The sequence below is a fragment of the Actinomadura alba genome (genome assembly GCF_014323705.1).
Classification (GTDB): domain Bacteria; phylum Actinomycetota; class Actinomycetes; order Streptosporangiales; family Streptosporangiaceae; genus Actinomadura_C; species Actinomadura_C alba.
On the sequence record NZ_JABVEC010000026.1, the window covers coordinates 1 to 101,074 of the forward strand.

Annotated in this window: 94 protein-coding genes, 2 tRNA genes and 2 pseudogenes; 57 read left to right on the top strand and 41 right to left on the bottom strand. The window is 69.2% G+C overall.

The features are described 5' to 3' along the window. Positions 1-591 (bottom strand): cyclic nucleotide-binding domain-containing protein (locus HKK74_RS28015; RefSeq protein WP_246492057.1); only part of this gene is annotated, 591 nt, incomplete at its 3' end. Positions 592-1,126: 535 nt separating this feature from the next. Between HKK74_RS28015 and HKK74_RS28020 the strand changes: the two genes are divergently transcribed. Next, complete coding sequence (locus HKK74_RS28020) at positions 1,127-1,894, top strand: bestrophin-like domain (RefSeq protein WP_187246373.1); 768 nt, start codon at positions 1,127-1,129, stop codon at positions 1,892-1,894. 92 nt (positions 1,895-1,986) lie between these two features. Continuing rightward, positions 1,987-3,090 (top strand): calcium:cation antiporter, encoded by a 1,104-nt coding sequence (locus tag HKK74_RS28025; protein ID WP_187246374.1) that lies wholly within the window; start codon positions 1,987-1,989, stop codon positions 3,088-3,090. Between the two features lie 231 nt (positions 3,091-3,321). Here HKK74_RS28025 and HKK74_RS40275 read toward each other — a convergent pair. Further along, positions 3,322-4,281, bottom strand: a pseudogene (locus tag HKK74_RS40275) (MFS transporter); the annotation flags it as partial. A 107-nt stretch (positions 4,282-4,388) separates the two neighbouring features. Here HKK74_RS40275 and HKK74_RS28030 point away from each other — a divergent pair. Further along, complete coding sequence (locus tag HKK74_RS28030) at positions 4,389-5,429, top strand: LacI family DNA-binding transcriptional regulator (RefSeq protein WP_222722822.1); 1,041 nt, start codon at positions 4,389-4,391, stop codon at positions 5,427-5,429. Positions 5,430-5,471: 42 nt separating this feature from the next. Here the strand turns inward: HKK74_RS28030 and HKK74_RS28035 are convergent, their stop codons facing one another. Together HKK74_RS28035 and HKK74_RS28040 are read right to left on the bottom strand one after the other, a co-directional pair. Beyond that, positions 5,472-5,789, bottom strand: coding sequence for a hypothetical protein (locus tag HKK74_RS28035; protein WP_187246375.1), 318 nt, complete (start codon positions 5,787-5,789; stop codon positions 5,472-5,474). A gap of 147 nt (positions 5,790-5,936) precedes the next feature. Beyond that, complete coding sequence (locus HKK74_RS28040) at positions 5,937-6,395, bottom strand: hypothetical protein (RefSeq protein WP_187246376.1); 459 nt, start codon at positions 6,393-6,395, stop codon at positions 5,937-5,939. Between the two features lie 188 nt (positions 6,396-6,583). Here HKK74_RS28040 and HKK74_RS39310 point away from each other — a divergent pair, with 188 nt between their 5' ends. From HKK74_RS39310 to HKK74_RS28050, 3 genes are all read left to right on the top strand, one after another. Next, positions 6,584-6,895, top strand: coding sequence for a MerR family transcriptional regulator (locus HKK74_RS39310; RefSeq protein WP_222722823.1), 312 nt, complete (start codon positions 6,584-6,586; stop codon positions 6,893-6,895). 74 nt (positions 6,896-6,969) lie between these two features. Then, entirely contained in the window at positions 6,970-7,386 is a 417-nt protein-coding gene (locus HKK74_RS39315; RefSeq protein WP_222722824.1) for a hypothetical protein, read from the top strand. 101 nt (positions 7,387-7,487) lie between these two features. After that, entirely contained in the window at positions 7,488-8,378 is an 891-nt protein-coding gene (locus HKK74_RS28050; RefSeq protein ID WP_187246377.1) for a PhzF family protein, read from the top strand. Positions 8,379-8,508: 130 nt separating this feature from the next. On the opposite strand, the gene HKK74_RS28055 is transcribed toward HKK74_RS28050, so the two are convergent. The 6 genes from HKK74_RS28055 to HKK74_RS28080 all read right to left on the bottom strand — a co-directional run bounded on the left by HKK74_RS28055 (position 8,509) and on the right by HKK74_RS28080 (position 14,237). After that, positions 8,509-9,948 (bottom strand): DEAD/DEAH box helicase, encoded by a 1,440-nt coding sequence (locus HKK74_RS28055; RefSeq protein WP_187246378.1) that lies wholly within the window; start codon positions 9,946-9,948, stop codon positions 8,509-8,511. 374 nt (positions 9,949-10,322) lie between these two features. Continuing rightward, positions 10,323-10,526, bottom strand: coding sequence for a cold-shock protein (locus HKK74_RS28060; protein WP_187246379.1), 204 nt, complete (start codon positions 10,524-10,526; stop codon positions 10,323-10,325). A gap of 231 nt (positions 10,527-10,757) precedes the next feature. Then, positions 10,758-11,498, bottom strand: a complete 741-nt coding sequence (locus tag HKK74_RS28065) for a 3-keto-alpha-glucoside-1,2-lyase-like domain-containing protein (RefSeq protein ID WP_187246380.1) — start codon at positions 11,496-11,498, stop codon at positions 10,758-10,760. Positions 11,499-11,540: 42 nt separating this feature from the next. Next, the gene (gene wecB / locus HKK74_RS28070; protein WP_222722825.1) at positions 11,541-12,719 is read right to left on the bottom strand and encodes a non-hydrolyzing UDP-N-acetylglucosamine 2-epimerase; all 1,179 of its coding nucleotides are present in this window, start codon (positions 12,717-12,719) and stop codon (positions 11,541-11,543) included. A 58-nt stretch (positions 12,720-12,777) separates the two neighbouring features. After that, entirely contained in the window at positions 12,778-14,019 is a 1,242-nt protein-coding gene (locus tag HKK74_RS28075) for a glycosyltransferase family 2 protein (protein ID WP_222722826.1), read from the bottom strand. Beyond that, complete coding sequence (locus tag HKK74_RS28080; protein ID WP_187246381.1) at positions 14,016-14,237, bottom strand: hypothetical protein; 222 nt, start codon at positions 14,235-14,237, stop codon at positions 14,016-14,018. Before HKK74_RS28080 ends, HKK74_RS28075 begins: the two co-directional genes overlap by 4 nt. A gap of 367 nt (positions 14,238-14,604) precedes the next feature. On the opposite strand from HKK74_RS28080, the gene HKK74_RS28085 reads away from it, so the two are divergent. Continuing rightward, positions 14,605-16,467, top strand: a complete 1,863-nt coding sequence (locus HKK74_RS28085; RefSeq protein WP_187246382.1) for a DUF2334 domain-containing protein — start codon at positions 14,605-14,607, stop codon at positions 16,465-16,467. 62 nt (positions 16,468-16,529) lie between these two features. On the opposite strand, the gene HKK74_RS28090 is transcribed toward HKK74_RS28085, so the two are convergent. The 3 genes from HKK74_RS28090 to HKK74_RS28100 all read right to left on the bottom strand — a co-directional run bounded on the left by HKK74_RS28090 (position 16,530) and on the right by HKK74_RS28100 (position 19,723). Then, positions 16,530-17,576 carry a glycoside hydrolase family 113 gene (locus HKK74_RS28090; RefSeq protein ID WP_187246383.1) on the bottom strand — a complete coding sequence of 349 codons (1,047 nt, stop codon included), beginning with the start codon at positions 17,574-17,576 and terminating at the stop codon, positions 16,530-16,532. Between the two features lie 52 nt (positions 17,577-17,628). After that, entirely contained in the window at positions 17,629-18,144 is a 516-nt protein-coding gene (locus HKK74_RS28095) for a 2'-5' RNA ligase family protein (protein WP_187246384.1), read from the bottom strand. A 163-nt stretch (positions 18,145-18,307) separates the two neighbouring features. After that, on the bottom strand, positions 18,308-19,723 hold the full coding sequence (locus HKK74_RS28100; RefSeq protein WP_222722827.1) for an MFS transporter: 1,416 nt from the start codon (positions 19,721-19,723) through the stop codon (positions 18,308-18,310). 143 nt (positions 19,724-19,866) lie between these two features. Here HKK74_RS28100 and HKK74_RS28105 point away from each other — a divergent pair, with 143 nt between their 5' ends. Further along, the gene (locus tag HKK74_RS28105) at positions 19,867-20,568 is read left to right on the top strand and encodes an HAD family hydrolase (protein WP_187246385.1); all 702 of its coding nucleotides are present in this window, start codon (positions 19,867-19,869) and stop codon (positions 20,566-20,568) included. Positions 20,569-20,750: 182 nt separating this feature from the next. On the opposite strand, the gene HKK74_RS28110 is transcribed toward HKK74_RS28105, so the two are convergent. Both HKK74_RS28110 and HKK74_RS28115 read right to left on the bottom strand, forming a co-directional pair. Beyond that, the gene (locus tag HKK74_RS28110; protein ID WP_246492058.1) at positions 20,751-22,310 is read right to left on the bottom strand and encodes a cellulose binding domain-containing protein; all 1,560 of its coding nucleotides are present in this window, start codon (positions 22,308-22,310) and stop codon (positions 20,751-20,753) included. Between the two features lie 256 nt (positions 22,311-22,566). Next, positions 22,567-22,983, bottom strand: coding sequence for a DUF488 domain-containing protein (locus tag HKK74_RS28115; protein WP_187246387.1), 417 nt, complete (start codon positions 22,981-22,983; stop codon positions 22,567-22,569). A gap of 144 nt (positions 22,984-23,127) precedes the next feature. Here HKK74_RS28115 and HKK74_RS28120 point away from each other — a divergent pair, with 144 nt between their 5' ends. From HKK74_RS28120 to HKK74_RS28165, 10 genes are all read left to right on the top strand, one after another. Continuing rightward, the gene (locus HKK74_RS28120) at positions 23,128-23,682 is read left to right on the top strand and encodes an RNA polymerase sigma factor (protein ID WP_187246388.1); all 555 of its coding nucleotides are present in this window, start codon (positions 23,128-23,130) and stop codon (positions 23,680-23,682) included. Beyond that, the gene (locus HKK74_RS28125) at positions 23,679-24,596 is read left to right on the top strand and encodes a hypothetical protein (RefSeq protein ID WP_187246389.1); all 918 of its coding nucleotides are present in this window, start codon (positions 23,679-23,681) and stop codon (positions 24,594-24,596) included. The genes HKK74_RS28120 and HKK74_RS28125 overlap by 4 nt, the downstream gene beginning before the upstream one ends. Before the next feature lie 101 nt (positions 24,597-24,697). Then, positions 24,698-25,183 (top strand): hypothetical protein, encoded by a 486-nt coding sequence (locus tag HKK74_RS28130; RefSeq protein WP_187246390.1) that lies wholly within the window; start codon positions 24,698-24,700, stop codon positions 25,181-25,183. Next, positions 25,180-26,253 (top strand): peptidoglycan-binding protein, encoded by a 1,074-nt coding sequence (locus tag HKK74_RS28135; RefSeq protein ID WP_312881855.1) that lies wholly within the window; start codon positions 25,180-25,182, stop codon positions 26,251-26,253. Before HKK74_RS28130 ends, HKK74_RS28135 begins: the two co-directional genes overlap by 4 nt. Continuing rightward, a complete protein-coding gene (locus HKK74_RS28140; protein ID WP_187246391.1) occupies positions 26,250-26,987 on the top strand; it encodes an ABC transporter ATP-binding protein in 738 nt (245 codons plus the stop codon). The genes HKK74_RS28135 and HKK74_RS28140 overlap by 4 nt, the downstream gene beginning before the upstream one ends. Positions 26,988-27,049: 62 nt before the next feature. Further along, a complete protein-coding gene (locus HKK74_RS28145) occupies positions 27,050-28,240 on the top strand; it encodes an ABC transporter permease (protein WP_187246453.1) in 1,191 nt (396 codons plus the stop codon). A gap of 227 nt (positions 28,241-28,467) precedes the next feature. Then, positions 28,468-29,685 carry a helix-turn-helix domain-containing protein gene (locus HKK74_RS28150; protein ID WP_187246392.1) on the top strand — a complete coding sequence of 406 codons (1,218 nt, stop codon included), beginning with the start codon at positions 28,468-28,470 and terminating at the stop codon, positions 29,683-29,685. 74 nt (positions 29,686-29,759) lie between these two features. Then, on the top strand, positions 29,760-30,026 hold the full coding sequence (locus HKK74_RS28155; protein WP_187246393.1) for a hypothetical protein: 267 nt from the start codon (positions 29,760-29,762) through the stop codon (positions 30,024-30,026). After that, a complete protein-coding gene (locus HKK74_RS28160; RefSeq protein WP_187246394.1) occupies positions 30,023-30,445 on the top strand; it encodes a hypothetical protein in 423 nt (140 codons plus the stop codon). Before HKK74_RS28155 ends, HKK74_RS28160 begins: the two co-directional genes overlap by 4 nt. A 448-nt stretch (positions 30,446-30,893) precedes the next feature. Continuing rightward, positions 30,894-32,066: a hypothetical protein gene (locus HKK74_RS28165; RefSeq protein ID WP_187246395.1), complete on the top strand. Its 1,173-nt coding sequence runs from the start codon at positions 30,894-30,896 to the stop codon at positions 32,064-32,066. Positions 32,067-32,434: 368 nt separating this feature from the next. Here HKK74_RS28165 and lepB read toward each other — a convergent pair whose 3' ends face one another. Further along, complete coding sequence (lepB, locus tag HKK74_RS28170; RefSeq protein ID WP_187246396.1) at positions 32,435-33,142, bottom strand: signal peptidase I; 708 nt, start codon at positions 33,140-33,142, stop codon at positions 32,435-32,437. Between the two features lie 327 nt (positions 33,143-33,469). Here lepB and HKK74_RS40280 point away from each other — a divergent pair, with 327 nt between their 5' ends. Genes HKK74_RS40280 through HKK74_RS28190 form a run of 4 tightly spaced genes read left to right on the top strand, consistent with a single transcriptional unit; the run spans position 33,470 to position 36,989 of the window. Further along, positions 33,470-34,351 carry an ABC transporter permease gene (locus tag HKK74_RS40280; RefSeq protein WP_222722828.1) on the top strand — a complete coding sequence of 294 codons (882 nt, stop codon included), beginning with the start codon at positions 33,470-33,472 and terminating at the stop codon, positions 34,349-34,351. Next, positions 34,348-35,190, top strand: coding sequence for an ABC transporter permease (locus tag HKK74_RS28180; RefSeq protein WP_187246397.1), 843 nt, complete (start codon positions 34,348-34,350; stop codon positions 35,188-35,190). Before HKK74_RS40280 ends, HKK74_RS28180 begins: the two co-directional genes overlap by 4 nt. Continuing rightward, entirely contained in the window at positions 35,183-35,950 is a 768-nt protein-coding gene (locus HKK74_RS28185) for an ABC transporter ATP-binding protein (protein ID WP_187246398.1), read from the top strand. The genes HKK74_RS28180 and HKK74_RS28185 overlap by 8 nt, the downstream gene beginning before the upstream one ends. A gap of 40 nt (positions 35,951-35,990) precedes the next feature. After that, the gene (locus tag HKK74_RS28190) at positions 35,991-36,989 is read left to right on the top strand and encodes an ABC transporter substrate-binding protein (RefSeq protein ID WP_187246399.1); all 999 of its coding nucleotides are present in this window, start codon (positions 35,991-35,993) and stop codon (positions 36,987-36,989) included. Between the two features lie 92 nt (positions 36,990-37,081). Here HKK74_RS28190 and HKK74_RS28195 read toward each other — a convergent pair whose 3' ends face one another. Further along, a complete protein-coding gene (locus HKK74_RS28195) occupies positions 37,082-37,834 on the bottom strand; it encodes a class I SAM-dependent methyltransferase (protein ID WP_187246400.1) in 753 nt (250 codons plus the stop codon). Positions 37,835-37,894: 60 nt separating this feature from the next. Further along, positions 37,895-38,635: an IclR family transcriptional regulator gene (locus HKK74_RS28200; RefSeq protein WP_222722829.1), complete on the bottom strand. Its 741-nt coding sequence runs from the start codon at positions 38,633-38,635 to the stop codon at positions 37,895-37,897. A gap of 100 nt (positions 38,636-38,735) precedes the next feature. On the opposite strand from HKK74_RS28200, the gene HKK74_RS28205 reads away from it, so the two are divergent. The 7 genes from HKK74_RS28205 (at position 38,736) to HKK74_RS28235 (ending at position 47,514) form a co-directional block, all read left to right on the top strand. Continuing rightward, positions 38,736-39,995 (top strand): FAD-dependent oxidoreductase, encoded by a 1,260-nt coding sequence (locus tag HKK74_RS28205; RefSeq protein ID WP_187246402.1) that lies wholly within the window; start codon positions 38,736-38,738, stop codon positions 39,993-39,995. 37 nt (positions 39,996-40,032) lie between these two features. Continuing rightward, positions 40,033-41,115 (top strand): cupin domain-containing protein, encoded by a 1,083-nt coding sequence (locus HKK74_RS28210; RefSeq protein ID WP_187246403.1) that lies wholly within the window; start codon positions 40,033-40,035, stop codon positions 41,113-41,115. Between the two features lie 11 nt (positions 41,116-41,126). After that, on the top strand, positions 41,127-41,993 hold the full coding sequence (locus HKK74_RS28215) for a fumarylacetoacetate hydrolase family protein (protein ID WP_187246404.1): 867 nt from the start codon (positions 41,127-41,129) through the stop codon (positions 41,991-41,993). 11 nt (positions 41,994-42,004) lie between these two features. Beyond that, the gene (locus HKK74_RS28220) at positions 42,005-43,513 is read left to right on the top strand and encodes an aldehyde dehydrogenase family protein (protein ID WP_187246405.1); all 1,509 of its coding nucleotides are present in this window, start codon (positions 42,005-42,007) and stop codon (positions 43,511-43,513) included. Further along, a complete protein-coding gene (locus HKK74_RS28225; RefSeq protein ID WP_187246406.1) occupies positions 43,510-45,144 on the top strand; it encodes a thiamine pyrophosphate-binding protein in 1,635 nt (544 codons plus the stop codon). Before HKK74_RS28220 ends, HKK74_RS28225 begins: the two co-directional genes overlap by 4 nt. Before the next feature lie 143 nt (positions 45,145-45,287). Continuing rightward, positions 45,288-46,802: a DUF2867 domain-containing protein gene (locus HKK74_RS28230; RefSeq protein ID WP_187246407.1), complete on the top strand. Its 1,515-nt coding sequence runs from the start codon at positions 45,288-45,290 to the stop codon at positions 46,800-46,802. Between the two features lie 193 nt (positions 46,803-46,995). After that, positions 46,996-47,514 carry a DUF1360 domain-containing protein gene (locus tag HKK74_RS28235; protein ID WP_187246408.1) on the top strand — a complete coding sequence of 173 codons (519 nt, stop codon included), beginning with the start codon at positions 46,996-46,998 and terminating at the stop codon, positions 47,512-47,514. Positions 47,515-47,539: 25 nt separating this feature from the next. Here the strand turns inward: HKK74_RS28235 and HKK74_RS28240 are convergent, their stop codons facing one another. Both HKK74_RS28240 and HKK74_RS28245 read right to left on the bottom strand, forming a co-directional pair. After that, the gene (locus tag HKK74_RS28240; protein WP_187246409.1) at positions 47,540-49,657 is read right to left on the bottom strand and encodes a catalase; all 2,118 of its coding nucleotides are present in this window, start codon (positions 49,655-49,657) and stop codon (positions 47,540-47,542) included. A gap of 140 nt (positions 49,658-49,797) precedes the next feature. After that, a complete protein-coding gene (locus HKK74_RS28245) occupies positions 49,798-50,802 on the bottom strand; it encodes an effector-associated domain 2-containing protein (protein WP_246492072.1) in 1,005 nt (334 codons plus the stop codon). A 245-nt stretch (positions 50,803-51,047) separates the two neighbouring features. Between HKK74_RS28245 and HKK74_RS28250 the strand changes: the two genes are divergently transcribed. From HKK74_RS28250 to HKK74_RS42005, 5 genes are all read left to right on the top strand, one after another. After that, positions 51,048-51,410, top strand: a complete 363-nt coding sequence (locus HKK74_RS28250) for an effector-associated domain 2-containing protein (protein WP_187246411.1) — start codon at positions 51,048-51,050, stop codon at positions 51,408-51,410. A 1-nt stretch (position 51,411) separates the two neighbouring features. Beyond that, positions 51,412-52,971: a VMAP-C domain-containing protein gene (locus HKK74_RS28255; protein ID WP_187246412.1), complete on the top strand. Its 1,560-nt coding sequence runs from the start codon at positions 51,412-51,414 to the stop codon at positions 52,969-52,971. Between the two features lie 179 nt (positions 52,972-53,150). After that, on the top strand, positions 53,151-54,275 hold the full coding sequence (locus HKK74_RS28260; RefSeq protein ID WP_187246413.1) for an AAA family ATPase: 1,125 nt from the start codon (positions 53,151-53,153) through the stop codon (positions 54,273-54,275). Further along, on the top strand, positions 54,272-58,807 hold the full coding sequence (fxsT, locus tag HKK74_RS41060; RefSeq protein WP_187246414.1) for an FxSxx-COOH system tetratricopeptide repeat protein: 4,536 nt from the start codon (positions 54,272-54,274) through the stop codon (positions 58,805-58,807). The genes HKK74_RS28260 and fxsT overlap by 4 nt, the downstream gene beginning before the upstream one ends. A gap of 391 nt (positions 58,808-59,198) precedes the next feature. Further along, entirely contained in the window at positions 59,199-59,441 is a 243-nt protein-coding gene (locus HKK74_RS42005; RefSeq protein WP_187246415.1) for a DUF397 domain-containing protein, read from the top strand. A gap of 28 nt (positions 59,442-59,469) precedes the next feature. Here HKK74_RS42005 and HKK74_RS28275 read toward each other — a convergent pair whose 3' ends face one another. Next, positions 59,470-59,676 (bottom strand): DUF397 domain-containing protein, encoded by a 207-nt coding sequence (locus HKK74_RS28275; RefSeq protein WP_187246416.1) that lies wholly within the window; start codon positions 59,674-59,676, stop codon positions 59,470-59,472. 325 nt (positions 59,677-60,001) lie between these two features. Here HKK74_RS28275 and recD2 point away from each other — a divergent pair, with 325 nt between their 5' ends. From recD2 to HKK74_RS28295, 4 genes are all read left to right on the top strand, one after another. Continuing rightward, the gene (gene recD2, locus HKK74_RS28280; protein WP_376771565.1) at positions 60,002-62,212 is read left to right on the top strand and encodes an SF1B family DNA helicase RecD2; all 2,211 of its coding nucleotides are present in this window, start codon (positions 60,002-60,004) and stop codon (positions 62,210-62,212) included. A 109-nt stretch (positions 62,213-62,321) separates the two neighbouring features. After that, positions 62,322-62,597: a PspC domain-containing protein gene (locus tag HKK74_RS28285; RefSeq protein WP_187246418.1), complete on the top strand. Its 276-nt coding sequence runs from the start codon at positions 62,322-62,324 to the stop codon at positions 62,595-62,597. 91 nt (positions 62,598-62,688) lie between these two features. Continuing rightward, positions 62,689-63,417: a Mut7-C RNAse domain-containing protein gene (locus HKK74_RS28290; protein ID WP_187246419.1), complete on the top strand. Its 729-nt coding sequence runs from the start codon at positions 62,689-62,691 to the stop codon at positions 63,415-63,417. A gap of 68 nt (positions 63,418-63,485) precedes the next feature. Beyond that, positions 63,486-64,997, top strand: a complete 1,512-nt coding sequence (locus HKK74_RS28295; protein WP_187246420.1) for a hypothetical protein — start codon at positions 63,486-63,488, stop codon at positions 64,995-64,997. A 77-nt stretch (positions 64,998-65,074) separates the two neighbouring features. On the opposite strand, the gene HKK74_RS28300 is transcribed toward HKK74_RS28295, so the two are convergent. From HKK74_RS28300 to HKK74_RS28320, 5 genes are all read right to left on the bottom strand, one after another. Further along, entirely contained in the window at positions 65,075-65,650 is a 576-nt protein-coding gene (locus tag HKK74_RS28300) for a DUF1850 domain-containing protein (RefSeq protein WP_187246421.1), read from the bottom strand. Then, positions 65,647-66,576 (bottom strand): TAXI family TRAP transporter solute-binding subunit, encoded by a 930-nt coding sequence (locus HKK74_RS28305; RefSeq protein ID WP_187246422.1) that lies wholly within the window; start codon positions 66,574-66,576, stop codon positions 65,647-65,649. Before HKK74_RS28305 ends, HKK74_RS28300 begins: the two co-directional genes overlap by 4 nt. Beyond that, positions 66,573-68,627 carry a TRAP transporter permease gene (locus HKK74_RS28310; RefSeq protein ID WP_222722830.1) on the bottom strand — a complete coding sequence of 685 codons (2,055 nt, stop codon included), beginning with the start codon at positions 68,625-68,627 and terminating at the stop codon, positions 66,573-66,575. The genes HKK74_RS28305 and HKK74_RS28310 overlap by 4 nt, the downstream gene beginning before the upstream one ends. A gap of 141 nt (positions 68,628-68,768) precedes the next feature. Further along, positions 68,769-69,767, bottom strand: coding sequence for a phage baseplate protein (locus HKK74_RS28315; protein ID WP_187246424.1), 999 nt, complete (start codon positions 69,765-69,767; stop codon positions 68,769-68,771). A 192-nt stretch (positions 69,768-69,959) separates the two neighbouring features. Beyond that, on the bottom strand, positions 69,960-70,826 hold the full coding sequence (locus HKK74_RS28320) for a spermidine synthase (RefSeq protein ID WP_187246425.1): 867 nt from the start codon (positions 70,824-70,826) through the stop codon (positions 69,960-69,962). A gap of 403 nt (positions 70,827-71,229) precedes the next feature. Here HKK74_RS28320 and HKK74_RS28325 point away from each other — a divergent pair. Continuing rightward, positions 71,230-71,304: transfer RNA gene (locus HKK74_RS28325), tRNA-Asp, on the top strand. Between the two features lie 24 nt (positions 71,305-71,328). After that, positions 71,329-71,405 (top strand) — tRNA-Phe (locus HKK74_RS28330). Between the two features lie 74 nt (positions 71,406-71,479). Here HKK74_RS28330 and HKK74_RS40290 read toward each other — a convergent pair. Beyond that, entirely contained in the window at positions 71,480-71,725 is a 246-nt protein-coding gene (locus HKK74_RS40290; protein ID WP_246492059.1) for a tyrosine-type recombinase/integrase, read from the bottom strand. Positions 71,726-71,792: 67 nt separating this feature from the next. Further along, entirely contained in the window at positions 71,793-72,284 is a 492-nt protein-coding gene (locus HKK74_RS40295; protein ID WP_246492060.1) for a site-specific integrase, read from the bottom strand. Between the two features lie 835 nt (positions 72,285-73,119). Here HKK74_RS40295 and HKK74_RS28340 point away from each other — a divergent pair. Continuing rightward, positions 73,120-73,476, top strand: a complete 357-nt coding sequence (locus HKK74_RS28340; RefSeq protein ID WP_187246426.1) for a hypothetical protein — start codon at positions 73,120-73,122, stop codon at positions 73,474-73,476. A gap of 459 nt (positions 73,477-73,935) precedes the next feature. On the opposite strand, the gene HKK74_RS28345 is transcribed toward HKK74_RS28340, so the two are convergent. From HKK74_RS28345 to HKK74_RS28355, 3 genes are all read right to left on the bottom strand, one after another. Next, the gene (locus HKK74_RS28345) at positions 73,936-74,430 is read right to left on the bottom strand and encodes a putative toxin-antitoxin system toxin component, PIN family (protein ID WP_246492075.1); all 495 of its coding nucleotides are present in this window, start codon (positions 74,428-74,430) and stop codon (positions 73,936-73,938) included. Between the two features lie 2 nt (positions 74,431-74,432). Then, positions 74,433-74,744 (bottom strand): hypothetical protein, encoded by a 312-nt coding sequence (locus tag HKK74_RS28350; protein ID WP_187246428.1) that lies wholly within the window; start codon positions 74,742-74,744, stop codon positions 74,433-74,435. A gap of 319 nt (positions 74,745-75,063) precedes the next feature. Beyond that, positions 75,064-75,675 carry a hypothetical protein gene (locus HKK74_RS28355; protein WP_187246429.1) on the bottom strand — a complete coding sequence of 204 codons (612 nt, stop codon included), beginning with the start codon at positions 75,673-75,675 and terminating at the stop codon, positions 75,064-75,066. A gap of 488 nt (positions 75,676-76,163) precedes the next feature. Here HKK74_RS28355 and HKK74_RS40300 point away from each other — a divergent pair, with 488 nt between their 5' ends. The 6 genes from HKK74_RS40300 to HKK74_RS28380 all read left to right on the top strand — a co-directional run bounded on the left by HKK74_RS40300 (position 76,164) and on the right by HKK74_RS28380 (position 83,856). Then, complete coding sequence (locus HKK74_RS40300; protein WP_246492061.1) at positions 76,164-76,679, top strand: DUF6247 family protein; 516 nt, start codon at positions 76,164-76,166, stop codon at positions 76,677-76,679. 629 nt (positions 76,680-77,308) lie between these two features. Further along, positions 77,309-80,422 carry an FtsX-like permease family protein gene (locus tag HKK74_RS28360; protein WP_187246430.1) on the top strand — a complete coding sequence of 1,038 codons (3,114 nt, stop codon included), beginning with the start codon at positions 77,309-77,311 and terminating at the stop codon, positions 80,420-80,422. Then, positions 80,419-81,237 (top strand): ABC transporter ATP-binding protein, encoded by an 819-nt coding sequence (locus tag HKK74_RS28365; RefSeq protein WP_187246431.1) that lies wholly within the window; start codon positions 80,419-80,421, stop codon positions 81,235-81,237. The genes HKK74_RS28360 and HKK74_RS28365 overlap by 4 nt, the downstream gene beginning before the upstream one ends. Positions 81,238-81,241: 4 nt before the next feature. Continuing rightward, a complete protein-coding gene (locus HKK74_RS28370; protein ID WP_222722831.1) occupies positions 81,242-81,889 on the top strand; it encodes an ABC transporter ATP-binding protein in 648 nt (215 codons plus the stop codon). A 247-nt stretch (positions 81,890-82,136) separates the two neighbouring features. Then, positions 82,137-82,946, top strand: a complete 810-nt coding sequence (locus HKK74_RS28375; protein ID WP_222722832.1) for an alpha/beta fold hydrolase — start codon at positions 82,137-82,139, stop codon at positions 82,944-82,946. Between the two features lie 37 nt (positions 82,947-82,983). After that, positions 82,984-83,856: a helix-turn-helix domain-containing protein gene (locus tag HKK74_RS28380; protein ID WP_312881860.1), complete on the top strand. Its 873-nt coding sequence runs from the start codon at positions 82,984-82,986 to the stop codon at positions 83,854-83,856. A gap of 88 nt (positions 83,857-83,944) precedes the next feature. Here HKK74_RS28380 and HKK74_RS28385 read toward each other — a convergent pair whose 3' ends face one another. Both HKK74_RS28385 and HKK74_RS28390 read right to left on the bottom strand, forming a co-directional pair. Further along, positions 83,945-84,589: a DNA alkylation repair protein gene (locus HKK74_RS28385; protein WP_187246458.1), complete on the bottom strand. Its 645-nt coding sequence runs from the start codon at positions 84,587-84,589 to the stop codon at positions 83,945-83,947. A 183-nt stretch (positions 84,590-84,772) separates the two neighbouring features. Continuing rightward, the gene (locus HKK74_RS28390) at positions 84,773-85,384 is read right to left on the bottom strand and encodes a DUF6199 family natural product biosynthesis protein (protein ID WP_187246432.1); all 612 of its coding nucleotides are present in this window, start codon (positions 85,382-85,384) and stop codon (positions 84,773-84,775) included. Positions 85,385-85,604: 220 nt separating this feature from the next. Between HKK74_RS28390 and HKK74_RS28395 the strand changes: the two are divergent. Beyond that, positions 85,605-85,718: pseudogene (locus HKK74_RS28395) on the top strand (IS5/IS1182 family transposase); the annotation flags it as partial. A gap of 13 nt (positions 85,719-85,731) precedes the next feature. Further along, positions 85,732-86,001 carry an alpha/beta fold hydrolase gene (locus HKK74_RS28400; protein WP_187246433.1) on the top strand — a complete coding sequence of 90 codons (270 nt, stop codon included), beginning with the start codon at positions 85,732-85,734 and terminating at the stop codon, positions 85,999-86,001. 154 nt (positions 86,002-86,155) lie between these two features. Here HKK74_RS28400 and HKK74_RS40305 read toward each other — a convergent pair whose 3' ends face one another. Next, positions 86,156-86,458, bottom strand: coding sequence for a virulence activator alpha C-terminal domain-containing protein (locus HKK74_RS40305; RefSeq protein WP_246492062.1), 303 nt, complete (start codon positions 86,456-86,458; stop codon positions 86,156-86,158). A 32-nt stretch (positions 86,459-86,490) separates the two neighbouring features. Continuing rightward, positions 86,491-86,709, bottom strand: coding sequence for a hypothetical protein (locus HKK74_RS40310; protein WP_246492063.1), 219 nt, complete (start codon positions 86,707-86,709; stop codon positions 86,491-86,493). 117 nt (positions 86,710-86,826) lie between these two features. Here HKK74_RS40310 and HKK74_RS28410 point away from each other — a divergent pair, with 117 nt between their 5' ends. Continuing rightward, on the top strand, positions 86,827-88,488 hold the full coding sequence (locus tag HKK74_RS28410) for an ABC-F family ATP-binding cassette domain-containing protein (protein ID WP_187246434.1): 1,662 nt from the start codon (positions 86,827-86,829) through the stop codon (positions 88,486-88,488). Positions 88,489-88,582: 94 nt separating this feature from the next. On the opposite strand, the gene HKK74_RS28415 is transcribed toward HKK74_RS28410, so the two are convergent. Further along, entirely contained in the window at positions 88,583-88,942 is a 360-nt protein-coding gene (locus HKK74_RS28415; RefSeq protein WP_187246435.1) for a hypothetical protein, read from the bottom strand. A gap of 380 nt (positions 88,943-89,322) precedes the next feature. On the opposite strand from HKK74_RS28415, the gene HKK74_RS28420 reads away from it, so the two are divergent. The 7 genes from HKK74_RS28420 to HKK74_RS28450 all read left to right on the top strand — a co-directional run bounded on the left by HKK74_RS28420 (position 89,323) and on the right by HKK74_RS28450 (position 97,079). Then, on the top strand, positions 89,323-92,091 hold the full coding sequence (locus tag HKK74_RS28420) for an alpha-amylase family glycosyl hydrolase (protein WP_187246436.1): 2,769 nt from the start codon (positions 89,323-89,325) through the stop codon (positions 92,089-92,091). Positions 92,092-92,258: 167 nt separating this feature from the next. Beyond that, positions 92,259-92,633 carry a type II toxin-antitoxin system RelE/ParE family toxin gene (locus HKK74_RS28425; protein WP_187246437.1) on the top strand — a complete coding sequence of 125 codons (375 nt, stop codon included), beginning with the start codon at positions 92,259-92,261 and terminating at the stop codon, positions 92,631-92,633. Continuing rightward, complete coding sequence (relB, locus tag HKK74_RS28430; RefSeq protein WP_187246438.1) at positions 92,630-92,959, top strand: type II toxin-antitoxin system RelB family anti-toxin; 330 nt, start codon at positions 92,630-92,632, stop codon at positions 92,957-92,959. Before HKK74_RS28425 ends, relB begins: the two co-directional genes overlap by 4 nt. A 521-nt stretch (positions 92,960-93,480) precedes the next feature. Next, positions 93,481-95,109 (top strand): serine/threonine-protein kinase, encoded by a 1,629-nt coding sequence (locus HKK74_RS28435; RefSeq protein ID WP_187246439.1) that lies wholly within the window; start codon positions 93,481-93,483, stop codon positions 95,107-95,109. A 347-nt stretch (positions 95,110-95,456) separates the two neighbouring features. Continuing rightward, on the top strand, positions 95,457-96,338 hold the full coding sequence (locus tag HKK74_RS28440; protein WP_187246440.1) for a helix-turn-helix domain-containing protein: 882 nt from the start codon (positions 95,457-95,459) through the stop codon (positions 96,336-96,338). After that, complete coding sequence (locus tag HKK74_RS28445; RefSeq protein WP_187246441.1) at positions 96,335-96,523, top strand: DUF397 domain-containing protein; 189 nt, start codon at positions 96,335-96,337, stop codon at positions 96,521-96,523. Before HKK74_RS28440 ends, HKK74_RS28445 begins: the two co-directional genes overlap by 4 nt. A 1-nt stretch (position 96,524) precedes the next feature. After that, positions 96,525-97,079 (top strand): NUDIX hydrolase, encoded by a 555-nt coding sequence (locus HKK74_RS28450; protein ID WP_187246442.1) that lies wholly within the window; start codon positions 96,525-96,527, stop codon positions 97,077-97,079. 54 nt (positions 97,080-97,133) lie between these two features. On the opposite strand, the gene HKK74_RS28455 is transcribed toward HKK74_RS28450, so the two are convergent. The 5 genes from HKK74_RS28455 to HKK74_RS28475 form a co-directional block, all read right to left on the bottom strand. Then, entirely contained in the window at positions 97,134-97,934 is an 801-nt protein-coding gene (locus HKK74_RS28455; RefSeq protein WP_187246443.1) for an FkbM family methyltransferase, read from the bottom strand. 167 nt (positions 97,935-98,101) lie between these two features. Next, positions 98,102-99,265, bottom strand: coding sequence for a WD40 repeat domain-containing protein (locus HKK74_RS28460; RefSeq protein ID WP_187246444.1), 1,164 nt, complete (start codon positions 99,263-99,265; stop codon positions 98,102-98,104). After that, positions 99,262-99,780, bottom strand: coding sequence for a SigE family RNA polymerase sigma factor (locus tag HKK74_RS28465; protein WP_187246445.1), 519 nt, complete (start codon positions 99,778-99,780; stop codon positions 99,262-99,264). Before HKK74_RS28465 ends, HKK74_RS28460 begins: the two co-directional genes overlap by 4 nt. Before the next feature lie 212 nt (positions 99,781-99,992). Next, on the bottom strand, positions 99,993-100,832 hold the full coding sequence (locus HKK74_RS28470) for a hypothetical protein (protein WP_187246446.1): 840 nt from the start codon (positions 100,830-100,832) through the stop codon (positions 99,993-99,995). Further along, positions 100,832-101,074 (bottom strand): hypothetical protein (locus HKK74_RS28475; protein ID WP_222722833.1); only part of this gene is annotated, 243 nt, incomplete at its 5' end. The genes HKK74_RS28470 and HKK74_RS28475, both read right to left, overlap by 1 nt.

A 101,074-nucleotide genomic window follows, 5' to 3' on the forward strand; every position in this document is an offset into this window, starting at 1 on the left:
TGAGGCCATCGCCACGGCGGCCTCGCCGTACTCGTTCTGGGCGAGCTGCCGGCTGGCCTGGAATCGCTCGAGGTGTGAGCTCAGCGCCGTTGACCGGTCGACGGCCTCTTGGATCGCCTGCCGGGGCAGCACCACCACTGTGCAGCCGGTGACAGCCTTGATCGTGAAGTCCCAGTCGTCCTGTCCGCTGAGGAATGCCTGTTCGCCGAGATAGTCGCCGTCCGCGAGCACCTCCAGAACGGTCTGGTCGCCGTAGTGACCCGGGCGGATCTTGTTCGCCTTGCCGTGGGCGAGGATGACGACCTCGTCGGCCAGTCGCCCGGCTTCGATGATCACGTCGCCGGGCTCGTACTCCCGTTGGACGAAGGCGTCGGCCAGTGCCTCGAGCACGGCGTCGTCCTCGAACTCCCGCAACAGGCGAAGCTCCCGTAGTTCCTGCGGGATGACCCGTACCTGCGCGCCGGCGGTCGTGAAGGCCACGCGCCCGTCACCGATCGTGTAGGTGAGCCTTCGGTTCACCCGGTAGGCCCCGCCCGAGACCTGCACCCACGGCAGCAGCTTCAGCAACCACCGTGAGGAGATGCCCTGCATCTGCGGAATGGACTTGGTCGTCGTCGCCAGATTCCGCGCCGCCGTCGTATCCAGACTCAGTTGCGGTTGGCCGTTTTGAGCTGCCGATTGTACGGACTCCGTCATGAATTACACCGCCAAGCTAATTGCGCCGACAGATGGGGTTGTCGCGGCAAAGAAAGAGCGGTCGCCTTTCCGGAGAAGCCTTCTCGAGCGGAGGTTACCTAGCGCACTTGCTTGATCACAACGTGCAATTAGAGGTAGTTGGTCGGAATTTGTATCCATTTACATACTTTTGTGACCTGCAATGGCGCCGGCCGGCCGAGAGTCGAGGACGAGTCGCACCCGTGTTCTCCGCGCCCCACAGAGCCACGACGAGGCGATCGGATGGATCCCGCGCTTCCGGCGTGCCGGAGTGTTGATCGCTGGGCCGTCCAAATTTGTTGCATTTGTTGGCGAGTGCGCGCATGACGAAGTGGAAACGTCGAGAACGTTTTTCAGATCGGGCTGGCAATTCTCCACCTCGTGTGCATAATCCGGTGAAGCGGAGGTGGAGATGATGCCCTATCTGGTACTGGCCGCGCTCGCGGCCGTCCTGGCGGTTGTGGTCGCCGCGCTCACTTTCAGGAAATTCGCCAAGGACGACGACGAACCGGACGGCGCCACCGCGGGCCACGCGGGGTCGATGCTCTCGGCATTGTTCCTCCTGGTGTTCGCCATCGCCGTCATCGTCCCGTGGACCGTGGCCGACACGGCACAGCAGAACACCTATGCCGAGGCCCGTTCCCTGACCGAGGCGTACTGGGAGACCGACGATCTCCCGCCGGCGGCCAGGCAGGAGATTCGCCGCCGGATCGACGCTTACACGAACTTCGTCGTCAGCCGGGAATGGCACGCCATGGGCGACGGCAGACTGAACGACGAGGGATGGAGACAGCTCGACGCACTCCGCGTGACGTTGAACGGGCTGCAGCTCAAGGACAAGGAGCAGGCTGATGCTCGCGACGACATCGTCGACCGGGTGAAGGAGACCTATGCGTTCCGCAAGCAGCGCGGTGTCGACGCACGGTCCGGCCTGCCGCCGGGAATTCCGATCCTCACCGTGTTGACCGGCGTCATCATCGTCATCTTCCCGTTCCTGGCGGGTGCCAAGCCGCGCGGGATGACCCTCGTGCCGTTGCTGGTCATGTCCGCGCTGCTGGGCATCAGCATCTACCTCGTCTTCAACATCGAGCACCCCTTCACCGGCGGTCTGGCCGTCGGGCCCGATGCCTTCACCTCCGCGATGCGGGAGTTCGCGCGGATCCAGGCCGTGGCCCCGTAGGCCCGGATCACGACTCCACGCGAAGGCCGCCGACCCAGCGTCCGGGCATCCCCTAACCACCCCATCGGGGCGGAACAGGCAGCATGGGGTGCATGATGCGGTTACTCCGGTCAGCCGTCGCCCGGTGGATGATCGTCGTCCCGGCGATCGCGGTCGTGGCCCTGGCGCTGACGTGGGGGCGGCACCTGCTCGGATTCGTGGTGATGATCGTGGCCGTGCTGCTCGCGGGTGCGATCCTGGCCGCCGTCCATCACGCCGAGGTCGTCGCGCACCGGGTCGGCGAACCGTTCGGCTCACTGATCCTCGCGGTGGCGGTCACGGTGATCGAGGTGGCGCTGATCGTCACTCTGATGGTCTCCGGAGGTCCGAAGACGGCGTCCCTGGCCCGCGACACGGTGTTCGCCGCAGTCATGATCACCTGCAACGGCATCGTCGGGCTGTGCCTGCTGGTCGGCGCGCTCCGCCGCCGGGTGGCGGTGTTCAACGCCGAGGGCACGGGCGGAGCGCTCGCGACCGTGGCGACGCTCGCCACCCTGAGCCTGGCGCTGCCGGCCTTTACCACGAGCAGGCCAGGACCGGCCTTCTCCCCGCCGCAACTGGCGTTCGCGGCGGTCGCCTCCCTTGCCCTGTACGGCCTGTTCGTGCTCACGCAGACCGTCCGCCATCGCGACTACTTCCTCCCCGTCGGACCCGACGGCACCGCGGCCGACGCCCCCGGCGAGCACGCCGCCCCGCCCTCCGCACAGGCCGCCATGACCAGCCTCGGCCTGCTGCTCGTGGCCCTCGTCGCCGTGGTCGGGCTCGCGAAGGTGGAGTCACCGGTGATCGAGTCCTCGGTCGAGTCCGCCGGGCTCCCGCAGCCGGTCGTGGGTGTGGTGATCGCGCTGCTGGTCCTGTTGCCGGAGACCCTCGCGGCGGTACGGGCCGCCCAGCGAGATCGGATCCAGACCAGCCTCAATCTGGCGTACGGCTCGGCCATGGCCAGCATCGGCCTGACCATCCCCGCCATCGCCGTCGCGTCGATCTGGCTGACCGGGCCCCTGCTGCTCGGCCTGGGCGCCACCCATCTCGTGCTGCTCGCGCTCACCGTCGTCGTGAGCACGCTCACCGTCGTGCCCGGCCGCGCGACCGTACTTCAGGGCGGGGTGCACCTCGGCCTGCTGGCGGCTTTCCTCTTCCTGGCCGTGAGCCCCTGAAACGGCAAGGTCCCGAAGAGATTCATCGATGCCCGCCGGTCGAGGTCGCCCGGCGAGGACGCGGCCACAGCACGCCGCGGTGACGGTGACCACGAACGCGGACACGAGCAGGGCCGTGCCGAGGCTGCTCACGGCCGCGAGGGCGCCGATCAGCGCGGGTCCCAGGAAGCTCCCGAGATACGCGATCGCGGAGACCCGGGCCACCGCGGCGGCAGGTGATCGTCCGGCTTGCGCCGCCCGATGTCCGGCCACACCGAGAGCGATCGGGAATGTGACGGACAGGCCGAGGCCGAACACGGCGAATCCGGCCAGGCCGGCGATGGGCCGATGCAGGAGCAATGCACCGCCCAACCCGATCGCGGCCGTCAGTGCGGCGCAACGGAACAGCATCACCGGGCCGATCCGGGCACGCAGGTGATCGCCGGCGAGGCGGCCGAGCGTCATCGCGGCCAGGAACGCCACCAGGCCGCTCGCCGCGAAGGAGTCCTCGGCACCGAGGTCGTACAGGTACACCGCCGCCCAGTCGTTGGCGCTGCCCTCGGCCATGGTCACGCCGAACGCCACCGCTCCCAGCGCGAGCAGCCGACCTCTCGGGGACGCCTGATCGGAGGGCGGCCGCACGGTATCGGCGTCGGCGTCGTCTCTGATCAGCCACCGTGACGAGATCACCGCGGTCAGCGCGGCGGCCGCGCCGACCGCCCCGAAGTGCGCCATCACTCCGTCCGCCAGCCATGTCGCGAGCACGCCGGCACCGGCCCCCGTGATGCCGCCGAGCGTGTGCATGGCGTGCAGCCGGGACAGCACGGCCCGGCCGTGGTGCCGTTCCAGTACGACTCCGTTCGCGTTGATCGCCACGTCCACCACACCGTTGGCGCAGGCGGAGATCGTCAGCACGAGAACGAGGACCGGCAGGTCGGGGGCGGCGCCGATCGGCGGCAGCAGCAGGGCGAAGAGCGGTAGCGAGAGCCGCAGTGTCACCCGGCTGCCGAACCTGCTCACCAGCAGGGCTCCCACGCGGAGCCCGACGATCGCCCCGCCGTTCAAGGCGACGAGGGCGATCGCGAGGTCCGCCGCGCTCAACCCGAGTGCGGTCTTGACGGCCGGGACGCGGGCCGCCCAGGTGCCGAAGACCAGTCCGGCCAGGAAGAAGGCACCGGCGACGGCACCGGCGGCTCCGCGATTCGGCGACATGACGACCCTTCTGAACTAGTACAGACTGAACTAGTTCAGGACGCTACCATCCGGATGTGGCTCACCGGGAGGGGAAGAGAACGGGCGGCGGGCGGCCAGGCCGCGGAGTGACGCTGCAGGATCTCGCTCGGAGCCTCGGGGTCTCGAAGGCCACCGTCTCCAACGCCTACAACCGGCCCGACCAGCTGAGCGCGAATCTGCGGGACCGGATCCTGGCCGAGGCGGATCGCCTCGGCTATCCGGGCCCCGACCCCATCGCGGCCACCTTCAGCCGCCGCCGTGCGGGAGCGATCGGGCTGGTCTTCGACGACCCGCTGACCTACGCGTTGACCGACCCCGCGGAGGTGCTCTTCGTGACCGGGATCGGCGAGGTGTGCGAGCGGACCGGGATCGGGCTCGTCCTCATTCCGCGCGGGCCGACCGAGGACCTCGTCCAGCGGGCACTGGTCGATGGCTTCGTCTGCCATTGCGATCTCGACGGCGACGACCGCCTGGACATCGCGCTCGCGAGGGAGCTGCCCGTGGTCGTCGTCGACGGCCCGCCGCGCGCCGACGCCGGACACGTCGGCATCGACGACTTCGGGGGCGCGGCCTTGGCCGCACGTCACCTGCTCGAGCTCTGCCATCGCCGGATCGCCGTGCTGGTCGGCCCGCTCCACGCCGACGGCGGCAGTGGACCGGCGAGCCCGGCGCGTCAGGAGAGCGCGCGCTATCACGTCACGCTGCAGCGGCTGAAGGGCTATCGGAGCGAGATCGAGAGCGCGGGACTGGACTGGGCCGACGTGACCGTCGCCGAATGCGCGCCGTACGGCAGGGAGGCCGGATACCGCAACGCGTGCGCGCTGCTCGACCAGGAGAGGCGACCCACGGCCCTGCTCGCGGAGAGTGACGAACTCGCGCTGGGGGCTCTGCGCGCCGCGACCGAGCGGGGCATCGACGTACCGCAGCAACTGTCGATCGTCGGATTCGACGACGCGCCACCGGCGGCGTGGGCGACCCCCGGGCTGACGACCGTACGGCAACCGCACCAGCAGAAGGGACGCGCGGCCGCCGAGTATCTACTCGGCCCGCACCGCAACGAGCGGACCGTCCTCCCCGTCGAACTGGTCACCCGCGGCTCCACCGCGCGAGCCCCTCGGTCGCCCTGAACATGGTGGCCGGAGACGCGCTCCGTCGGCCGCGGTGGCGCGTCAGTCGAAGAGAAGCACGAACGCCACCACCACGGCGAGCACCACGGTGGCGATGACGAACCAGAGGACGACCGCTATCAGCGTCAAGGTCGTCAGCAGGCGGCCGAAACCGTCACCGGCCCGCTTCGCCCGCCGCCGTGCCCAGATCGCGAGCGGGAACGCGGCGATCTCCAGCGGAAGACCCAGGATGAAACCGGCACCGGGAAAGAGCAGTACGGCGTACCCCACGCCGGCCAGGAAGGCGGCGGAGTAGGCGACCTTGTCGCGGTCGCCACCAGCGAGCCCGGCCCTGCCGGAACCTGGATCATCAGAGGCCACGGCCGGAGTGTGACACATCCCCCAGAACGTCCGCCAGACACCAAAGCCTCGTCCGGCCACCTGGTCGCGGCCAGGCGTGCGGTCAGGTCGTCCAGGTCCGCCTACGGGTGTCGAGGGTGAACGGGCGGACGGCGGTCTGGTCGGCCGTCACGGCATCCGCCCCCATGCCCGGTCGTCGTCCTCGCGCTCGGGTTCGCCGGCGGCCGCGCGTACGACCGCCACCTCGTTCTCGTCCAGGCCGGAGTAGCCGCTGCGCCGGTGCTGCTCGGCCTGATCGTCGATCCACCGGCCATGGGCCTCCCAAGCGGCCTGCTTGCTGGTCCCCAGGGCCGCACCGATCTGTGACCACGAAGCACCGGCACTGCGGGCCGAGCGCACGGAGAGCTGACGCCCGTAGCCGGCCTTCCGTGCGATCACCTCGCCCAGCGCGAGGAGCTCCAGGGCCTCGTCGCGCGACAGCGGCACGGCGTCGGGATCAGGCGGCGTGAGCGGAAGGTCGTCGTCATCGACCGGCGTCGCGAGGGAATCGCGGGCACGGAGCTTGTCGTAGCGCGCGGCGGCGGTCAGCAGGGTGAACCGGCCCTCGATCTCATCAGGAGTGGACATGGGGCCGATTCTGACGTCAAGACAACCTGACGTCAAGTTGTCCTGACGCACTTTCGCAGAGACCCATTCGCGGCTCCATGACCACGGCCACCGGCGAGCCCGGCCGCTCAGCCGCCCCGAATCCCGGTGCCGACGACCGCCCCGCGTCCGGTTGACGTTGACGCGGCGTCAATGTTTCTACTTGTTCCATGCGCATCGGAGAGCTCGCCGACCTCGCCGGGGTCACCACCCGCACAGTCCGGCACTACCACCACTGCGGACTGCTGCCCGAGCCCGCCCGCCGGTCCAACGGATACCGCGTGTACGGGCTGCGCGACGCGCTGGAACTCGTCCGTATCCGGCGGCTGACCGAACTCGGCCTGAGCCTGGACGAGGTCAGGGACGTGCCGCCGACGACGCCGGCAAGGAACTGCACGAGGTCCTCGCCGAACTCGACTCCGACCTGGCCCGGCAAGAGGACGTCATCCGCAGGCGACGCGCCCGCCTGGCCGAGCTGCTGAGGCAGGCGGAGGAGGGCGACGGGTTTCCCGCCGAGGGGCCGGTCTCACCCGAGCTCACCGCGTTCTTCGGCGAGATGGCCCGCACTTCGGCGCGGCTGCCGGGGCCCGAGCCGATGATGGCGGTGCAGGAGCGGAAGCTGCTCGCGCTGCTGGACGGTGCGGCCACCGTCGAAACCCGCGGGTGGCTCGAGGTCCTGCGGTCGGCGACTTCCGCCCCCCACGCGATGCAGCGCGCGTACGAGATCTACGCGCGGATGGACGAGCTCGCCGACGCCGCTGTCGACGATCCGCGGGTCGGCGCGGTGGCACAGGCCATCGCGGACACGATTCCGGACGACATGGTGCAGGCGATGGCTCTCGGCTCCGAGCACGCCCCGCCGGTCCACGAGGAGGGCGGTGCCTTCGCCGAGGCGTTCTTCGCGGACTTCGCACCCGCCCAGGCCCAGGCCATCCGGGAGGCCATGCGCCTGTTGTACGAGCGGACCCGATGAGGACGACCCGAAGTGGATCAAGGATCGAGGCACTCCTGTGTGCCCCGATCCTTGATCGACTTCCTCTACACGGCGCGGGGGGTCGGTGGTATTGAGGGAGAATGACGGAATTTTGGCGCCCAGACGTCCCTGAGGTTCTGAGGTACGCGGCCTTCACCGCCGACCCGGCGGGCGGCAACCCCGCCGGTGTAGTGCTCGACGCCACGGGCCTGGACGACGCGACCATGCTCGCGATCGCCGCCGAGGTGGGCTATTCGGAGTCCGCCTTCCTGACGGCGCCCCCCGCGGATCTCGGCGATCCGGCGCGGGCGTTCACGGCGCGGTACTTCAGCCCCAAGGCGGAGGTCACGTTCTGCGGGCACGCCACCGTGGCCACGGCGGTGGCGCTGGCCGAGCGCATCGGGCCGGGCGAGCTGGTCTTCGCCACGCTGGCCGGGATCGTGCCGGTCGACGTGGTGGCGGACCGCGACGGTACGCTGCGGGCCACTCTGACCAGTGTGGAGCCGTACGTCGAGGAGGTCGGGGCGGGCGATCTGGCCGAGCCACTGGCCGCTCTCGGCTGGCACACCGGGGAGCTCGATCCCGCACTGCCGCCGCGGATCGCCTATGCCGGAGCGCGTCATCTGGTCCTGGCCGCCGCCACCCGAGAGCGGCTGGCCGACCTGGACTACGACTTCGAGCGGCTGACCCGGTACATGACCGGGCTGGACCTCACCACCGTGCAGCTGGTGTGGCGAGAGTCCGCGGACACCTTCCACGTACGCGACCCCTTCCCCGTCGGCGGGGTGGTCGAAGACCCAGCGACCGGGGCGGCCGCGGCCGCGTTCGGCGCGTACCTGCGCGAGCTCGGCGAGGCCGGTCCCACCGCCCTGCTGACCCTGCATCAGGGAACCGACATGGGCCGGCCCGGGCTGCTGCACGTGGAACTGCGGAAGGGCGACCCCAGGATCCGGGTCTCCGGAGCCGCCGTGCACATGCCGGACGAGGGCTGAGTCCGGCCCCCGTCACCCGACCGGCTCGCCGAGACATCGGGCGAGACCGGGCGAGGACGGGTGCCCAGCGAATACAGGTGGTCAGCGGATACGGGTGGTCAGCGGCGAAGGGTGCCGGGCGAGGACGGTGCTAGGCGGCGGCGGCGCGGCCGGTGCCCTTCTGCTGTGAGCCATGACGCGACGCGCCACGGCGCCCACCTCCCGGACGCCCACGCCGGCCACGGCCGGACGCACCGGCGTTACGCGCCCTGGGACGCTCGGCCGGTACGGGGGCCACGGTGACCGGGACACCGGACGGGGTCTCGGCGCCGGTGATGCGAGCGAGCTCGGCATCGCCGGGACGTACCCGCGTGGTCTCCGGCCGGATGGCGGCGGTAATCATCATCCGGTCGAGTTCCCGGCGCTGGCTCGGGGTCACGAGGGTGACGACGGTGCCGGACTCACCGGCGCGCGCGGTGCGGCCGCCACGGTGCAGGTAGTCCTTGTGGTCGACCGGCGGGTCCACGTTGACGACCAGGTCCAGGCCGTCGATGTGGATGCCCCGAGCCGCGACGTTGGTGGCCACCAGCACGGAGACCTGTCCGGTGCGGAACTGCTCCAGGGTGCGCGTGCGCTGCGGCTGGGACTTGCCGCCGTGCAGCGCCGCCGCCCGTACGCCCACCGCCAGCAGCCTGCGGACGAGCCGGTCGGCCGCGTGCTTCATGCCCACGAACATGATCGTCCGGCCGTCACGGGCGGCGATGTGCGTGGTGATGTCGTGCTTGTCGGCATCGGTCACGTGCAGCAGGTGGTGCTCCATGGTGGTGACCACGCCCTCGGACGGGTCGACCGAGTGGGTGACCGGGTCGCTGAGGAAGCGGCGGACCAGCCGGTCGACGTTACGGTCGAGCGTCGCGGAGAACAGCATCCGCTGCCCGCCCGGAGCGACCTGGTCGAGCAGGGCGGTGACCTGGGGCAGGAAGCCCATGTCCGCCATCTGGTCGGCCTCGTCGAGCACGGTGATGGACACCTGGTCCAACCGGCACGCGCGCCGATCGATCAGGTCGGCGAGCCGGCCCGGGGTCGCGACGACGACTTCGGCTCCGCGCTTCAGAGCGTTCGCCTGCCTGGAGATGGACATTCCGCCCACAACGGTCGCCATGCGCAGGCGCACACTGTCGGCGTACGGCGTCAGCGCGTCGGTGACCTGCTGGGCCAGCTCACGCGTCGGAACGAGCACCAGGGCCAGCGGGGTGCCCGGCTCGGCACGCCGCCCGGCCGTGCGCGCGAGCAGCGACAGGCCGAAGGCGAGGGTCTTGCCGGAACCCGTCCGGCCGCGGCCGAGAACGTCCCGGCCGGCCAGGGCGTCCGGGAGCGTGGCCGACTGGATCGGAAACGGCTCGGTGACCCCTTCGCGGGTCAGTGTCGCCAGCAGGGCCTCGGGCATGTCGAGTTCGGCGAAGCTCTCCGCCGGCGGGCGCGCCGGCGTCGACTGCACCGGGGTCGCGGGGGCGGAGCGAGCGGCGGCCGGGCGGCCGGCGCCGGTGGAGCGGGACGAACGGGACGAGCGGGACGAGCGGTTGCGGGGCATGCGTTCGGTACTGATGATCTGCCCTTTCTGGGCTTCAAGAGCGTCTTGGGGCGCCTAGGGACGGCGCCGCACCGGCCCGGGCGCGGATCGCACCGACGAGCCGAGGTGAAGCGGGGAACGACGGGAGAACGGGGGCGCGCGATGTACCGGCGCGCCCGGCACTGTGGACGGTCGCGAAGACCTCACGCCAGGACTCGGGCCGGTCGGCGGCGGTACTTCTGCCGCGACGGACCGGCCGCCTGAGCGGCGTGTCCCGTCGTGCTTCCCGGGTGTGGATGCGGCGCGCGGTTCCATGTGGCCGCAGCGTGCCGCGTGAGGCGACGGCCGAAGGCCCGCACCGACGGTGCGGGCCCGGTCGCGTGATCTGCGTGAGGTCAGAGCGTGCGGATGTTCTCTGCCTGCAGGCCCTTCTGGCCCTGCGTGACGTCGAACTCCACCTTCTGGCCCTCGAGCAGCTCACGGAAGCCCTGACCGTTGATGTTCGAGTAGTGGGCGAAGACGTCAGCGCCGCCATCATCCTGCGAGATGAAGCCGAAGCCCTTTTCGCCGTTGAACCACTTCACGGTGCCGGTTGCCATATCTGTCTCCTTCTGGGGCAGTGCTGGTAAGCCCGCACTTCGCGGGCCCGGGTGTCGCCGTGATGATCGCCCCGTCCGGAGATCCGGATGAAAACAAAAAGCGCCTGAGGTCACAACCAGCAGGCGCACACAAAGTCCATGGGAACCACAACTGCAACTGTCACAAGCTAGCACGTCCACGGACGAGTTGGGGACACCGGCCGCCCGACCAGCCCTCCCCGTGGGGCCGTCTCAGCGGGGGCGCGCCGTGATGGAGCGGAACTCGGTCTCGGCGTCCTCGGTGTAGACGCCGACGGCGCCGGAGAGGTACGGGCGCTCCTCGTCGGTGCGCACGGTCAGCTCGCGATCCTTGACCCGGATCGTCATGGTGGCGCCGCGCTGACTGATCTTGACCTGGTACCAGCGGTCCACCGGGAAACCCGGACCGCCGGTGGCGAGGAACCGCTGCCCGCCGGGATAGGCGGGGTCGCGCTTGCCCAGCTCCCAGCCGTTGGGTTTCAGCGTCAGGTAATAGAAGTGGTGCTCGTCGGCATAGGCCCAGACCACCCAGGCGACCTCCCAGGGGTTGGGCTCCGGGCTCCGGAGCTGCTCGGTCGTCCGCAGGCTGACGCTCAGGTCCAGGTCGTGGTAGCCGCTGCGCGACACCACGAGGCACGCGTGGGTCTCGGCCGGCTGCACGGCCGGTTTCGGCCGCAGCACGATCGTGCCGTTCCGCGCGCCGCTGAACCCCTCACCGTCGAAGACCGCCCGCCACCGCCCATGCGTCGTGCCGTCCCGCCACCGGTGCAGAACCCCGTCGTCGGAGTCCGGCAGGAACGCCGTCACCAGGACGCCCACCAGGCCGGCGAGCGCGAGAACGGTCGGACAGCCCACCCGCGGCCGGAGCCACCAGCGGCGGCGACCATCGCGCTGCGACGCCGCGACGCGGGCGGGCGTGACCCACCGTTCGTACAGGGACGAGAACGCCTTCATGGGGCCACCGGGACTCTGGGTGGGCGGTGGCCGCCCAGTCTGTCAATCCATGATGGCCGCCAGCAAGGCATCGTCGTCCCGGCGGCGATCGCGTACGAGTTCCATGAGGATGCGCTCGCTGGCGCGGCCGTCGCCGAACGGGTTGGCGGCGCTCGCCATCCGCCGGTACTCGAGTGGATGGTCGAGCAGCAGGGACGCGGCGGTGAAGACCTCGCCGGCGTCGGTGCCGACGAGCCGGGCGACGCCGGCCTCCACGGCCTCGGGGCGTTCGGTGGTCGCGCGTAGGACGAGAACGGGCTTGCCAAGGGTCGGCGCCTCCTCCTGAACTCCGCCGGAGTCCGTCAGGACCACGTCGCAGGCCGCGAGCGTCGCGGCGAAGTCGGCGTAGCCGAGGGGTTCGGTCACGGTGATGTGCGGATGGCCGACCAGCTCCGGCAGCAGCGACTCCCGTACGGCCGGGCTCTTGTGCAGGGGCAGCAGCACCTCGCAGTCGCCTCGGTCGGCGAGCCGCCGGAGCGTCCGCGCCATGCCCCGCATGTCCGTGCCCTGGCTCTCCCTGCGGTGCAGGGTCACGAGCAGCCTGCGCCGCGTGGTGCGGAACGCCGAGGTGCCCTCGCCGCCGGCCAGGATCCAGTGCAGGTTGTCGATGACCGTGTTGCCGGTGACGACCACCCGTTCGGGCGGCACGCCCTCCGCGTACAGGTGATGCGCGGCACGTTCGGTCGGGGCGAAGTGCCAGCGGGCGAGCCGGCCGATGAGCCGGCGGTTGATCTCCTCGGGGAAGGGGTTGTACGGGTCGCCGGTCCTTAATCCGGCCTCGACGTGGGCGACCGGCACCTTCTCGTACGAGGCGGCGAGCGCACCGCAGAGCGCCGTGGTGGTGTCGCCCTGCACGATGACCAGATCGGGTCGTCGCGCCCGTACGACCTCGTTCAGGCCGGTGACGAGCCTTCCGGTGAGCTCCGACAGCAGCTGCCGGTCGCGCATCACGGCCAGGTCGACCTGCACGCCGACACCGAGCAGATGGAGCATCTGCTCCAGCATCTCCCGGTGCTGCCCGCTGTTGATGACGAGGGGCGCGAACCCGGCCGTACGGGTCATCGCCCGTACGACGGGGGCCAGCTTGATCGCCTCGGGCCTGGTGCCGAGGACGACCATGGCGCGTATCACCTCCCCGGGCTCGGGTTCCCCTGGCCGGTCCTCGGGCATGGTCGTGGACATGACGATCTCCTCACGGTGACGTGGGCGCGGGGCGGAACCGGGGCGTGATCAGTGGCGCTCAGGTGCGCGCGGTCTTCAGCCAGGTCTGCCGGCCCCTGATGGTGCGGCCGACCGCCCACCAGCCGGAGACGAACCAGATGTAGCCATAGAGCACGTAGACGTGCCCGAGCAGGACGCAACGCAGGAACCCGAGGTCGGGTTCGCGCTTGCGGTAAACATGCGTGTACGCGCTCGCGACGCCGAAGGTCATCAGGTAGAACCAGGGCAGCCACCAGGGCGACAGCAGCAGATGCCCGGCGGAGACCGACGCGACGCCCACTCCGATCAGCGCCAGCAGGAAGGACAGCGGCAGCAGCGAGGTGAGCAACAGCAGCACCGGGCTCGACAGGTGGTAGAGCAGGTCGACGGCCGGGCGCGGAGCGATCTTCCGCAGGATCAGAGGTGCGAGGCGGGCGGCCTGCATGTGCCCCTGGAACCACCGGGACCGCTGCCTCAGCAGCCGGCCGAGGGAGAGTACGGCCTGCTGGTGCACGGCGGCGGTGAGGCAGTGCACGTTGTTCCACCCCTCGGCGAGGAGACGTACGCCGAGGTCCAGATCCTCGGTGAGACAGTCGCTCCACGGTTCACCCGGCAGCGAGTCGAGGGCGGACAGCCGCATGAACTGGCCGTTGCCGCCCATCCCCACACTTCCGATGTGCCGGCGTGCGCTCTGGAATATGTCGCCGTATACCACGAACTCCATATCCTGGAGCCGGGCCAGCAGACCCTGTTTCCGGTTGTACATGCGGACGCCGACTTGTACAGCACCCGTAGCGGGGTCATCAAAATGCGGGTTGACTTCCTGAAGGATGTGTGGGTCGAGGCGCCCGTCCGCGTCCACGACACAAATGATCACATCGTGCGGATCATAGTGTTGGATAATTCGCGCCTCCCGCAAACGACGTAGCCCGGCGTTGAGCGCCGCCCCCTTTCCACGTCGCGCATTCGGCAACTTCCGTTGGTAAAGCGCCACTTTCGGGGAGCCGATGTCGCGGACGACCTGTGCGGTGCCGTCATCGGAGGCGTCGTCGATGACCATGGCCACGAAATTGTCACCGCGCAGCGAGGTGATACGACTCAGGCTCGCCGCGATGACCTTCTCCTCGTTCAGACAGGCCAGGATGAAGACGTACAGCCGCGGCCGCGGCTGCTCGCCCGTCCGCCGGTGCGAGCGCCGGGACAGCCCGAACATGCCTGTGTTGTACAGGACGGCCAGGGCGATGAGCCCGACACTGCCGACCACCGTCAGGTCCGAGATCACAGGCCCTCCGCGGTGCTTCGGCGCCGGCCGGCCGCGGCGTCGCGCCACCGCATCCAGCACCCGGCGAGCAGCAGCACGGCGGCGCCGGCGCAGTAGAGGCCGAAGCCCACGCCGGTGACCTGGAGCAGGATCCGGGCGACGCGGAACACCGGGGTCGCCGTCGGCATGGCGGCCGCCCCGGCTACGGCGAGCAGGCCGATGGAAGGCTTCGCATACATTAATGACCCCGTCCGAAAATGCCGGCGACTAATCGATCGCCCTATTCGATTCGGATCTTGGGGATGGGGCACAGGGCCCCGTCGCCCCACCCACCGCGACCCGCATGCTTTACGGAGGCAAAGTACCCCGCGCCAAGTGCCGGGCGAAGGCTTAGGCAATATCCGGCCACCTGGGCCGACTACAGCAACGGCGGATTGCCCTACCGGATGTGGCCGTGGTAGAGAGGCCTCGACCGCCATTGATCAGGCATTGCCGTGCCGACGCCGGTTCCGGCCATTACTGGTTAATTTCAAGTTCTTCTGTTCATACTTCCCTAGTGCGCTTTGCGCGCACCAACACACCGCAAGGAAAGGCGGGGGTAACATCATGCGAATCCGACGGGAACGGGGGAAGGCGGTCGCGGTCATCATCGCGGCCGCCGGGCTGCTGGCGGCCACCGCCGGCGGCGCCGCCGGGTCGCCCGGCATCCCTCCGGGACCCGCACCCGGCGAGAGGGCCGCGCTCGCGCAACCGGCCGCGGTCACCACCGCGTTGTCGAACTGGGCCAAGCGGCAGCGCTCCGCAGATGCGACCCGAAGGAAGCAGCGGACGGCCGCGACCGCGAAGACCACCACGACCAAGGCCACCACGGCCACGACGGCGCGAACCGTCCAGGGCGGCGTCCTCGGACCGGGCCGGCAGCAGGGCCTGCGGGCGGCGGCACAGCCCAACACCCTGATCCTCTACGACACGGCGGGGCCGTACGGCTTCCTGGGCGAGCTGTACGCCATGGCCACCGCCAACCTGGCCGGGCACTTCGGCGCGGTGGCCACCAAGCCGGTCTCGCAGTACACCGCCGGACAGGTGAACCAGTACACCGCGACGATCTACATCGGCTCCACCTACTACGGGGGTGACATCCCCGACGCGATCCCGAACGCCTTCTACTCCGACGTCGCGACGAGCAGCAGGCCGGTCATCTGGATGAACGACAACATCTGGAACCTCGCCGGCAAGGTGGGCGTGCCAGCGTTCACCGCGCGCTACGGCTGGGACCCGACCACGTCCTACTTCGACGTCGGCGGCTCGGTCGGCAAGGTGACGCAGGTCGACTACAAGACCCAGCCGCTGGGCCGCAGCATCCCGGCCGGCGCCGACAGCGGGATCCTCCGGCCGAACATCCTCACCGGGGGCGGCCAGCCGGCCGTGACCACCCTGGCCGAGGCGGTCGACACGAGCACGTCACCGAACACGAGGTTCCCCTGGGCGGTCCGGTCGAGCAACCTCACCTACATCGGTGAGATCCCCTACACCTACTTCAACGAGTCGGACCGGGCCATCGCGTTCTACGACCTGCTGTTCGACGCGCTCGCACCCGAAACACCAACGCGCCACCGGGCGATGCTCAGGCTGGAGGACATCAGCCCGGGCAGCGACCCGGACCAGCTGATGGAGATCGCCCGGTATCTCGACCAGGAGAACATCCCGTACGGATTCCAGGTGATCCCTGTCTACACCGACCCGAAGGGGGCCTACAACGGCGGCACCGCCGAGACGACGACGCTCCAGCAGGCGCCCGAAGTGGTGGCTGCACTCCGATTCATGCTGGCCAACGGCGGCACGATCATTAACCACGGATACACCCACCAATACCGTGACGCCGACAACCCCTACAACGGTGTCACCGGCGACGACTTCGAGTTCTTCCGGGCCCACGTCGACAGCGCCGACAATGTGATCTACGACGGCCCGGTGCCGGAGGACTCCACCCTCTGGGCGACGAGCCGCATTCTCAGCGCCAAGACGGCGTTCACGCTCAACCTGCTGCCCACGCCGAGACTTTGGACGACCCCGCACTACGCGGCGTCCGCCACCGACTACGGCGTGATCAACCAGCACTACGCCGCCCGGTACGAGCGCAGCCTGTACTTCGCGGGCCAGCTAACCCCGGCACCGATCAACCCGCAGGTCTACATGGGCCAGTACTTCCCGTATCCGGTCAGGGACGTCTACGGCTCGAAGGTGCTGCCGGAGAACCTCGGCAACTACGAGCCCGACTCCTACAACAACCGTCCGCCCCGGCTGCCGGCCGACATGATCAACTCGGCCAGGCTGAACCTGGCCGTACGTGACGGCTTCGCCAGTTTCTTCTACCACCCGTACTATCCGGTCGCCCCGCTCCGCGAGACCGTGCAGGGCATCCGCGCCCTGGGCTACACGTTCGTCGACCCGGCGTCCGTCATCCCGTAGACACGGTCATCACCGTGGACACGGTCATCCCGTAGGCACGGCAAGGGGCCGGTGCCCCCCGCTCACCGGCCCCGCCACCACCGGCGTACGACCTGCTCGGCCGGCTTGCCGTGCGGTGAGTACGCCAGGGGTGGCGGAGTCTCGCCGGCGTCCGGCCAGTCGTCCCACATCCACCAGTGGACGCCGGCCCACCACGGCTGCCCGCTGAACCCCTTGAGCAGTGCCTCGTAGGCGGCGGCCTGCTCCTCGTCGCCGCGCACCTCGCTGATCGTCCACGAGTACGGCCGGGTCGTGGCACCTCGCTGGCTGACATAGCCGGCCTCGGTGAACAGGATCTTGCGCCGGTGCTCGGCGGAGAACGCCGCGAGCCGCATCGCGATCGGCCGCCAGGCTCGCCGCAGCGCCGCCGGATCGGTCGTCGGGCGGTCCGCGATCGGCCAGTACGCATCGATCCCGATGAGGTCGAGGGCGTCCCAGAACCGTACGCGGGCGTACTCGTCGTAGTTGGCGGCGTAGACGAGCGGCCCGCCGAACCGCTCCCGTGCGGCGGTGATGACGGCCAGCCATTCGGGTCGCTCGGCCGAGAGCCCGGCGAGTTCGGTGCCCACCGCGAACTCGGTGGCGCCGGCCTCCCTCGCCAGTCCGGCGTAGTGGACGATGAGGCGGGTGTACGCGGCGAACCAGCGGCCCCGGTCGGCCGGCCGGATGGTCGCCCGGTCCTGCCCGTCCAGCAGATCGACGTGCGGCTTGAGCAGCACCTTGAGCCCGGCGGCCCGGGCGAGGCCGATGATGTGGCGGACGCCGTCGTCACTCGCCGTCTCGTCGGTGCGGCGCGGCTCGCCGTCGCGCGGGTCCTGCTGATACCAGGTCGGGTTGAGCTGCAGCCAGCTCGCACCCGTGTCGGCGATCGCCTTGACGTAGGCGGCGGCGTGCGGCCCGTCGTAGTCCCCGGTGCTCCACGACGGGAGGGCGAAGCCGCGCCGCTGCGCCTGGATCGCGGGGGACGACCGCTCCGCCGAACCCGGCGCGCAACCGGTCACGGCGGCCAGCGCGGCGCCCGCCAGCGCGAGCCATGAGCCGCCACCTCGTAATGCCCCCCGTACACGCATCGGCCGCGTCCCCCTCGTGAGCCCGGTCTCCACGGTGCACGCAGGCTCGACGCTACCCGCCGAGCGGGATGGCGGCGATACGTTCCCACCGATACAGGTGATCGACACGTTCCTGGGCCACCAATTGCACGTCACGGACGGCCAGCGGGCACGGTCCTGGACGCGGCGTCAATGCTTCGATGATCGGTGTGGCAGAGCCATCACTGTTGCTGTAGGCAACCGACAGGTGAGGCGTCCAGTCTGGTTCGTCGGCGAGTTGGTGGACCGCGACCTCCTTGGCGATCGCATCTCGAATGCCCGCGCGGACCGCATCGAGCGCGCGGGGTGGATGGATCCCCAGCGCCACGCCCTCGTCATGAAACAGCACCCGCTGGAGCCCAACCGTGACGGGGCTGAGTACCTGCAGGTGCTTGGCCGCAGAGGCCGTCATCGCTGTGATCTCCGCCGTGCTGATCTCGTCAGCGAATCCGATGATCTGCGTAGTGATGTGCAGCCATTCGGTGGGGACCAGGTCGAGGCCAGGCAAGTGTGCGAGCTGGCCTCGGCACTTGCCGGCGAGGGCATGCACTCCAGGTTGGTCGTCAACGAGGATGTGCCAAACCAGCAGTCGGCGGCCTGGTCGTACGCCTGGCCGCCACCACCAGTGATCGCGCATCCGTTCCGGCATGGGACTCACGGCGCACCTCCGCCCGTGATGGCCTCGTGCTCCAACGATCCGGATCGGAGGCATGTTAGTCACGGTGGTCAGTGTGCTCAGCTTTCAGCCGGCGTTGCAATGCGGTGAGGCAGGCGGCGATGAGGCCGAGGGCCAGTGTGGTGGTGGCGGACAACAGGAGGGTTTCGCGTGCGCCGAGGGTGGCGACCAGAGGACCGCCGAGCATGGTGCCCAGCGGCACCGACAGCACGGTGACCGCTCCGTTGGCGGCGAGTACCTGTGGGAGCAGCGCGGTGGTCGTGGTGCGCTGGAACAGCGCCAATGAGATCGACATGTAGGGCCCCCAGGTCAAGCCTGCGACCGCGAACGAGGTCAGGGCGAGGACGGTGGGGGCGGCGAGCCCCAGTGGCAGCATGGCGGTCCCGAACCCCAGCACGATGCCGATGAGGGTCGGCCATAGCGACCAGCGACGCAGGTAGCCGACCGCCAGTCCTCCGATCACGGCGCCGATTCCGAATGCCGTGTAGTAGGCACTGAGCATGGTGGCCGAGCCGTGTAGATCCTCGGTGACGTGGATGGGCAGGGCCACCAGGACCGGCCCGAAGCAGAAGAAGAACCCGAAGGTGAGTGCGAGCAGGCCAAGCCGAGTGCGGTCGCGGCGGATAACGCTGAAGCCGGCGGCGCGGGACGCGCCGGCCTCGATTGGGTCGGCTCGGCCGATCCGCGGCATGGCGAAGCGGTAAGTGGCCGCGAGCACCGCGAAGGTGGCGGCGTCGATGGCGATGACGGTGGCCGCACCGCCCCAGCTGATGAGGATGCCGGCCAGTGGAGGACCGACGATGGTTGCCAGCTCGGTGATGGTGGTGAGCACGGCGTTGGCCGGGAGATGGTGTCGTTGGGGAAGGAGTTCGGCAATCATGGTGTAGCGTCCGGCCGAACCCCAGGAGTGCAGCAACGAAGACACCGCCAGGAGAGCGACGTAGAGGCCGATGCTCAGCGTCCCGAACGCGTAGGCCACGGGGATCGCTGCCAGCGCGGCGGCTCGTAGGATCGCGTCCCAGCCGGCCAGTTGCGCCCCGTGGCGTCCGCGCAGGAGGCGGCCGAACAGCAAGGCGCCGGCCGCGCTTGGCAGGGTGTATGCCGCCACCGCGATCGCCACCCACGTGCCGTGCTGCTCGCTGGGCGCCAATTGCAACGCCAGCCAGGTCACCGCGACGAGGGCCATGCCGTCACCGAGGGCGGACACCGCCAACCCGGGAAGTAACCGCCGCAACAATGGGTGAGTGACTACGGGCCAGTAAGGCGAAGAACGCGGGAACCGGCGCATCACTACTTGAGGGCTCATCCAGCAACCTGACCCCGTATCGTGATCGCGATCAACGATTCTCACGTTCAGCGAAATCAGCTCAAAGCCGAAAGCCGGACCACTTCGCGGCGTCTGCTCCGTGAGCTGGAAAGACGGACGTCCGTCTCTCGTCACGGGTCGGGTCATGATGGGCGGGCAGCAGCTCCCCCTGGGTTGCCGTTTCTGATCATGCGGCGCAGGCTGGTGCGGGCCGCGGCCAGGTCGGTGTGCAGGCTGGCGGCAGTTACATGCACGCGCCCCTCAGCCCACGCGTCGCCTAGCATGCGTGCGTGCGAACTCTGGTGCTCTGGGACATCGACCACACGCTGATCAGCATCGACGGACTCAGCCGAGAGATTTACGGCGAGGCATTCCACGAGGTCACCGGGCGGCCCATGGACAAGCTCGCGGACATGGCGGGCAAGACCGACCGCGCGATCGTCTCCGAGACGTTGCGGCTCCACGGGATCGCACCCGCCGCGGAGGTCATAACCGCCTTCGCCGACGTTTTGGCCGCTGCTTTCACGGCGCGGCAAACCGAGATCAAGAAACGTGGTCGGGAGCTGCCCGGGGCCCGCACAGCGCTGACGGAACTGGCCGCTCGAACTGACACCGTCCAGTCGGTTCTCACCGGCAACATGAAGCCGATCGCCGTCTGCAAGCTGACGGCTTTCGATCTGCAAGGCTTCGTCGACTTCGAGGTCGGCGCATACGGCCTCGATGACGCTGCCAGGGCGCCGCTTGTTGGACTGGCTCGCCAGCGTGCGAAGCAAAAGTACGGGGAGACCTTCAACGCCTCCACGACAGTTCTGATCGGTGATACACCGAACGACGTGGACGCCGGGCATCGCGGTGGCGCGCGCGTGGTGGCCATGGCGACCGGCGCTAGCGACGCGGATGAGCTGCGCGCGGCAGGCGCCGAGATCGTGCTACCAGACCTCACCGACACCGATGCCGTAGTCCGAGCGATCCTTCAGGTCAGTACGACTTGACCTGGTCGACGAACTCGCGGATTTCCGGGACGTCATAGAGCTCGAGCTTGGCCACCAGCTCGGAGATTCCCGCCATCATGCCGTGACGGCGCGGAACCCGGCCTGCGCGGGCACCGGTCCGCGCTGATCCCCCAAGGGCGCGGGCCCGAACGGACCCGCGCCCCCGGGCGGGGCTCATCGGCTCAGAAACCGGCCGTGATCCGGGTGAACTCCCATTGCTGCTGCGCCACGCCGCTGCAGTGCGCGACGACTCCGCCGCCGGGGCACGGCCGGTCGCGGTTGACCGACCAGAACGCCAGACGCGCGAGGCCCCTGGCCTTGGCCCAGTCGCGGATCTGCGTCCAGGCGGCCGCGGACGTGGTCTCCTGCTGGTCGGACAGTCCGTTCATACCGGAGATGCCCATGTGGCCGTACGCGGTGGAATCGGACCAGCCGAACGCCGCCTTCAGGGCGTTCTTGAGCCCTTCCGAGGCGCTGACGGTGCTCTGGTACATGTTCGCCCCGCCGCCGAAGTTGAACGGCATGATCGTGAACACGTCCACGCCGGCCTGCAGTTCCGCCGCACGGTTGATCAGCCGGGTACCCCACCAGCTCGGCCCCGAGGTCGAGGTGCCGAAGGTGAGGATCGTCGTGATCCCGGGGTTGTTCTGCTTCACGATCTTCAGCGCACCGAGGATCCGGTCCTGGACGGCCTCGTTCTCGAACTCGTCGGTGTTCTCGATGTCGACGTCGATCGCCTTGAGTCCGTACGCGTCGATCACCTGCTGGTAGGCGCCGGCGAGCGCCTGCGGCGTCGAGCAGTTCGGGCCGAGCTTGTTGCCGCTCCAGCCGCCGATCGAGGGGACGATGTCGCCGCCGCCCGCCCGGATCTGCGAGATCGCCTGGGCGTCCGCCCCGCCCTGCAGCGGGCGGTTGCCGTCCCACGCCGGGGCGCAGCCGCCACCCGAGAGGATGAACGCCATGGTGAACCAGCGGATCCCGGTCGCGCTCATCACCGTGGAGGGGCTGGGCGGGTCACCCCATCCCACGTAGAGGTACGGTGCCGCCCGCATGCCGTTCGGGGACGGGTTGGTGCAACCGGTGGTGGTGCCGGTGACCTCCGCGCTCGACGGGGACTCGCCGGCCGAGTTGTAGGCCCTGACCGTGTAGGTGCGGGTCGAGCACGCGGCCAGCCCCGCGATCGTGGCGCTGGTGCCGGTGACGCTCGCGCGTACGGTGCCGCCCTCGTAGACGCGGTAGCCGGTCACCGTGCCGCCGACGGCCGACCAGGCGAGCGAGATCGAGGAGCTCGTGGTGCCCGTCACCCGCAGGCCGCCGGGCGTGGCGGGCACGCCGGGCCCGGGGTCACCGCCGCCGCCGCAGGGCGCGCCGTTGAGCGTGCAGCCCGTCGGGCTTGCCGAGCCTGAGGCGACGAAGCCGAACGAGGCCGACGCACCGGGTGCCAGCGTGCCGTTGTAGTCACGATTCGTGAACGTGTAGTGGCCGCCCGACGTGGTGAGCAGCGCGTCCCAGTAGGTGCCGATCGTCGTGCCGGAGGCCAGGTCGAACTCGACCCGCCAGCCGGTGATCGTCGAGTTGGTTCCGTTGGTGATCGTGTACTTGCCCTCGAACCCCGATCCCCAGTCGGCGCTCTTGGCGAAGGTCGCGGTCGCCGACGCGGCCTGCGCGCCGGCCGGCGCCAGGAGCGCCAGGAGGGTCGTCGAGATCGTGGTCAGGACGAGAAGGATCAATGAACGTCGCAATGTGGGTCCTCGGGCGGTGGGGGCGAGGCGTGAGGACTTGCGTCCTGGCTCCCGGCGGGGGAGGGAGAGAGCGTGCCGTTCACCCGGCCGGCAGGGGGGCGCGCGCGGCATGGCGGATCCTCCTGGAGCAGACCTTACTAATAGTAAAGTTTACTGTTTGTTTACCGACCATAACCGCTCCGCGCCCCGCCGACAAGGCCCCGTTTCAACGGCCGACTTGGAGCCCAAGGAGGCCTTCCACGCCCTGGCCGACGGCCTACTCCCGCTGAGATCCCGGCCCGGGCAGGCCGCCCTCCGGCTCCTCATCCGGCGACGCCCGCAGCACCTCCGCCAGCACCGCCGCGTGGCTGTGCTCGACGTCCCGGGTCGCGGTGAGCAACGTGACCGGCCCGGAGCTCGCGAGCCGCCGGAGCCGGTCCAGCGCCCGCTCCCGGTCGGGCTCGCGCAGTTCATCCTCATAACGGCGGCGGAAGTCGGCGAACCGCTCCGGCCGGTGGCCGTACCACTGGCGCAGCTCGGTCGAAGGTGCCGCCTCTTTGCACCATTCGTCGAAGCCGGCCTCGGCCTTGGCCATTCCCCGTGGCCACATGCGGTCGACGAGCACGCGGGTGCCGTCCTCCGGCGCCGGGTCGTCGTACACCCGGCGCACTCGTACCTCGACAGCCCCCGTCATCGCACCCCCGGCGTCTCGTATTCCCGCCGGCCGGCACCGGCAACCGCACCGATGCCCGGCGGCAGTGCGGGCTTGAAGTCGTTGGACGTGTAACGCTCGCTTTCGTCCGGACATCTGCCGGGATAGCCCCTGGAAGGAGACAGCGTGGGTCACCCGCCGGACGAGCGTCGGCGCTTCGAGGAGCTCTATGCGACGCACTACGACGCGATCTCTCGCTACGTGCTGCGCCGTACCGACTCCTCCGACGACGCCGTCGACGCGATCGGCGAGACGTTCCTGACCGCCTGGCGCCGCCTCGACTCCGTGCCCGAGGGTGACGGAACACGACTCTGGCTGTACGGCGTCGCGCGCCGCGTTCTCGCCAACCACCACCGCGGCGCGGCCCGGCGGGAACTGCTCATCACCCGGCTGCGCAGCGAGTTCGCCGAGGCCGCGCCGAGCGAGCCAGAGCACCGGGCGGAGGTCCGCGCCGCCTTCGACCGGTTGACCGCCGAGGACCGTGAGCTGCTGTCCCTGACCGGCTGGGAGGGGCTCTCGCCGAGCGAGATCGCCGAGGTCCTCGGCTGCCGGGTCGGCACCGTACGAGTCCGCCTGCACCGCGCGCGCAAACGCTTCGCGCGGCAACTGGCGCTGACCGGTGTGGACGTGGAGCGGTACGGGGCGCGCGCGGTGACGATGGCTGAGGGAGTGGGCAAATGAGCATCAACGAGATCGTCAAGCGGCTCGAGCCCGAGCATCGCGTACCTCCCACCGGTGAGGGCACGCGGGAGCTGCTCGCCGAGATCACCGCCATGTCGCGCACGACCGAGCCCGGCCGGGCCGCCCCGGGCGCCTCGGCCGGGCGGCGTCGCCGGATCGCCCGCCGGCGCATCGCGGTGCCGCTCGTCGCCGCGATGGCGGCCGCCGTCCTGATCGCCGGCTGGTTCCTGCCACAGACGTCGTACCTGGGGCCGAGCCAGGCGTCCGCACTCGACATCAGGAGGGACGGCGACTACTACATCATCACGGTGAAGGACGTCTTCGCCGCTCCCGAACGCTACGAGAGTCAGCTGCGCGACCGCGGCATCGACCTCTCCATCAAGGTCTTCCCCGTGTCCCCCAGTCTCGAGGGCAACATCTTCGCCCCCTTCGACATGCGGGCCAACGGCCTGGAGTTCGACGAGCTGGCGCGCCGCCGCGACCTGATCTCGCCCATCGAGCGCCCGGGCGCCTGCGCGGAGGCCGTCCGTTGCACGATCGGGTTGCGGATACCGGTCGATTACCAGCCGTACAAGGACGCGAGGGTCAAGGGGAAGCCCACCATAGGGCTCGGCCGAAAGGGCCGCCCGGGTGAGCGGTACCGCGGCTTCGGGGCGCTCAACAATCCCGGGGAACCGCTCGCATGCGTCGACTTCATCAACCAGCGCGTCGCCCGGGTGACGGACCTTCTGCTGGAACGCCACGTGAAGGCGACGTTCGCCGTCCCCCTCAAGGGCTTCCGAACCTCGGTGCCGGGTTCCTGGTACGTCCACGAAGGCTGGCTGACCGCGAAGGGCAGCGCGCTCCTGGTGGCCGACACGAAACGTACCCCCGGCGCCCACCGGGTGAGCACGAACTGCCGTAAGGGCCGCTGACCTCAGAACCACCTCGACCCGGCGTCCCGCAGGGACCCGGCGCGTCCGTCCGAGCGTGCACCCGCATGGTGCACGCCCCAACACACCCCGAGGACTCCTCCATGAATCGTGTCTCGACACTGCTGCTCGCCGTACCGCTGCTGGCCCTCGCGGCATGCGGCGGCGGCTCGTCCGATGACGGCATCGCGAGCGCGGGCGGCGCCAAGGCCGGCACCTCGGCGTCCGCCTCCGCTGGTCCATCCGCCGACTCCGACCAGGCCCGGCTGAGGTACGCGCGATGCCTGCGCGAGAACGGCGTGCCCATGCCCGACGACCCCAAGGACCTCCCGAAGGGTGGCCTCGCGATTCCGGACAAGGCCATGAAGGCCTGCGAGCAGCAACAGAAGGCCATGGGCGGCAAGCGGATCGACATGAACGATCCCGCGACGCGCGACAGGTTCACCAAGCTCGCCCGGTGCATGCGCGAGCACGACTTCGACTTCCCCGACCCGCCGAACATGCCGGCGCCCGACTTCGACGGGGGCAACAGGCCCAGGTTCGAGAAGGCGCTGAAGGAGTGCAACCACCACCTCCAAGGCGACCGGTGAGGCGCTACCTGGCCGCCGGGGCCGCGCTGCTCGCCGCCGCCACGGCCGGGGTCGCCGCGGTCCGCGCCGGAGGGGAGGACCGCCCGGCCTCGGCGGGCTCCACCGCCCCCGCCACGGCAGAGATCACCCGAGGCGATCTCGTCGACACCACGACGGTCGACGGCACCCTCACGTACGCCGGCGAGCGTGGCATCGCGGCCACGGCGGCCGGCGTCGTCACCCGGCTTCCCGCACCGGGCGCCGTCATCGGGCAGGGTGCGGCCCTGTACGAGGTGGATCGCCGGCGGGTCGTGCTCATGTACGGAACGGTGCCGCTCTACCGCACGCTGCGGCAGGGCATCGCGGACGGTCCCGACGTGCGGCAGCTGGAACGGGCCCTTCGGACGCTGGGCCACGGGCGCGACCTCACGGCGGACACGCACTTCTCCTCCGCCACGGCCGCGGCGGTGCGCCGGTGGCAGGGCGACAACGGGCTGGTGAAGACCGGCTCGGTCGACGCGGCACAGGTCCTGTTCCTGCCCGCGCCGGTACGGCTCGTCGAGACGAAGGCTGCGACCGGGGACCGGATCGCCCCGGGCCGGCCGGTGCTCACGGTGACGAGCACCAGGCGTGTCGTGCACGTGGACCTCAAGGCGAGCGACCAGGCGCTGGCGAAGAAGGGAGCACGGGTGACCGTGGAACTGCCGGACGGTGCGTCCGTCCCCGGCAAGATCGTTTCGGTCGGGACCGTGGCCGAGCGGCCCGAGCCGGCCGGGGGATCCGGTTCCGGGCAGAGCGAGAGCCCGACCATCGACGTCGAGATCCGGCTGGACGGCGTGCCGAAGTCCGGCCGGTTGGACGAGGCTCCGGTGACGGTCACGATGGAGAGCGCACGGCGCGAGGGGGTGCTGAGCGTACCGGTGGAGGCGCTGCTGGCCCTGCGCGAAGGGGGCTTCGGCGTGGAACTCGTCGACCCGGGCAGCGTCCGGCGGGTCGTCGGGGTCCGTACGGGCGCGTACGGCGGCGGCCGGGTGGAGATCACCGGCCCGGGGCTGTCGGCCGGCATGAAGGTCGGGGTGCCCGCACTATGACAACTCCCGATCGGCCCGACTCCAAGATCATCGAAATGACCGGCGTGACGAAGCACTACGAGGGCGGGGTCCACGCCCTGCGCGGGGTCGACCTGACGGTCGAGGCCGGCGAGTTGCTGGCCATCACGGGTCCCTCCGGTTCGGGCAAGTCCACGCTCCTGCACCTCATCGGCACGCTCGACCGGCCCTCGTCCGGCACGGTGCGGATCGCGGGACACGATGTCGGCAAGCTCGCCGACGAGCGGTTGTCCGCGCTGCGCGCCGCGCACATCGGCTTCGTGTTCCAGCAGTTCCACCTGGCCGCGGGCCGGTCCGCCGTGGACAACGTGGCGGACGGTCTGCTCTACGCCGGCCGGCCGGTGCGCCTGCGGCGCGAACTCGCCGTGGCCGCCCTCGAACGCGTGGGGCTCGGTCACCGGCTGCACCACCGGCCGCACGAGCTGTCCGGCGGGGAGCAGCAGCGGGTGGCCATCGCGCGGGCGGTGCTCGGCGACCCCCCGCTGCTGCTGGCCGACGAGCCGACCGGCAACCTCGACTCGGCCTCCGGCGACGCGGTGCTCGGCCTGCTCCGGGATCTGCACACCGAAGGCACGACGGTCCTCATCATCACCCACGACCATGAGGTCGCCACAGGTTGCGACCGGCTGGTGCGCGTGCGCGACGGCGAGATCGTCTTCGACGGGACGGCGAACGACCGCGCGAGCACGGCGCCGAGGCCGGAGGGAGCGCGATGACGACCGGGAACACGACGACCGGGAACACGACGACGGGGAACGCGATGACGACGGGGAAGGCGATGAAGCCTCCGGTCCCGGCCCGTCTCGGCCCCGGCGACGTCGCCAGGGTCGGCCTCTCGGGGCTGCGCGCCCGCCCGGCCCGGGTGGTGCTGTCCGCGCTGGGCATCGCGATCGGGATCGCCACCATGGTCTCCGTGATCGGCATCTCCGCCTCGGGCCAGGAGGAACTGCTACGCCGGCTGGACCGGCTCGGCACGAACCTGCTCCGCGTACAGCCCGGCGACTCGTTCACGGGCGGCGAGGTGAAGCTGCCGGCCGGCGCGGTGGCGATGGTCGACCGGATCGGCCCGGTGTTCACGGCGAGCGGCACGGGCGAGGTCTCGGCATCGATCCGCCGGACCGACCGCATCCCCAAGGAGGAGACCGGCGGGATCAACGTGCAGGCCACCACGCTCGGGCTCCTCCAGACCCTCGACGGGCGGGTGAGAACCGGCGTCTGGCTCAACGCGGCCACGGAGCGCTATCCGGCCGCGGTGCTCGGCTCGGTGGCCGCCGACCGGCTGGGAATCCAGCGCCCCGGCGTACAGGTCTGGGTCGGCGACCGCTGGTTCACCGTCATCGGCATCCTCGACACGGTGCCCCTGGCACCCGAGATCGACCGCGCCGCACTCGTCGGCATCCCCGCCGCGCGTGCGCACCTGGACTTCGACGGGCATCCGACGACCGTCTACGAACGGTCAGCGGAGAGCTCGGTCGAGGCCGTACGGGAGGTCCTGCCCCGCACGGTGAACCCGGAGAACCCCTCGGAGGTCGCGGTGTCGCGCCCCTCGGACGCACTCGCCGCCCGGGCGGCCGCCGCCGGCACCTTCACCGGACTGCTGCTCGGCCTCGGCGCGGTGGCCCTGCTGGTCGGCGGGGTCGGGGTGGCCAACACCATGGTCATCTCCGTGCTGGAACGGCGCCGGGAGATCGGCCTGCGCCGTTCGCTCGGCGCCACCCGAGGGCAGGTCCGGACGCAGTTCCTCACCGAGTCGCTGATGCTCTCGGCCCTTGGCGGGGCGGCGGGCTCGGCCATCGGCGCCGTCATCACCGTCGCCTACGCGATCGCGCGGGGCTGGCCTCCCGTCGTGCCCGCCTGGGCCCTCGGGGGCGGGCTCACCGCGACCGTCGTCGTCGGCATGGTCGCCGGGCTATACCCCGCCGTACGGGCCTCCCGGCTGCCACCGACCGTCGCGCTGAGCAGCACGTGATCCTCTTCGCGCACGGGCACCGGGTCACCGCCCACGCCGCTCCGCCCTGATCATGCAGTAGTTCGCCCCGACCGCCCGCGCATGTTCGCCGTCTGAACCAGTGCGCACGGCGCCCCCGTCGATCAAACGGATCGTGTGGGGGCGTCACTGTGTGTGCGGAAGCCTTGCGAAAGGACAAACCCCGCGCCGTACCCTGAAGTTGTCGAGGCTTCAGGAGGCGCAGGGCCATGTACGACGAGGTCACCATCGGCGCCCGGCTCAGGACGCTCAGACGCTGGCGCGGGATGACCCTGGCGCAGCTCGCCGGGCAGTCGGGTCTGTCGACATCGTTCCTGTCGATGGCCGAACGCGGACAGCGGTCACTGGATCGGCGCTCCCATATCGCGGCACTCGCCGCCGCGCTGAAGGTGAGCGAGACGGAACTGACCGGCGCACCGCACCTGGGGCACGACCCAGCCCAGTCCGACCCCCACCTCCGCATCCCCGCGATCCGCGCGGCACTTCAGACCTCCACACTGACCGAGCCGTCATGCGAGCGGGCCCGGCCGCTACCGGAGCTCGTGGCCGAGCTCGAGCAGATCGAGCCGGCGCACCAGGCGTGCGACTACCTCGCAGTCGGCGAAGTGCTACCGGACCTGATGGACGAGCTACACCTGCATGTCGCAGAACCCCAGGACGAGCGGGCCCATGCCGTGGCCTTGAAGGCACTCGTCCATGCGTGCGTGATTGCCACCTTCATGTCGAAGGACCTCGGCCACAACGACCTCGGCCACCTCGCGGCCGTCCGGGCAGACCATGCCGCCGCCTTCCTCGACGATCCGGTTCAAAAGGCGATCAGCGCATTCCTGCGCATCCACACCGCGCCCCGAGCCGGTAGCTGGGACCGGACTCTGCGCATGGCCGAACGGGCAGCCTCCGACCTCCAGCCTCACACCACCGATCCCAGAGCGATCGAGGTGTGCGGGATGCTCACCTTGTCGGCGTCGCTATCCGCTGCCGTACTCCACAAAGGGGACACGTCAACACACTGGATGGGCCAGGCGGATGAGCTGGCCGCGCGGATCCCCGACACGCCTGAGGCGAACTGGATGTCCTTCAGCAGCACGAACGTCGCTGTGTGGAAGGTCGCCGTCGCCGTGGAGAACGGCGCGGCCGGCGGCTCTGTGCTGACGCTGGCGAACAAAGTGAACGTGGACAGGCTCGGCGACAAGCGAGGCCGGCGAGCCTCCTACATGGCCGACGTCGGGCGGGGGCTCGCTCGGGATCCGAAGACCCGCGGCGAGGCCGTCCGGTGGCTGCGTGAGGCAGAGGAGACCGCGCCGCAGTGGATCCGCAACAGTGCTCCGGTACGGGAGGCAGTGGCGGTGATGCTCGAGCAGGCCAAGGTGGCGGTCGGCGGGCGGGAACTACGCGGGATGGCGGCTCGGATGGGCGTCTCCCACTGACCCGATCCGGCCATCTTCACGCGATTTCACACTCGTGAAATTTCACCGTGTGCACGCACTTACTGTGCGTGTTCATGGACGAGACGCACGCCGACGCGAGAGCGCACCTAGAACGCCTCGGGGCTGAACTCGCCGACCACGGCTGGACCGCAGAGGTCGGCGAGGACGGCAGCCGATCTGTCCTCTCGGTATGTAACCCCAACATCGCGGACCTGAACGAGGTGATCGTCTGCTCAGGTGAGACGTTCCGCTGGACGTGGGGGCAGGGCATCGGACCAGCCACCGAGGTCACGGGCGTCGCCACCCGAATCATGTACGTGCTGCGCGAGGTGGCGGAGTGAACTCCCACGAGCCACCGCGGATGTATTCGTGGTCGATCGTCGGCGCAGACGGTACCGGCGCCTGCGGCGTGAGCAACGACTACGAACTCGCTCTGGACGAGGTGGTGATGGCGCTGTGCAACGCCCGAGCCGGCTCCCGTGGCCTGGTCCACCGAGTCTCACCGAGCTACCACCGCACGGCCCTCGTCTACGAAGGCTTGGTCGCGCGCTGCCGGATCGGCACGGCCGACGCCCCCGTGTGGGACGACATTCCCCCGCCATCGGCATGGACGCATCTGCGGCCGCTGTACACCGACCCCGATCACGCCCTCGGCGACGCCATCCCGCCCGAGGCGCTCGCAGCCGGCTTCGAGGACCTCCGGATCCACAGGGAGCGCCTTGAGCGCACCACCGCATCCACCTCTACGGACAGGCGGTAGCCGTGGGCATCTCTTGGGTTTGCAGACGTGGACGCGTCGACACGGCGCGCCGACGCGTCCACACAGTTCCCCGGGATCGTGGAACCCGGGAAGGCGCAGTGACGGGCCGGCCCCCGCGGCCCTCCTGCGTGCGTACGGCCCGGCGTCACCTCGGGCACCTCGGCGCCGGGCCGTACGACTACGTTCGTCAGCGGGGGAACGGACGGCGGCGGCGTGGGTGGCATCGCCGCAGCGCTCATCTGTAGTCGCCGACTAACCAGATGAGACGACTGGTCGTCTCATCTGGGTTGATCGCTAATCTGTCCGTGTGGGCATCGGCTCCGCATGCGGGTGCGGTACCAGCGCGTCACCGACCCGATGCTGAGGAGCGTGGTGAGCGGCCAAGTGAGACGGAAGGCGACGGAGGGCCCGGCAGGCTTCGTGACAGGGCAGATGGTGGGGGTGGGGCGTGGAGCCGGCGGATGAGATCGCGGGGGGCCGGTCATGGCGGCAGTCGTTGGTGGTGGTGGTCGTCGTCGTGGGGTTCCTGCTCACCGTCTGGCAGGCGGTCGAGGCGCGGCGTGCCGTGCAGGCGCACGAGGACTGGCGGAACAGCCGGGTGTGCGCCGCCGCTGCGGTGCCGGAGTGCCGGGAGACGGTGCCCGCACAGGTGGTGGGACGTGAGAAGGACGTGTCCGGGAAGTCGGTCCATTACTGGCTGCGCTTCCGCGAGACCTCGCACGACACCGCTACCGCCATCGGGGACGTGGCGGGCGGGGCCGCGCGCACGTACCGAGTGCGGGTGCTCGACGATGACGCCTGGGCCCGCGCCGCCCCGGGCGACCGTGTCGAGCTCGTGCGCTGGCGCGGCGAGATCCGCGAGGTCCGACTGGACCCCGGCGGGCCGCGGCAGCCGGCGGTCCAGACGATTCGGCACCCCTCCCGGCTGCCGGCCCTGCCGACCGGGCTCGCCGTCCTCTTCGGCGGCTTCGCCGCCGCCTGGGCCTGGTCCGGAGTGACGTACGGCCGGAAGAACGCGTACGGGACTCCGCGCGGGATCACGCAGCGGGGAGAGGTGGCATGGTACCCGTTCGTGCCAGTGATCTCGCTGTTCGTGGGCAGCTGCCTCGTCGGTATCGCCGCAGCTCTCGGAGGCCGGACCGACGAAGGGCAGGCTCTCGGCGCCGTGCAGATCCTGCAGGTTGCGGCGGTGGCGGTGGCCGCGTGCGTCCCGGTGTTCACGCTGTGGTGGCTGTGGCAGCGCAGGATCATCCGGCGTCGTATCCGGAAGGCGTACACCGCGCCGCGCACGCCCCTGACCGAGCGCACCGTGCGGGCGGTGGTGTGGGGCGACGACGACTTCCACAAGCCCGGGTACGACGGCCTCCTCATCGGCCCAAAGGGGGTCCTGGCCAGCACCCCCGACCCCGACGTTCGCGTCGCCCTGCACCGGCTTCCGCAGGATCTGGTCCTTGACCGCATCCGAGCCTCGCGCCACGATGACCCCGCCCGGCTGGACCCCGCCCAGCTCGTGGCCGACTGCCGCACCCCGGACGGCCGCCCGCTCCACATCGGCGCCCGTCACGCGGACATGCGCTGGATCCACGGCGCCCTGCAGGCGGCAGGGCAACGGCACCCCTGACCGTGCCGCGGGCCCGGTACCGTGACGGTCCCATGACGCCCGTCACACCACCGGCACCGTGTTCCTGTTGTTCGGGTACCGGAGCGGCTCGTGGACGCGATCACGGGCTGGGAACCTGAAGTTCTGCCCGCATGCGGGCACAGGGGAGCGAGAGGCGCCGACAAGAGGGCATCCGGGAGGGCTCCGAAGGGGCCAACGGCCGTGAGCGAGCGCACAGGGGAGGGGCGTTGTCGGCACATCGCCCCTCCCCCGCTTGTGCAATGCGGCGAGGACAGCCAACCGCGGGGGCGTCTCCACAACGTCTCCGGCGCGTCTCCGGCCCGGCGCGGCAGGTCTTGGCACCCCTTCTTCCGGCACCACTCGCCGGGTCAGCCGCCGGAGCCGAGGAAGTTCCACCGGGTGGGCGGCCACACGATGATGAACGCCTTGCCGATCACGTCGTCGACCGAGATGGTGCCGGTGAACTGATCGCTCACGTGGGCACGCGAGTCCGCTGAGGCCGACCTGTGGTCGCCCATCACCCAGAGCCGGCCCTCCGGGACGGTCACGGGACCGAACGCCCGCTCCTTGACCGGGTTGTTCTCATAGATGTACGGCTCGTCGAGCGGCTTGCCGTCCACCGTGACCCGGCCACGCCGGTCGCAGCAGGCCACCTTCTGGCCGCCGACCGCGACGACCCTCTTGACGAAGTCCTTCTCACTCGCCTGCGGCACACCGAAGAACCCGCCGATCCGGCCGAGCACGCCCTGATTCGGGGGCGGGGCCTCCGGGGTCCATGACGACGGCCCGCGGAAGACCACGATGTCCCCCGGGCTCGGTTCGCCGAACCGGTACGACACCTTGTCGACCAGGATGCGGTCGCCGGTGCAGCCCGCGCACCCGTGCAGGGTCTGCTCCATCGACTCCGAGGGGATGAAGAAGGCCTGGACCAGGAAGGTCTTGACGAGCAGCGACAGGACGAGGGCGATGCCGATCAGAAGCGGAAGCTCGCGCAGGAACGACCGGTTCTTCGGCTCCTGTTTCGACCTTCGCCAGGCCGATCCGCCGAATCTGCCCGAAGAGGAATCTCGACTCACCTCCGTACTCTAGATGCACACGAGCTAAGAGCGATGTAAGGGTCCCCGATGAGGCATCGGTTCATCGGGCCGCCCCAATTCCCCGGTGTCCGTCGCATGACTCACGCTGCGTGACGCCCCCTCCGGGACAGGGGACGGATCTCCAGGGCGATCACCTGGTGAAAGCCGCGACGCGATGACGGCGAGCGTCACGTCGAGACACCCTCCGTTACAGGCGTCGAGCGCCGATTCTGTTTAGCGGAATTCAGCCCCATATGTATTGCTTCATGCAGAAGCACCACGTTAACTTGCCTGAAATCTCGGAGCCCCTGACAGGAGGCACATGTCGTGCGGCAACCCGTAAAGGACAAGGGCGGCCCGCCCTCTGTCGCGGTGCCCGAAACGGCGGCGCCAGGTGCGCGGGCCGCCCGGCGACCGGCCACCGGCGCCTGGCCGGCCAAGCGCGCCGATCTCGGTATCAAGCTGGCCGGGGTGCTCGTCGTCCTCGCCATCATGGAGCTGTGCTCACGCCTCGGGGTTCTGCCCCGTGACTGGTTCCCGCCGGTCACCTCGATGTACGCGGAGCTGTTCCGGCTCATCGTCGAGCAGCCGCTGTGGGTGGAGATCGGGCGCACGCTGCGCGCCTGGGCGGTCGGCATCGGCCTCGCCGCGCTCCTGGCCGTGCCGTGCGGAGTACTTCTGGGGTCCATTCCGCTGGCCTACCGGATGGCACGGATCGTCATCGAGTTCTGCCGGCCGATCCCGTCGGTGGCGCTCATCCCGCTCGCGGTGCTGGTGTACGGCACCGGCTTGGAGATGAAGGTCTTCCTCATCACCTTCGCCACCTTCTGGCCGCTGCTGTTCCAGACCATCTACGGGGTCCAGGACGTCGATCCGGTCGCGCGGGACACCGCGCGCGCCTACGGTCTCGGTCCGTCCGCCCGGTTCTGGGTCATCACGATCCCGAGCGCGGCGCCGTACATCGCGACGGGCCTGCGGATCGCGGCGGCGATCGGGCTGGTCCTCGGCGTCACCTCCGAGCTGGTCGGCGGGGCGCCCGGGCTCGGCCGGGCCATCGCGGTGGCACAGTCGGCCGGCAACGTCACGCTGATGTACGCCCTGATCATCACGACCGGCCTGCTGGGCCTGACCCTGAACTCGGCGTTCGCCGCCGTGGAACGCAAGGCACTGCGGTGGCACCCCGCCCAGCGCCAGGAGGTGGCACGGTGACCCTCAGGCGGCTCACGCTGTTCGCGCAGCATCTCGTCGTACCCGTCGTACTGCTGCTGGCCTTCGGCCTGTGGTCGGCGCAGGCGGAGGACTTCTTCTTCCCGCCGCTGACCGAGATCGTACGGGTCTTCGCCGACAACTGGCTCTTCGACCGCGTCGGCAGTGACCTCGTGCCCAGCGTGCTGCGACTGCTCGCCGGCTACGCCATCTCGGTGGTCGGGGGCGTCACGTTCGGTGTGCTCTTCGGCATGTCGAGGATCCTGCGGACCGCCACCGACCCGGTGGTCCAGTTCCTGCGGGCGCTGCCGGCCCCGGCCCTGATCCCCTTCGCGATGCTGGTGTTCGGCACCGGCAACAGCTCGAAGGTCTTCATCATCGTGCTCGGCACCATGTGGCCGATCCTGCTCAACACCCTCGACGGCGTGCGCGGCGTGGAGGAGCAGCAACTGGACATGGCGCGCTCGTACCGCATCCCGATGACGGCCCGGCTGGCGCACATCATCCTGCCGGCCGCGTCCCCGCGGATCTTCGCCGGCATGCGCACCAGCCTGGGCATCGGCATCATCCTGATGGTCGTCTCCGAGATGGTGGCCAGCCGTAACGGCATCGGCTACTTCGTGCTGCAGTCCCAGCGCTCCTTCGAGATCCCGGCGATGTGGGGCGGCGTCATCCTGCTGGGCCTGCTCGGCCTCACCCTCAGCTGGATCTTCGTACGTGTCGAGAACCGGGTGCTGCGCTGGCACCGCGGCGCCAACGGGCTGCTGCCCGAGTCCGACCAGAGTTCCAAGAAAGCGGGCTCCACCGCCCGGAAGAACGCCCCGGAGGTCAACGATGCTTGAGGTGTCCCGGCTCCGCAAGGTCTACGGAGCGGATCCGCAAGCCGCCCCGGCCATCGACGACGTGACCTTCTCGGTCGCCGATCGCGAGTTCGTCTGCATTCTCGGGTCCTCCGGGTGCGGCAAGTCCACCCTGCTGAGGTGCCTGTCCGGGCTCATCCCCGCGACGAGCGGCGAGATCCTGCTGCACGGCGACCCGGTCCTCGCTCCGCCGAAGGACATGGCGTTCGTGTTCCAGGACTACAGCAGGTCGCTGCTGCCCTGGATGACGGTGGCGCGTAACGTCTCCTTCCCGCTCCGCTACAAGGGCGTGTCGAAGGAGGACGCGCAGAAGGCGACCGAGGAGGCACTCGAGGCGGTGGGCCTGTCCGGGCGGCAGAAGCGCTACCCGTGGCAGCTGTCCGGCGGCATGCAGCAGCGCGTCGCGATCGCGCGGGCGCTCGCCTACCGGCCGAAGATCCTGCTGATGGACGAGCCGTTCGCCTCGCTCGACGCGCAGACCAGGTTCGACCTCGAGGACCTGCTGCTGGACATCTGGCGGCGGTTCGACGTCACGGTCCTGTTCATCACCCACGACATCGACGAGGCCGTGTACCTGGCCGACCGGGTACTGGTCCTGGAGGCGCCGGCGAAGGTCGCGCTCGACGTCGACATCCCGCTGCCCCGCCCGCGCGACCAGCTGAAGACCAAGCAACTTCCGGAGTTCGCCGAGTTGCGGACCCGCCTGTTCTCCGCGATCCAGCGCGAGCCGGCCGCCCTGTGACCGCCACGCCCGCGTCGACGAGCAACTCGGAGAGGATCAGATGAGTCCCGTCAGAAGGTTCCTCACCGCCGTGGGGGCGGTCCTCGCTCTCGCGCTGGCCGCCACGGGGTGCGGGAACGCCGACTATGACCTGTCGGCCGGCACCTATTCGGCGGACGGCAAGGCCGAGGACGGGCTGCGCAAGATCACCGTGGCGGACACGGCGGGCATGCCCGCGGCCTTCGTTCGGTACGGGATGGACCGCGGCCACTTCAAATCGCAGGGCCTGTTCATCAACTTCAAGACCTCCGGCGGCGGCACGACGGTCATCCCCACGCTGATCAGCGGCGAGCTCGACATCGCCGGATCGGCCGTCGTCTCCTGCATGATCGCGATCGATCGGGGCCTGCCCGTCAAGATCATCGCGCCGGGCACCAGCGCGTCCGACACCGCGACGACGGACTTCTCCTCGCTCCAGGTCCCCCAGAACAGCCCGATCAGGGATGTCGCCGGGCTGGCCGGAAAGCGCGTGGCGGTCAACACGCTGCAAGGTGTCAGCGACGTCGTCATCGCCGGGCTGATGGGCGCGGATCCCAAGGTCTTCTCCACCATCAAGTTCGTCGAGATGCCCTTCCCGGACATGGTCGCGGCCATCCAGCGCGGCAACGTGGACGCGGGCTTCCTCATCGAGCCGTTCGGCACGGTGGGCCTGGCCCGCGGCCTGCGTGAGATCGTGCAGCCGTACGCCGCGCTGCGGCCGGCCCTCCAGATCGGCGGCTACCTGGCCGCGTCCGAGACGGTGAAGACCAAGCCCGCCCTGATCGCCGCGTTCCAGCGCGGGGTGGCGGCGACCTCGCAGGACATCGCCGACGACCCCGAGTCCTTTCGCAGGGCGCTACCGAAGATCAGCACCCTGGACGCCGCCATGGCCGCCAAGGTCCGGCTGAACCAGTGGAAGCCCCAGAACGACCGGGCGTCGCTGGAACTCTTCGCAAGCATCATGCGCAAGATCGACTACCTCAAGCACGACTTCGACTACGGCAAGGCGGTCGTCGGCTGACCGCGATCGCACCACCGCCGGCCGGGGCCGCCATCGACCCCGGCCGGCGTGGACGTGCGGGTTCACGGTCCGGCCGGCGTGGACGTGCCGGTTCACGGTCCGGCCGCGATGGCGCGGGCCGTACGGCGGTATGCGGTCATCGTGCAGCGGGTGCGCGACCAGGGGACGTGGTGCGGGCTGGAGCCCACCCGCGTCCACCGACTGCTCAGGAGCTCGAAGAAGCCGTCGTCGGCGCAGTGACCACCCGGGCCCTCGCCGATGTAGATGAGCAGGTCGCCCCGGTAGGCGGCGAGGGCGAGCGCGGCCCACGGGTCGTCCTGGGACGGCCAGCAGAGCAGCAGGGCACGGTCCGGATGGCGCCCGGCGGCGGTGTGGTCGCCCCGCAGGGTCGTGACGTACTCGATGCCGTCGCTGTAGCCGTTGTCGGCCGGATCGCTCGGCTCGTACGCGAGGACGTCGATTCCGGCCTGCCGCGCCTGCCACGCCCAGTAGCCGGAGCCCGCGCCGATCTCGACGAGCCCGCTGCGGCCCAGCATCCGGCCCAGCCACGCGATGTCGCCCGGCGAGGGGATCGCCCACGAGTAGCGCTTCGTGAGCAGGTGATGGCCGACCGGCAGCCCTCGGGCGAAGCCGTCCGCGGCGACGCCCTCGCCGCCCTCGCCGGCTCCGACGGAGGGAAGCTGGCGCACGAGCTGCCAGTAGGGATTGTCGACGCCCTCGCGAGTGGTCTGGTCGCCGGTGCTCCCCGCGATCGGGAAGGGCACCGGGCCGGCCGTCGGAGCGGTGGATCCGAAGCCCGCCGTCCACCAGTGGTGGATCTCGGCGAGCTCTGCCGACACGGTCACGAGCGCCCCCTCGGCGGACTGACGCTGATGGTACGCCCCCGTGGACACGCCCGCGCGGGCTCAGAGCTCGGCGTGGAGCAGCTGCTGGACGGCCTCCGCCGCCTGCAGCACCGTGGGCGCCAGCTCTCGCGCGGACTCCTCCGTCGGCATGCGGCTGGACGGGACGACGACGGCGATCGCGGCCAGCGGAGCCCCGGTCACGTCGCGGAGCGCCACGGCGACGGCGCTGATGCCGCTCTCGCCCTCCTCGCTGTTGAGCGCGTACCCGTCCCGGCGGATCTCCTCGAGCTGCCGGGTCAGAACCTCCCAGTCGCTGATGGAGGCCGGCGTACGGGTGGCCAGGTCGCGGTCGCGATAGCGACGGTCGAGCTCCACGGGGGCCAGGCTGGCGAGGATCGCCTTGCCGCCCGCGGTGCAGTGCGCGGGCATGACCATCCCGGTCCGGTTGCCGACGCGCACCGACCGGGGGCTCTCCACGCAGTCCACGAAGCGGACGTTGCGGCCTTCGAGCAGGGACAGGCTGACCGTCTCGCGGGTCTGCTCGCGCAGCTCCTCGAGCACCGGTCTGGCCGACCTGCGGATGTCGATCCGCCCGATCGCGGCCAGGCCGATCTCGGTGAGCACCGGCCCGGGGCGGTAGGCGCCGTTGGGCTTGTCCTGCAGCACGAAGCCCCGCCGGCGCAGCGCGGTCAGCAGGCGGTGCGCGGTGGACCGGGCGACGCCGAGCAGGTCCGCAGCGTCGGCGACCCGCAGCACCTGCCGCTCCCCGATGAGTTCGAGCAGGCGGAGAGCGTTGTCCACCGAGCTTGATGCACCATCACCAGGGATCTGATTATTCGACATAAAGGAACTATAGCTGGATCTACTTCTGATAGCTGGAATACCTCGTTACTGTGAGGCCATGACGAGCAAAACCGCCGGTCACAACGACCCCCCGGTCATCATCGTCGGCGCCGGGCCCGTCGGTATGACCGCGACCGCCATGCTGGCGCGTGAGGGCATCCCGGTCGTGCTGATCGAGGCCGAGCCGGTCCCCAAGACCGACTGGCGGGCGTCGACCTTCCACGCCGCGACGCTCGAGCTGCTGGAACGGATCGAGATCACCGATCAGATGATCGCCGAGGGTCTCTCCGTGCCCAGGTACCAGTTCCGCGACCGCCGCGACGGCCTGGTCGCCGAGTTCGACCTGACGCTGCTGCGAGACGAGACGCCCTACCCCTTTCGGCTCCAGCTGAACCAGCAGCACCTCGTGCGCATGCTGTACGAGCGGCTGCGCACCGACGACAACGTCACGATGTTCTTCGGCAGCCGGGTCGACGAGGTCGCCGGCACGTCCGACGGCGCGACGGTGCTCATGGAGACCCCCACCGGCCCGGTCACTCTGCACGGCTCGTACGTGATCGGGGCGGACGGCGCGGGGAGCACCGTGCGGCAGTCGCTGAAGGTGGACTTCGCGGGCTACACCCACCCCGAACGCTTCCTCATCGCGAGCACCACGGCCGACATCAGTGCGCTCGTGCCCGGCATCGCCGAGGTCAACTACGTCGCCGACCCGCAGGAGTGGCTGTTCATCCTGCGCACCCCAGAGTCCTGGCGAGCGGTCTGGCCGGTGCCACCCGAGGTCTCCCGCGAGACGGCGACCAGCCCCGAGACCCTCCAGGCCCAGCTGCAGGGGCTCGCCCCGTGCCCGGGCGGCTATCCGATCGTGGACCACCAGATCTACAACGTGCACCAGCGGGTGGCCTCGACGTTCCGCGTCGGCAACGTCATGATCATCGGCGATGCCGCCCACATCAACAGCCCGATGGGCGGGGTCGGCCTCAACAGCGGCATCCACGACGCCATGGACCTGACCAACCGGATCATCCGCGTCCTCGCCGGGACCGCCGAGCGGGAGAGCGAGCTCAGCACGTTCGCCGAGATCCGCCGTCGCGTCGCCATCGAGTACGTCCAGGCGGACACGCGACGCAACACCGAACGGCTGGCCGAGACCGACGACGCGCGCCGTCGCGAGAACCAGGCCGAGATGCGGGCGATCGCGGGCGACCCCGACCGCGCCCGCGCCTGGATGCGCCGGGTCTCGCTGCTCGAGAGCGTGCGCCGGTTCGGCATCGGCACTCCCCCGCACGAGTACGAGAGCATCCGCGCGGCCGCCGGGTGACACCCGGGGCCGCGACAGCCGAGAAGGGATCATTCAGATGACGGAAGAGCGCGCCGTCCCGGTCGACGAACTGGAGGCGTTGTACAAGGAGATCGCCGCCGCCGAGCTGCGACCGCTGTGGACCATCACCGAACAGCTGCTGACGCCCACCCCCCGGCCCAAGGCCGTGCCGTGGCTGTGGCCCGCCGCCGTGATGCGCCCGCTGGCGGAGCGCTCGATCGGGCTCGTACCGGTCGAGCGCGGCGGTGAGCGCAGGGTGCTGAGCCTGGTCAACCCGGGGCTCGGCGGGCAACCGTACGCCGCCGGCACGCTGTGGGGGGCGATCCAGGCTCTAGGCCCGCACGAGTCGGCACCGGCGCACCGGCACACCCCCGGCGCCATCCGGTTCGTCCTCGAGGGAGAGGGCGTGTGGACGACCGTCGACGGGGACGCGTGCGAGATGCGTCCCGGAGACCTGATCCTGACCCCCGCCTGGAACTGGCACGACCACACCAACACCGGCGACGGGCCCATGTTCTGGTTCGACGGGCTCGACCTGCCGATGATCGAGGCCCTCGACGGCGTCTTCTTCGAGCCCCACCCCGAACTGCGGCAGCCGGTGGCGGGCCGAAACGTCTCCGAGGGCGGGTACGCCGCCGCCGAGGGGAGGCTGACCCACGGCCAGGTGGCGGAGTCCCTCGACCCGGCACCCTCACCCCTGCTCGTCTACCGGTGGACCGACACCGACGCCGAGCTCGGCCGGCTCGCCGAGCGCACCGGCGACGCCATGGTCAGCGTGGAGTTCACCAATCCGCGGTCGGGCGCCAGCGCGCTGCCCACCCTGGCGTGCGCGATGCACCGGCTCGCCCCGGACCACTCGACCCTGCCGGTACGGCGCAGCGGCAACTCCATCTACGTCGTCCACCGGGGCACCGGCACGAGCGTCATCGCCGGGCAGCGTTTCGAATGGGAGCCGGGCGACATGTTCGTCGTTCCGTCCTGGGCACCCGTGGAGCATCGGGCCGAGACGCCCGCCGATCTGTTCACCCTGAGCGACAGCCCAGTGCTGCGCGCGCTCGGTATCCACCGCGAGCAGACCCTCGACTCCGCACAGACCGTCACCGGCATGTTCCGGCCCTGAGGAGAACCCCTATGAAGCTGGCCATCTTCGACGCGCTGCGGCTCGGCGCGGTCGACGGCGACACCGTCGTCGACGTCACCGAGGCCCTGCCCTGGCCGCACGACCCCGACGTGCTGACCGCCGGCTGGTGGCGCCGGCTCTGCCGGGACTTCGCCGAGATCCGGCCCGATCTGGAGAAGGCGGCGAACGGCGGGCCCCGGCTTCCGCTGGACTCCGTACGGCTGCACGCCCCCGCGCTGAACCCGTCCAAGATCGTCGCCTGTGCGAGCAACTACTCCGCCCACGTGGAGGAGATGCACGAGGTGCAGCGGCGCACGCTCGGCCGCGTCGAGTCGTGGATGATGAACTTCGACGTCTTCCTCAAGGCGCCGTCGTCGATCTCCGGCCCCGCCGACGACATCGTGCTGCCACCCGAGATCGTCGCGGCCGGTGAGGAGATCCACCACGAGTCCGAGCTGGTGGTCGTCGTCGGCAGCGGCGGCAAGGACATCGACGAGGACGCCGCGCTGGGCCATGTCTTCGGCTACACCCTGGGGCTGGACATCACCGTACGCAGCGCGGCCGACCGGTCTCGCCGCAAGAGCTACGACACCTTCTCGCCGCTCGGCCCCTGGGTCACCACCGCCGACGAGGTCGGCGACCCCGGGGATCTCGACATCCTCCTGCTGGCGAACGGCGAGGAACGCCAGCGGGTCAACACCGCCACACTGATCACCAAGATCCCCGCCATCGTGTCGTACGCGTCCCGGATGATGACGCTGCTGCCCGGCGACGTCATCTTCACCGGCGCCCCGCCAGGAGTCGGACCCATCCGCCCCGGTGACCTGCTCGAGACGCGGATCAGCCGGCTCGGCGCGATGACCCTGCGGGTCAGGTAGGCCGCCCGCCCATGACGACGACACGAGACACCCGGGCGCACCTCGCGCCGGTGCTGGTGGCGGGCCGGGCCCGGCCCGCACCCGGCGCGCCCGTGCACAACCCCGCCCGCCACGGCGAGATCGTCGGCGAGCACGCCCTCGCCACCGAATCGGACGTCGACGACGCCGTACGCGCCGCGCACGCGGCCTTCGGCCGCTGGGCCCGGCTCGGCCCGCACGAGCGGGCCCGCCTGCTGCGCGGCGCGGCGGACGAGCTCGGCGGGCTGACCGCCGAACTTGCCATGCTGCTGACCAGGGAACAGGGCAAGGTGCTCTGGGAGTCCCGGGTCGACGTCGGCGGCGCCGCGTACATCCTCGGCTACTACGCCGGCCTGGCCGGCGAACTCGACGGGGACCGGATCCTGCGCGAGGACGAGCGCGTCACCGTCCACGTCGGGCGGCGGCCGATGGGCGTCACCGGGGTGATCGTGCCCTGGAACTCGCCGGTCTATCTCTGTTTCCTCGGCATCGCGCCGGCCCTGCTGGCCGGCAACACGGTCGTCGTCAAGCCCTCGGAGTTCGCGCCGCTGGCGCTCGGAGAGGTGCTCGCGACGCTGGCCAGGCGCCTGCCCGAGGGCGTGGTCAACGTGGTGCCCGGGACCGGCGCCGAGGCGGGCGACGCGCTCGTACGGCATCCCCTCGTCCGCAAGGTGTTCTTCACCGGCTCGACCGGCACCGGCCGGCAGGTGCTGGCCGGCGCGGCGGGCAATCTCAAGAACGTCAGCCTGGAGCTGGGCGGCAACGACCCGGCGCTGGTGCTCGAGAGCGCGCGGGTCACCGACACGCTGGTGCGCGAACTCGTGCGGGGCGTGTACGGGAACACCGGCCAGGTGTGCTTCAACGTCAAGCGCATCTACGTGCACCGGTCGCGGTACGACGACTTCACCGACCGCTACCGCGCCGCCGCGGACGAGATCGTCGTGGGCGACGGGCTCGACCCGCGCTCGACGATGGGACCGCTGAACAACCGGGACCAGTTCGACAAGGTGACCGGCCTGATCGACCGTACCCGGGCGGCCGGCGCCACGGTGCACGAGCTCGGCCGCAAGCTCGACGCGGGCTCGTTCGGCGACGGGTACTTCCTGCTGCCGCACGTGGTGACCGATCTCGATCCGAACGCCGAGCTGGTGACCGACGAGCAGTTCGGGCCGGTGGTGCCGATCCTTCCCTTCGACGACGAGGACGACGCCGTGGACATGGCCAACGCCACCGAGTTCGGGCTCGGGGCATCGGTGTGGAGCGAGGACCGCGATCACGCTCTCGACGTGGCGCGGCGCATCCAGTCGGGCAGCGTGTTCCTCAACGTGCACCGGGTGGGCGCGTCCGCCGTCGACATGCCGTTCGGCGGGTTCAAGGGCAGCGGGATCGGCCGCGGACACGGGATCGCCGCTCTCGAGGCGTGCACCGAGCCGCAGACGATCGCCGACTGGCGGGACGTGTCCGGGCTGCCCGGACCGGGACCGGCCGGAGACGCGCGATGACGGCGGGACCGACCACCGCGGACGCGGTGCTCGACGTGCTTCAGGCGTGGGGCGTCGACCGGGTGTTCATCTGCCCGGGCAGCACCGAGGCGGCCTTCCTCGACGCCACACTGCGCCGGCCGGACCTCGAGGTGGTGCTGACGACGCACGAGTCGGTGACGGTCGCGATGGCGGACGGTCACGCCCGTGCGACCGGCCGGCCCGCGGTGGCCTACCTGCACACCCATCTCGGGCTGGTCAACGGGCTGAGCCACCTCGACGCCGCCCGCATGGCACGTTCGCCGGTGATCGTGCTCAACGGTCTCAAGCCCGCGAGCGTCCAGTCGCACGGCGGCTTCACCACCCTGCCGGGCACGGGCGAGCTGGCCCGACCTTTCGTCAAGCGGCAGTGGCAGTCGCTGACCGCCGAAGGCGTGCCCGAGGACCTGACCGAGGCGCTGCGGCTGGCCACCGCCGAGCCGACCGGCCCGGTGTGGCTGGGGCTGGCCCAGGACCTCATGGAGGCCCCCGCCACCGGTCCCGTACCGGACCCGGCCCGGCACCTCGTGGCGGCCCGCGTGGCACCCGACCCCGAACGGGTCAGCGCCGCCGCCCGACTGCTCACCGCCGCTCAGCGGCCCGTGCTCGTGGCCGGCGCCGAGGTGGCCCGCCACGGCGCCCACCGGGACCTGGTGCGCCTGGCCGAGCGGACCGGCGCCGTCGTGTTCAACGAGGACCGGCGGAGCTTCGAGCGCCCGGCCTTCCCCACCGGCCACCCTCAGTACGCCGGCAACTACTCGGCCGCACACCCGGCGGCGGCCGGGGCCGATCTCGTGATGCTGCTCGGCTGCCGCTCGTTCATCGAGTTCGAGCCCGACCCCGCCCCCGCGACCCCTCCCGGCGCCAAGGTCGTGCACACGCACGTCGACGCGGCCGAGATCGGGCGGGTCGCCGCGGTCGACGTCGCGATCGTCGGCGACGAGTCCCTCATCGTCCGCGGGCTGCTGGACCGGGTGCCGGACGGCGCCGGGCCGGGACCGGAGCCGGCGACCGGCGTGCCGCGGCCCTGGGCTCCCGGGGACGGCGATCACGCCACCGCGGCGGACGTCGCCGGAGCGCTGGCCGAGGTCATCGGTGCGCGGACCACCGTGGTCGAGGACGCCACCACCTCGGCGGGCGTCCTGCTGCGAACGCTGCCGCAACCATCGCCGATGTCCATCCTCACCACCGCCTCGGGCTCGCTCGGCTGGGGCATGGGCGCAGCGCTCGGCGTCCAGCTCGCCGCCCCGGACCGCGAAGTGATCGCGGTCGTCGGCGACGGCGTGTTCCAGTTCGGGCCACAGGCGCTGTGGGTGGCCAGGCGCTACGACCTCCCGGTCCTCTTCGTGGTGATCAACAACCGGTCGTACGCGGCGGTCGCCGCCGCCCTGCGCCGGTACGGCGGCCTCGCTGAACGCACCCGCACCTACCCGGGCAAGGACATCGCCGGAGTGGACATCGCCGCCGTGGCCCGCGGATTCGGGCTGCCCGCCCGCCGCGTCACCCGGCCCGCCGACCTGCCGGGCGCGCTGAAGGAGTTCCTGAGCCGGCGCGAACCGGCCCTCATCGAGGTCCTCACCGACCCCGACGACCTCGGTGGCGCCCCGAGATGACGAAGGCCAGCGGACACGGGCCGTGGATCTCATGCCGCGCACGGCCCGGTCCCGGCGACCCGGCGGCGGGCTTGGGAACGTCTTGAACCACTGCCGCCCCTGTGAGGGATGTGACGCGGCGGGTGGCGACGCACACTGGGGTCGTGGAGGGCAATGCGCGGCCACCCCGCTGCCTGGTCACCGGCGCTACCGGCTACGTGGGCTCACGCCTCGTACCGGAACTGCTCGCGGCCGGTCACCCGGTGCGGTGCATGTCGCGCTCGATCTCACGGCTGCGCGAGTTCCCGTGGATCGACGACGTCGAGGCGGTCGCCGCCGACGCCCAGGACCTGCGGGCCCTCCGCAAGGCGCTGGCCGGCGTGGACGTCGCGTTCTATCTGATCCACTCGCTGCCCCGCGGCGACGACTTCGCGGAGACCGACCGGCGCGCCGCCCGGGCCTTCGCCACCGCCGCGAGGATGGCCGGGGTACGGCGCATCGTCTACCTCGGCGGCCTGCGGCCCGCCGACGGCGATCTGTCAGCGCATCTGCGATCCCGCTCGGAGGTCGGCGAGATCCTGCTGAACTCGGGCGTGCCGACCATAGTGCTCCGGGCTGCGGTCATCCTGGGCGCGGGTTCGGCCTCGTTCGAGATGCTGCGGCACCTGACCGAGCGGTTGCCGGTGATGGTGGCGCCGCGCTGGGTGGCCACCCGGGTTCAGCCGATCGCCATCCCGGACGTGCTGCGCTACCTGGTCGGCTGCGCGAGCCTGTCCACCGAGGTGAACCGCACGTTCGACATCGGCGGACCCGACGTGCTCAGCTACCTCGACATGATGCGCCGCTACGCGGCCGCGGCCGGGCTGCCCCGCCGCCTCGTCCTCAGGGTGCCCGTGCTGACGCCGAGGCTCTCCAGCCTCTGGATCGGCCTCGTCACCCCCGTACCCGGCAGGTTGGCGCGGCCCCTCGTCGACTCGCTGTACCACGAGGTCATCTGCCGTGAGCGGGACATCACCGAGCATCTCCCGGCCTTCCCGAACCTGATCGGCTTCGACAACGGCGTTCGGCTCGCCCTGCGGTGGGTCCGGGACGCCAAGGTCGCCGCCTCGGCGGCCGAGGAGCACCGCAGCGCGTGCGACCCGTTGCCCACCGACCCCGGGTGGACGGGGGGCACCCTGTACGAGGACGTCCGTGAGCGGGCGGTCAGCGCGTCGCCCAAGGCGCTCTGGCGGCGCGTCTCCGCGGTGCCCGCCTGGTTCGAGGGGCGCCGCCCGGCCTCCATCGGGCTGCGGTCGCGCCCCGGCGCTCTGGGCGCGGTCTCGGCCGGGCTCGCCGGCGTGGTGCGCAGGGCCGGCGCGGTGCTCGGCCCATGGCACGTCGACGACGTCGAGCCGGGCCGGCTGCTGCGGATCCGGTCCGGCGCGCCCCTGCCCGGCATCGTCTGGCTGGAACTCGGCGTACGTTCGGGCACGGTGCCGGCCGTCTACACCCAGCGCGCGATGTTCCATCCGTACGGCCTGTTCGGGCACTTGTGCTGGTGGGCCACCCGCCCGTGCGCCCGGATCCTCCTGACCGGACTGGAAAGCGGGGTCACGGCGGCGGCGAGCATGGAGCGACGCCCGGTCACCGACCAGCCCCGCGACATCACCACGCTCACCGGTACGAGGTCACCACACTGACCGGACCGCCGCAGCACCTGATTCAGCTGATCCGAAGTGCCGGGCGGAACGGCGGGAGACGGCGCGAAACGCCTGCCACCGTCCCACCCGGCACTCGTACGACTGGGCATGCCTGCGCCGCAGGGGTCGGCCGCTTTCTGCCGGGTACGGCTCACCAAGCGCGACGGCAACCGCGAGCGCATCGGGAGGTGCCATGAAGTCGGTCGTATCCGCCGGCCGGGAACAACGACGGGAATACGCCGGAGACGACGATCGCCCGCTCGGCTCGTACCTCGGCACGCTCGGTCTCTACGGGCTGACGCTGGGCGTCATCGGAGCCGCCGCCCGCCTCACCGGACGACGGCCGCCGAGCGTGAGCGTCTGGGACGTCGTGCTGATGACCGGCGCCACCCACCGGCTGTCCCGCCTGCTCTCCAAGGGTGTGGTCACCAGCCCGCTGCGGGCGCCGTTCACCCGGTTCGAGGGACCGTCCGGGCCCGCGGAGCTCACCGAGAAGGCACGCGGATCGGGCGTCCGGCACGCCGTCGGCGAGCTGATCACCTGCCCCTTCTGCGTGGCGCAGTGGGTCGGCACGGCCTATGCGGCGGGACTCGTCTTCGCCCCGGACGCGACCCGGCTGGCGGGTGCCACCATGACGGCCGTGGCGGGCTCGGACTGGCTGCAGCTCGGCTACGCGCGGCTCCAGCGGTCCGCGGCCCAAAGTCCCGGATAGGGGCAGGTGACCGGCCACATCGCGGTCAGGCCGGAACCCGTTCCTTGGCCCGGTCCCAGTGCCGGTGCCGGGCGATGGCCTCCGTGAGCGCCGACAGGAAGCTCGGCGTGGCGCCACCGCTCGCGGTCTGCGTGACGACGCCCCTGTCCACGACCTCGTCCTCGTAGTCGCCCGCGAGACGCACGCCCTCGAGCATCGGCACCGCCTTCAGCAGTTCGATCCCCTCGCCCATCGCGCCGACCGGCTTGCCGTGCTTGACCGCCTCGGCCACGAAGTGCACCGCGTCGCCGCACTCCTTGAGGACCTCCACACTGTCCCTGCCGCCCGGGATCACGACCGCGTCGTAGACCACCGAAGCGGCGTTGCGAAGCGCGCGGTCGACCTCGACGACCCCGCCCCCGGCGGCGGGCAGGGCGCCGTCATGCGGCCCGATGACGTCGCAGAACGCACCGTCGTCGATCAACGCGTCACGCACGCTGCGGACATCGCCGACGTTCACGCCCTCGGCGGTGAGCACCGCGACCTTGCGCCCGACGACCGAACCCGGCTGGCCGGCCTGGCTGAGCGCGGGCGAGCTGCGGCCGTGGTTCGTGGTCACGGGCCGGGACGGCGGCTCGACTCCGATGCCCTCGGCGACCCGTACGGCGAGTTCGTGGTCGACGTTGTTCAGATTGCGGACCACTCCCTCCCGGACGTGCCAGTGGGTCACGTTGCCGAGCTCGAACCGGAACGCCTCGACGATGTGCTCCTTCTCCCAGTCGGTCATGCTGTTCCAGAACAGGGTGGCCTGGGAGTAGTGGTCGGCGAAGCTCTCACTGCGCTTCCTGATCTTGTTGCCCTGCACCCACTCCGGGTAGTGCACGAACGCGTCCCCGTCGGCGAGCGCCGGGCAGCCGCCGCTGAGGCTGTTCGGGTGATAGGCGGCCCGGCCCTGGTGGACGGCCATCTGGTGCGGGCCGTCGCGGTGGTGGTTGCGCACCTCGTTGATCGGCTGGTTGACCGGGAGCTGGGTGAAGTTGGGGCCGCCGAGCCGGAGCAGCTGGGTGTCGAGGTACGAGAACAGCCGGGCCTGCAGCAGCGGATCGTCGGTGAAGTCGATACCGGGCACGGCGTTGCCGAGGTGGAAGGCGACCTGCTCGGTCTCGGCGAAGAAGTTGTCGGGGTTGCGGTCGAGCACCAGCCGGCCGACCGGCCGCGCCGGCACCATCTCCTCGGGGATGATCTTGGTGGGGTCAAGCAGGTCGAAGTCGAAGTTGTGCTCGTCCGCCTCGGGCACGATCTGCAGGCACAGTTCGTACTCGGGGAAGTGGCCCGCCTCGATGGTCTCCCACAGGTCCCGGCGGTTGAAGTCGGGATCCCGGCCGGCGATCTTCTGGACCTCGTCCCAGACCAGCGAATGCACACCGAGCCGCGGCTTCCAGTGGAACTTCACGAACGCCGACCGGCCGGCGTCGTTGACCAGCCGGAAGGTGTGCACGCCGAAGCCCTGCATCATCCGGAAGCTCCGCGGCAGGGCGCGGTCGGACATCATCCACATCATCATGTGCATGGTCTCGGGCTGGAGCTGCACGAAGTCCCAGAGCGTGTCGTGCGCCGAGGACGCCTGCGGGATCTCGTTGTGCGGCTCCGGCTTCACCGCGTGCACGAAGTCGGGGAACTTGATGCCGTCCTGGATGAAGAACACCGGAATGTTGTTGCCGACCAGGTCGAAGTTGCCCTGGCGGGTGTAGAACCTCGTGGCGAAGCCCCGTACGTCCCGTACCGTGTCGGCCGAGCCGCGCGACCCGGCCACCGTCGAGAACCGCACGAACACCGGCGTCTCGAGCGAGGGGTCGCAGAGGAACTCGGCCTTGGTGAACTCGGCCAGGGACTCGTGCACCCGGAAGTGACCGTACGCGCCGGACCCCCTGGCGTGCACGACGCGCTCCGGGATCCGCTCGTGATCGAAGTGCGTGACCTTCTCGCGGAAGTGGAAGTCCTCCATGAGCGTGGGCCCGCGCTCGCCCACCTTGACCGAGTTGTCGGTGTCGTCGACCGGGATGCCGTGGTCGGTGGTGAGGCGCCCTCGCGGGTCGACCCGGAACTCGTCGAGTTGATCTTGCTTGTCCGGCGCGCCGCGCCTGCTTCTGCGTAGTGGTGACATGGTGAATCCCCCGCTGTGTTTTGTCCCAGTTAGTCCCCTTTCCAGGGATTTGTGATCTATTCCACCCACAGGGCCTCGAGGGAACTTTGCGAAAGCCGGCGGCAGGGCCGGCGGAGGCCACCCGGGGGCTCGCCGAGGATCTACCTCTGCCGGCCCAGACGCTCGATGGTCTCCTCCAGCGCGCGCATCGGTTCGGAGTCGCCCGCGAAGGCCCTCAGCGCCGTCAGCAACTCGGCCACGCCGCCCGGGAAGTCCAGGCAGGTCCGCAGAATCGAGTGCGTGTCGAGGTTGGCCTGGGAGCGGCGCGGGATGCGCACCGCCACCTCGGGGCGCAGCGACCCGACCACCTGTTCCCGGCCCTCCTGCGTGGTCATGATCGGAACGGCGAGGAGCATCTTCACGACCTCGAACAGATCGTCCATCGAGCCCTGCCGCCCCGCGCCGTCGTCGGCCCGGATGGGCCGCCGGCGGTGACGGTCGAACGGATCGGGCTCGGCCGGCCGCAGTTCCCGCGTGGACGCCTCGGCCACGGCGCGCCCCGGAGCGGAGATCCGCATCCACGCGGTGGTCCTGGTCTCCTTGAGCTCGACCGCGATCTCCTCGTACTCGCCGGGATCGATCAGGCCCCGGCCCGGCCGGATCACCGTGTCGTACAGATCACGGGACACGATCAGGCCGAACCTGGCCCCTGTGACCTGGACCGCCTCCTTGAACACCGGCGCCTCGATCAACCTGGCGGCGTGGTTCACCGCGGTGCCGACGATGCCCCGGGCGTCCGCCTCGACGTTCCCGACGTGAAGTGAGACCCTGAGCCGAATCTGCGCGAGCTCACTGGAGATCTCGTTATGGCGCCGCAACTCCGCTCGCAGCCGGTCGATCAGGGGATGGACCAGCGTGTCCGTCTCGACGTCCGGAGGAGCCACGATGATCGCCCCGTCTCCGCGATCCTCCTGATAACAGCGCTCGAACGGCACACCGGACTCATCGAAGCCGCGCCGGAGCGCCGTGTACAGCGCGGTCCGCAGGAGGCCCTGGATGTCGTCGTGCCGGTCCTCGCGCCCGAAGGAGACGATGTCGCAGATGAAAATGGCGCATCGCCCAGACGGTCGCCACCCGTTCCGGGAGGCATTGTCACCTTCGATCATGTCCACAGCGGCCACCTGACGACTCACGGATGCGTTCACTGTCCCCTGTCGCCGCGAACGCGGCAAGTGACTATGCCACAGGACACAGAAGAAGCTGGCCTATCGCGATTAAGTGCCGACAATGAGTGAAAGGATCGGCGACGAATGGGCCTTGGACGGGGGAACCACGAAAACATCGGGAGCGTCGTAATCAGGCAGTCGCGTGCAACGGCGGGAGCACGCCGATCGCCTGGAGGTGAAGGCCGGTGATCGACTTGACCGGCTCCGCAGGGGGCAGAGCCGTGACCGGGCGTGCGGGCGGTACGCCGCTGTTCGCGTTCGTCAACGCGCTGACGTCGCTGCCGTCGCTGGCCGACGACGCCGGCCGCTCGACGCTCGTGAGCCTGCTTCCGTCCGCGCTGGCCGCGGGCGCGCAGCACGACCCGCGGCCCCGGATCCATCTGTTCAATCTCGTGCTCGCGTGCCTCGACCACGAGCACGGGCTCGCGGACCTGCTCACGGCCCTGCACCACATGGAGGGCGACTCGCTGCCCATGCGGCGGGCGCTCGAAGCGGCCGAGGGCCTGGCCGGTCGGCCGCGCGAGAGCCGGCACGATCATGGGGGATGACATGGAGAGATGGCCGGCACTGACCGGTCCGCCACTGGAGGCGGGCGCGGGTTCGGTGGCCGTCGAGCCGGGGCAGCAGCTGACCCTCGAGATCGCGGACGCGCTCGTCCAGATCCGTGACTTCCAGGACGAGGCGGGGCGCTCCGCACTGGTCCACGCCGTGGGCGAGGCACTCGGAACCCCTTTGCTGCTCTCCGGCCACGGCAGCCCCAAGGTGTTCCTGTACCACCTGGTCGCCGCCTGCCGGGAGCACTCCGAGGGACTGCCTGCGCTGGCCCGCGCGGTCGACTTCCTGGCCGGCCACACGTCGGCCGCGGCGACGATCCGGCGGCTGGCGAGCCCGGCCAGCGACCTGCTCCAGTCGGCGGTCGAGACGCAGATCAAGGACCTGCTCGAAGGCCTGACCCTGCCGTCCCTGGCGCGGCTCTACTACACCGCCACAGGCGGCGGCTCGTCGGCTCCTCGCCGGCTCACCGACGCGTGGGACGCCTTCTCGATCCTGCTCGACGCCAACGCCGGCCCGGACGGCCTCGCGCCCCATCTGGTGTTCGTCGAGTTGCTGATCCAGATGATGCGCCGCCGGCAGAGCTCGGGGATGTCCACGTCACAGGAGCTTTGGCGCTCGGAGCGGCTGAGGAAATGGATGACCGCGCAGCTCGACGAGCTGCGCGGTTCGGGCGGGTCGAGCGCCGCGACCCGGCTGGACCGCATCCGGGACCGGCCGGAGCTCCTCGAGGTCCGCCCCGACCTGCCGATCTACCTCATCATCCAGCTGGAGCGGCTGCCCTCGGCCGACGGGAACGACGATCTGTACCGCCTGTCGCACTGGCGGCAGGTGCACCCGCTGGAATGGCGCCCGGAACCCGGCGACGACCGCGAGGTGGCACTGCACGAGGTACCGGAGCAGGTCGCCGAGCTCGTCCAGGAGGCCGAGGGCGGCTGGGCCTACGACCTCGACGACTCCCTCGTCATCGAGGTCGTCCTGCCACTCGAACTGCTCAATCTCGATCTCGACCAGTGGACGCGCGACCCTCCCGGCGTGCCCCATCCCACCCCGCTCGGCAGCGAGTACGAGGTGCTGGTGCGAAGCCACGAGCGGCTTCGCACACTGCACATGCACCGGGCCTGGCGGCAACGCTGGCGGGTCCTCCTCGGCGCCGAGGGCGCCACGCACTGGGCGGCGGGCGAGGCGCCCCCGGACCCGCAGCTGCTGCACAACCGCCTGCTCTCCGAGAAGAACGTGGTCGCCTGTGTGCTGAGCTCACCACCCGACCGCGAGCCCGGCAGCAGCGAGCTCTGGATGGCGCTGCGGGCCGGCGTGCCCGTCGTCCTGTGGGACCGTACGGACGGAGCCGCCACCGAGTTCGAGACCGAGCTGCGCGAGGTGATCGAAGGGCCCGACCTCCGCAGGCTTCCCGATGACGTGAAGCGGCTGCGGGTAAACGCGATGGGCGGCGGCGAACACATAGATCGACGAACACCCCAGGTGACACTTCTCTGGGATGATCCCACCCACTTCCTCGACGAGGCGCCGCCACTTCGACCACCTCGGGCGTCCTAATATGGAGCCTTCCAATTCGCCGTAAAGGAGAGCCAATACCGACGATCGACTTGCAAAACTCCACCGTAGAGAGCATGCTCGCAGTAGGGTTTTATCCCGTGTGCTTTGTGCAACATTTGTCAGGTAGATAGCAGAAGCCAGGCGTCTGGCACGGACCAGGCCAGAAGGGGACGTCACCGATGAGCGCTGACGAGCGGCCCGGTGCGCCCTCCGCCTACGCCCAGAACGGAGCGGGCGGCACCCCCGCCGAGCCGGTCCGGCCGGGCTGGTGGATCTACCGTGGCACCGGGCGGCCGCTGCGTGACATCGAGCTGAGCGAACTGCTGCCGCCGCCCCCGCCGTGGCGGGCCTTCGACGGCGGGCCGGCGCGACCGGCGCCTCCGCACGACGACGGGGATCTCGACCGCAGGCTCGGAGCCCTCGAGAACCTCACCGCGCGGCAGCCCGCACGCGGCGAGGTCGAGGCCGTCAATGCCGCGATGTTCCTGCGCCGCCCACTCCTGGTCACCGGGAAGCCCGGCGTCGGCAAGTCCAGCCTGGCTTACCAGATCACCCGGGAACTGCGCCTCGGCAGGGTGCTGCGCTGGTCGATCAGCAGCCGCAGCACCCTTCGGGAGGGACTGTACGAGTACGACGCGATCGGCCGGGCGCAGGACGCGGCCACCGCGCGGCAGCTCGTGGAGGCCCGGCCCGAGGCCGGCGAACCACCCGGCTCGAGCATCGGCGACTACGTACAACTCGGCCCGCTCGGCACCGCACTGCTCCCCTACAGGTTGCCCCGCGTTCTACTCATCGATGAACTCGACAAAAGCGACATAGACCTACCCAATGATCTGCTGGACGTCTTCGAGGAAGGCGAATACCGAATTCCGGCGCTCACCAGAGTGGCTCCCCGCGAACGCGACGTCGAGGTCCACACCGCCGACCCGGACGAAAAAGCGACCGTCACCAAAGGCCACGTCCGCTGCAAAGCCTTCCCGATCATCATCATCACCAGCAACGGCGAGCGGGAATTCCCGCCGGCATTCATGCGCCGCTGTATTCAGTTCTCCATGGAACAGCCCGACGAGAACGGCCTGGCGAGCCTGGTGGCCGCCCATTTCACCCGGCAGGCCGACGCCGGCGCGGCACAGATGATCCAGGACTTCATGGAATACCGGCGGGTGCACCATGAGATCGCCGCGGACCAGCTTCTCAACGCCTTCTTCCTGGCGACCTCGGGTGCCCATACACAGGACGCCTCGTGGAAGCGCCTGCTCGATCTCGTCTGGCAGCGCCTCAGCCCAGAGGCGGCCCCCGAGTGAGGGGCCGGGCCCCCGACCCCACGGCCCGGAACGCGGAGCGCACCGCGAAACCGGGCGATAAGCCCATCTCGTACGAGTTGGCCGACGCGCTCTGGCTGGCCGCGCAACAGGCCGCCATGGCACGGCCCATCGACGCGAACCCCACGCCCGAGGATGACCGGCCACCCGGGGGGCGGCCGGACCGGCCGGCCCCCGCGGGCTCCTCCGCCGGGCCGTCCTCACCGGAGGGCTCGCGGGCCGCACCCGGCCGGCGCCCTTCCACCGGCCGGGGCGACGAGCAGGCCGAGACCGATCAGGCCGGTCAGCGGGGCGACGCGCCGGGGCTCACCACGCCCGCGGCTCCCGACGAGGCGGTCTGGGGCTCGTTGCAGGCGCGGCCGCGGATCTGGCGGCCGCCGGCGTCGCTGATCGGCCGGCTCGACGACGACCCCTTCGCGGGCGTTCCACCGCTGCTGAACCGGCGGCGGCTCGCCCACGCGCTGCGCCCGTTCAAGCGGACGACCGACTCGCGTACCGAGACCGAACTCGACGACGAGGCGACCGCCGAGCGCGCCGCCGAGGACGGACTGTGGCTGCCCGAACAGCGGCCGGTGCGGGAACGATGGCTCGAACTCGACGTCGTCGTGGACGACAGCCGGTTCGCGACCCTGCACCGCCCGGTGGCCGACCAGCTGATCGAAGAGATCACGACGGTGGGCGCCTTCCGGCGCATCCGGATCCACCTGCTCGACACCGACGGTGCCGAACCCGCGACGCTCACCCTGCGCGGCACCGGCGAGGCGGCTCGGCGGCTGCCCGCCACCTCCCTTCCGGGCCACGGACGGCGCGAACGCAGGATCATCGTCGTCCTGACCGACGGCGTCGGCGACGCCTGGCACGCGGGCGCCGCTCAGGCGGTGCTCGCACGGTGGGCGAGGTGCTTCCCGGTCGCCATCGTCCAGATGCTGCCGACCCGGCAGTGGCGCCGGACCGGCATCGCGGCACTCGCCGCGAAGCTGCGCACGTCGGGCCCCGCACTGTGCAACACGCGCTACCAGGTCTCACTGTCCGCGCTCGGGACGTCCACCTTCCGCACGGCGCCGCCGGGCGAGGTGTGCGTTCCCGTACTCGAGCTGGGCCCCCGGCAGCTCGCCGGATGGGCCCGCTTCGTCGCCGGTACCGACCACGGGTGGCATGGCCCGGTCACCCTCTGCTCCGAGAACCCGGTGCCCTGGGCACCCGACGTCGAGGACGACGAACCGATCCCACCCGCGATCGTCGACGACGAGACCGACCTCTCTCCCGCCGAGCTGGTGCGGCGGTTCCGCGCCGCCGTGCCGCCGACCGTCTACGAGCTGGCCGTACACCTGGCGGCTGCGCCGCTGAACCTGCCGGTGATGCGACTCGTACAGCGCACCATGCTGCCCGCTTCACGGCCGGCGGACCTGACCGAACTCGTCGGCAGCGGACTGCTCCAGCGGATCAGGCCGGTCGGCGGGCACGACGCCGAGGCCGTCGACAAGGTCACCTACGACTTCCTGCCGGGCACCCGTGCCGAACTGCTCGCCGCCGGGCGCCGGTCCGAGACGAGCAGGGTGCTCATGACCGTCGCCGAGCATCTCGGCGAGCGGGTGGGCGTGCTGCGCGAGCTGCGCGACATGGTGGTGGCACCACAGCGAGCGGCGGCCCCGGCCATGACCGCCGATGTCGTGCCGTTCGCCGAGCCCATGCTGCACGCGTTCAGGGCGCTCGCCGGGCCCTACCTCCGGCCCGCACAGAATTTGGACGTCGCCCTGCAGTCCGCGACCTTGGGCGTGGATCGCATGGGCGAGTTCTCGATGCCAAATCTTGGTTCTGATATGCCGAGTCAGCCGCAAGGAAGATCCAAAACTGGAAATAATGGCTCCATGCGAACGATCGACGAAGAGGCACTTGGCGATGGTCACCGTCCCGCTAAAACAGGGATGGGCAGTGACCGGGACGTAGATAGCAAAACCCCCCTTTCTGGAGTCGGCGTGACGATCCGCACCATGCCCCCGGCGGCAGAGCGCAGCCCCTCTGACCCCCCTCCCATATGGGGGAATGTTCCTCCCCGAAATAGAAGCTTCACCGGACGGGAAGCGCTGCTGGAAACTCTGCACCAGCGGCTCTCCCAAGGCACGACCGCCGTGCTGCCGGAGGCACTGCATGGAATGGGCGGCGTTGGAAAGTCGCAAATCGCCATAGAATACGTTTATCGTCATACTCAGGACTACGATCTGATCTGGTGGATTCCTTCGGAACGCCCCGGACAGATCCAGCAGAGCCTGGCGGAGCTCGCGGCCCAGATGGGGCTACCGGTCAGCACCGAGGTCAATGTCGCGGTGCCGGCCGTGCGAGAGGCGCTGCGGCTCGGCCGCCCCTATCGCAACTGGCTGCTGATCTTTGATAACGCCGAGCATCTCGAAGAGGTCCAGGACTTCTTCCCCACCAACGGCTCCGGCAAGATCCTGGTCACCTCCCGCAACCAGGGGTGGACCAGCGTCGCAAGCTCGCTGGAAGTCGACGTCTTCGCCCGGGACGAGAGCATCGCCCTGCTCCGATTGCGCGGCCCGGAACTCGACGCCGGCGACGCCAACGAACTGGCCAACCTGCTCGGCGATCTGCCACTCGCCATCGAGCAGGCGGCGGTGTGGCTGTCCGAGACCGGCATGCCGGTGGCCGAGTACCTGCACCTGTTCCGCGAGAAGCACGAAAAGGCGGCCGAACTTCTGCACGATGCCGCACCGGCCGCCTACGAGCTGCCGGTCGCCGCGGCGTGGAACGTGTCGCTGGACCAGCTGCGCTCCACCGATCCCGGCGCCCTGCAGCTGCTCCAGATCTGCGCCTTCTTCGCGCCCGAGCCGATCTCGCGCCGGCTGCTCAGCGGTACCCGCAACGTCGACGGACCTCCGGAGCTGATGGAGGTGCTGTCCGACCCGGTCAAGCTGGGCCGGGCCGTGCGCGCCATCAACCAGTACGCGCTGGCGAAGCTCAGCCACAAGCACAACACGATCATGCTGCACCGCCTCGTGCAACGCGTGCTCGTCGGCCAGTTGACCCCGCAGGAGGCGGCCGAGCTGCGGCACTGCGGTCATCAGCTGCTCGCCCAGGCGGATCCGAACGCCCCGGACATGTCCGTCCACTGGCCGCAGTACGCGGATCTCCTTCCGCACGTGCTGCACTCCGACATCGTCGAGTGCGACGACGCGTGGGCCCGCCAGCTCGTGTTGAACCAGATCGAGTTCCTCTGGCAGTGGGGTGACCACCAGGGCTTCCTCAATCTGGCCCAGCGGGCCGTCGACACCTGGACCGAGAAGCACGGTGCGGATCACGAGCAGACACTCGCCGCAGGGCTGCACCTCGGGCGGGCACTGCGTATGAACGGGCGCTTCCAGGAGGCCTACGAACACCACGTGAGAGTCCGTGACAGCCTCGCCGCGAGCCGCGGCTTGGAAGACGAGCGGACCCTGGAGGCACAGCAGTTCGTCGGGGGTGACCTGCGCTATCTCGGCGACTTCGCTCAGGCACTCGAACTCGACAAGCAGTCCTTCGACGTCCTGCGCCGCCGCTTCGGCCAGGACGACCCCAGCACGTTGTGGCAGGCCCACCTGTACGCCATCGACCTCCGGCTCACCGGGGATCCCGAGCAGGCGCTCGAGCTCGACCGCGACACCTATCAGCGACTGGTCAACCTGTACGGCGACAACCACCCGCGAGCGGTCGGTTCCCTCGCCTCGATCGCGGTGGACGAGATGGAGTCCGGCCGGTACGTGGAGGGCCGCAACACGATGCGGCAGCAGATCCAGTACCTGGAGAAGATCCATGAGCCCGGCTCCGCGGGCTTGGCCGAGGGACTCACGAACATGTCGGTCATGGAGCGCAAGGCCGGCGATCACGAGAGGGCCCTGGAACTGTCGAAGCAGGCCGTGACCCTCTTCCAGGGCAGGTACGGCCGACTGCACCCCGGCACCGTCGCCGCGGCGTTGAACCACGCGGTCAATCTCCGGCAGGTCGGCGATCTGGCCGAGTCGATCGCCCTCACCCAGGAGACCATCAAGCACTACCAGTCGATGTTCGGCCCGAGGCATCCGAACACCCCTGCCGCCTATGTCAACCTCGCCGTCACCCTGCGACAGGACGGCCAGGTGGCCGAGGCGCGGCAGCTCGACGAGTCCTCTCTCGCCACCCTGACGGAAGTACTCGGCCCGGACCATCCGCGAAGCATCGTCTGCTCCATCAACCTGGCCAGCGACCTCTATGTGCTCGGCGACTTCGAGGGGGCGCTCCGGCTCGATCGCGAGTCACTCCAACGCGCCCAGCAGGTCTTGGGAGAGGACCATCCGACTACCCTGGCCTGCGCTCTCAACCACGGGCTCGATCTGCGCGCCGTCGGCGAAGAGGCGGAGGCCGAGACCCGGCTCGCCGACACGATGGCCCGTCTGCACAGGGCGCTCGGCGATGACCATCCAGCGGTCATGTCGGCTCGTCGCGGTATCCGTGCCGACTGCGACATCCATCCGATCCCCGTGTGATCACCTGAGCGGTGGGATCCGTCCCTGCGGCCCTGGATCCCACCGCCGTTCCACAGGAACGCATATTTGTAAAGGGCTCTCTTGACAAGAACCCACGGACATCCTTGCCGACAGGCACGAAAGCCGATCAGATTAGGTCATTCGCAAATCGCCATTTTGGTCTGTCACTCAGTCATCGATGTCGCACTAGGGCGCTACATGGACAAGATAGACATCCCGACGTATAGTGCAGTAGGTATATTTCCTACCTATCTCGACAAGCGATTTCTGGCTGCCTAAGAAAGAATGGAAATATGACCAGGTGAGCAACTCCGGGTCCCGAGCCCCCCGCGGACATGCCGTCCCGTCTTCTCGCGGCCATTGAGGATGCTGCTACAGAGCGGAAGAAGGAATGGTCAGTCAAGAGGAGTTGGAAAATGCCTCGTGGCGCAAGAGCAGCCAGTCCGATGAGGCCAATAGTGGCTGCGTGAGCATGGCATCACTGGGCGCTTTTCGCGCCATACGGGACAGCAAGGATCCTCACGGTCCAGCGCTCGTATTCAATGCCACCGAATTGCGTTCATTTTTTGCCGAGATAAGGCGAGGGGGTTTCGATTTTCCAAATTGCGGGACGAACGGAGGCGCGGCCGGGTGAAGCACCACGCCTCCCGGTCATGTTCGCTTCAGAGGTCGAATTCGTCGCTCTTGATGGCGGCCATGAACGTCCGCCATTCGGCAACCGAGAAGGCGAGGTGCGGGCCACCCGGGTTCTTGGAGTCCCGGACCGCCCGATCCTCGCCGATCGTGGCGACCTCCACGCATGCGGCGATGGCAGGGTCGCTGCTACGGCGGCTCTTCCGCCACGCGGGCATGCCAACTGAAGTGCTCATGGTTTCTCCTTAGAACATGCATCCGCCGACACTCGTCAGGCTGCGCCGACAGAGTAGTTGGTATCGAGACCAAACTATCGCAGCATTTCCACAGACAGGAAATGCTTCTCGTTATCCTCAGCGAAAGCCCCGCTAATGCATAATTACTCTTAAGGTCATAAACAGCACATATCGCCAAGGCATGGATGGCGTTCCGCATTCGCTAATACGACCAATGACTAACAAAGTCCCTCGATACCAGCCGATCAGTGATCTTGCGGTACGTATCGCCACACCAGGGCCGTGATCATCGTGATCGGCCACGGAGTTGGGCAAGATGGCGATCGTGACGGGAACACGACCGGCCGCTCCACCCGAGAGGCGCGAACTCGAAGCGGTGCTCGAGCGGTTCACCTATGTCAACGACGAGACCGGCTACACCATCGCCCGGGTGGCCACCGAACGCTCGGGCACCGACCTGCTGACCGTCGTCGGGGCCCTGCTGGGCGCCCAGGTCGGTGAGAGCCTGCGGCTCACGGGCCGGTGGACCTCGCATCCGAAGTACGGCCGCCAGTTCGAGGTGCACTCCTACACGACCGTACTGCCGGCCACCATTCAGGGGATCCGGCGCTACCTGGGCTCCGGGCTGATCAAGGGCATCGGCCCGAAGATGGCCGAGCGGATGGTGGACCACTTCGGCACCGACATCCTGCGGGTGATCGAGGAGGAGCCGGGCCGGCTGATCGAGGTGCACGGGCTCGGCCCGAAGCGCTCGAAGCTCATCGCCGATGCGTGGGAGGAGCAGAAGGCCATCAAGGAGGTGATGGTCTTCCTGCAGGGCCATGGCGTCTCCACTTCCCTCGCCGTGCGGATCTACAAGCAGTACGGCGAGGAATCGATCAAGGTGGTGCGCGAGGAGCCGTACCGCCTGGCCGCCGACGTGTGGGGCATCGGATTCAAGACCGCCGACACCATCGCCCGCGCCGTCGGCATCCCGCACGACAGCCCGGAACGGATCAAGGCCGGCCTGCAGTACACCCTCTCCGAAGCGGCCGACGACGGCCACTGCTACCTGCCCGAGCCCAATCTCGTCGCCCAGGCGGTGAAGATCCTGGAAGTGCCGCACGAGCTCGTCGGCCCCTGCCTGGACGAGCTGGTGGCGGCGGAAGGGCTCGTCAGAGAGACGGTGCCTCTGGAGGACGGGGAGGTACCCGCCGTCTACCTGGTGCCCTTCCACCGGGCCGAGCGCTCCGTGGCCGGTGGCCTGCTGGAGCTGCTGCGCACCGAGCAGGACCGGATGCCCGCCTTCCAGGACGTCGACTGGGACAAGGCGCTGGCGTGGTTGCGGCAGCGCACCGGGCACGAACTCGCGCCCGAGCAGGAGGAGGCGGTACGGCTCGCGCTCACTGCGAAGGTGGCCGTGCTCACCGGCGGCCCCGGCTGCGGGAAGAGCTTCACCGTGCGCTCCATCATCGAGCTGGCCAAGGCCAAGAAGGCCAAGGTCGTACTCGTCGCGCCCACCGGGCGGGCCGCCAAGCGGCTGGCCGAGCTGACCGGCCACGAGGCGGCCACCGTGCACCGGCTGCTGCAGTTGCAGCCCGGCGGCGACGCCAAGTTCGACCGGGACAACCCGCTCGACGCCGACCTGGTGGTGGTCGACGAGACCTCCATGATCGACGTGATCCTCGCCAACAAGCTGGTCAAGGCCATCGCGCGCGGTGCCCATTTCCTGCTGGTCGGCGATGTCGACCAGCTCCCCTCGGTCGGCGCCGGCGAGGTGCTGCGCGATCTGCTCGCCGCCGAGTCGATACCGCGGGTCCGGCTGACCAAGATCTTCCGGCAGGCGCAGGAGTCCGGCATCGTCGTCAACGCTCATCGGATCAACGCCGGCCGGCCGCCGCGCACCGAAGGGTTCCCCGACTTCTTCCTGTTCCCCTGCGAGGACACCGAGGCGACCGCTGAGCTGACCGTCGACATCGTGGCCGGCCGCATCCCGCGAAAGTTCGGCCTGGATCCGCGCCGCGACATCCAGGTTCTCGCGCCCATGCACCGCGGGCCGGCGGGGGCGGGCAACCTCAACGCGCTGCTGCAGAACGCGCTCACGCCACAAGCGGACGGACGGCCCGAACGGCGCTACGGCGGCCGCGTCTTCCGCGTCGGCGACAAGGTGACCCAGCTGCGCAACAACTACGACAAGGGCGCGGCCGGAGTGTTCAACGGCACCGTCGGAGTGGTCACCGGCCTGTCCCTCGAGGACCATACGCTGACCGTGCTGACCGACGAGGACGAGAGCGTCGACTACGACTTCGCCGAGCTGGACGAGCTCGCCCACTCGTACGCCATGACCATCCACCGCTCACAGGGCAGCGAGTACCCCGCCGTGGTCATCCCGCTCACGACGAGCTCTTGGATGATGCTGCAGCGCAACCTGCTCTACACCGCGGTGACCCGCGCCAAGAAGCTGGTGGTGCTGGCCGGTTCCCGGCGTGCCCTCGCCGCCGCCGTGCGCACCGCGGGAGCGGGCCGGCGGCACACCGCTCTCGACCACCGCCTGTGAACCCCTACCTCGCCGCCCCCGTACCGGGGTGCGGTGCCAGGGGCGTCTCAGGGATCCCTCAGGGCGAATCCCGATGTCGCGCCGGCCGCGCCGAAGGCATGCTCGTCACATGAGCGAAAACACCTCCCCGATCTCGTTCCACCGCACCCGCGACGGCAAGATCCTCGCCGGAGTCTGCGCCAGCGTCGGCCGCCAGTTCGGCGTCGACGTCAACCTCATCAGGCTGGCCCTGGTCATCACCGCCTTCTTCACCGGCGGCACCGCCGTGGCGATCTACGTCGCCGCGTGGCTGCTCATCCCGGAGGAGGGCAAGACCACCTCCATCGCCCAGGACCTGATCAGCAAGCACACGAACAAGAGCACCGACAAGTACGTCGCGCCCTGACCGGTCGCCCCCGCACCAGGGCCGTGACCGGCGGCCGAGCCGTCCGCTCCGGTGTCGTACAGGACCCGGAGCGGGGTGGCATGCTGAGGTAATGGACGAGCCAAAGGTCTACCTCCGCTTCGCCGCCGAGCTACGGTCGTTCCTGGCCCCGCGCAATCGCCACGGGCAGGTGGCGGTCGCCCACGACGGGACGTCCTCGCTGGGACATCTGATCCAGTCGCTCGGACTTCCGATTCCGGAGATCGGCGCTCTCGTCGCCGACGGCCGTGACGTGGCGCACTCCCACCGGCCCACCGCGGGCGAGACCGTGTCGATCGAGGCACCGCAGCGGCCACAGGAACTGCCGATCACCCCGCCGAGGTTCCTGCTGGACGTCCATCTCGGCAAGCTGGCCCGCCGGCTCCGGCTCATCGGCGTCGACACCGCCTACGACAACGACCGCGACGACCCCGCCCTCGTCGTCCAGGCGAACGCCGAACGACGCGTCCTGCTGACCCAGGATCGCGGCCTGCTGTGCCGCCGAAACCTGTGGCTCGGCGCCCACGTTCGCGGCACCGACCCCGACGAGCAGTTGCAGGACGTCCTGGAGCGGTTCGCACCACCACTGGCCCCCTGGACCCGCTGCACCAACTGCAACGGCGAGCTGGCCCCGACGGGCAAGGATGAGGTGGAGCACCTGCTCCAGCCCGGCACCAGCCGCAATTACGACAACTACGGGAAGTGCTCCGAGTGCGACCGGGTCTACTGGCGCGGAGCGCACAGCCGGCAGCTCGAGGCCATCGTCGAAAAGGCGACCCGTACCGTGAGCGCACACCACTGAGACGGATCGCCATCGGGCAGCAAAGAATTGAGCGGCCGAACCGGGCGGACCCTGACTAGAGTGCCCGGATGTTCGTAAAGCGTCGGCGGTCCGCCCCCTCCATCTTCGAGCACCTGCGCGACCACCTTCCGGCCGACGGGTCCATGCTCCCCCCGGACGCCGAGACATTGCCCGACCAGGACGATCTGCCCGACGGCGTCCTGTGGGCTCCGGGCGCGAAGGACGGGGTGCTCACGCACCACTGGGCGGGCTCGGCGGACACCGATGAGGCCGACCGCCTCTACGACGCGATCGTTGCGGCCGTGAAGAGCCGCCTGGCCTACGACGCGCTGTACGAGGCGGCGAGTGAGGTGAGCACCATCTCCCTCGTCGATGAGATCCAGCAGCGGCTGCGCTCCTCCGAACTGGATCAGGAGGCCGTCTACCGGCTCGGCCACCGGCTCGCCGTCACCGCGCGGCATCGTGAGCCCGTGAAGCTCGGCATCTCGATGCTCGGGCTGTTCAACGCCGACCACCATCGCGACGAGCTGATGACGCTCGGCCGGCATGACGAGTTCACCCTGTTCGCCGCCGTCGCGCTCGCCAACCGCGAGACGGACGCGGAACCGGACCTGTGGGAACTGGCCCGGCAGGTCAACGGGTGGGGCCGGATCCACTTGGTGGAACGGCTGGCGGAGGACCCGAGCCCCGAGGTCAGGGAGTGGATTCTCCGCGAGGGCTTCCGCAACGAGGTGATGAACGAGTATCTCGCCGCGATCGCGGCCGAGACCGGCGACCTCGCCGAGCGGCTGGACGGCGAGCCCGACCACGAGGTCCTGTATGCGGCCGGCGACATCCTGAGCGCGCTCTGCTCCGACATCGGAGCGACCGGCGGGATGGCCGACTACGCCGACGGCCGGCGCGCCTCCAGTCTCTTCCTGGGGCAGATGCGCACCCGCGCGCTGGACCTGCGGCACTTCCTCGCGGTGCACGAACTCCACCGGCATGCCGAACAGGAATGGCCCGAGCTGGTACCCGCGTGCTCGGAGATCCTGGCCCGGCCGCACTGGCCGGAACTCGCCCGCCGCGGGCTCGACTCGACCGAGGACCACGAGTTCCGCCGGGCCGACCGGGCCTGCACGGCCTTGGGCATCTCGACCCTACGGGTGCACATGGAACGGCTGCGGTCGAAGCCATACGAATCCTCCAGCTGGTTCGCCGCAACCGAGCAGGCCGACGCCTCCACCATCGACGAGGTGACCGGCCTCGCGGTGGAGCTCTTGCCGCTCGAGGAGATCGCGACAGGACCGGCGGACGAGAACGGGATCGGTGCGGGGTATGCCCCGCACCGGTGCCTCGACGGTCTGCTGCAACCACTGGAGAACTGGCCGGGACGCGGCTGGCCGCTGATCGCCGCCGGACTGGCCAGCCCGATGATCCGCAACCGGAACCAGTCCATCCGTGTGCTCGCCGCCTGGGACCGCTCGGCCTGGCCCGCTGAGGCGGCCGGGGCACTCGACACCGCACTCGCCCGTGAACCCGTCGCCCAGGTGCGCGACCGCATGCGGAACCTGCTGACCGGCCGCCCCCTCGAAGACTGAGCACAACCGGCCCGGCACCGTCGGCCCGGCACCATCGCCGCGCACCGAGCGGAGCCGTGCAGCAGCCCCCGCCCTGATCACCTCGCGATCTTCCGCGTCCCATCATGGAGGGGGACGGTCTGGACGACCTCGCGTACGGCGGGAGGGCAGGGTGCCGTGCGGCCGGTGGGCCGAGTCCTCATGACCCGGATGCGCAGGTCGTACGCACCCGCGCGCGGATAGAGCGGCAGGCAGACCGATCCCGCGACCAGGGTCCGCCGGCCGAGCGGAGTGGCGATCAGCGAGAGTTCGGCGTACGTCCGGGGCCAGGCCGGGCGCAGGACCCACCACCCCGTCCCCGCGAGCCGCGTACGCGTCCCCTCGAGGTCGTAGTAGTCCAGCACCGCCTCATTGGTCGACGCGAGCGCGTACATCGTGAAGCCCTGCCCGGCCACCGCGAAGAGTTCGACGGCGGGTGACCGGTAGGCGGAATGCTCGTAGGCGAGCGCGAACGAACCGCCCGCGGCCGGCGGGCGGGCCACCAGCGCCGAACCACCGGCCCGCTCCGCCACGATCGACCACTCGCCGGCGTCGTGCGAACCGTCGGAGACGGCCGCGCAGCCGAGCAGGAGGGCCCCACCGACGCACCGGCCCCACAGGGCCGGCCGCCTCATCCGCCGGAGAAGTACCGCTGGGCTCCCGGATGCAGTTGGACCGGCGTGACCTGCTGGGCCAGCTGCTTGTCGAGGTTCTTGGCCTCCGGGTGCACCCGCTCGAGGTCGGCCTTCTTGTCGAACAGCAGCTTGGTGAGGTCATGGGCGAGGTCGTCGCTCATCTTGTCGCTCACCAGCAGGAAGTTGGCGACACCCACGGTCTTGACGTCCGCCGGCAGGCCGTAGGCGGAGCCGCTGATCGTGATCTCGCGATACGCCTGGCCGTACCGCTGGGTGAGCGCCGGCAGCAGATCGGTCGTGTCGACCAGCGCGACGTCCTTCTTCGTACTGGTCAGGTCGGTGATACCGGCGGTCGGCACGCCACCGGACCAGAAGAACGCGTCTATCGTGCCGTCCTTCAGGGCCTGCACCGACTCATTGATGCCGAGTTGCTGCGCCTTGATGCCTGATGACGGGTCGATCCCCGCGGCGGTCAGCATCCGCTGGGCGATGACCAGGGTTCCGGAGTTCGGCGCTCCGACGCTGACCCGCTTGCCCTTCAGGTCGGCGACCTTCTTCACCCCTGAGTTCTTCGTCACCGCGAGCTGGGTGTAGTTGTCGTAGATGCGGGCGAGCGCGCGGACCGGCTGGGGTGAGGTGAACGACTCCTTGCCCTGTACGGCGTCGGCGGCACTGTCGGCGAGCGAGAACGCGACGTCGGCCCGGCCCGAGGTCACGAGCTTGATGTTGTCGACGGACGCGGAAGTGGCCGACGCGGTCGCCTCGACGTTGTCGAGCCCACCCGAGATGAGCTTGGCCAGGCCACCGCCGTAGACGTAATAAACGCCGGTCGTCCCACCCGTGGCGATCGACAGCCGGGTTCCCTGCTGGCCGCAGCCGACCAGCGTCAGCACCGCCGCGAGCAACATGGCCGTTAGTCGTTTCATGCCTGTTTCCTCCTTAGCGCGAGATGCACCGCGACCGCCAGGCCGAGCAGGCAGAGCCCGGTCACGACCGGGATCGGTTCCAGGTAGAGCAGCAGCACGGCCGCCACCGCGCAGAGCACCCGCTCGGGCCATCGCGCCGGGCCGACCAGCCACCGGCCGGTCACCACGGCGAGCGCCGCCACCGCAACGATCGAGATGGCCGTCGCGAGCAGCACCTGCGGCCATGGCGCCAGCCAGAGCAGCGCCGCGCCGTTGTCGGTCAGGACGAAGGCGAACGGGACCAGGAAGGCCGGCAGCGTGTAGCGCCAGGCCATCATCATGGTCTTGAACGCGTCGCCCCCGGTGATGGCGGCGGCGGCCACCGCGGCGAGTGCCGTGGGCGGGCTGACCTCGGAGAGCACCGCGTAGTAGAAGACGAACATGTACGCCTCGGGCGGGGCCACACCGAGACCGGTCAGCGCGGGCGCGACCACGACCGCGGCGATGATGAACGACGCGGTGACCGGGACCGCGAGCCCGAGGATCCAGATCGCGAGGGCCGCGAACAGCGCGGTGAGGCCGAGGTTCCCGCCGGCGATCGACACCATGATGTCGCTCATCTTCAGCCCAAGGCCGGTGAGTGTGACGACCCCCACGATGATCCCCGCGACGGCGCAGACGGCGGTCACCGGAAGAACGCCGAGGCTTCCCTGCACGAGCGCCCGCCAGAGGCGGGGCGGGGTCATCCGGTGCTCGGGGTCGAGGAACGACAGCGCGAAGGCGACCACCGTGGCGATCACGACGGCCTGGAACGGTGAGCGGCCGATCGCCATGAGCATCACGATCAGCAGGAGCGAGCTGAAGTGGTAACCGAAGCGCAGGAGCAACCGCCAGAACGGCGGGGCCTTGACGTCCGTGGCCTTGGTCTTTAGGCGGCGCGCGTCGATCTCGATCGCGAGGAAGACGCCGACGTAGTAGAGGATTGTCGGCACCAGCGCGTACAGCAGGACCTTCAGATAGCTCACGCGCAGCAGTTCGGCAATGATGAACGCCGCCGCGCCGAGAGTGGGCGGGGACAGGATCGCCCCGATGCCGCCCGCCGCCATCACGCCGCCGGCCTGCTCCGGCGGGTACCCGGCACGGCGCAGGATGGGCCACGAGACCGAGCCGAGGCTGACGGTCGTCGCGACGCCGGACCCCGACACCGTGCCCAGCAGGAACCCCGCCGTGGTGACCGTGCGTCCAGGGGCGGTGCGTGACTTCCGAAAGGCGGCGAAGCTGACGTCGATGAAGAACCGGCTGGCGCCCGACAGGTCGAGTACGGCGCCGTAGATCGTGAACAGCACGATGTAGGTCGCCGCGACGTCGAGCGGAACGCCGAAGAAGCCCTCGGTGCCCATGTACAGGTGGTCGACCAGGCTCGACAGGTCATAGCCCCGGTGCCCGATCTCCCAGCCGATCGGGATGTAGGCGCCGAAGTATCCGTACAGCAGGAAGGCGACGCAGATGGCGGGCAGCGCCCAGCCGACCGTACGTCTCGTCGCCTCGAGCAGCAGGAGGGTGAGGCCGATGCCCATCGCGAGGTCGGTGCTCGTGGGTTCGGGACCGCGGGTGACGAACGCGTCGAAGTCGAGCAGCGGGTAGACGAGGACGGCCACCGACGCCGCCGCGAGCAGCCAGTCGAGGATCCCCGGCGAGTCCGCGCGCGGACTCGCGGTGCGCTCGCCCGCGTCCTTCTCGGTCTCGCGCTGGGACTTCCGCTCGCCCTTCTGCTCGCCCTTCTCTTCGCCCTTCTCGGCACGCTCGGCAGCGGTGGAGAGCTTGCTCTTGCGGACGCGCGCCAGCCGGAGCCCGGACCGGTAGGCCAGGAAGGTCAGCGGCAGCGCGACCGCGAGGAACGTGATGCGGTACTGCAGCACCGCGGTCGGGCGGAACACGACCACCAGGGCGTAGATGGAGAGCAGGCCGGAGGCGGTCCACACGAGGTGCCTGGGCAGTCCCGTGAGGCGGCGCGCGGGCCGTTCCTGCTCGTAGTCCTCCGCAATGCCGGCCGGTGCCGCCTCAACCGTCATGCAGGGCATCCCTCCTCACAGGAGTTACCCGGACACTACGGGTCGACGTTCGCGCACTGAAGGCCACAGGTGGCCAGATGGCCGGATCCGGCCATCTGGGTAACGGGACAGGTGCCGGCTCGTTCCGTATGCGGCCGACGGTCAGGACGGCATCGGCTTGTAGGCGATGCTGGCCCTCCGGGCGCCCACGGGACCGGAGGCGAAGCCGAAGCAGAGCCGGGCCTGTGGCGACCGGCCGCTGGGCGAGATCACCTGGATCGCCATGCCCTCGGGCTCGCGGTAGGTGAGCCCCTGGAACGCCCTGGTGAGCTCCCGCTCCACCACCCGGCCACTATTGAGGTCGACGCAGGTGATGCGAGCGTTGCCGACGGGTGCCTTCGAACCCGCGTGACCGTAGGGGGTCCCGTGGAAGAGGTACATGTACTGACCGAACAGGGCGAAACCCTGCGCCGGTTGCGCCGCCGGATCGGGGTCCGGCAGCCGCACGTCTGCGAGGCGGTGACGGCCGTCGGTCCTTCCTCGTACGGCCTGGTCCAGGTCGAAGACGGCGGCACGCAACCGGCCGTCTTTGCGGTAGCGGACCACGAGCCGGTCGTGCCAGGGATCGATGGCGGGCCGGGGACTGCCCAGCCCGGCGATACGCGGTGTCCGATCAGTGATGCCGGAATGGCCAGAGCCGATGGTCGCGCCGTTCACGAACCTGAAACGGGCGATCCTGGTGCCCCAGCCGTCGCTGGACCTGTACTCCGTCCACAGGTACGGAGCCGCACCACGACCGGCCGACTCGACTCCGATCTGCTCTCCGTGGCCGAACCCCCGGAGGTTCATGCACCCGACCCGCCGGCCGGTCGGATCGAGCCTGGTGACACAGAGGTCGCCGTTGCGCGCCGGGCTGCCGGATCTGAGCTGAACCGTGTAGATGTGCCTGTCGACATCGTCGAAGCCGAAAGATTGCAGCACCCTGGCGCCCGTCAGCGCCCGCTCTTTCAGGAGGGCGTTCGAGGCCGCGGTGAGCTGGAACCGCCGTGACCGCCGGATGGCCGCCCGTGCGTTGTTCGCGCCGGCGACTTCGAGGGCGAGCGCGGCGGCGACGCCTCCACCGCCCTGCAACAGCCGCCGACGGCTGAGAGCATCGGACACGAGGCATCCCCTTCGCTTCTCGGCGAATGGTCGGCCGACTGCCGGCGGAACCCTTCGCGCCGCGCGGGGCTCCCCGTAACGGCCGTTATCGCCATTGCGCACTACGCGACTGAGCCGTCACACTACGTGGCCATAGCGGCACTGTCAGCGAAATGGCCGCTTCGCGCCAGGGAGCTCAGTCCTTGCGACGACTCACGTCCGCGGGCCGAAGAGATCGGGCGGCGGCTCGGGCGACGCCTGCGCGTCGGCGTCCGTGACCGGAGCCGCCCCGGCCGCGAAACGGGTGAGCTCCTCACCGTGCACCACCCGGGCGGAGAACGGATCCGAGGCCGTGAGCCTGGTCAGCACGGCGATGGGAAGCTCACGACGCGCGCCGACGAGCACGACGTTGCCGAATCGCCGACCGCGCAGCACGGCCGGCTCGGCGATCAGGCAGGCGTACGGAAAGACGGCCAGGACGGTGGCGACCTGTCCACGTGCGAACGCCAGCGGAGCGCCATCGGCGACATTCGCGGCGTACAGCCCGTCCGGCCGCAGCGCGCGGGCGGCGGCGGTGACGAACTCGACCGAGGTGAGGTGGGCAGGCGTCCGGCCGGCCGCGAACACGTCCGCCACCAGGAGGTCGAACGCCTCCTCCGGCGCACGCGACAGGACCTGCCGAGCGTCGCCGGTCCGGACCCGGATCCGCGACGTACGTTCCAGCGGCAGACGACGGCGGACCAGGTCGACCAGGGCGGCGTCGATCTCGACGACCTGCTGCCCCGAACGCGGCCGGGTCGCCGCCACGTACCGCGCGAGGGTCAGGGCGCCGCCACCGAGGTGCAGCACCCGCAGCGGCCGGCCAGGCGGCGCGGCCAGGTCGACCACATGGCCGAGCCGCCGAACGTACTCGAACTCCAGATGTCCAGGATCGTCGAGATCGACATGCGACTGCGGGGTGCCGTCGATCAACAGGGTCCAGGCACGCGGCCGGTCGGGGTCCTGCAGGAGTTCGGCCACACCGAAGTCGACGGTCTCCCGCTCCACCGCCGTACGCCGGGTCCGCTGCCGATGCGCCATCTCTCCAGTATCGGGTTCCGCGGCGGCGACCGAGCCCGGCCGGTGAGATCGGCACGACACATGCACGCCGTGGCCTTCGACCGGATCGGGGAGCCTTACGACGAGGCGCCGATCGTCTTCCTCGGCAGCCCATATGGGTCACCGCCTACCGGCGGGGCGTACTGCGCTCGATCGTCGCCAAGGCCGGCTTCGAGGTGCTCGACCTGGCCGCCATCACGTACACCCGGGCGACCCCCGGCGCATGGCCGGAGATCCAGCTCTTCCTCTCCTGCCACCGAGATGATCATCGACCCCCGATAACGAGTTGGCGCATGTCCCACCGATCGCCTATGCTTTCGGACGTTGCCCAAGCCGGGGATGACCGGCTGGGCCACAGCCGGGGCCCTGAGGCCTCGGCACGCAAGGTCCTGTGGAGCAGCTAGGAGTGCTCGCCACCCTGTCAAGGTGGAGGCCGCGGGTTCAAATCCCGTCAGGACCGCTGAAGGCACGGCAGTGCCCCTGAGGGCAGGTAGCTCAGTCGGTACGAGCGTCCGCCTGAAAAGCGGAAGGTCGGCGGTTCGACCCCGCCCCTGCCCACCACCTCTGAACAGCCAAAAGACCCCGAGCGATGATCGCCCGGGGTCTTTTTGACGGCAACGCTGACGGCAACGTCCTCAGCCGAGAGCTTCCCCCAGCTTCCCGAGCGCCGTCCGCTTATCGTCGAGCGAGCTGTGTGCGTAGATCGTCATGGTCACTTCAATGTCGCTGTGTCCGACGATCTCCCGGACCACGTGCGGCGCGATGCCCAGGTGCAGGAGCAGCGAAACGCGGGTGTGGCGCATGTCGTGGAGGCGAACTGCATCCATACCGGCGACCGCACGGACACGGCCCCAGCTCCGGCGGAGGTTGTCAGGCTCCATCGGGGTGCCCCGTCTGGACGGGAAAACGAGGTTGTTCTCCTCCCAGTCGGGCCAGGCGTCGGCCCGCTCAGCGGCCTGCCGGACCTTGTGCTCGCAGTGCCGTGATGCAGAAGGCGGGTAGCGGGATGGTCCGCTCGGAGTCTTCCGTCTTGGGGCGTACGAACCGCAGCGCTCCCCCGACCCGCTGGAGCGTCTGGACCACTTCCAGTGTGGCTCTCTCGACTCCGCTACCAGCGCAGGTCGCGCACACGACGCCTTCCACCTCTCCCCCTTCGCCGGCGCAAGCCCTACAGGCGACGAGAGTGATGTCCTCCCAGCGCAGACCGAGCAGCTCACCGCGCCGCAGGCCCAGGCAGAGCGCCAGGACGTACAGGGCATAAAGCCGTTCACCCTGGGCGGCCTTCAGCACCATGCGGGCCTGGTCAACGGTGAGGCCTCGGTTGACCTTGTATTTGGGCGTACTCACCTTGACGAGCTTGGCCACGTTACGTGGGATGACCTCCTCGCGTACGGCGGACTCCACGGCGTTCCGGAGTACGGCATGGATCGACTGGACCATGCGGACCGACAAACGGGACTCTTACAGCACTCACCGCCCTTGACGGCGCAGCAGCGCGGTACGGCACGAGCCGCATCCCTCGTCGTGGGTCCGGCCGTAGAGCCGGATCCGCTTCTCGGTCCCGGCGGTGGTCGGCACGAAAGCAGCCCCCTCGTACCGGCCATCCTTGCGCTGGTAGATCGCGCCTTCCCCATTGGCCCGCTTCCGGGAAACGAGACCTACGAGATTTGCGCCCCTGCGGCTCTTCCGGCTCGTCGGGCATCGCAATCAGGGTGACGGCCATCAGGCGGCCACCTCCGCGAACGGGGCGGCCGTGCCCGGCTCTGCGAGCCGGGCATGCGGCCTGTTCCGTCCGGTCCCGTCTCGCAGCCCGGTCACGCCCGCCCCACACCACTATGAGGGCACCCAAGGAGGAAGAGAGCCGCTCCATCGGGCAGGCCCACGAAGCTCCGGGCAGCGGCTTCTAGGCCGTCGACGCTTTCGCTGAATCTGCCCACGGCGCCGGCAGTTGCGCATTGGAAGAAACCCCCCACAGGTGCCGCTCTCTTGGTGAATTCGAAAGCTTGACTGTCAAGTGGGGTTTCCCGAGTCGTCGCCTGGTTCATCGACACGGCATCGTGGCATGAGTCCGGTCAGGGATCGGATAGGAACCCGGCTTGGCCTTGCCCTTAGAACTGCCAGGCTTGGGCTTGTTGGCGAACGAGGACTTGGAAAGCCGCTTCCTCTGGGCTGCTGTCAGACGAGCCATGGGAACGAACCTGCAACTGGGGTCTTGACAGACGATCACGGCAGGCAGATGATCATCTCACCCAGATCCCCCCGAAGGGAGCTCGAAATGCGAATGGTGGGCAATCGAGTCCTGTCCATGGCGGCTGCGGCGATTACAGCGGTTGTGGCGCCTGTTGTGATTGCCAATCCGAGTGCAGCGGCGAACGAGAACGACGCCGAACTCATGGCCTCATGCTCGGACTGGACGCCGCATATTAGGCGAGTCATCGTCGGGTCGGCTAAGGTGCACAGCAGCTATTCGGGGTCATCCACAGTGATAGCTACGTGGAAGTACAAAACGCTTTTCCGTGTCAACAAGCGTTGCGTGAACAATGCCGGAAACCTGTGGTGGCACTCGGACTGCTGCACTGGCGTTAAAGGCTGGATCTGGAACGACTATACAGAGTTCGCCGAATGGAACTAACAGAGCTCGCCTAGCGATCTGTGGCTGTAGGTCGCAGCTGCACATCGCCTGGTGAGCCCTAGATCGATGACCGGTAATTCGTCGCTGGTCCTGGGCCCGCGCTCGAGATCCATTGGGGGTGATCGCCCAGATGATCGCCTCGACGCGCTGCCGCAGCCAGTTGGGGAAGATCCCCGGATCGTCCTCGTTAGCGCGCAACTGAACCGCACGGGCGGTCAGGTGGGGCCTGAAAAGCGGAAGGTCGGCGGTTCGACCCCGCCCCTGCCCACTTCCATGATCAGCGAGAACGGCCTCTGACCAGTATGTATGTGGTCAGAGGCCGTTCTCATGTGTCCGGCTGTGTCCGACGGTCACCGATGGCTTGGGTTGCGTCCACGGGGGTGGTGTACGAGTTTCCGCTGATCAGAGGCGTGGCGTCGTGAACTGAGACGGCCATCGCGGCTCGCAGGCAGAGGAAGGTCAGCGTCGCCGTCGAGCATGGCGACGCATCCCGTCCACCTTCTGGCGAAAGACCTCAGGGGTGACGATCGGGGTACCGCGCCATGGCGACATCGAGATCAGATCGACGTCGTTGCTGACAATCAGCAACGCGCCCACCTCCACCGCGAGATCCAAGATCAGGTTGTCCTCGTGATCGGGACAATCATGCACCGTGCGAGGCGGATCGATCACCTCGCCCTCACTGTGTTCGGCGATCACGACCAGCGCCGCCAAGTAGGCATCGATCTGTGCCTGCTCCCACTTGAACAGCTCCGACAGGATCCGCTCAATGTTCAGCAAGATGTGTGGAGACAGCCACAGCGAGAACTCGGCCGCATCGTTGGCGATCCCTAAGCAGTCCGCCGAGGCGTTGCCGGAGGTAGGTGGCGGCGAGGGCCATGAACGGAACGGGCTGTTACCAGTGGCAGCAGCCGTCACCAGAACGTTGACGTCATAGACGACGGGCGTCGGCATGGTCACGCCTCGCCCTTACCCTTGAGGAACTCCCGGATCCGGTCAGGGACATCGGCCGGCTCGATACCGAGTTCGGCGGTGCGCTGCTGACCGTAAGTCTGCAGCTCACGCAACTGCTCCGCAACCATGATCGACCTCATGACACGGTACGTGGCACGCAGGTAGGCCGACCGGTTCCCATCCCCGAAGTAGTCGACGAGCTCATCCAGCGTGGGTCGGTCCTCGGGCTGAACGGAGAAGCCCAGGGTCTGCGCCTGCGACTTGCCATGCCGGCTTGGCGCCCTCGTCTTGCGGTTCTTGGTCTCTGCTCCCATACCATCAGTTGTACCTGGCGCTGCACGTAAAATGCAACTAACTGCATTCCTACTATCGCCGAGCATCAACCGGGCACCTCAGCGTGCCTGCGTGACTACCCCCGGGATCCATCCAGGCGACGACAACACTGACGACAACGTCCACCACCACTGACGTTCAACGGCACACGCCGAGCGCCGTCCACCTCTGCAAGACCGCCGCGATCAGGGCGTTTTGCTCCTCCTGCCCGCCCCTGCCCACATCTCTGAACAGCCAGAAGCCGGCCACTGCGGAGAATTCCACATCCGGCCGCGTCACCTGCCGTCCGGAAAGGGACGCTCAGCGCCTCGGCGGCGCGGGCGCGAGCAGCGCCTGCCACAGATACGACGGCACTCCGCGGCTCTCCATCCGCCGGCGCATCCCCTCGATGAGGCCGACCCTCGGCCAGACGAGGAACACGATCAACGGCCAGCCGAACGCGAAGCCCACGGCATAGAACCTCAGTCCATCGCCGCCCCATCCTGAGGTGACCATACCGAGCAGAATCGGGATCCAGCAGGGGTAGATTCGCCTCCACAGCGCCCGCCTGAAGGCGGCGAGAGCCGCCTCGGCCGTCTCGGCGGGATGCCGGTGGCCGTGATCTCGCGGCGACAGCGGCCGCGGCGTCCACCATCCGACCGCCAGCGCGGCCCCCGCGGCGACCGCCATGACCGTGCAGACGGTGACGAAGGGGATCATCGGCTCACCCCCCTCGGTCCCGACCTGGGAGAGCATGAGCAACATCAGCAGCGGACCGGTGATCAGTATCGCCCCAAGGAGCCGGAACTGACGAAGGTGGGTTCCGGGCGGGCCCAGCAGTCCGAACCTGACCCCGGCCGGAGGGCCGCTCATCGGAGCCTGGAAATCCGAAGGGTCGAATGACGGCGGCGGAGAACCCTGGGGGTTCGACATGGACCGGAACGGTACCAAAGCGGCGCCCGCGGCCCCAGATCGCAGGCCTCATGTGGCCGTCGAACCGGGCGGGCCCATGCCGCGGGCTTGAGCAATGATCGTGCCGAATACGTGCGGAAGTCCCGACTCTGAGATCACGCGCTGATCGAGTCATGCCAGGTCAGCAGCGATGCCGCGACTGTGACGCGTCGTTCACTGAAAGCGGAAGGTCGGCGGTTCGACCCTGCCCCTGCCCACCTCTCTGAACAGCCAAAAGACCCCGAGCGATGATCGCCCGGGGTCTTTTGACGGCAACGGGCGGCGGACGGTCGCAGTTTGTGAAGATGTTTACGACCGTGCTGGTCACGAGGCTGAGGCCGTCTCGCCGCCAGGTTCGGTTTCCGATGCGCGGCGTCGCTGTCGCCTTCCCCCTGCCTTCCTGGGCAGTCGATTCGCGGGAGTGTGTTGGGCAAGCTCTGTAGGCGCTAGGGAGTGAGAGGAGGCCCAGGATGACCGCACAACCAAACGACTTCGCCCCTGGCAGCGCACCCGAGCCGGCCAAGAGTCTGCGCGCCATCCGGGCCGCCCTGGTGGTGCCCCAGGACCGCGGAGCTTTCGACGCCGGGCTCAAAGCGGTGCTCGATGAGGTCCGAGTGAACCTCGATCTCGGAGTGCTGAACGACTTCGTGCATCGCTGGTGGATCTCCGCTTGCGACTCGCACACGACCCCGAAGGGCGTCGGCGGATGCACGCCCGCGCCAGTCAGATCGCCGCCGGGGAAGCTGTCCCTGCGGGACGGCCGTGGCGTGAGCTCCTCGCTGAGCGCGAGAACGGACGGTAGGTGTACCGGCTCAACCTGGACCCGGTCGCTGAGGAACAGATCAACGCGGTCCCCGAGGGAGCTCTACGCCCGCTCGCCGAGTTGTTCACGTTGCTGGAGACGGCACCTTGGAGCGGGCAGCCGTTCAACCCTGCCAATCCCAGGGGAAACATGCTCACGCACGCCTTCGGCGAACGCGGGCTAGCCACGGACCTCGTCCTCGAAGAAACGGCGCGAGGTGCACGTGCTCCGTGTTGAATGGCCATGATCGATACTCCGTGACGAGCGGCGGCCGTTGACGGCAACAACGGCTACCGTGGACAGCCCTCAGCACACTTCAACCGCCGTCTACCTCGGCACGGAACCCCTGAGCTGGGTGGTTGTTACTCCTGAAAAAGGGTCGTGGGTTCAAATCCCGCCGTCCCGACCAGCTTTTAGCAGGTCAGAAGGGCTTCGGATCTTCCTCCGAAGCCCTTTTTCGATCTTAAAGGTCGATCCGTGATGTGACAGGGAATGGCCCATTCCCTGTCATGACCACATCCGGCCGGATCCGCCGTCCTCTTTCTTACCTGGAGTGTCGGTACGGCGGTCTATGACTCCACCGACCCCTTCGGCGAAGATAACGCCATCACAGCGTCCGCGCTGCAGGCGGCACGGGGGCCGGAGGGCAGGCCGGCCAGCCCTTGGGAGCTGCCTCACCCCGAGGACTGGGCGCTTCTTGCCCAATGGAACGGCTTGATCGGTGGTTACGGCTACTGGACGATCGCGAGGAAGGCCGCCAAGATATCGTCATCCGACGATCGTGTAGCTGATGTGCGACCAGAAACCGGCTAAATGATGAGCAGATTCAGCGGGCTCGCCGTTGTCTGGGCCGGGATCTGGCGGCGGCGCGGCATGTCGGCCGCCGTATTCCTGATCGCGGCCACGGCGGTGGCCGCGGCCTCGATCGGGCCCTCCTATCATGACGCCGCCGCGACGTACATAACGCGGACGACGATGGCGGAGGCTCCCGCCTCGTCCCAGGGGATTTTGCTCACCCGGCAACGGCAGCAGGGACCACCGATCACGCCGAGCATGCTGTCCAGTTATGCGGATCTGGCGCTGGACGGCTCGGAGCACCTATTCGAGCGGCCGATCCGTGAGATGGAATTCTCCGGCGTCATCCCGGGGCGCACGAACACCTCGCTGTCGTGGCGCGACGGGGTCTGCGCGCAACTGACCATCCTGCGGGGCCGGTGCGCGACCCGGGCAGGTGAGATCGTGGTCAGCGCGGCCGCCTTGCGGGACCTGCGATGGACAGTAGGTTCCCGGGCGCCCAGCACATTGCGCGGCGTGGACGGGCAGCGGGTGACGCTGACCGTGGTCGGTGTCTACAGCCCGAAGAATTCCCGCGCGGCGTACTGGTTCGGCTCCTCGGTGGACCCTGCCCAGCAAAGCCAGGAGCAAATCGACCCTTTTTTCGCTGCGGAGACGACAGCCCTCAACGCCGCCCTGCTCGCCGGGGCGGACACGCCAGCATTTATGGGCCGGGTTCTGCTTTTGCTGAGGACGGACCGGCTTACCGCGCACGACCTCGAAGCGGTCGGCGAGTCCGTACGCCGAATAACCTCGGTCAGTGAGTCGCACGGCCCGACGAGCCGGTTCAATTCCACCGTCGCCGACACTATCGACGAAGCGCACACGGCCATCGAGACGCTGTCGGTCTCGATCCTCATGATCTCCGCGCAACTGGTGGTGCTGTGCTGCCTGTTGCTGTTCTTCGTGGTCATCGACGTGGCCGAGGCCCGGACGTCGGACGTCGCGCTGGTCAAACTGCGAGGGCTGAGCGGTATCCGGCTGATCACGTTCTGGCTGGCCGAGCCGATCTCGCTGCTCGCCGCGGCGGTGCCCGCGGGCCTGTTGGCCGGGCGCCTCGCCGCGACCACGATGTCGGCGGCGCTGTTCGGGCCGCGGATCCCCGTGGGGGCGCCGGGTGAGCTGTGGCTCGCCGTCGGGCTGGCGGCGGCCGGTGGGTTGGCCGCGGTCGTCCTGGCCTCCCGAGCGGCTCTCATCCGTCCGGTGACCGAGCAGTTCCGCAGGGCCGGCACGGGACCGCCGCGCCGCGGTTGGGTGCCGGACGCCGTGGTGATCACTCTCACCGCGGGCGGCCTGGTGCAGATCGCCGGCGCCGGTACGTTGCGCGGGCCGGGCCGTCAGGACGCGATCTCGTTGCTGGTGCCAGGATTGCTGGCGATCAGCGTGGCCCTGGTCGCCGCCCGGACACTGCCGCCGGCCTGCCGCGCGCTCTTCCGCCACAGCCGTCGACGCCGTGGAATCGGTCTGTTCCTCGCGTTGCGTCAGGTCGCGCGGCGCCCCGGTGGCGTGCGGACGACGGTGACGCTGACCACCGCGTTCACCCTGGTGGTCTTCGCCGTAGCGGCCTGGTCGACGGCACGGGCCAACCATAGAGCGGTCGCCGCCACCCAGGTGGGCGCCCCGGTGGCGCTGACGATCACGCCGCCGCCGAGCGAGTCGTTGGCGGCCTTCGTCCGCACCATCGATCCGGGTGGACGCGCCGCGGCCGGAGTCCTGGTCATGCGGCACGCCGAATCCGGCGCGCCGGTCACCATCGGCGTGGACCCCGACAGGTTCGCGCACGTGGCGTACTGGCGGCCCGACTTCGCCGACACCCCGCTGCGGTCCCTGCTGCCCCGGCTCCGGTCGCCGTCGGCACCGGCGGTCCGGCTGAGCGGCGACCAGATGCGGATCGGCATCGAGGTCAAAAGCCTCACCGTGAACGGCGGGCCGGTCAAGGATCACGTCCTCGGGCTGCACGCGGAGCTTGCGGTTCCCGGCCAGTCCGACCCCGTCGACCTGCCGCTGGGCTCGCTTCCACCGGCTGGGGAGATGACCAGCGTCGTACGGCTGCCGCGCTGCATGGCCGGCTGCGAGCTGCGGCTGATGCGGTTCAAGTACGGCACGACGGCGAGTCCGCCGGTGTTCAACGGGCACATCGTCATCCGGGCGATCGAGGAGCGGGCAGCGGGCGCGTGGCGGCCCGTGGACGCCGGTCTCACAGAGCCGGGACGGTGGCGGACCAAGCAGAACAGGACGGGCCAAGGGACCTCGACGGCCTCGGTGGGAGCCCGGCCGGACGGTATGAACGTCGGTATCTCCATCGAGGCGGGCACGTTCCCGGGGATCGAGCCCGCGTCCTTCCCGACGCGGCTCCCGGCCATCACCACCGCGGGCATGACGGAGCGGCCGCTGCTCGCCAGCGGCTCGGACGCGCTCGATTTCCCGATCGATCGGGTTGCCGTCGCGCGGGCGCTGCCCGCCGGGGCCGGTAACGGCCTGCTCGTCGACGGCGAGCTGGCCCGGCGGGCGGGCGTCGGTGTGGTCGCGGACCGTACCGAATATCAGATCTGGGTCACCGCGAAGGCCGCGGAGGCCGTCAAGGCGCGGGTGCGCGCCGCGAGGGTGAGGCTCCTGGCCGAGCGGCGGGCCGAGGACGTCGCCCGCGATCTGGGCCGTCGCGGTCCAGGCCTCGCGCTCACCCTCATGCTCGCCGACACGGCGGTGGTGGCGGCCCTCGCCGTCGCCGGTGTGATGCTGAGCCTGTACACCTCGGGTCGGCGGCGGTCGTACGAGATGGCCGCGTTGAACGTCGCGGGTGCCCGTCGGCGCGCCCTGCGACGCGGCCTGCTCACCGAGCAGGGGATCGTCCTCGGCCATGGTCTGTTGGTGGGCGTCGGCGCCGGCCTTGCCGTGGTATGGCTGGCGCTGCCGGCCGTACCGCAGTTCTCCCGGCCTCCGGCGGCTCCTCCGCTGCACTACGCGCCGGATCCGGTCCTGCTCGGCGGCGTCATCGCCGCCACCGCCGCGCTGGTCGCCGCGGGAGCGTGGCTAAGCACCGTGTCGATCATGCGCCGGATCGGCGCCGAGCAACTGCGGGAGCAGCCGCCGTGAGCGTCATCAGCTGCGAGAACGTCGTCCACATCTACCACCTGGACGACGATGAGGTGGTGGCGCTGCGCGGCGTGGATCTGCAGATCGCGGAGGGCGAGGCCGTCGCGCTGCTCGGTCCGTCCGGATCGGGCAAGACGACCCTGCTGTGGCTGCTGGCCGGTCTGCTGCGGCCCAGCGCCGGGAGGCTGCGCGTACTGGACCGTGACGTGGGCGGCCTGAGCACCCATGCGCTGACCCGGTTGCGGTCCCGCCAGATGGGGATCGTGCTGCAGAATCCCGCCCGCAACGTGCTGCCGTACGCCTCCGCCGCCGGCAACATCACCTTCGCGCGGCGCATCGGGCGCGCCGGCCGGTCCGCCCGCCCGATCGACGAACTGCTGGATCGCGTCGGCCTGTCCGAGGTGGCACGCCGACCGGCCGGGCGGCTGTCCGGCGGCGAGCAGCAGCGCCTCGCGGTGGCGATCGCGCTGGCCCACGGGCCGCGGCTGCTCCTCGCCGACGAACCGACCAGCCAGCTCGACCTCCGATCCTCCGAACGGGTCATCGACCTGCTGAAATGGGCGAACCAGCAGTTGGGCACCACTGTGGTGGTGGTGACGCACGACCCCGCGGTCGGGGACGCGTTCGACCGGACACTGACCATCCGGGACGGCCGGGTCGGCATGGAAGGGCGCGGCGGCCAGGAGTACGTCGTCGTCGGCCGTGACGGCTCCGTACAATTGCCGCCGCATGTGCAGGAGGTGCTGCCGCCGGGCTCGCGGGCCAAGGTCCGCCTGCTCGCGCACGGCGCCGAGCTCCGCCGGGCCACGGAGTGACCAGATGGACGGTGACCAGATGGACATCCTGTGCGGGCAGAACCTGGGCCATGTCGTGGACGGACGGTGGATCCTGGACGACGTGAGCGTCTCGGTCACGGCCGGCGAACGGGTCGCGCTCATCGGCCCGTCGGGATCGGGCAAGTCGACGCTGCTGGGCCTGCTGGCCGGGATCATCCGCCCCACCCAGGGCCGTGTCCTATTCCGCGGCGAACCCGTCGACGGTGACCGACGGCGACAGATCGCCTTGATCCTCCAGGGCTACGGCCTGGTCTCGCTGCTGACCGCCGAGGAGAACATCGAGGTCGTCCTGCACGCGACCGGCCACTCGCCCGCCGAGGCACGCCGTACCGCGGCCGAAGCGCTGGAGACGGTCGGCCTGGGCCCGTTCGCCACCCACCTGACCGACCAGTTGTCGGGCGGACAGCAGCAGCGCATGGCGGTCGCACTCGCCCTCGCCAGGCGGCCCGCCGTCATCCTCGCCGACGAGCCCACAGCCGAGCAGGACCCCGTCCACCGCGACCTGGTGCTGGACCGCCTGCTCGCCCAGGCCGACCGCGGAGCCGCCCTCGTCCTCGCCACCCACGACCCCGAGGTGGCCGACCGCTGCGACCGGATCGTCCGCTTGGACGACGGCCGCCTCGCCGCCTAATGGGAGCTACCGGGGAACTCCATGAAGTTCACGAAACCTCGGAGATGGGGTAGGTAATTTCCATAGCAGAACGCCACGGTTCCACGCCGCCGGGGACGAAGACCCGATCACCCTGTTCGGCGTCCGGCTGCACGTGCTGCCCGCCGGCGCAGTCCCGCCCGCGCCCGCCGGTAGCCGATGACAGCGCGGCCCTCCGCGGGAACATTTGTCCAAGACTGATGGTCGGGCGCCCGTGCATGGTCTCTGCATGAGTGAGTACGACGTTGAGCATTCGCATGGGATGCACGTGGTCCACGACGGCCCGCGGCAGGCGCCGCCGTTGTTGCTCATCCACGGATCGGGGGCCTCGGGCGCCTCCTGGAGCCCGATGGTCCCGGAACTCGCCGGCCACCATCACCTCATCCGGCTCGACCTCCCAGGCTGCGGCCAGTCCCCGCCCGCGCCGTCGTACGACGTGCCCGACCAGGCGGGCCGGGTGGCGGCGGTGCTCGACGACCTCAGCCTTCGTCCCGTCGCCGTGGTCGGGCACTCCAGCGGCGGCTACGTCGCCACCGCGCTGGCCGAACAGCGCCCCGACCTGGTGAAGTCGCTCGTGCTGATCAGCACCGGCCCGAGTCCCAATGCGCTCCTTCCGCAGCCGTTCATCCTCCGGGTCCTGTTGGGCCCGCCTTTCGGCCCGCTGCTGTGGTCGAGGCGTTCGGACGCGATGATCCGCAATGGGATCAGCGCGACGGCCGCTCGCCCGGTGAACATCCCGAACGACATGGTCGCCGAACTGCGGGGCATCACCTACCGCGCGTTCAGGACGGTGCTGCGCCGGAACGGCGCGTACATCGCCGAGCGGAGCGTGCCCGAGCGTCTGGCCGCCCTCGAGGTCCCGCTACTGGTGATCTTCGGCGCTGCCGACCCCCGCTGGGAGCCGTCGTCGGCGCACCAGTACGACGCGGTACCGGACGCCCGGGTCGAGCTGCTGCCCGGTGTCGGGCACCTGCCCATGTTCGAAGAACCCGAGACGACCAGCAAACTGCTGCTGGGCTTCACGGCAACAAGCCGCTGACACCCCCGCCCGCGATCCTGAGGCCTAGACTCGTCACGTGCTGGACCCCGACTGGGCGCAGGTGAAGGTCGCTGTCCCGCGCCCGTCCGCTCGGCTGCCGGGGATCAGCATGGCCGGGTTCCGCCATCGTGCCCCCGCACTCGTCGACATCGCCATGGTCGCGCACCCGTCCGTCACCCTGCTCGTCGACCTGAGCGAGGGAAAAGGCATCGTCTGCGACACCCATGGCCGGCAAGAGCGCGGCAGTGTCGTCGTCGGGCTCCTCCCCGGCAATCTTCGGGCAACCGGCCGGGGGGTCGGCGAGTGCCTCCAGATCCGGCTGGAGCCGGTCGCGGCGGCCGCGGCGCTCGGCGCATCGACCGAGCTCAGCGGGACGCTGGTATCCCTGGAGGATGTCTGGGGCCGCGACGCTGGGCAGGCCGAGGACAGGCTGCGCGCCGCCGCGTCGTGGGACGAACGGTTCACGATCGCGACGGAAATCCTCCGCCGACGGCTGGGCGCCCACCCACCGGTCGATCCGGAGGTCGCCCACACCTGGCGGCGGACGCTCACCACCCGGGGGCGGGTACGGGTCGACGGCCTGGCCGACGAGGTCGGCTGGAGCCGCAAGCGCCTGTGGTCCCGCTTCCGGTCCCAGCTCGGCATCACCCCCAAGCGCGCCGCCCGGCTGGTGCGGTTCGACCACGCCGCTCACCTTCTCGCGGCGGGTCACGCCGCCGCCAGCGTTGCCACCGAGAGCGGCTACGTCGACCAATCCCACCTCCACCGCGAGGTCAAGACGTTCGCCGGGCTCACGCCCACGGCCTTGGCCGCCGCGCCGTGGCTCGCGATCGACGACGTTGCGTGGCCGGCTTCATCGCCAACCCAGAGCCCTGCGAAGAGTGGCGAACACATCCCCGACCTTCGTTGAACAGCCTGCCTACGACGATGCGGCTTCCACGCGCTGCGCAGATTCGCGTTCTGAGGGAGTAGCGGCACGAGCGTGAGCGCGAACCTTCCTACTTATCGTGCTGTCGGCGCACCATCTCGGTGATCCAGATGGGCGCGAACGGAGACGTGCAGCCCGGGGAGGTCGGGTAGTCCTTGAGCACCTCCAGGCGCTCACCGATGTCGATTGCACGGGCGCGGTGCTCGGCGTGCTCGATCCCGATCTGAGCCAGGCAGTTGTTCATCGCCCACTGCAGGCGATCCGGGGCGTCTTTCATTTCCGCCTCGATGACGTCGAGCAGTCCTGCGAGGTCAAGGCCCTCGGGCTTCTTCGTCACGCGTTCGGCGGTCAGCGCCCAGCCGGCACTCGCGACCACTGGATCCGGATCGGCGGACCAGGGCAGGCGCAGCTCTTCGGAGTGCGGGTTCTTCTTCACCACGTAGTTCACGAGCCAGTCGTGCACCTTGGGTATGCGCGCCTCGCGCAACATGACGTCCAACTCGTCACGCTCGAACGCCTTCGGGCGGCAGATCAGGATCGCCAGCAGTCTCGCCGCGGTGTCATCCGTCACCCAGAGCCGGCACGCGAGTTCCTGCTGCGTCTTCAGCCGCTTCGCGAGTGCGCGCAGCTTGCCGAGGTTCACACCGTGATCGTCACCGTGTTTCTCGTTCACCTCGCGTGCCCTCGGGTCCTCGAGCTCGGCCAGCTCGGCCATCACCTCGGCCACCGTTGTCTCGGCCACCTCAGCCTCCTGTCGCGTGCGAGATTCAGCCTACGACGGAGCTCGGCCCCCTGTCGTACACGCCCATTCGGCGGCAGCCACCGACACGAAATCCCACGTCTTCACAAATTTGCAGCAGTTCTCGGATGAACGCGGCACGTGCGCCCCCGTGCCCGATCAGCAGCGTCCGTTGCGTACCTTTGCGGAATCGATCCTCCACCGCCCGTCGTGGAGAGGGCCGGGCTCACGGACCGTCAGACAGACGGGGTACTTGCCCTTGCGATTGGTCAGCTCGTATTCGGTGTACTCCCAGCCGTCTTTGGTGTACTTGTCCTTCCCCTTGCGCTCCTTGTGGCGAAGATTGTCATCGCTTTCCGTGGTGATGATGGGGCGCACATTGAATACGAGTTCGCCCACCAGCTTGGCCGCCACGGCCTCGGCCTTCTTGCGCACCTCGGAACGGCTGTAGGTCTTGGCCTTGTCCGCGTCGGGGGTCGGCGTCGTACTGAGGAACGATGGGAACGAGACCCCCGTCGTCGGACGCCTGTTCTTTTGTTCGTCCATGCTCCGCTGGGCGTCCATGACCAGCACGGCGGCGATGATACTCATGACCGCCATGGCGAACATGCTGAAGCGGCCGAGGGCCAGCGAGGAGTCCGACGGCTCGTTGGCCTCGGGATTGCGGTACTGCCACGCGGTCGTCATCCACCAGAACTTCCGTTGGTCGACGAGCCCGAGCAGGATGAACACCCCTGCGAGGATGAAGAGTAGGACCACCCAGCCGGTCATGGTCGACATTCCCTTCGTAAGCGCGGAAAGTCCGTCACTTGATCAGATGCCGCGTCCCGAAGGGCGTTCCCACGCCTCGGAAGCGTGCAATACCGACCGTCCGTCTGCCGATGGAGGGCGCAAGAAGGGGTCGTGCGCCTTCGCGAGCGTGTGGCCTGTGGTGGGCTTCCACGACATCGAGCGGATACGGGAATCGATTTCTCACACCAGAGGCGGGCCCGCGCAGCTGAAGTCCTGGAAGATCCTCACGAAACTCCGCTGCCGCCCCTACCGGGCCGGCCACCTGGCCAAGGCCATCCACGTCCTGCAGAACCACGAGACCACCACGTTGTGAAACGCTCAGGATCATGGAGCGTGCGCACCCGTCCGAGGCCTCCATGAACTCGCCGTGGCCACTCAAGGCATGGCCAGACGTGCCAACGAAATTCGTGCTGTGCGACCAGGATCGCTTCTTCCCGCCCGCCTTCTTTCGCCGGCTGGTACCTGAGCGTCTCAACATCATCCCCGACGAGATCGCGGCTGGGCACTGCGTCGCGCTCAGCCGCCCGAAGAAACTGGCAGACCTGCTGGCGGGGTACGTGACCAGCCGCCGGCGTCTATCGCCGGCGCCGGGGTGAGGGCGTATCGCGAACCGGCCCCGAGACCTGACGACAACAGAGTGTTCAGCCCAGGATGATCAGGCAGGGCGGTGGACCGTTGTCAGCGATCGTGGCACGCCAGAAGACCGAGGTGGCGGGCGTGTCGACGGTTTGGGACCGCGTCTGTGCGGCGTCAGTGGTTCGGCGTCTCGTGCCGGTCGATGTGATCGCGGAACCAGTCGAGCGCGAAGCGGTGTGAGGCGATGCCGTAGTCGAGCGTCGCGCGCTGATGGGTGGCGAGGTCGCGGTGCTCCTCAGGGATGTTCAGGGTATCGAGGTGCTTGTCGAGGGCCGAGAGCCCGGCGAGATCGGTCTCGATGCGCGCCATGATGCGGCGGAGCACCGGTACGCGTTCGACCGGCTCCAACAGACCGAGAAAGTAGAGCCTGGACAGCGCCGCGGTCTCCAGATCGGGCCCAGCCAACTCACCTGTCATCCACGCGCGGAACTCCTGACGACCGAGGTCGGTCAGGCGGTACACCTTCCGCCCCGACCTCCGGCTTCGATGCTGGCGACCTCGATGAACCCCCGCGCGAGCAGGGTGTCCAGCGCCCGTTTGATGCTGCCGGGGCTGGCGCTGTAGAAGAGCGCGACGCCGGCCTCGAATCCTTTGATGAGGTCGTAGAAGGTCTGCGGGGCGATCAGCGCCGCATCGTGACATCGCCGCTCGCCACGACCCCTGCTCATGACAATCACGTTCCCGACGACGTACGTTGCGCCGTTCGGTGAGCAACTCCAGTGAGCGCGGCAGCGAATTTTCGAGCGGGACAGGATCCATCTGTGGCGAGATAGCGTTGGCGCTCTATGACCGCAACCATTGTCGCGAAGGAACTCGCCGCCGGGCACGGTGACCGTGCCTTGTTCTCTGGGCTCGACCTGGTCGTCTCCACTGGAGAAGTCATAGGGCTGGTCGGGGTCAATGGCGCGGGGAAGTCCACCCTGCTGCGGACTCTCGGGGGCCTGCTCACCCCCGAGGGGGGCTCCGTGACGCTCAGCCCGTCGTCGGCGGCCGTCGGCTACCTGCCACAGGAGCGGGAGCGGCGCGACGGCGAGACGGTGATCGGCTTCCTCGCCCGGCGTACGGGGGTGGCGCGGGCTCAGCGGGAGCTGGACACCGCGACCGAGGGCCTGGTCGGCGGGCGCGAGGGGGCCGATGACGAATACTCCTCCGCCCTGGAACGATGGCTGGCCCTGGGCGGCGCCGATCTCGAGGACCGGGCCGGGGAGGTGGCCGCCGAGCTGGGGCTGGCGGCCGGCCTCGATCAGCAGATGACCTCGTTGTCCGGCGGGCAGGCTGCCCGCGCGGGGATGGCGTCGCTGCTGCTCAGCCGCTATGACATCTTCCTACTCGACGAGCCCACCAACGATCTGGACCTCGACGGGCTGGAGCGGCTGGAGCGGTTCGTCATGAGTCTGCGGGCCGGCACGGTGCTGGTCAGCCACGACCGCGAGTTCCTGGACCGGACGGTCACCCGGGTGGTGGAGCTGGACCTGGCCCAGCAGCAGGTGAACATCTACGGCGGCGGTTACGCCGCGTACCTGGCCGAGCGTGAGGTCGCCCGCAGGCACGCCCGCGCCGACTACGAGGAGTACGCGGGTAAGGTCGCCACGCTGGAGGAGCGCGGCCGTACACAACGGGACTGGGCGGGCAAGGGCGTCAGGAACGCCAGGAAGAAGGCCCGGGGCGCCAACGGGGGAGACAACGACAAGGTCGGCCGGAACTTCCGCGCCGACGCGAGCGAGAAGCAGGCCTCCAAGGTCCGCCAGACCGAGCGCGCGATCGAACGCCTCGACGTGGTCGAGGAGCCCCGCAAGGAGTGGGAACTGCGGATGGAGATCGCCGTCGCGCCACGTGCCGGTGCTGTGGTGGCGACCCTGCGCTCCGCGGTGCTACGACTCGGAGACTTCGCTCTGGGCCCCGTCGACCTGCAGATCGGCTGGGCCGAACGGGTCGCGATCACCGGAGCCAACGGGGCGGGCAAGTCGACACTTCTGTCGGCGCTGCTGGGCCGGGCCGTTCTCACCGAAGGTCACGCCGCGCTCGGTCCGGGCGTGGTCATCGGCGAGGTCGACCAGGCGCGGGCCCTGTTCCTCGGCGAGGGCGCCCTGCTGGATGCCTTCGGCGCGGAGGTTCCCGAGCTGCCGCCGGCCGAGATCCGTACCCTGCTGGCGAAGTTCGGCCTACGCGCCGCGCATGTGACCCGCCCTGCGGCGACACTGTCCCCTGGTGAGCGCACCCGGGCGGCCCTCGCGTTGCTGCAGGCACGGGGCGTGAACCTGCTCGTTCTGGACGAGCCGACCAACCATCTAGACCTGGTGGCGATCGAACAGCTGGAGTCCGCGCTCGACTCCTATCCCGGCACCCTGCTGCTGGTGACCCACGATCGCCGGATGATCGACGCGGTGCACACCACTCGCCGTCTGCACCTCACAGACGGCCGCGTCACAGAGACAGACCCGGGCTGACGAGGAGAAGAATCGACCCAGATCGTGGCGGGTTCGGCGATCCCGGCGGTTAAGTCCGTCGGCCTCCTCAGTGGATCGAAGACAGCCGAATCAATCAAGGGAAGAAGGGCGTGAACTTCGCACTCCACAGGTCCTCGCCGAAGGTCACGCCGGTGGTCTTACGGAGGTGCTTCATCGCGCAGGTCTCGCCGTCTTCGTAGTCGCAAGCCGCGATCTCCAGACATCCGGCGAGACCTCGCGCTTCCACCATCTGCTGGCCGTCGCGGTAATGCAGGATGATCGGTTCATCGGAGATCCGAACCAAGTGCAGGTCGGTCGACGCCGACGCTTCAACCAGGTAGTCAGAACTCCCGGACAGCCAACAGTTCACGTCGATGACTATGACCCAGTCGCCGACCTTGGCGGCGCACAGGCCCGGCCCACGCACCACAGAAGTCGCATCCTCGAAGCCCATCGTGGTGCTTGTGGGGACGAAAACATCCGGTACCGCATCATGGAGTTCATCCGCCCGGACAGCAGCCACTTCTAGGTTCCAACCCCATCCGGCAAGACTAGATCATTTACGAAGAGCCGGTCAGGCAGTAACGAAGACCGACCACCACGGCGAACGACCTTCCGCCGTACTGAGCTGCTGCGATGGCGGACAGCCCGCGGCACGACACGGACCTCCTGAGCAGGGCTCGGCCATCTCTGCGAACAGCGCCGTCGCTGCTACGACGCCTGGCGCTGCCGGTCAGGGAAACGAAATCGTGCCATCTAAACACAAAGAGGGTCTTTCCCTCAAACATGCGGTGCACTACGGTCTAGCCGATCTACGAGCCAGGAGTCTGCACAATGCGCAACTCGATACGCACCGCCATGGTCGCCGTCGCAGCCACGCTCGGCATGGCCGCGTCGTCAATGGCCCTACCGGCGAACGCCGAGCCCTACCATCCGGGCGGCCATCAGGCCGGAGCCCTGCACTCGCTGCGTGGTCCGGTCACAGGCGAGGACTTCTATTTCGTGATGGCCGACCGCTTCAACAACGGTGATACCGCCAATGACACCGGAGGTCTGGGCGATGACCGGCTGGTCTCCGGATTCGACCCCACCAGCAAGGGCTTCTACAACGGCGGTGATCTCAAGGGCGTCACGGCGAAGCTCGACTACATCCAGGGCCTCGGGACCGACGCGATCTGGCTGACCCCCAGCTTCAAGAACAAGGCGGTCCAGCTCGAGGACGGTCCCTCCGCCGGCTACCACGGCTACTGGATCACCGACTTCACGCAGATAGACCCGCACCTCGGTACGAACGGGGACCTCGCCGCACTTGTGCAGGCCGCGCACAAGAGGGGCATGAAGGTCTACTTCGACATCATCACCAATCACACCGCCGACGTGATCGGTTACAAGGAGGGAGCGCGCACGGCGTACGTCTCCAAGGACCGGCAGCCCTACCGCACCCCCGACGGGAAGCCGTTCGACGACCGCGACCACGCGGGCACCTCGACCTTCCCGACCCTGGACCCGGCCAAGTCGTTCCCCTACACGCCGGTGCTCGACGACGGCGAGAAGAACCTCAAGGTGCCGAGCTGGCTCAACGATGTGACGCTTTACCACAACCGCGGCAACACCACATTCACCGGCGAGGACTCGCAGTACGGCGACTTCTTCGGGCTCGACGACCTGATGACCGAGAACCCCCGCGTCGTCAACGGGTTCACGGACATCTACAAGGCGTGGATCAAGGACTTCGGCATCGACGGCTTCCGGATCGACACGATGAAGCACGTCGATGACGAGTTCTGGCACAAGTTCGGACCAGGCCTCCTGCAGTACGCACGGGCGAACGGCAAGCCGGACTTCTTCATGTTCGGTGAGGTGGCCCTCGACGGCAGCGACGCCGCGGCGAAGAGCTTCACCTCCCACTACACGACGCACAACAAGATGCAGGCGATCCTGGACTTCCCGTTCCAGGACGCCGCGCGGAACTTCGCGTCCCGGAGCCGGGGCAACGCGGCGCTGGCGCAGTTCTTCCGAAACGATGACTGGTACACCGACGCGGACTCCAACGCCTACGAGCTGCCGACCTTCCTCGGCAACCACGACATGGGGCGCATCGGCTACTTCCTCACCCGCGACAACCCGGGGGCGAACGACACGGAGCTGGTCGCCCGGGACAGCCTCGCCCACGAGCTGATGTACTTCTCGCGCGGCAACCCGGTCGTCTACTACGGCGATGAGCAGGGCTTCACTGGTACGGGTGGGGACCAGCTGGCCCGACAGACGATGTTCGCCAGCAAGGTGCCGGAGTACCTCAAGGACGATCTGGTCGGCACGGACTCGACCCACGCGGTCGACAACTTCCGCACCGACCACCCGCTCTACCGTACGCTCAGCGAGCTGGCCGCGATCACCAAGCGGCACCCTGCCCTGCGCAACGGCGCCCAGCAGGTGCGCTACGCCTCCGACGGCGCGGGCGTCTTCGCGTTCTCCCGCATCGACCGCAAGCAGCAGCGGGAGTACATCGTCGCGCTCAACAACAGCAAGACGGCGCAGTCGGCCTCCATTCCCACCTACGTCGGCGACCGCGGCTTCCAGAAGGTGTACGGCGCCGGCCCGTCCACGCTGCGCAGCAAGGGCGACCGGACCCTTGACGTGACCGTGCCGGCTCTCTCCGCAGTGGTGTACCTCGCGGACGGCCGGATTCCCGAGTCGAACGCCGCCCCGGCCATCAAGCTGGGCCGGCCCGCACCAGCGGAGGTGTCCCACGGCCGCATGCATGTCGCCGCCGACGTCGCCGGGTCATCGTTCAACGAGGTGACCTTCCAGGCCAAGGTGGGCAACGGCCCCTGGCAGTCGATCGGCACTGACGACTCCGCCCCGTACCAGGTGTTCCACGACACCAGCGGCTACCGGACCGGCACCCCGCTGCAGTACCGCGCGGTCGTGTTGGACAACGCCGGTCACACCCGCTGGAGCAACAACCGGTCGACCGCCGTACCGGCACCGGCGGTCACCGTGACCGCACCCAAGGACGGCGGGACGATCACCAACATCGACCCGGTCACCGTCCAGGCGAACGTGGACCCCGAGCGCCCGGCACAGTCGGTGAGTTTCCAGCGCAGCGTCAGTGGCGGCACCTGGGAGAACCTGGGCACGGACACCTCCTCTCCGGCGTACACCGTCACGGACGACGTTTCGAAGCTGCCGCTGGGCACCGAGGTCCAGTACCGCGCCACTCTGCTGGAACCCGGCTCCCCGTCGGTCACCAGTGCGCCGATCACGGTGACCACCGCCGAACCGAAGCCGGCGCGCGACCATGTGACGCTGGTCGGGTCACTGCAGAACGAAGCCGGCTGCGACAGCGACTGGAACCCGGCCTGCGTGAACAGCCGTCTGGCCTTCGACAAGACCGACGGCCAGTGGCACGGCACCTTCGCGCTGCCCGCCGGCGACTACGAGTGGAAAGTCGCGATCAACGACTCGTGGAATGAGAACTACGGCGCAGGCGGTGCCGCCGGTGGCGACAACCTGAAGCTCAGCGTCCCGGCGGACGGCACCAAGTACCGATTCACCTGGAACCAGGTCACGCACGTCCCATCGGTGGAGCAGGTCTCCTAAAGGCTCGACGACGCTCGTTTGCGGTTGCCCGCAACGGGGTCGCTCCCCCACGCACATAAGGGTGGGGAAGCGACCCCGCCCGTCGCGGGCGCTCACGGAGGTCATTCGACTACGAGCGGTTCGTCAGCCACGCTCGCCGGATATGAGCCAAGGGTTATAGTGGCTGGGTGGCATGGGATGTCATACTCCTCGAACCTGTCGAGACCTGGTTCCTGAAGCTCTGCGAGTCCGAGCCCGACAGCGCAGTCCTGATCGAGCAGGCCATCGACCGCCTCGCCGACATCGGCCCTACGCTGGGCCGACCGTTGGTGGACACGCTGGAGCACAGCGAGCTGCGTAACCTCAAAGAGCTGCGGCCAGGCTCTCGCGGACGCTCAGAGATCCGGATGCTGTTCGTCTTCGACCCGGACCATGCCGCTATCTTCCTGGTTGCAGGCGACAAAGCGGGGCAATGGTCCCGATGGTACGACGAGGCGATTCCACTCGCCGAAGCCCGATACACCGACTATCGGGCCGAGAAAGACAAGGAGGCGGGCCGATGAGCACGGGACGCAACTGGCAGGACATCAAGGCCGAAGCCCACCGCCGCCACCCCGAGCTGGCCGACCCCGAGCGGCAGGCCAAGGCCCGCGCTGAGCTCGACGCCTACGTAGCAGGCCACCACCTCAAGGAACTCCGCAAATCACTCGGCAAGACACAGACCGAGATCGCCCAGCTTCTCGGCGTCTCCCAATCCCGCATCTCCCAGATCGAAAACGGCAACATCGAAGCAATGGGACTGGAGACCCTCCGAGCATACGCAGCAGCACTCGGCGGACACGTCGACATCACCATCAGCGTCGGCCCCCACTCGGTGAAAGTCGCCTGAGCCAGGCCGCGCACAGCCTTGGGTGGGCAGAGCGGCCCGAACCAGGCCCGACGAATAGCCCCGCCAGTAGCATCTCGCTCGTGCCAGATAGCGAAGTTACTCCCTGGCGCCTCATCCCCGAGAGTCCTCTCACCCCTTTCTCGCTCTTTCTCTATGCTGACGATCCAGCAGCGTATGTCCTTGACCTAACGCCGATTGCGCGGGAGGACATCGCGGAAGTCTTCGTGAGCCAGGGGCAAGCGGGGGCCGGGGACTGGTGGGCGATCGTTGGCCTTGCAGCAAAGGCAGAGGCCCCGAGCCTCCTTGAGCACATCCGATCCGGCCGCCCAAGGGCCGTACGGTCAACTGTTCGCGACAGCCAGTCCGGCCAGGCTTCAGCCCGCTCGTCCTCCTGGCGGACCTTGCGCTCGCAAATCGCCGTTTTACCGGGTAAGCGCCGGAAACCGCCCGTCACCCTGGGCGTAATCCGTAACACTGGCATCCGTCAGCGGTGGGTCACAAGGCAGGTCACTGGAGGTGCAGTGGAGCGCGGCACATTGATCGCGGGCAAGTACGAGTTGCGCGAGCGGCTCGGCCGGGGCGGGATGGGCGAGGTCTGGGCCGGCCGCGACCGTGACCTCCACCGCAACGTGGCCATCAAGCTGCTCGTACGCGACGACGACGCCTCGCCGGACCTGTTCCATCGGTTCGAGCGCGAAGCCGTGGCCGCCGCACAGATCAACCACCCCAACGTGGTCTCTCTCTACGACCGGGGCATCCACGACGGCCTGCAGTTCTTGGTCATGGAGCACATCGACGGCAACACGCTCGGCCGCCACATGCACGAGCAGGCCCCCATGCCTCCGGCGCGGGCGCTGGAGATAACTCAGGAGATCTGCGCCGCCCTCGTCGCCGCCCACCGGGCCAAGGTCGTCCACTACGACATCAAACCGTCCAACATCATGCTCACCGCCGACGACCGCATCAAAGTCGTCGACTTCGGCATCGCCGGCTTCACCCACACCCACACCTTCACCGTCGTCCCCACCTCCATGCTCGCCCCCGTCGGCACCGCCCTCTACGGCGCACCGGAACAGTTCCTCGACCAGCGCGGTGACGAACGCTCCGACCTCTACGCCCTCGGCGGCGTCCTCTTCGCCCTGCTCACCGGAAAGCCCCCCTTCGGCGACGGCAACCCCCTCTCCATAATCCGCCGCAAACTCGACGACGAACCACCGCCGCTCCGCAGTCTGCGTCCGGATGTCCCGGAATCCGTCGCACAGTTGCTCACCGACCTGCTGCAACGCGACCCGGACCGACGCCCCCAAACCGCGTCAGTCGTCTATGAACGCCTGGAGCAACTCCGGTCCGCCGTCACCACGTCCGGCGCAGGAGCCGGCGAACCCGACACCGAGCGTCTGCCACGGACCGCACCGACCCGCGCCCTCACACATGAGGCGCCGGACACCGAAGACGCCTTCGAGATCGCCTGGACCGGGCAGGAACCCATCTCCACATACGTGACACACAATCGCCGACCCCTGGTACGCCACTGGCTTCTCTTCACCATCCTTGCGTTGCCGCTTCTCTACGTGGGCACGGGAGTGACGGTGGTGATGATCTCGGAAGGCGAACCCGTGGAGGACCTTTTGATCCCGATCTGCCTCTTCGTGGTCTATGCGATTCTGCTCCACGTCATGTACGGACGGAAGCTCTGGGCGGCCGCCCTGAACTGGAGGCGACACCGGCACGCACTCAAGGACAGGAACCCTTGGTCACTCCGCGTCGACGCCGCCGGAATCACCACCACAGACCCGCGCCATGCCACACCCGTCGGCGGCCCCGCGGGGCACCGGACGTTCCGCTGGAGCCTCGCAACGGCCGTCACGCTGGAGCACGCCGCGGAATTCCGCTGGGGCCCCAGTTACGCCGCGCTGCACGTCCAGCCCGAGGGGAAGGGGACGCGCATCAACTCAATAAGCCCTGCGGGCATGGTCCACCCCCGCTCCCCCCAAGGCAAGGCAGGGCGCTGGCCGCTCTGCGCCCTCGGCCCCATGACCCAGCAGCAGCACGAAGCACTCATCGCCGCCCTCGCCCGCCACGCGGGATCGCGCTGGAAGCCGGAACTCGGTGAGGGAGCATCGAGGAGCATGGCCCAGCACGCTGCGTAGCTGCGCTGGTCGAGGCCCTGGGCGCGGAGATCCTCGACGGGCCACCCGCGGGCTGGGAGAGCACAGGTCGGCGAGCTTGACGCCTTGCGCTTCATCACACGCCGTGATCCAAGCAGCGGCGAATCGGGTGGCCCAGGACCGTCCGGACGCTTGATTCGTTCATCTCATTCGCGAACGTTCGGGAGTCGGACGTCCGGTACCCGGACGCGCGATTTGCACGAGTCGGCTTCTCCTGATCGGTCAATCGGCGATCTCACCGACCGGCGAACGCGTAGCGTTGCATTCGTCTACAAACAGTAATCGGACTTGGTCAACACGCCGTACATGCACGCCCTGGGAGGTCGCCGATGGCCAGCTCGTACGTTCGACGCCGCCGCCTCGCCGAAGAGCTCCGCAAACTGCGCGAGGACCGCGACTTCACGACCGACGAACTGGCCCGGCTCGTGTACCAGTCCCGCACAAAGATATCGAGACTCGAGAACGCCCAGATCCGCCCCGATCTCGCCGAGATCGTCACCATCCTCAAGGCCTTGGACGTCACCGGCCGGCAGTACGACAAGGTCTTCGCACTCGCCCACGAAGCCGCCCGCAAGGGCTGGTGGGACAGGTACGGCAACGCCATGGGCCCCCGTCAGCGCCTCTACGCCGACCTGGAGTCAGGAGCCGAGTCCATCCGCAGCTACAACCAGACGGCCTTCCCGGCCGTCCTGCAGATTCCCGAGTTCATCGACGCGATGGTCGAGCTGGACCAATGCCAGGGATCGCTCGACTACCGTCCAGACCGTATGGCCGATGCCCGGACCCGCCGCCAGCAGCACCTCCTCAGCCCGGACGGCCCGACCTACGAGGCGGTACTCGACGAGAGCATGATCCATCGACTGGCCGTACCGCCGACGGTGAAGGCCGCTCAGCTCCGCCACCTGATCAAAGTGATCGCGACCGAGGAACGCATCACCATGCGGGTGCTGCCATCGGACGTTCTGATCCCTGGTGGTTTCCTCCCGAAAGCGTCGTTCTCCCTTTACGCCTTCCCCGACCCGGGCGATCCATCCATGGCGATCATTGACACTGTCACCACCGATGTCGTTCTCACCCAGCGGCGTGAACTGGCACGCTTTACCGGGATGTATGACCGTCTCCGGGAGGCCGCGCTGTCCCCTGCCGACAGCCTCGCCTTCCTCGACCGAGTAGCCAACCGGCTGACCGACCATACAGAATCGGGCACATGACCAAGCACTACACAGGCTGGCGCAAGTCACGACACAGCGAGCCGAACGGTGATTGCGTCGAGGTGGCTCGCGCCACTGACGGCACCATCGGCGTCCGCGACTCCAAGGCCGAAGCGCCGGACGCCATCCTTGAGTTCACCCGATCTGAGTGGGCGCGTCTACTCACCCACCTCCGCAACGCCTGACATGGTCGCAGTCCACCAGGCAGTCATCGACGCCCTCGCGGGCTACGGGCCGAAGACCCCGGCGGAACTCGCCGACGTCGATCGGGTACGCACCCTTGTCGAGACAGGTGATCCTTGGCACCGGTCGAATCCCTTGCACGTCACGGCGTCGGCGCTGATCGTGCATCCAGGCAGTGGCCGGGTACTGCTGCGCTGGCACCAGCGCCACCAATCGTGGCTGCTGGTCGGCGGGCACGCCGATCCGGACGAGCACGACCCGCTCGCCATCGCGCTGCGGGAGGGACGCGAGGAGACGGGGCTGCCCGACCTGACCCCGTGGCCGGACCCGGAGGTACGACACGTGGTGATCGTGCCGGTCCCGGCGAACAGCCGGGAGGAGGCGCACGAACACGCCGACCTGCGGTTCGTGCTGGCCACCGGGGTTCCCGAGGCGGCGCGGCCGGAGAACCCGGACGCTCCGCTGCGCTGGCTGTCGCCGAACGAGGCACAGGAGACGATCACCGAGGCCAACATCCAGGACACGCTGTCCCGAGTGCAACCACTGCTCGCACGCTGAACCTCTCAGGAAGAGGCGCCAGCCTCGTCCTCCTCTACGCGGCCAAGCCGATCTTCACTGTCCCGGCTGAGCCTGGTCCGGAGCGGATGGTGGCTCATCGTCGACCTGCCGCAGGCGTGCATAGATGTCGCCGGAGCGGCCAGAGGGTCGGATGCTCTCCAGCAGCCGGATCAGGTCGGCCGCGTCGAGCCAGTCGTCCTCGGCGAACCGCATCGTCTCGACGGGTGAGTAGTTATAGAGGTAGCCGTTTGCCGACGCGCCGAGCCGTTCCACGATGTCCAGCGCGGCCAAGGTGGCATCGTGCGCCGACGGCACGTATTCGAACGACAGCGCGCGCACAGGCCGGGTGAGCCCGGCCAGCACGTCGGCCTCGAAGCCCTCGACGTCGATCTTGCAGAAGGCGGGCGCGCCGTGCACCTCGATGAGCTCGTCAAGGGTCGCCACCTCAACCTCGACGGATCGGTCCCACCGTACGCGGGCGAAGCTGCGGTCCGTCGCCACCGACTCGATCCAGTCGGGCGACATCGACGAAACCGTCGGCGTCGCGCTGGAGAGGGCCAGCCGTGCCCGCCCGGCCCGCGCCCCGACGGCCCCCGGCACGATGGTGACTCCCCGATCGCGGCCGAAGAGGAGACGCAGGATGCGCACGCAGTCCGGCTGCGGCTCGACCGCGATCACCCGTACGCCCAGGCGTCGCCAGGCGCGCACCCGGCTCCCCACGTGGGCGCCGATGTCGAATGCGAGGTCTCCCGGCCCGAGAAACTCTTTGTAGTGGCGTACGGCTCGTCGGTGCTTACCTGGTACGCCGTGGTACATGACCAGGGATCGCGCGATTCCCCATGCGCGGAACAACATCCGCCGACCCTACCGGGCGGAGACCGGGCCGCACCGATACTCGCCCGGCCACGGTGCGGTGCACCCCGTGATTCACATCAAGGCGAGCAAACGACCAGACGAAGGCCGCCGTCAGGACGTGATCGGCGGGTGCCGGCTCGGACCGGCACGGCACCCGCCGAGGCGGCTCAGCGGTGGGTGAACACGGGGTACCACGCGCCAGGCCGGTCGGATCGCCGGTATCCGGTGAGAGGTGTGATCTTGCCGTCGAGACTCACGAGGAGGAGCCGGTTGCGGAATTCCCCCTTGCCCTTGCATTGCTTCGCGGCGCAGCCGAAGGCGAACAGTCGGTCGTCATCGGCCCAGGCCTTGGCCTGCTGGATCGGCAGAACCGCGACGGCCTTGCCGGTCGTCACGTTCGTGATGGTGACGGCGGGACCGGGTCTCGGCCCGAACCTGGGCCGGAGGGTGCCGTTCGGGGAGAGCCCGGCTTCCTCCGACCATTCGGCCTCGTGCGCCGGCGCGGGTCGCCGTGCTCCGTTGAGGTCGTAGAAGACCTTTCCGGGATCGCGGTCGACGAAGGTCCAGATCAGCGTTCCGTTCCTGCTCCAGAAGAGGTCCTGCCGGGAGCCGACCCTGTCGCGGTCCGCCGGCAGGGCATGGAAGCCACCCTGTCCCGACCCGGCGTCGACGACGTAGAAGCCGGTTCGTGAGCTGGAGCCGGGAGCGCCGTTCACATCGGGATTCCTGTCGTAGGAGGTCAGGAGCAACCGGCGCCCTTCCGGTGACCAGGCCACACCGCCGACCGGGTGCCCTACCGGTATCCAGCGGGTGACCCGTTGCGTCTTCATGTCCAGAATGCCGACCCGGGAGCTGGGCAGCGCTTCGAGCACGGCGGCGTGGTGCATGCCGGGTGCGACATCGAGGTACGCCCAGGAGGTCTTCTGGTACGTGCCCGACGCCGGGGAGTACAGATGCCACGTGCGCTCGATCGCCTTCGGACCGTTGCCCGACGACCGCATGTGGGTCGTGTAGTAGGCGGCGACGGCGGTGTGTCCGGCTGCGACGAGACGGCGCGGGAACGAGCTGCTGAGATCGGTGCGCAACGTCGTGTCCGCGGACAGGGGCACGGGCTGGATCGCGGACTGCGACGGCTGCCGCGTCGGCCCGGCCACGGAGACCACCGCCACGCCGACCCCAACGAGGAGTGCCGTCGAACCCGCGGCCAGCACCACCCTGGGGGTACGCCGCCGGGTGCGTCTCCGCAGCGCCCGGTCGGCCAGGCCGGCGGGTACCTGTGCCTCCGCGGACCAGTCATCACAGGCGCTCTTGATGAGCATGTCCAGCTTCACGGTAGGACCTCCTCAGTAGGCCTCAGTTCGTTGAGTTCGGGAGCCAGCTCGCGCAACCGAGCGAGCGAGCGGTGGGTCGTGCTGCGCACCGTGCCGACGCTGCAGCCGAGTATGCGCGCGACCTCCGCTTCGGGCAGGTCCTCGAAGAACCGAAGGACCAGTACGGCCCGCTGCCTGGGCGTGATCCGCGCCAGGGCTCTGCGGACGGTGACCTTCAGGTCCACGGCCGGCGTGTCGTCGTACCGCGCCTCATCGGGAAGGACGGCGACCTGGGTCTCGCGCCGCCTCCACTTGAGCCGCCAGGAGCTGATCTGCTGGCGGTACATCACGCGCCGCACGTACGTCTCCGGGCTCTCCACGCTGCCCCAGCGTGCCGCCGTCTTGGTGAGCGCCACTTGCAGAAGATCTTCGGCCGCGTGCTGGTCACCCCCGGCGAGCAGATAGGCCAGCCGCATCAGTGCGGCCGACCTCGCCACCACGAACTCACGGAACTGTCGCTCCGCCGTGGTATCCATTCCATCGTCACCTCCGAAGTGCTGTCACCCCTCAGACGCTTCTGGGCGGCCGCGGCTATGCGTCCGCGGTCCGACTTTCCACAGAGGTCTCACGCGTCGAGTGAATCCTCGACCCCGCGACGACGCACCCGCCGGCGGGTGGCGGGAATCAGCGTGACGATCACGCCCGGGGCCTGGGACTACGGCATCCGCGATGCGCCAGGTCCGGGGCGCTATGCGGCCACTGCGGATCGGGGAGGCTGCAGGGCGTTCAGGACCGCATTCGGAGTATCGGCGAAGAAGCGGATCGTGGTGACTTCCGCGCGGCGACCGAGGGGACGAACGACGCCGATCGGTTCGGTCAATTCGACGACCAGGTTGGTCTGGGACGACATCGCCACGCTGAGCCGCCCGTCGGCCACCCTGACCATGTTGCCGTTGTAGTCGCGGGACAGCCGCACCGAGGAGATCTGCTCGCGAGGTGTGCGCAGGTCGAAGTACGCGCCGTACCGGATGCGCAGTTCCTCGTGCGTCACGACGTGCGGCCGGGTGACGCAGGACGCGCCGAGCGCCAGTCCCCAGACGATTCCGTAGATGTCGATCACCAGCACCGGGACACGCAGCCCGTCCGGTGCGTTGAGCCCCTTCAGCAGCAGGTCGACTGCCACCGCTTCCACGCCCATCAGGAACAGCATCACCATCAGTGTCGGAGTCTGTTCCTTCGAGTACGACACGGCGGTGGCGCCGGGCGGTACGCCATTGCGGCGGCGCGTGCCCCAGAGGAAGATGCTCGCCGTGCCCTTCAGCTCGAACTCGATGAGCTTGCGCAGGTGTACGGGCACCAGGCGATGCACGGTCGCCCGGAGCGCCGCCCGCCGCTCCTCACCACGCAGGCGCTCGGCCCTGGAGAGCCGGTACGCGCTCGCGGCCACCAGGATGAACACCAGCACGACGGCCGTCTCGACGGCCACGACGACCGGGTCGGGTGGCGACACCCCTGACACGAGCATCACCATGAGCAGCAGCTCGGCCGGCAACACGGTGAAAAGGGCGGCGCGTGCGATTTTGACCATCACGCTGTCTCCTCGAGCATCTTCACGGCGGCGGGCGGGGCGGTCGGCCGGGCGGTGAGCGGAGCGACGCGCAGGTCGCCGGGCTCGGCATCGTCGAGGTCGTCGGGTCGTTCATGGCGGCCGTGTCGCTGTGCGAGCACGTCGGAATCCGGGAGGAGGCGCAGGTGAGGGTGGTGGCGGCGCACGATGCGGGTGGGTATCCCGACCAGCGCGGCAAGCTCGTCTATCCGCATACCTGCATT

What these genes read in the sequence shown, in the direction of transcription:
- HKK74_RS40310 (WP_246492063.1), bottom strand. Translation starts at nt 86,709, where the DNA reads ATGAGCAGGGGTCGTGGCGAGCGGCGATGTCACGATGCGGCGCTGATC.
- HKK74_RS28340 (WP_187246426.1), top strand. Translation starts at nt 73,120, where the DNA reads ATGCGAATGGTGGGCAATCGAGTCCTGTCCATGGCGGCTGCGGCGATT.
- HKK74_RS28355 (WP_187246429.1), bottom strand. Translation starts at nt 75,675, where the DNA reads ATGTCGAACCCCCAGGGTTCTCCGCCGCCGTCATTCGACCCTTCGGAT.
- HKK74_RS28185 (WP_187246398.1), top strand. Translation starts at nt 35,183, where the DNA reads ATGCTTGAGGTGTCCCGGCTCCGCAAGGTCTACGGAGCGGATCCGCAA.
- HKK74_RS28115 (WP_187246387.1), bottom strand. Translation starts at nt 22,983, where the DNA reads ATGACGGGGGCTGTCGAGGTACGAGTGCGCCGGGTGTACGACGACCCG.
- HKK74_RS28465 (WP_187246445.1), bottom strand. Translation starts at nt 99,780, where the DNA reads ATGGATACCACGGCGGAGCGACAGTTCCGTGAGTTCGTGGTGGCGAGG.
- HKK74_RS28065 (WP_187246380.1), bottom strand. Translation starts at nt 11,498, where the DNA reads ATGAAGGCGTTCTCGTCCCTGTACGAACGGTGGGTCACGCCCGCCCGC.
- HKK74_RS28295 (WP_187246420.1), top strand. Translation starts at nt 63,486, where the DNA reads ATGTTCGTAAAGCGTCGGCGGTCCGCCCCCTCCATCTTCGAGCACCTG.
- HKK74_RS40295 (WP_246492060.1), bottom strand. Translation starts at nt 72,284, where the DNA reads ATGGTCCAGTCGATCCATGCCGTACTCCGGAACGCCGTGGAGTCCGCC.
- HKK74_RS28400 (WP_187246433.1), top strand. Translation starts at nt 85,732, where the DNA reads ATGGAGCGTGCGCACCCGTCCGAGGCCTCCATGAACTCGCCGTGGCCA.
- HKK74_RS28350 (WP_187246428.1), bottom strand. Translation starts at nt 74,744, where the DNA reads ATGGGAGCAGAGACCAAGAACCGCAAGACGAGGGCGCCAAGCCGGCAT.
- HKK74_RS28060 (WP_187246379.1), bottom strand. Translation starts at nt 10,526, where the DNA reads ATGGCAACCGGCACCGTGAAGTGGTTCAACGGCGAAAAGGGCTTCGGC.
- HKK74_RS28090 (WP_187246383.1), bottom strand. Translation starts at nt 17,576, where the DNA reads ATGCGTGTACGGGGGGCATTACGAGGTGGCGGCTCATGGCTCGCGCTG.
- HKK74_RS28310 (WP_222722830.1), bottom strand. Translation starts at nt 68,627, where the DNA reads ATGACGGTTGAGGCGGCACCGGCCGGCATTGCGGAGGACTACGAGCAG.
- relB (WP_187246438.1), top strand. Translation starts at nt 92,630, where the DNA reads ATGAGCACGGGACGCAACTGGCAGGACATCAAGGCCGAAGCCCACCGC.
- HKK74_RS28275 (WP_187246416.1), bottom strand. Translation starts at nt 59,676, where the DNA reads ATGAGCACTTCAGTTGGCATGCCCGCGTGGCGGAAGAGCCGCCGTAGC.
- HKK74_RS40290 (WP_246492059.1), bottom strand. Translation starts at nt 71,725, where the DNA reads ATGGAGCCTGACAACCTCCGCCGGAGCTGGGGCCGTGTCCGTGCGGTC.
- HKK74_RS28125 (WP_187246389.1), top strand. Translation starts at nt 23,679, where the DNA reads ATGAGCATCAACGAGATCGTCAAGCGGCTCGAGCCCGAGCATCGCGTA.
- HKK74_RS40305 (WP_246492062.1), bottom strand. Translation starts at nt 86,458, where the DNA reads ATGACAGGTGAGTTGGCTGGGCCCGATCTGGAGACCGCGGCGCTGTCC.
- HKK74_RS28085 (WP_187246382.1), top strand. Translation starts at nt 14,605, where the DNA reads ATGCGAATCCGACGGGAACGGGGGAAGGCGGTCGCGGTCATCATCGCG.
- HKK74_RS28370 (WP_222722831.1), top strand. Translation starts at nt 81,242, where the DNA reads ATGGACGGTGACCAGATGGACATCCTGTGCGGGCAGAACCTGGGCCAT.
- HKK74_RS28450 (WP_187246442.1), top strand. Translation starts at nt 96,525, where the DNA reads ATGGTCGCAGTCCACCAGGCAGTCATCGACGCCCTCGCGGGCTACGGG.
- HKK74_RS28255 (WP_187246412.1), top strand. Translation starts at nt 51,412, where the DNA reads ATGGAGAGATGGCCGGCACTGACCGGTCCGCCACTGGAGGCGGGCGCG.
- HKK74_RS42005 (WP_187246415.1), top strand. Translation starts at nt 59,199, where the DNA reads ATGGTCAGTCAAGAGGAGTTGGAAAATGCCTCGTGGCGCAAGAGCAGC.
- HKK74_RS28140 (WP_187246391.1), top strand. Translation starts at nt 26,250, where the DNA reads ATGACAACTCCCGATCGGCCCGACTCCAAGATCATCGAAATGACCGGC.
- HKK74_RS28305 (WP_187246422.1), bottom strand. Translation starts at nt 66,576, where the DNA reads ATGAAACGACTAACGGCCATGTTGCTCGCGGCGGTGCTGACGCTGGTC.
- HKK74_RS39315 (WP_222722824.1), top strand. Translation starts at nt 6,970, where the DNA reads ATGGCCCGCACTTCGGCGCGGCTGCCGGGGCCCGAGCCGATGATGGCG.
- HKK74_RS28420 (WP_187246436.1), top strand. Translation starts at nt 89,323, where the DNA reads ATGCGCAACTCGATACGCACCGCCATGGTCGCCGTCGCAGCCACGCTC.
- HKK74_RS28440 (WP_187246440.1), top strand. Translation starts at nt 95,457, where the DNA reads ATGGCCAGCTCGTACGTTCGACGCCGCCGCCTCGCCGAAGAGCTCCGC.
- HKK74_RS28320 (WP_187246425.1), bottom strand. Translation starts at nt 70,826, where the DNA reads ATGGCGCATCGGCAGCGGACCCGGCGTACGGCGGTGGAGCGGGAGACC.
- HKK74_RS28445 (WP_187246441.1), top strand. Translation starts at nt 96,335, where the DNA reads ATGACCAAGCACTACACAGGCTGGCGCAAGTCACGACACAGCGAGCCG.
- HKK74_RS28150 (WP_187246392.1), top strand. Translation starts at nt 28,468, where the DNA reads ATGTACGACGAGGTCACCATCGGCGCCCGGCTCAGGACGCTCAGACGC.
- HKK74_RS28290 (WP_187246419.1), top strand. Translation starts at nt 62,689, where the DNA reads ATGGACGAGCCAAAGGTCTACCTCCGCTTCGCCGCCGAGCTACGGTCG.
- HKK74_RS28210 (WP_187246403.1), top strand. Translation starts at nt 40,033, where the DNA reads ATGACGGAAGAGCGCGCCGTCCCGGTCGACGAACTGGAGGCGTTGTAC.
- HKK74_RS28190 (WP_187246399.1), top strand. Translation starts at nt 35,991, where the DNA reads ATGAGTCCCGTCAGAAGGTTCCTCACCGCCGTGGGGGCGGTCCTCGCT.
- HKK74_RS28020 (WP_187246373.1), top strand. Translation starts at nt 1,127, where the DNA reads ATGATGCCCTATCTGGTACTGGCCGCGCTCGCGGCCGTCCTGGCGGTT.
- HKK74_RS28225 (WP_187246406.1), top strand. Translation starts at nt 43,510, where the DNA reads ATGACGGCGGGACCGACCACCGCGGACGCGGTGCTCGACGTGCTTCAG.
- HKK74_RS28100 (WP_222722827.1), bottom strand. Translation starts at nt 19,723, where the DNA reads ATGACCCGACCCGTGACGAGAGACGGACGTCCGTCTTTCCAGCTCACG.
- HKK74_RS28240 (WP_187246409.1), bottom strand. Translation starts at nt 49,657, where the DNA reads ATGTCACCACTACGCAGAAGCAGGCGCGGCGCGCCGGACAAGCAAGAT.
- HKK74_RS28345 (WP_246492075.1), bottom strand. Translation starts at nt 74,430, where the DNA reads ATGCCGACGCCCGTCGTCTATGACGTCAACGTTCTGGTGACGGCTGCT.
- HKK74_RS28385 (WP_187246458.1), bottom strand. Translation starts at nt 84,589, where the DNA reads ATGGCCGAGCTGGCCGAGCTCGAGGACCCGAGGGCACGCGAGGTGAAC.
- HKK74_RS28360 (WP_187246430.1), top strand. Translation starts at nt 77,309, where the DNA reads ATGATGAGCAGATTCAGCGGGCTCGCCGTTGTCTGGGCCGGGATCTGG.
- HKK74_RS28390 (WP_187246432.1), bottom strand. Translation starts at nt 85,384, where the DNA reads ATGACCGGCTGGGTGGTCCTACTCTTCATCCTCGCAGGGGTGTTCATC.
- HKK74_RS28455 (WP_187246443.1), bottom strand. Translation starts at nt 97,934, where the DNA reads ATGTTGTTCCGCGCATGGGGAATCGCGCGATCCCTGGTCATGTACCAC.
- HKK74_RS28245 (WP_246492072.1), bottom strand. Translation starts at nt 50,802, where the DNA reads ATGATCGAAGGTGACAATGCCTCCCGGAACGGGTGGCGACCGTCTGGG.
- HKK74_RS28040 (WP_187246376.1), bottom strand. Translation starts at nt 6,395, where the DNA reads ATGTCCACTCCTGATGAGATCGAGGGCCGGTTCACCCTGCTGACCGCC.
- HKK74_RS28300 (WP_187246421.1), bottom strand. Translation starts at nt 65,650, where the DNA reads ATGAGGCGGCCGGCCCTGTGGGGCCGGTGCGTCGGTGGGGCCCTCCTG.
- HKK74_RS28130 (WP_187246390.1), top strand. Translation starts at nt 24,698, where the DNA reads ATGAATCGTGTCTCGACACTGCTGCTCGCCGTACCGCTGCTGGCCCTC.
- wecB (WP_222722825.1), bottom strand. Translation starts at nt 12,719, where the DNA reads ATGTCCACGACCATGCCCGAGGACCGGCCAGGGGAACCCGAGCCCGGG.
- HKK74_RS28145 (WP_187246453.1), top strand. Translation starts at nt 27,050, where the DNA reads ATGAAGCCTCCGGTCCCGGCCCGTCTCGGCCCCGGCGACGTCGCCAGG.
- HKK74_RS28050 (WP_187246377.1), top strand. Translation starts at nt 7,488, where the DNA reads ATGACGGAATTTTGGCGCCCAGACGTCCCTGAGGTTCTGAGGTACGCG.
- HKK74_RS28260 (WP_187246413.1), top strand. Translation starts at nt 53,151, where the DNA reads ATGAGCGCTGACGAGCGGCCCGGTGCGCCCTCCGCCTACGCCCAGAAC.
- HKK74_RS28410 (WP_187246434.1), top strand. Translation starts at nt 86,827, where the DNA reads ATGACCGCAACCATTGTCGCGAAGGAACTCGCCGCCGGGCACGGTGAC.
- HKK74_RS28215 (WP_187246404.1), top strand. Translation starts at nt 41,127, where the DNA reads ATGAAGCTGGCCATCTTCGACGCGCTGCGGCTCGGCGCGGTCGACGGC.
- HKK74_RS28375 (WP_222722832.1), top strand. Translation starts at nt 82,137, where the DNA reads ATGAGTGAGTACGACGTTGAGCATTCGCATGGGATGCACGTGGTCCAC.
- HKK74_RS28025 (WP_187246374.1), top strand. Translation starts at nt 1,987, where the DNA reads ATGATGCGGTTACTCCGGTCAGCCGTCGCCCGGTGGATGATCGTCGTC.
- HKK74_RS28155 (WP_187246393.1), top strand. Translation starts at nt 29,760, where the DNA reads ATGGACGAGACGCACGCCGACGCGAGAGCGCACCTAGAACGCCTCGGG.
- HKK74_RS39310 (WP_222722823.1), top strand. Translation starts at nt 6,584, where the DNA reads ATGCGCATCGGAGAGCTCGCCGACCTCGCCGGGGTCACCACCCGCACA.
- HKK74_RS28285 (WP_187246418.1), top strand. Translation starts at nt 62,322, where the DNA reads ATGAGCGAAAACACCTCCCCGATCTCGTTCCACCGCACCCGCGACGGC.
- HKK74_RS28415 (WP_187246435.1), bottom strand. Translation starts at nt 88,942, where the DNA reads ATGGGCTTCGAGGATGCGACTTCTGTGGTGCGTGGGCCGGGCCTGTGC.
- HKK74_RS28235 (WP_187246408.1), top strand. Translation starts at nt 46,996, where the DNA reads ATGAAGTCGGTCGTATCCGCCGGCCGGGAACAACGACGGGAATACGCC.
- HKK74_RS28470 (WP_187246446.1), bottom strand. Translation starts at nt 100,832, where the DNA reads ATGGTCAAAATCGCACGCGCCGCCCTTTTCACCGTGTTGCCGGCCGAG.
- HKK74_RS40300 (WP_246492061.1), top strand. Translation starts at nt 76,164, where the DNA reads ATGACCGCACAACCAAACGACTTCGCCCCTGGCAGCGCACCCGAGCCG.
- HKK74_RS28220 (WP_187246405.1), top strand. Translation starts at nt 42,005, where the DNA reads ATGACGACGACACGAGACACCCGGGCGCACCTCGCGCCGGTGCTGGTG.
- HKK74_RS28055 (WP_187246378.1), bottom strand. Translation starts at nt 9,948, where the DNA reads ATGCCCCGCAACCGCTCGTCCCGCTCGTCCCGTTCGTCCCGCTCCACC.
- HKK74_RS28080 (WP_187246381.1), bottom strand. Translation starts at nt 14,237, where the DNA reads ATGTATGCGAAGCCTTCCATCGGCCTGCTCGCCGTAGCCGGGGCGGCC.
- HKK74_RS28205 (WP_187246402.1), top strand. Translation starts at nt 38,736, where the DNA reads ATGACGAGCAAAACCGCCGGTCACAACGACCCCCCGGTCATCATCGTC.